101 protein-coding genes, 2 tRNA genes, 1 other RNA gene and 4 pseudogenes are annotated in these 91,788 nt (G+C 63.9%); 30 read left to right on the forward strand and 78 right to left on the reverse strand.

What is annotated here, in order from left to right; all coding sequences use genetic code 11:
- From A7D27_RS11320 to A7D27_RS11345, 6 genes and pseudogenes are all read left to right on the forward strand, one after another.
- A pseudogene (locus tag A7D27_RS11320) lies at positions 1-190 on the forward strand (acetyl-CoA C-acetyltransferase); the annotation flags it as partial.
- Between the two features lie 113 nt (positions 191-303).
- Positions 304-1,323 carry a class I SAM-dependent rRNA methyltransferase gene (locus A7D27_RS11325; RefSeq protein WP_069564929.1) on the forward strand — a complete coding sequence of 340 codons (1,020 nt, stop codon included), beginning with the start codon at positions 304-306 and terminating at the stop codon, positions 1,321-1,323.
- Between the two features lie 100 nt (positions 1,324-1,423).
- The gene (locus A7D27_RS11330; protein ID WP_069564930.1) at positions 1,424-4,348 is read left to right on the forward strand and encodes a DUF748 domain-containing protein; all 2,925 of its coding nucleotides are present in this window, start codon (positions 1,424-1,426) and stop codon (positions 4,346-4,348) included.
- 111 nt (positions 4,349-4,459) lie between these two features.
- Entirely contained in the window at positions 4,460-4,783 is a 324-nt protein-coding gene (locus tag A7D27_RS11335; RefSeq protein ID WP_083265604.1) for a DUF2845 domain-containing protein, read from the forward strand.
- A 61-nt stretch (positions 4,784-4,844) separates the two neighbouring features.
- Positions 4,845-5,141, forward strand: coding sequence for a DUF2845 domain-containing protein (locus A7D27_RS11340; protein ID WP_069561623.1), 297 nt, complete (start codon positions 4,845-4,847; stop codon positions 5,139-5,141).
- A 40-nt stretch (positions 5,142-5,181) separates the two neighbouring features.
- Positions 5,182-6,636, forward strand: coding sequence for a rhomboid family intramembrane serine protease (locus tag A7D27_RS11345; RefSeq protein WP_069561624.1), 1,455 nt, complete (start codon positions 5,182-5,184; stop codon positions 6,634-6,636).
- A gap of 54 nt (positions 6,637-6,690) precedes the next feature.
- Here the strand turns inward: A7D27_RS11345 and A7D27_RS11350 are convergent, their stop codons facing one another.
- The 18 genes from A7D27_RS11350 to rlmE form a co-directional block, all read right to left on the reverse strand.
- Positions 6,691-6,888: a CsbD family protein gene (locus tag A7D27_RS11350; protein ID WP_069561625.1), complete on the reverse strand. Its 198-nt coding sequence runs from the start codon at positions 6,886-6,888 to the stop codon at positions 6,691-6,693.
- Positions 6,889-6,936: 48 nt separating this feature from the next.
- Complete coding sequence (locus A7D27_RS11355; RefSeq protein WP_069561626.1) at positions 6,937-7,293, reverse strand: BON domain-containing protein; 357 nt, start codon at positions 7,291-7,293, stop codon at positions 6,937-6,939.
- 195 nt (positions 7,294-7,488) lie between these two features.
- The gene (locus tag A7D27_RS11360; protein ID WP_069561627.1) at positions 7,489-8,898 is read right to left on the reverse strand and encodes a DUF4013 domain-containing protein; all 1,410 of its coding nucleotides are present in this window, start codon (positions 8,896-8,898) and stop codon (positions 7,489-7,491) included.
- Between the two features lie 95 nt (positions 8,899-8,993).
- A complete protein-coding gene (gene pnp, locus A7D27_RS11365; RefSeq protein WP_069561628.1) occupies positions 8,994-11,102 on the reverse strand; it encodes a polyribonucleotide nucleotidyltransferase in 2,109 nt (702 codons plus the stop codon).
- A gap of 164 nt (positions 11,103-11,266) precedes the next feature.
- Positions 11,267-11,536, reverse strand: coding sequence for a 30S ribosomal protein S15 (rpsO, locus tag A7D27_RS11370; RefSeq protein ID WP_044413751.1), 270 nt, complete (start codon positions 11,534-11,536; stop codon positions 11,267-11,269).
- 93 nt (positions 11,537-11,629) lie between these two features.
- Positions 11,630-12,547 (reverse strand): tRNA pseudouridine(55) synthase TruB, encoded by a 918-nt coding sequence (gene truB, locus A7D27_RS11375; protein WP_069561629.1) that lies wholly within the window; start codon positions 12,545-12,547, stop codon positions 11,630-11,632.
- A gap of 2 nt (positions 12,548-12,549) precedes the next feature.
- Positions 12,550-12,936 carry a 30S ribosome-binding factor RbfA gene (gene rbfA / locus A7D27_RS11380; protein WP_069561630.1) on the reverse strand — a complete coding sequence of 129 codons (387 nt, stop codon included), beginning with the start codon at positions 12,934-12,936 and terminating at the stop codon, positions 12,550-12,552.
- A 99-nt stretch (positions 12,937-13,035) separates the two neighbouring features.
- The gene (infB, locus tag A7D27_RS11385; RefSeq protein WP_069561631.1) at positions 13,036-15,561 is read right to left on the reverse strand and encodes a translation initiation factor IF-2; all 2,526 of its coding nucleotides are present in this window, start codon (positions 15,559-15,561) and stop codon (positions 13,036-13,038) included.
- A 26-nt stretch (positions 15,562-15,587) separates the two neighbouring features.
- Entirely contained in the window at positions 15,588-17,069 is a 1,482-nt protein-coding gene (gene nusA / locus A7D27_RS11390) for a transcription termination factor NusA (protein WP_069561632.1), read from the reverse strand.
- Between the two features lie 48 nt (positions 17,070-17,117).
- Entirely contained in the window at positions 17,118-17,576 is a 459-nt protein-coding gene (gene rimP / locus A7D27_RS11395) for a ribosome maturation factor RimP (RefSeq protein ID WP_069561633.1), read from the reverse strand.
- Between the two features lie 124 nt (positions 17,577-17,700).
- A tRNA-Met gene (locus tag A7D27_RS11400) sits at positions 17,701-17,777 on the reverse strand.
- Positions 17,778-17,875: 98 nt separating this feature from the next.
- Positions 17,876-17,961: transfer RNA gene (locus A7D27_RS11405), tRNA-Leu, on the reverse strand.
- Between the two features lie 10 nt (positions 17,962-17,971).
- The gene (secG, locus tag A7D27_RS11410) at positions 17,972-18,355 is read right to left on the reverse strand and encodes a preprotein translocase subunit SecG (protein ID WP_069561634.1); all 384 of its coding nucleotides are present in this window, start codon (positions 18,353-18,355) and stop codon (positions 17,972-17,974) included.
- Positions 18,356-18,359: 4 nt separating this feature from the next.
- Entirely contained in the window at positions 18,360-19,115 is a 756-nt protein-coding gene (gene tpiA / locus A7D27_RS11415) for a triose-phosphate isomerase (RefSeq protein WP_069564931.1), read from the reverse strand.
- Between the two features lie 65 nt (positions 19,116-19,180).
- Positions 19,181-20,524 (reverse strand): phosphoglucosamine mutase, encoded by a 1,344-nt coding sequence (gene glmM / locus A7D27_RS11420; protein ID WP_069561636.1) that lies wholly within the window; start codon positions 20,522-20,524, stop codon positions 19,181-19,183.
- A 17-nt stretch (positions 20,525-20,541) separates the two neighbouring features.
- The gene (gene folP / locus A7D27_RS11425) at positions 20,542-21,393 is read right to left on the reverse strand and encodes a dihydropteroate synthase (RefSeq protein WP_069564932.1); all 852 of its coding nucleotides are present in this window, start codon (positions 21,391-21,393) and stop codon (positions 20,542-20,544) included.
- Positions 21,394-21,402: 9 nt separating this feature from the next.
- Complete coding sequence (gene ftsH / locus A7D27_RS11430) at positions 21,403-23,316, reverse strand: ATP-dependent zinc metalloprotease FtsH (protein ID WP_069561638.1); 1,914 nt, start codon at positions 23,314-23,316, stop codon at positions 21,403-21,405.
- A 198-nt stretch (positions 23,317-23,514) separates the two neighbouring features.
- Positions 23,515-24,138 carry a 23S rRNA (uridine(2552)-2'-O)-methyltransferase RlmE gene (rlmE, locus tag A7D27_RS11435; RefSeq protein WP_069561639.1) on the reverse strand — a complete coding sequence of 208 codons (624 nt, stop codon included), beginning with the start codon at positions 24,136-24,138 and terminating at the stop codon, positions 23,515-23,517.
- Positions 24,139-24,214: 76 nt separating this feature from the next.
- On the opposite strand from rlmE, the gene yhbY reads away from it, so the two are divergent.
- Positions 24,215-24,529: a ribosome assembly RNA-binding protein YhbY gene (gene yhbY / locus A7D27_RS11440; RefSeq protein WP_044413714.1), complete on the forward strand. Its 315-nt coding sequence runs from the start codon at positions 24,215-24,217 to the stop codon at positions 24,527-24,529.
- Positions 24,530-24,554: 25 nt separating this feature from the next.
- On the opposite strand, the gene A7D27_RS11445 is transcribed toward yhbY, so the two are convergent.
- The 8 genes from A7D27_RS11445 to grpE all read right to left on the reverse strand — a co-directional run bounded on the left by A7D27_RS11445 (position 24,555) and on the right by grpE (position 34,751).
- Entirely contained in the window at positions 24,555-24,938 is a 384-nt protein-coding gene (locus A7D27_RS11445) for a DUF4149 domain-containing protein (RefSeq protein ID WP_256557157.1), read from the reverse strand.
- A 37-nt stretch (positions 24,939-24,975) separates the two neighbouring features.
- The gene (gene greA / locus A7D27_RS11450; RefSeq protein WP_044413709.1) at positions 24,976-25,449 is read right to left on the reverse strand and encodes a transcription elongation factor GreA; all 474 of its coding nucleotides are present in this window, start codon (positions 25,447-25,449) and stop codon (positions 24,976-24,978) included.
- Positions 25,446-28,667, reverse strand: a complete 3,222-nt coding sequence (carB, locus tag A7D27_RS11455) for a carbamoyl-phosphate synthase large subunit (RefSeq protein ID WP_069561642.1) — start codon at positions 28,665-28,667, stop codon at positions 25,446-25,448. Before carB ends, greA begins: the two co-directional genes overlap by 4 nt.
- Positions 28,668-28,702: 35 nt before the next feature.
- Entirely contained in the window at positions 28,703-29,839 is a 1,137-nt protein-coding gene (gene carA, locus A7D27_RS11460; protein ID WP_069564934.1) for a glutamine-hydrolyzing carbamoyl-phosphate synthase small subunit, read from the reverse strand.
- Positions 29,840-30,035: 196 nt separating this feature from the next.
- Complete coding sequence (dapB, locus tag A7D27_RS11465; RefSeq protein ID WP_069564935.1) at positions 30,036-30,839, reverse strand: 4-hydroxy-tetrahydrodipicolinate reductase; 804 nt, start codon at positions 30,837-30,839, stop codon at positions 30,036-30,038.
- An 82-nt stretch (positions 30,840-30,921) separates the two neighbouring features.
- A complete protein-coding gene (dnaJ, locus tag A7D27_RS11470; protein WP_069561645.1) occupies positions 30,922-32,049 on the reverse strand; it encodes a molecular chaperone DnaJ in 1,128 nt (375 codons plus the stop codon).
- A 121-nt stretch (positions 32,050-32,170) separates the two neighbouring features.
- Positions 32,171-34,081: a molecular chaperone DnaK gene (gene dnaK, locus A7D27_RS11475; protein ID WP_069564936.1), complete on the reverse strand. Its 1,911-nt coding sequence runs from the start codon at positions 34,079-34,081 to the stop codon at positions 32,171-32,173.
- Between the two features lie 103 nt (positions 34,082-34,184).
- Complete coding sequence (grpE, locus tag A7D27_RS11480) at positions 34,185-34,751, reverse strand: nucleotide exchange factor GrpE (RefSeq protein WP_069564937.1); 567 nt, start codon at positions 34,749-34,751, stop codon at positions 34,185-34,187.
- 155 nt (positions 34,752-34,906) lie between these two features.
- Here grpE and recN point away from each other — a divergent pair, with 155 nt between their 5' ends.
- Positions 34,907-36,580, forward strand: a complete 1,674-nt coding sequence (gene recN / locus A7D27_RS11485) for a DNA repair protein RecN (RefSeq protein ID WP_069564938.1) — start codon at positions 34,907-34,909, stop codon at positions 36,578-36,580.
- A gap of 54 nt (positions 36,581-36,634) precedes the next feature.
- On the opposite strand, the gene fur is transcribed toward recN, so the two are convergent.
- Positions 36,635-37,039: a ferric iron uptake transcriptional regulator gene (gene fur, locus A7D27_RS11490; RefSeq protein WP_044413688.1), complete on the reverse strand. Its 405-nt coding sequence runs from the start codon at positions 37,037-37,039 to the stop codon at positions 36,635-36,637.
- Between the two features lie 96 nt (positions 37,040-37,135).
- On the opposite strand from fur, the gene A7D27_RS11495 reads away from it, so the two are divergent.
- Positions 37,136-37,657: an outer membrane protein assembly factor BamE gene (locus A7D27_RS11495; RefSeq protein ID WP_069561648.1), complete on the forward strand. Its 522-nt coding sequence runs from the start codon at positions 37,136-37,138 to the stop codon at positions 37,655-37,657.
- 97 nt (positions 37,658-37,754) lie between these two features.
- On the opposite strand, the gene A7D27_RS11500 is transcribed toward A7D27_RS11495, so the two are convergent.
- Positions 37,755-38,075: an RnfH family protein gene (locus A7D27_RS11500; RefSeq protein WP_069564939.1), complete on the reverse strand. Its 321-nt coding sequence runs from the start codon at positions 38,073-38,075 to the stop codon at positions 37,755-37,757.
- Positions 38,068-38,502 (reverse strand): type II toxin-antitoxin system RatA family toxin, encoded by a 435-nt coding sequence (locus tag A7D27_RS11505; protein ID WP_069561650.1) that lies wholly within the window; start codon positions 38,500-38,502, stop codon positions 38,068-38,070. Before A7D27_RS11505 ends, A7D27_RS11500 begins: the two co-directional genes overlap by 8 nt.
- A gap of 148 nt (positions 38,503-38,650) precedes the next feature.
- Here A7D27_RS11505 and smpB point away from each other — a divergent pair, with 148 nt between their 5' ends.
- Positions 38,651-39,130 (forward strand): SsrA-binding protein SmpB, encoded by a 480-nt coding sequence (gene smpB, locus A7D27_RS11510; protein ID WP_069561651.1) that lies wholly within the window; start codon positions 38,651-38,653, stop codon positions 39,128-39,130.
- A gap of 60 nt (positions 39,131-39,190) precedes the next feature.
- Here the strand turns inward: smpB and A7D27_RS11515 are convergent, their stop codons facing one another.
- The gene (locus A7D27_RS11515) at positions 39,191-39,958 is read right to left on the reverse strand and encodes an FCD domain-containing protein (RefSeq protein ID WP_069561652.1); all 768 of its coding nucleotides are present in this window, start codon (positions 39,956-39,958) and stop codon (positions 39,191-39,193) included.
- Positions 39,959-40,274: 316 nt separating this feature from the next.
- Here A7D27_RS11515 and A7D27_RS11520 point away from each other — a divergent pair, with 316 nt between their 5' ends.
- The 4 genes from A7D27_RS11520 (at position 40,275) to A7D27_RS11535 (ending at position 46,694) form a co-directional block, all read left to right on the forward strand.
- Complete coding sequence (locus tag A7D27_RS11520) at positions 40,275-41,960, forward strand: lactate permease LctP family transporter (protein WP_069564940.1); 1,686 nt, start codon at positions 40,275-40,277, stop codon at positions 41,958-41,960.
- 146 nt (positions 41,961-42,106) lie between these two features.
- On the forward strand, positions 42,107-43,252 hold the full coding sequence (lldD, locus tag A7D27_RS11525) for an FMN-dependent L-lactate dehydrogenase LldD (RefSeq protein WP_069561654.1): 1,146 nt from the start codon (positions 42,107-42,109) through the stop codon (positions 43,250-43,252).
- 68 nt (positions 43,253-43,320) lie between these two features.
- Positions 43,321-46,131, forward strand: coding sequence for an FAD-binding and (Fe-S)-binding domain-containing protein (locus A7D27_RS11530; RefSeq protein WP_069564941.1), 2,811 nt, complete (start codon positions 43,321-43,323; stop codon positions 46,129-46,131).
- A 293-nt stretch (positions 46,132-46,424) separates the two neighbouring features.
- Positions 46,425-46,694, forward strand: a complete 270-nt coding sequence (locus A7D27_RS11535) for a hypothetical protein (protein ID WP_069564942.1) — start codon at positions 46,425-46,427, stop codon at positions 46,692-46,694.
- A gap of 79 nt (positions 46,695-46,773) precedes the next feature.
- On the opposite strand, the gene A7D27_RS11540 is transcribed toward A7D27_RS11535, so the two are convergent.
- Positions 46,774-49,689, reverse strand: coding sequence for an ATP-binding protein (locus A7D27_RS11540; RefSeq protein WP_069564943.1), 2,916 nt, complete (start codon positions 49,687-49,689; stop codon positions 46,774-46,776).
- A gap of 139 nt (positions 49,690-49,828) precedes the next feature.
- On the opposite strand from A7D27_RS11540, the gene ssrA reads away from it, so the two are divergent.
- Positions 49,829-50,180, forward strand: a transfer-messenger RNA (tmRNA) gene (ssrA, locus tag A7D27_RS11545).
- A gap of 100 nt (positions 50,181-50,280) precedes the next feature.
- On the opposite strand, the gene A7D27_RS11550 is transcribed toward ssrA, so the two are convergent.
- The 30 genes and pseudogenes from A7D27_RS11550 to A7D27_RS11680 form a co-directional block, all read right to left on the reverse strand.
- Complete coding sequence (locus A7D27_RS11550; RefSeq protein ID WP_069564944.1) at positions 50,281-50,544, reverse strand: hypothetical protein; 264 nt, start codon at positions 50,542-50,544, stop codon at positions 50,281-50,283.
- Positions 50,541-50,906, reverse strand: a complete 366-nt coding sequence (locus A7D27_RS11555) for a hypothetical protein (protein ID WP_069564945.1) — start codon at positions 50,904-50,906, stop codon at positions 50,541-50,543. Before A7D27_RS11555 ends, A7D27_RS11550 begins: the two co-directional genes overlap by 4 nt.
- On the reverse strand, positions 50,903-51,544 hold the full coding sequence (locus A7D27_RS11560; protein ID WP_069564946.1) for a glycoside hydrolase family 19 protein: 642 nt from the start codon (positions 51,542-51,544) through the stop codon (positions 50,903-50,905). Before A7D27_RS11560 ends, A7D27_RS11555 begins: the two co-directional genes overlap by 4 nt.
- A 44-nt stretch (positions 51,545-51,588) precedes the next feature.
- Entirely contained in the window at positions 51,589-54,207 is a 2,619-nt protein-coding gene (locus A7D27_RS11565) for an SGNH/GDSL hydrolase family protein (protein WP_069564947.1), read from the reverse strand.
- A 30-nt stretch (positions 54,208-54,237) separates the two neighbouring features.
- A complete protein-coding gene (locus A7D27_RS11570) occupies positions 54,238-55,071 on the reverse strand; it encodes a hypothetical protein (protein ID WP_069564948.1) in 834 nt (277 codons plus the stop codon).
- Positions 55,071-55,322 carry a hypothetical protein gene (locus tag A7D27_RS11575; RefSeq protein ID WP_139134079.1) on the reverse strand — a complete coding sequence of 84 codons (252 nt, stop codon included), beginning with the start codon at positions 55,320-55,322 and terminating at the stop codon, positions 55,071-55,073. The genes A7D27_RS11570 and A7D27_RS11575 overlap by 1 nt, the downstream gene beginning before the upstream one ends.
- Positions 55,323-55,363: 41 nt before the next feature.
- A complete protein-coding gene (locus tag A7D27_RS11580; protein ID WP_069564950.1) occupies positions 55,364-58,360 on the reverse strand; it encodes a host specificity protein J in 2,997 nt (998 codons plus the stop codon).
- Between the two features lie 62 nt (positions 58,361-58,422).
- A complete protein-coding gene (locus A7D27_RS11585) occupies positions 58,423-59,025 on the reverse strand; it encodes a tail assembly protein (protein WP_069564951.1) in 603 nt (200 codons plus the stop codon).
- Positions 59,026-59,082: 57 nt separating this feature from the next.
- Positions 59,083-59,511, reverse strand: coding sequence for a lipoprotein (locus A7D27_RS27130; RefSeq protein ID WP_083265605.1), 429 nt, complete (start codon positions 59,509-59,511; stop codon positions 59,083-59,085).
- A 15-nt stretch (positions 59,512-59,526) separates the two neighbouring features.
- Positions 59,527-59,955, reverse strand: a complete 429-nt coding sequence (locus tag A7D27_RS27135; RefSeq protein WP_083265606.1) for a DUF2846 domain-containing protein — start codon at positions 59,953-59,955, stop codon at positions 59,527-59,529.
- 3 nt (positions 59,956-59,958) lie between these two features.
- Entirely contained in the window at positions 59,959-60,678 is a 720-nt protein-coding gene (locus A7D27_RS11590) for a C40 family peptidase (protein ID WP_069564952.1), read from the reverse strand.
- Positions 60,679-60,680: 2 nt separating this feature from the next.
- A complete protein-coding gene (locus tag A7D27_RS11595) occupies positions 60,681-61,490 on the reverse strand; it encodes a phage minor tail protein L (protein ID WP_069564953.1) in 810 nt (269 codons plus the stop codon).
- Complete coding sequence (locus A7D27_RS11600; RefSeq protein ID WP_069564954.1) at positions 61,487-61,825, reverse strand: phage tail protein; 339 nt, start codon at positions 61,823-61,825, stop codon at positions 61,487-61,489. Before A7D27_RS11600 ends, A7D27_RS11595 begins: the two co-directional genes overlap by 4 nt.
- 1 nt (position 61,826) lies before the next feature.
- Complete coding sequence (locus A7D27_RS11605) at positions 61,827-64,235, reverse strand: phage tail tape measure protein (protein ID WP_069564955.1); 2,409 nt, start codon at positions 64,233-64,235, stop codon at positions 61,827-61,829.
- Positions 64,236-64,271: 36 nt separating this feature from the next.
- The gene (locus tag A7D27_RS11610) at positions 64,272-64,484 is read right to left on the reverse strand and encodes a hypothetical protein (protein ID WP_069564956.1); all 213 of its coding nucleotides are present in this window, start codon (positions 64,482-64,484) and stop codon (positions 64,272-64,274) included.
- Positions 64,481-64,912, reverse strand: coding sequence for a phage tail assembly chaperone family protein, TAC (locus tag A7D27_RS11615; protein WP_069564999.1), 432 nt, complete (start codon positions 64,910-64,912; stop codon positions 64,481-64,483). The genes A7D27_RS11610 and A7D27_RS11615 overlap by 4 nt, the downstream gene beginning before the upstream one ends.
- Positions 64,913-64,923: 11 nt before the next feature.
- Positions 64,924-65,070: pseudogene (locus tag A7D27_RS29080) on the reverse strand (phage tail tube protein); the annotation flags it as partial.
- Between the two features lie 249 nt (positions 65,071-65,319).
- Positions 65,320-65,829: pseudogene (locus A7D27_RS28925) on the reverse strand (phage tail tube protein); the annotation flags it as partial.
- Positions 65,720-66,085 (reverse strand): DUF3168 domain-containing protein, encoded by a 366-nt coding sequence (locus A7D27_RS11625; protein ID WP_069564958.1) that lies wholly within the window; start codon positions 66,083-66,085, stop codon positions 65,720-65,722. The gene A7D27_RS11625 and the pseudogene A7D27_RS28925, both read right to left, overlap by 110 nt.
- Complete coding sequence (locus tag A7D27_RS11630; protein WP_069564959.1) at positions 66,085-66,579, reverse strand: HK97-gp10 family putative phage morphogenesis protein; 495 nt, start codon at positions 66,577-66,579, stop codon at positions 66,085-66,087. Before A7D27_RS11630 ends, A7D27_RS11625 begins: the two co-directional genes overlap by 1 nt.
- Positions 66,572-66,907 carry a phage head closure protein gene (locus tag A7D27_RS11635; RefSeq protein ID WP_069564960.1) on the reverse strand — a complete coding sequence of 112 codons (336 nt, stop codon included), beginning with the start codon at positions 66,905-66,907 and terminating at the stop codon, positions 66,572-66,574. The genes A7D27_RS11630 and A7D27_RS11635 overlap by 8 nt, the downstream gene beginning before the upstream one ends.
- A 3-nt stretch (positions 66,908-66,910) precedes the next feature.
- Positions 66,911-67,234, reverse strand: a complete 324-nt coding sequence (locus tag A7D27_RS11640; protein ID WP_069564961.1) for a head-tail connector protein — start codon at positions 67,232-67,234, stop codon at positions 66,911-66,913.
- Positions 67,235-67,576: a hypothetical protein gene (locus tag A7D27_RS11645; protein WP_069564962.1), complete on the reverse strand. Its 342-nt coding sequence runs from the start codon at positions 67,574-67,576 to the stop codon at positions 67,235-67,237.
- A 61-nt stretch (positions 67,577-67,637) separates the two neighbouring features.
- Positions 67,638-68,831, reverse strand: coding sequence for a phage major capsid protein (locus tag A7D27_RS11650; RefSeq protein ID WP_069564963.1), 1,194 nt, complete (start codon positions 68,829-68,831; stop codon positions 67,638-67,640).
- Positions 68,828-69,472, reverse strand: coding sequence for an HK97 family phage prohead protease (locus A7D27_RS11655; protein WP_069564964.1), 645 nt, complete (start codon positions 69,470-69,472; stop codon positions 68,828-68,830). Before A7D27_RS11655 ends, A7D27_RS11650 begins: the two co-directional genes overlap by 4 nt.
- Positions 69,456-70,676 (reverse strand): phage portal protein, encoded by a 1,221-nt coding sequence (locus tag A7D27_RS11660; protein ID WP_069564965.1) that lies wholly within the window; start codon positions 70,674-70,676, stop codon positions 69,456-69,458. The genes A7D27_RS11655 and A7D27_RS11660 overlap by 17 nt, the downstream gene beginning before the upstream one ends.
- Positions 70,677-70,679: 3 nt before the next feature.
- On the reverse strand, positions 70,680-72,359 hold the full coding sequence (locus tag A7D27_RS11665) for a terminase large subunit (RefSeq protein ID WP_069564966.1): 1,680 nt from the start codon (positions 72,357-72,359) through the stop codon (positions 70,680-70,682).
- On the reverse strand, positions 72,360-72,851 hold the full coding sequence (locus A7D27_RS11670) for a terminase small subunit (RefSeq protein WP_069564967.1): 492 nt from the start codon (positions 72,849-72,851) through the stop codon (positions 72,360-72,362).
- Between the two features lie 158 nt (positions 72,852-73,009).
- Positions 73,010-73,345 (reverse strand): HNH endonuclease, encoded by a 336-nt coding sequence (locus A7D27_RS11675; RefSeq protein WP_069564968.1) that lies wholly within the window; start codon positions 73,343-73,345, stop codon positions 73,010-73,012.
- A complete protein-coding gene (locus tag A7D27_RS11680; protein ID WP_069564969.1) occupies positions 73,345-73,533 on the reverse strand; it encodes a hypothetical protein in 189 nt (62 codons plus the stop codon). The genes A7D27_RS11675 and A7D27_RS11680 overlap by 1 nt, the downstream gene beginning before the upstream one ends.
- A gap of 196 nt (positions 73,534-73,729) precedes the next feature.
- On the opposite strand from A7D27_RS11680, the gene A7D27_RS11685 reads away from it, so the two are divergent.
- Positions 73,730-73,963 carry a hypothetical protein gene (locus A7D27_RS11685; protein WP_069564970.1) on the forward strand — a complete coding sequence of 78 codons (234 nt, stop codon included), beginning with the start codon at positions 73,730-73,732 and terminating at the stop codon, positions 73,961-73,963.
- A 33-nt stretch (positions 73,964-73,996) separates the two neighbouring features.
- Here A7D27_RS11685 and A7D27_RS11690 read toward each other — a convergent pair whose 3' ends face one another.
- Both A7D27_RS11690 and A7D27_RS11695 read right to left on the reverse strand, forming a co-directional pair.
- Positions 73,997-74,335, reverse strand: a complete 339-nt coding sequence (locus A7D27_RS11690; protein ID WP_069564971.1) for a phage holin family protein — start codon at positions 74,333-74,335, stop codon at positions 73,997-73,999.
- A complete protein-coding gene (locus A7D27_RS11695) occupies positions 74,328-74,717 on the reverse strand; it encodes a putative holin (RefSeq protein ID WP_069564972.1) in 390 nt (129 codons plus the stop codon). Before A7D27_RS11695 ends, A7D27_RS11690 begins: the two co-directional genes overlap by 8 nt.
- 109 nt (positions 74,718-74,826) lie before the next feature.
- On the opposite strand from A7D27_RS11695, the gene A7D27_RS11700 reads away from it, so the two are divergent.
- From A7D27_RS11700 to A7D27_RS11710, 3 genes are read left to right on the forward strand one after another with little or no spacing between them, the layout of a single operon-like run.
- Positions 74,827-75,012 (forward strand): type II toxin-antitoxin system HicA family toxin, encoded by a 186-nt coding sequence (locus A7D27_RS11700; protein WP_069564973.1) that lies wholly within the window; start codon positions 74,827-74,829, stop codon positions 75,010-75,012.
- A gap of 56 nt (positions 75,013-75,068) precedes the next feature.
- A complete protein-coding gene (locus A7D27_RS11705; protein WP_069564974.1) occupies positions 75,069-75,491 on the forward strand; it encodes a type II toxin-antitoxin system HicB family antitoxin in 423 nt (140 codons plus the stop codon).
- A complete protein-coding gene (locus A7D27_RS11710) occupies positions 75,488-75,766 on the forward strand; it encodes a hypothetical protein (protein ID WP_069564975.1) in 279 nt (92 codons plus the stop codon). Before A7D27_RS11705 ends, A7D27_RS11710 begins: the two co-directional genes overlap by 4 nt.
- Before the next feature lie 49 nt (positions 75,767-75,815).
- Here A7D27_RS11710 and A7D27_RS27805 read toward each other — a convergent pair whose 3' ends face one another.
- From A7D27_RS27805 to A7D27_RS27140, 14 genes are all read right to left on the reverse strand, one after another.
- Positions 75,816-76,346, reverse strand: coding sequence for an FxLYD domain-containing protein (locus A7D27_RS27805; RefSeq protein ID WP_139134080.1), 531 nt, complete (start codon positions 76,344-76,346; stop codon positions 75,816-75,818).
- A gap of 18 nt (positions 76,347-76,364) precedes the next feature.
- The gene (locus A7D27_RS11715; protein ID WP_069564976.1) at positions 76,365-76,916 is read right to left on the reverse strand and encodes a hypothetical protein; all 552 of its coding nucleotides are present in this window, start codon (positions 76,914-76,916) and stop codon (positions 76,365-76,367) included.
- Positions 76,913-77,197 carry a hypothetical protein gene (locus tag A7D27_RS11720; protein WP_069564977.1) on the reverse strand — a complete coding sequence of 95 codons (285 nt, stop codon included), beginning with the start codon at positions 77,195-77,197 and terminating at the stop codon, positions 76,913-76,915. The genes A7D27_RS11715 and A7D27_RS11720 overlap by 4 nt, the downstream gene beginning before the upstream one ends.
- Positions 77,194-78,519, reverse strand: a complete 1,326-nt coding sequence (locus tag A7D27_RS11725; protein WP_069564978.1) for a site-specific integrase — start codon at positions 78,517-78,519, stop codon at positions 77,194-77,196. The genes A7D27_RS11720 and A7D27_RS11725 overlap by 4 nt, the downstream gene beginning before the upstream one ends.
- Positions 78,516-79,913 (reverse strand): DnaB-like helicase C-terminal domain-containing protein, encoded by a 1,398-nt coding sequence (locus A7D27_RS11730; RefSeq protein WP_069564979.1) that lies wholly within the window; start codon positions 79,911-79,913, stop codon positions 78,516-78,518. Before A7D27_RS11730 ends, A7D27_RS11725 begins: the two co-directional genes overlap by 4 nt.
- Positions 79,910-80,752: an ATP-binding protein gene (locus A7D27_RS11735; protein WP_069564980.1), complete on the reverse strand. Its 843-nt coding sequence runs from the start codon at positions 80,750-80,752 to the stop codon at positions 79,910-79,912. The genes A7D27_RS11730 and A7D27_RS11735 overlap by 4 nt, the downstream gene beginning before the upstream one ends.
- On the reverse strand, positions 80,733-81,662 hold the full coding sequence (locus tag A7D27_RS11740; RefSeq protein WP_069564981.1) for a hypothetical protein: 930 nt from the start codon (positions 81,660-81,662) through the stop codon (positions 80,733-80,735). The genes A7D27_RS11735 and A7D27_RS11740 overlap by 20 nt, the downstream gene beginning before the upstream one ends.
- Positions 81,662-81,856: a hypothetical protein gene (locus A7D27_RS11745; RefSeq protein ID WP_069564982.1), complete on the reverse strand. Its 195-nt coding sequence runs from the start codon at positions 81,854-81,856 to the stop codon at positions 81,662-81,664. The genes A7D27_RS11740 and A7D27_RS11745 overlap by 1 nt, the downstream gene beginning before the upstream one ends.
- Positions 81,853-82,083 (reverse strand): hypothetical protein, encoded by a 231-nt coding sequence (locus A7D27_RS11750; protein ID WP_069564983.1) that lies wholly within the window; start codon positions 82,081-82,083, stop codon positions 81,853-81,855. The genes A7D27_RS11745 and A7D27_RS11750 overlap by 4 nt, the downstream gene beginning before the upstream one ends.
- Entirely contained in the window at positions 82,080-82,838 is a 759-nt protein-coding gene (locus A7D27_RS11755) for a Rha family transcriptional regulator (protein ID WP_069564984.1), read from the reverse strand. The genes A7D27_RS11750 and A7D27_RS11755 overlap by 4 nt, the downstream gene beginning before the upstream one ends.
- The gene (locus tag A7D27_RS11760; RefSeq protein WP_069564985.1) at positions 82,835-83,173 is read right to left on the reverse strand and encodes a hypothetical protein; all 339 of its coding nucleotides are present in this window, start codon (positions 83,171-83,173) and stop codon (positions 82,835-82,837) included. Before A7D27_RS11760 ends, A7D27_RS11755 begins: the two co-directional genes overlap by 4 nt.
- The gene (locus tag A7D27_RS11765) at positions 83,170-83,511 is read right to left on the reverse strand and encodes a hypothetical protein (protein ID WP_069564986.1); all 342 of its coding nucleotides are present in this window, start codon (positions 83,509-83,511) and stop codon (positions 83,170-83,172) included. The genes A7D27_RS11760 and A7D27_RS11765 overlap by 4 nt, the downstream gene beginning before the upstream one ends.
- Positions 83,508-83,825 (reverse strand): hypothetical protein, encoded by a 318-nt coding sequence (locus A7D27_RS11770; RefSeq protein WP_069564987.1) that lies wholly within the window; start codon positions 83,823-83,825, stop codon positions 83,508-83,510. The genes A7D27_RS11765 and A7D27_RS11770 overlap by 4 nt, the downstream gene beginning before the upstream one ends.
- Positions 83,826-84,141: 316 nt before the next feature.
- Entirely contained in the window at positions 84,142-84,396 is a 255-nt protein-coding gene (locus A7D27_RS27140; protein WP_083265607.1) for a YdaS family helix-turn-helix protein, read from the reverse strand.
- A gap of 109 nt (positions 84,397-84,505) precedes the next feature.
- Here A7D27_RS27140 and A7D27_RS11775 point away from each other — a divergent pair, with 109 nt between their 5' ends.
- The 10 genes from A7D27_RS11775 (at position 84,506) to A7D27_RS27815 (ending at position 90,954) form a co-directional block, all read left to right on the forward strand.
- Positions 84,506-85,264, forward strand: a complete 759-nt coding sequence (locus tag A7D27_RS11775) for a helix-turn-helix transcriptional regulator (RefSeq protein WP_069564988.1) — start codon at positions 84,506-84,508, stop codon at positions 85,262-85,264.
- A gap of 117 nt (positions 85,265-85,381) precedes the next feature.
- Complete coding sequence (locus A7D27_RS11780; RefSeq protein ID WP_069564989.1) at positions 85,382-85,753, forward strand: helix-turn-helix transcriptional regulator; 372 nt, start codon at positions 85,382-85,384, stop codon at positions 85,751-85,753.
- A gap of 1 nt (position 85,754) precedes the next feature.
- On the forward strand, positions 85,755-85,985 hold the full coding sequence (locus A7D27_RS11785; RefSeq protein WP_069564990.1) for a hypothetical protein: 231 nt from the start codon (positions 85,755-85,757) through the stop codon (positions 85,983-85,985).
- Entirely contained in the window at positions 85,985-86,251 is a 267-nt protein-coding gene (locus A7D27_RS11790) for a hypothetical protein (RefSeq protein WP_069564991.1), read from the forward strand. The genes A7D27_RS11785 and A7D27_RS11790 overlap by 1 nt, the downstream gene beginning before the upstream one ends.
- Positions 86,248-86,943, forward strand: a complete 696-nt coding sequence (locus tag A7D27_RS11795) for a hypothetical protein (RefSeq protein ID WP_069564992.1) — start codon at positions 86,248-86,250, stop codon at positions 86,941-86,943. The genes A7D27_RS11790 and A7D27_RS11795 overlap by 4 nt, the downstream gene beginning before the upstream one ends.
- On the forward strand, positions 86,940-87,155 hold the full coding sequence (locus A7D27_RS11800) for a hypothetical protein (RefSeq protein WP_069564993.1): 216 nt from the start codon (positions 86,940-86,942) through the stop codon (positions 87,153-87,155). Before A7D27_RS11795 ends, A7D27_RS11800 begins: the two co-directional genes overlap by 4 nt.
- The gene (locus tag A7D27_RS11805; RefSeq protein WP_069564994.1) at positions 87,152-87,388 is read left to right on the forward strand and encodes a hypothetical protein; all 237 of its coding nucleotides are present in this window, start codon (positions 87,152-87,154) and stop codon (positions 87,386-87,388) included. The genes A7D27_RS11800 and A7D27_RS11805 overlap by 4 nt, the downstream gene beginning before the upstream one ends.
- A gap of 675 nt (positions 87,389-88,063) precedes the next feature.
- Positions 88,064-89,176, forward strand: coding sequence for a site-specific integrase (locus tag A7D27_RS11815; protein WP_240922963.1), 1,113 nt, complete (start codon positions 88,064-88,066; stop codon positions 89,174-89,176).
- A gap of 275 nt (positions 89,177-89,451) precedes the next feature.
- Positions 89,452-90,018, forward strand: a complete 567-nt coding sequence (locus tag A7D27_RS29085; protein WP_069564997.1) for a hypothetical protein — start codon at positions 89,452-89,454, stop codon at positions 90,016-90,018.
- Positions 90,019-90,954, forward strand: a complete 936-nt coding sequence (locus A7D27_RS27815) for a hypothetical protein (RefSeq protein ID WP_139134082.1) — start codon at positions 90,019-90,021, stop codon at positions 90,952-90,954. It abuts the gene before it with no gap.
- Between the two features lie 182 nt (positions 90,955-91,136).
- On the opposite strand, the pseudogene A7D27_RS27150 reads toward A7D27_RS27815, so the two are convergent.
- Positions 91,137-91,427: pseudogene (locus A7D27_RS27150) on the reverse strand (IS3 family transposase); the annotation flags it as partial.
- A gap of 56 nt (positions 91,428-91,483) precedes the next feature.
- Here A7D27_RS27150 and A7D27_RS11830 point away from each other — a divergent pair.
- On the forward strand, positions 91,484-91,759 hold the full coding sequence (locus A7D27_RS11830; RefSeq protein WP_069561658.1) for a hypothetical protein: 276 nt from the start codon (positions 91,484-91,486) through the stop codon (positions 91,757-91,759).
- The last annotated feature ends 29 nt before the right edge of the window (positions 91,760-91,788 follow it).

Below are 91,788 nucleotides of genomic sequence, written 5' to 3' on the forward strand. Positions count from 1 at the left end.
ACTGGGTTGGGATGCGACCAAGGTCAACGTCAACGGCGGTGCCATCGCCCTCGGCCACCCCATCGGCGCTTCCGGCTGCCGGGTGCTGGTGACCCTGCTGCATGAGATGGTCAAGCGCGACGCCCGGAAAGGCCTCGCCACCCTGTGCATCGGCGGCGGCCAGGGCGTGGCCCTGGCCATCGAGCGCTGATGCCCTCGAAGCCGCTCCCCAGGGAGCGGCTTCGCCCTCCCTGGGCCCCATCGCCAACGCGACGTCCTCACGCCTTTTGCTAAACTGCGCGCCCCTTACACGAGACGCCGCGCATGCCCTCCGTTCTCCTCCCGGCGCTGCGCGCCGCCCTCGACGCCCGCCAACCGCTGCTGGCCGAACTGAAAGCACAGGGCACCGACTGCTACCGGCTGTTCCACGGCAGCCAGGAAGGCGCCCCCGGCCTCACCGTGGACCGCTACGGCCCCCAGTTGTTGGTGCAGAGCTTCCATCAGCCCCTGCAGCGCGACGCCCTGCTGGCACTGATCGAGACGGTCAACGCCCACCTGGGCGAGGCGCTGCTGCCGGTCTACAACGACCGCTCCGGCAGCAACTCCCGCGTCGACCGCAGCGACCCGGTGTACCTGGCCGACGACGCGGCCCTGGCAGACCAGGTCGGTCATGAATGGGGCCTGGCTTACCGGGTGCGTGGCCGTCACCCCGGCCAGGACCCGCTGCTGTTCCTCGACCTGCGCAACGCCCGGGGCTGGGTGAAGGCCAACAGCGCCGGCAAGTCGGTGCTCAACCTGTTCGCCTACACCTGCGGGGTCGGCCTGGCCGCCGCTGCCGGGGGCGCCCGCGAGGTGTGCAACCTGGACTTCGCCGAAGGCAACCTGGCCGTGGGCCGGGAGAACGCCGCCCTCAACCCCGGCCTGGTGCCCATGCAGTTCGTGCAATCGGATTACTTCCCGGCCATCCGCCAACTGGCCGGCCTGCCCATCGCCCGGCGCCACGGGCAGCGCCTGCCCAGCTACCCGCGCCTGGAGGCACACCGCTTCGATCTGGTGTTCCTTGACCCGCCAGCCTGGGCCAAGAGCGCCTTCGGCACCGTCGACCTGCTGCGCGACTACCAGAGCCTGCTCAAGCCCGCCCTGATGGTCACGGCGGACGACGGCGTGCTGGTGTGCTGCAACAACCTGGCGAAGGTGGGGATCGAGGAATGGCGCGACCAGGTGCTGCGCTGCGCCAGCAAGCTCGGGCGCCCGGTGCGCGACTGCGAGCAGCTGCTGCCGGCCGCCGACTTCCCCTCCCAGGACGGGCGCCCGCCGCTGAAGACCCTGGTGCTGCGTTTCTGAACCGAGAAGCTGCCGACGATTCCAATCGGTGCCGTCTGTCGGAACCTTAAGGGCGTGCCATACTCCAACCCACCTCCGCCGGGATAGTCGACGCCGCACCATGTACAAAGGATTGAAACGCGCCACGTGCGCCTTGCTGATCGTCCTCGCCTTCTACGCCCTGCTCGGCTTCCTGATCCTCCCGGGAATCGCCCTGCGCGTCGTCAACCAGCAGTTGGCCACCTATGCCAAGGTTCCGGCACACCTGGAGCGGCTGCAGCTCAACCCCTTCAGCCTCGAACTGACCCTCTGGGGCCTCGGGATCGGCGAGCCCGACAAGCGCCAGGTGGGCTTCAAGCGTCTGTACGTCAACCTGGAACTGGACAGCCTCTGGACCGGCGCCCTGCACCTGGCCGCCGTCGATCTCGACAAGCCCACCACCGAGGTGCTCTTCGCCAAGGACGGCACGCTGAACCTGACCCAGCTGTTCCAGTTGCCCCCCAGCGAGCCCAAGGCCGACGAACCGCCTGCCGGCGATCCGTTCCCGGTGCGCATCGACAGCATCCGCCTGGTCAAGGGCGGCGTGCGCTTCCAGGACCTGCGCCCGAGCGAGCCCATCGAATTCGTCTACGACGCCCTCGACTTGGAACTGAAGAACCTCAGCACCTTGCGCGACGACAACGCCGACATGCTGCTGGTGGCCACCGGGCCCTACGGCGGGCGCATCGACTGGAAGGGCAGCCTGAGTCTGCTGCCGCTGACCTCGGAAGGCGAACTGGCAGTCACCGACGGCAACATGAAGGGCTTCTGGCCCTACGTGCGGGACGCGGTGCCGCTGGTGCTGGACAAGGGCACCGTCAGCCTGTCCACCCGCTACCACCTGAGCCTGGCCGAAGGCACCGCACTGAAGCTGGAGCAGACAGCCATCAAGGTGGCGCCCTTCGCCATCAAGGCGCCGGATGGCCGACCGCTGGTGAACCTGGAAAGCCTGGAAGTCAGCGGCAGCGCACTGGACCTGGCCAAGCAGCAGGTGGTGGTCGGCAAGATCCGCAGCCAGAACCTGGAGACCTGGGCCGCCCGCGAGGCCGACGGCCAGCTCGACTGGCAGAAGCTGTTCGCCAGCGAAGCCAAGGCCCCGACGAAATCCCCTGCCACCCCGGACGCGAAACCGGCCGACGCGGCGGCCATGCCGGCCCCTGCCGCTGCGCCTGCCAAGCCCTGGCAGGTGCTCCTGCGTGACACCCAGCTGCGCGGCTACAAGGTCCACCTCGCCGACCGCGCACAGAAAGACGCCGTGCAGATCGACGTCGGCCCGCTCAACCTCGACCTCAAAGACTTCGACAGCCTGGGCCAGTCGCCCTTCCAACTGGCTCTGGACACCGGCATCGGCAAGCAGGGCAAGCTCAAGGCCGAAGGCCAGGTGCAACTGACCCCGACCACCGCCAAGCTGAAGGTGGAGAGCCGCGACATCGACCTGCGGGTGGCCCAGGCCTACCTGGCCCCCTTTGTCCGCCTGGAACTGCGCAGCGGCATGCTCGACAGCAACCTGGACGTCGCCCTCACCGGCACCGAGCCGCTGGCTCTGTCCATCACCGGACGTGCCCTGGTCAACCAGTTGCACACCCTGGACACCCTCAAGCAGCGCGACTTCGTAAAGTGGCAGCAACTGCTGGTGGAGGACCTCGACTACCGCCACGGCAGCAGCCTGAGCATCGCCAAGGTGGGCATCAGCCAGCCCTATGCGCGCTTCGTCATCAACGAGGACCTCACCACCAACGTCAGCGACCTGGTGATCAAGCAGCCTGCCGATCCCAAGGCCAAGGCCGAGGCGGCCGGCAAGCCGCTGGACATCCACATCGGCGCCGTGAGCATCAGCAACGGCTCGGCCAACTTCGCCGACTTCAGCCTGACCCCCAACTTCGCCACCGCCATCCAGCAACTCAACGGCGAGATCAGCACCCTCGACACCCGTACCCGCACCCCCGCCAAGATGAGCATCGACGGCAAGGTGGATCGCTACGCGCCGGTGACCATCAAGGGCGCGCTGACCCCCTTCGACCCACTGGACTCCCTGGACATCGCCACCAGCTTCAAGCGCGTCGAGCTGACCACCCTGACCCCCTACTCCGGCAAGTTCGCCGGCTACCGCATCCGCAAGGGCCGCCTCAACCTGGACCTGCACTACCAGATCGAGAAGGGCCAGCTGAAGGCCGACAACCACCTGGTGCTGGAAAACCTGCAGCTCGGCGAGCGGGTCGACAGCCCCGATGCGGTGGACCTGCCGATCCGCCTGGCGGTGGCCCTGCTGAAAGACACTGAAGGCAAGATCGACATCCAGCTGCCGGTGGCCGGCAACCTCAACGACCCGCAGTTCAGCGTCGCCCCCATCGTCTGGCAGACCCTGCGCAACCTGGTGCTGCGCGCCGCCCAGGCCCCCTTCAAGTTCGTCGCCGGGCTGGTCTCCGGCGGTGGCGAACACGACCTCAGCAACGTGCCTTTCGATGCGGGTAGCGACGAGCTTTCCGCCGACGCGCAGAAGGGCCTGAGCACCCTGGCCCAGGCCCTGCAGGAGCGCCCCGCCCTGCGCCTGGAGATCGAAGGCATGAGCGCCACCGCCGTGGACGGGCCGCTGCTGGCCGCTGCCCGACTGGAGCGCGAGTACCAGCGCACCTACTACAAGATCGCCCAGCGCCGCGGCGACAAGGTCCCCGCCGACGCCTCACTGATGGAAGTGCCGGACAGCGAGAAGCCGCCGATGCTCGAAGGCATCTACCGCACCCGCCTCAAGCAGCAGCCACCGGCCGAATGGGCCCAGTTGGACAGCGACGAGCGCACGGCAAAGATGCGCGAAGCGGTGATCGGTTCCTGGGCCCAGAGCGAACTGCTGCTGCGTCAACTGGCCCAGGCCCGTGCAGCGGCGATCAAGGCCTACCTGGTGGACCGTGGCGGCCTGCAGGACGAGCGGGTCTACCTGCTCGACGTCAGCCTCGGTGAAGCCGGCCAGGATGGCCGCGTGGACACGCCCCTGCATCTGGGCACCGAATGACGCGGAATTCGGTGCCGCCTGCGCAGTCCAACAGCCAGGCGTGACCCTCCGCACACGCCGCCCTGCTGACAGACGCACAAGGGCGGCGTAGGCTGGACCCCGTTCAACTGGATGGAACCCTTCGTGAAAGCCCGATACCTGCTTGCCCTGCCCCTTCTGCTGCTGAGCGCAGCCCATGCCAACGCCTCCTCCACCCTCCGCTGCGGCAACGGCGGGCTGATCAGCCTGGAGGACAGCACCACCCAGGTCCTGCGCAAGTGCGGCGACCCCGCCAGCCGCAACAGCCTCGGCTACCGCAACGTGGTGGACCGCTACGGCCAGGAGAGCGAAGTGCTGGTGGAGGAATGGGTCTACGGGCCGCGCAACGGCATGTACCAGTTCCTGCGTTTCGAGGGGAACAAGCTGCGCAAGATCGAGAGCAAGCGCGGCGACTGACAGCCCAGAACCGGCAGTGCTAGGCTCTGCCGCCTTTTTCAACCGGACAGGATGCCCAACCATGATTCGACGTCTGCTCCCCCTGCTCGCCCTGCCCTTCGCCGTGGCGAGCCTCGATGCCTCGGCAGCGACCTTCCGCTGCGGCAGCGCCCTGGTCAGCGAAGGCGACCGCGCCGTGGAGGTGCTGCGCAAGTGCGGCGAGCCCGCTTCGCGCAACCTCATCGGCTACTCCGAAACGCGCAGTGGCCGCCAGGAAATGCAAGTGGAAGAGTGGGTCTATGGCCCTGTGAACGGCATGTACTACTACCTCGACTTCGTCGGCGGCCGCCTCAGCACTGTCGAGAGCAAGCGGGACTGACCCGCTCGACTGAACCCTCTACGCGACAAGGACGTCACGCTTGGTCATCCTCCCCGCCGAACACCCCCTGGACTGGAAACGCCCGCCGGTCGTCACGCTGTTCCTCGTCGTACTCAACGCCCTGATCTACTTCGTCTACCAGGGTGGCGACGCGACGCGTTCCGAGGAGGCGGTGCAGGCGTATCTCGACGCCGGCCTGCTCAACCGCGAGCGCGCGCTGTTCGTCGAGAGCCTGAGCAAGCGCCATGAACTGGACCCGGAGGAACGCCGCGCCCTCGACTCCGCCCGCCGGCACGACCTGGCGCTCTACGCCCTGCGGGACCTGGAGTTCGAAGACGAACTGCACCGTTCGGCCGCCTTCCAGGCCGACCCGGCCTGGCAGCGCGCGCGGGCGCCCGCCGAGGCCGCGCGGAACAGCCTGAGCAGCTACCGCTTCGGCTTCATCCCCAAGCGCTTCACGGTGGAAGGGCTGTTCGGGGCGATGTTCCTCCACGGCAGCTTCGACCACCTGCTGGGCAACATGATCTTCCTGTTCATCTGCGGCTTCGCCCTGGAGCGCGCGCTGGGTGCCGCGGCCTACCTGGGGCTGTACCTGGCCAGCGGCCTGGCCTCGCACCTGCTGTGGTGGGCGATGGACCCGGGCTGGGTGCCCGGTATCGGCGCCTCGGGCGCAGTGGCGGGGCTGATGGGGATGTACATCGGCGTCTACGCCCTGCGGCGGATCAATTTCTTCTACTGGCTCGGCCCGATGATGGGCTACTTCAAGGCCCCCGCTCTGTGGATCCTGCCCATCTGGATGGGCAAGGAACTCTACGGGCTGCTGCTGGCCAATGACCACGTCAACTACTACGCCCACCTGGGGGGCCTCGCCTCAGGCTTCCTCGGCACCTGGCTGCCCCGGCGCATCGGCGCGTTGAAGGTGGACGAGCAGTACCTGGCCAAGGAAGACCCGGACGCACCGTTCAAGCGCGAACTGGCCGCACTGGACGCCCTGATCGGGCGTTTCGCCCTGGACCAGGTGCCAGAACGCGGGCTGGACCTGCTGGCCCGCTACCCGGGTCGGGTGGCGTTGCTGGAGCGCCTCTATCCGGTTGCCCGCACCCGCAAGGACAAGCCTCTGGCCAGCGCCGTGCTCAAACAGGTCTTCGCGCTGCCGGACCCAACGCCTGCACGGGGCCTGCTGCTGCAGATGGCCACGGACCTCAGCACTCCCGAACAGCAGTGGCTGCAACACCCGGCCGTGCTGGCCAACCTGCTGCAGCGACTGCTCAAGCTGGGCGAAGGCCCGGCCGCCCTGGGGGTGTGGCGGGTGATCGCCCGGCAGACACCGGCCCCTGCACAACTGCCGGTGATGACCCTGGCGCTGGCCAAGCAACTGGGGCAACGCCAGGATCTGCGGGGCGTTGCGGAGCTGGCCGCCTTCCTCAACAAGGCCTTCCCCGACGCCGAGCAGACCCGGCAGCTTGGCCTCTACCGCGCTCACCTGGCCCGCTGAACCCCGGAAACGACGATCCCCGCCGAAGCGGGGATCGATGTGTACGGATCAGGCTCAGAGGCGGCTGCTGAAGTCACGCAGCTCGTCCTGCGCGCGCTCCTTGCTCCAGCCGTAGCGCTCCTGGAGCTTGCCCACCAGGTATTCGCTGTGGCCTTCGGCGATATCCAGGTCGTCATCGGTCAGGTTGCCCCAGCGCTCCTTGATGCGGCCGCTGAGTTGCTTCCACTTGCCTTTGATGATGTCAGCGTTCATGGCATTGCCTCCTCGGGTGGGCGCCGCCCTGCAGGGCGGCGCCAGGAATCATTCAGCGGACTTCAGGCCGTCGGCAGCGACAGCGGTCACGCCCTTGATGGACTTGGCGGTGCTGATGGCCAGGTCACGCTCGGCATCGCTGGCCACCACGCCGGACAGGGCGACCACGCCTTTGTTGGTCTCGACCTTGATGTCCAGGGCGCTGAGGTTCTTGTCGGCCAGGAAGCTGGATTTCACCTTGCTGGTGATCCAGGTGTCGGACACGGCTTCTTCAGCCTTGTCGACGGTGTTGGCCGCCAGTTGGATCGGGGCGGCCTGGGCGGCGAAGACATTGCCGGCCAGGGGCAGGCTGAGGGCGGCGGCAGCTACGGCGGCAAGGGTGACGCTGTGGAAGGACTTTTTCATGAGGATTCTCCTGTTACTCACACTGTTCTGCAGCCTTGTCCTGTCTGCAGTCACTGTAGGTATCGCAAGGCCTGTGCCAGCCTTGCAGAACAAAATTAATCCTTTTAAATCAATTACTTAAAAATAAGTCAAAGCACCGCTCGGCTTGCAGATTGCAGGATGCAGCCAAGCGGCGCGTGCACTTTGCACGACTGCTCAGCCCGCCAGGCGGGCCAGGGTGGACTCCAGCGCCGTCACTTCGCCGAGCAACGGCGTGGCCGGGTAGCGGGCCCGGATGAAGGCGAGCAGCTTGCCGGCCTGCTCCACCTGGCCGAGCTGTTCGGCCAAAGCCCGGGCTGCCAGCAAATAGGCACGGGGGACGTTGGGGTAGTCCGGGAAGCGCTGGTGCAGGTTGCGCAACAGGCTGATGGCTTCCTTGGCCTTGTGGCGATCCACCAGGGCCGCAGCGATGCGCTCGCAGACCTGCGGGTCCTCCGGCAGGTAGTCCGCCTTCAGCCGGCGGGCATTGAGCAGCGCGGTGGCCCCCAGCGCCGGGTTCTCGCGGGCGGCGATGGGCAGGTAGTGGGCAAGGTGGCGCAGGCAGCGGGCGGTTTCGTTGAGGCCGAACAGCAGTTGGTGAAAGCGCTCGTTCAGGCGCAGGTCGTTCGGGTCCCGCTCCAGAGCCGCGGTGAGGGTCTCCAGCGCGGCGGCACTCTGCCCCTCCTTCACCCGCACCTCGGCCTCGGCGAGGGCGCGGCGGCGGCGCCACTCCGGCTCGGGGTACCCCTCATGCCCGCCCTCTTCTGCAATCGCGAAGCCCAGGGCACCCTGATACTGGAACACCGCGTAGCCCATCATGGCGCACATGACCACGCCGAAATAACCGAACAGGAAGGCGGCGATGGGCATCAGCACCACGCGCGGCAGGCCGTGGGCCAGTAGCACGGTGACGTAACCGGGCGACTGCCAGAGGATGAACAGGAACACGCAGAGGATCAGGTAGCGCCAGCCCATGGCCTTGATCACATCGCCGAGCTGTTCGGGGCTCAGCGCGGCACCGAGTTCCTTGTTCAGGGCCAGGCGGATGATGCTCGCCGGCATCAGCAGCATGAGGCCGATGTTCACGGCCCAGAACAGGGCCTCGCTGTGGAAATCGGCAGCCAGCCAGAGCACGGCGAAGGCCACCAGGAACACCACCAGTTGCTTGATGAACAGCAGGAAGCCCTCACCGACGAAGGCGGTGGCCAGCCCGGGGGCCTCGCGGGAACCTTCGCTGGCCGCTTCGATGACGCTGTGGAAGTACTTGGTGGCGATGCTGAACAGCGCGACCCAGAGGATGATCGAGCGCGGCATGAACAGGCTGGCCAGGCCGAGCACGGCGGCAAAGGCCAGGGGGCCGGTCTGCAGGCCGTAGAGGAAGAACTGCGGGATACGCTCCCAGAACGGCTGGGCGGTGTTGGCGGCGCCCAGGAAGTGCAGTTGGGCGCGGCACAGCGGGCAGGCCGGGGATTCGTCCGGGCGTTCGGCATTGAGGGGGATGCAGCAGTCACCGAAGTGACGCTCGCAGGCCGGGCAGTGCCAGGTGGCAGGCTGGGCCTGGTGGTACTTGCAGTAGGTCTTTTCCATGACCTGGAATCCTTGTGGGCGACTGGCGGCGCGCCATTCTCCGAGAAACGAAAGAGGGCCCGCAAGGGGCCCTCTTTCATACAGCCGACCGGTTATCAGACGCCGGAAGCTTCAGCAGCCTCGACATCCTTCATGGACAGCTTGATGCGGCCGCGGTTGTCCACGTCCAGCACCAGGACCTTCACTTCCTGGCCTTCCTGCAGGACGTCGGTGACCTTGTCGATGCGCTTGTCGCTGATCTGCGAGATGTGCACCAGGCCATCCTTGCCGGGAAGGATGTTGACGAAGGCACCGAAATCAACGATGCGCTCGACCTTGCCGACGTAGACCTTGCCGATCTCCGCTTCTGCGGTGATGGCCAGAACGCGCTGCCTGGCGGCCTCGGCGGCTTCCTTGGTCTCGCCGAAGATCTTCACGCTGCCATCGTCTTCGATGTCGATGGAGGCCTTGGTCTCTTCGCAGATGCCGCGGATGGTGGCGCCGCCCTTGCCGATGACGTCGCGGATCTTGTCCGAGTCGATCTTCATGGCCAGCATGGTCGGGGCGTTTTCGGACAGCTCGCTGCGGGACTCGGCGATGACCTGGTTCATCTGGCCGAGGATGTTCAGGCGTGCTTCCAGTGCCTGCTCCAGGGCGATCTCCATGATCTCTTCGGTGATGCCGTTGATCTTGATGTCCATCTGCAGGGCGGTGACGCCCTTGGCAGTACCGGCCACCTTGAAGTCCATGTCGCCCAGGTGGTCTTCGTCACCCAGGATGTCGGTCAGGACGGCGAACTTGTCACCTTCCTTCACCAGGCCCATGGCGATACCGGCCACCGGAGCGCGCATCGGCACACCGGCGTCCATCAGGGCCAGGGAGGCGCCGCAGACCGAAGCCATGGAGCTGGAACCGTTGGATTCGGTGATCTCGGACACCACTCGAATGGTGTAGGGGAACTCGTCGCCTTTCGGCAGCATGGCGGCGACGCCACGACGGGCCAGGCGGCCGTGGCCGATTTCGCGGCGACCGGCGCTGCCCATGCGACCGCACTCACCCACCGAGAAGGGCGGGAAGTTGTAGTGCAGCATGAAGGCGTCCTTGCGCTCGCCTTCCAGGGTGTCCAGCAGTTGGGCGTCACGGGCGGTGCCGAGGGTGGCAACGACCAGGGCCTGGGTTTCGCCACGGGTGAACAGGGCGGAACCGTGGGTCTTGTCCAGTACGCCGACTTCGATCTTCAGCGGGCGGACGGTGCGGGTGTCACGGCCGTCGATACGCGGCTTGCCGTTGACGATGTTCTCGCGAACGGTGCGGTATTCCAGCAGGCCGAAGGCATCCTTCACTTCACCCACCGGGAACTGGCCGGCTTCCTCGCCAGCGAAGCGAGCGACGACCTGGTCGCGCAGCTCGTCGAGGCGGTTGTAGCGGTCCTGCTTGATGGTGATGGTGTAGGCCTGGGAGATGGCCTCGCCGAACTCGGCCTTGATGGCGCTGAGCAGGGCGGTGTTCTCGGCGGGAGCGGTCCAGTTCCAGGTCGGCTTGCCCGCTTCGGCGGCGAATTCCTTGACGGCATTGATGACGGCCTGGAATTCCTGGTGGGCGAACAGCACGGCGCCCAGCATCTGGTCTTCGGTCAGCTCATCGGCTTCGGATTCGACCATCAGCACGGCGTCCTGGGTACCGGCCACGACCATGTCGAGGCTGGAGGCCTTGAGCTGCTCGTAGTTGGGGTTCAGCAGGTAGCCGGTGCTCTCGTGGTAAGCCACGCGAGCCGCGCCGATCGGGCCGGCGAACGGGATGCCGGAGATGGCCAGGGCAGCGGAAGTACCGATCATGGAAGCGATGTCCGGATCAGTCTTCTTGTTGGTGGAGACGACGGTGCAGATGACCTGCACTTCGTTGAGGAAGCCTTCGGGGAACAGCGGGCGGATCGGGCGGTCGATCAGGCGGGAGGTCAGGGTCTCTTTCTCGGAGGGCCGGCCTTCACGCTTGAAGAAACCACCAGGGATGCGCCCGGCGGCGTAGGTCTTTTCCTGGTAGTGCACGGACAGCGGGAAGAAACCCTTGCCCGGGTCGGCCTGCTTGGCACCAACCACGGTCACCAGGACGGTGACATCGTTATCAACGGTGACCAGAACGGCGCCGCTGGCTTGACGGGCGATACGGCCAGTCTCGAGGGTGACGGTCGATTGACCGAATTGGAACTTCTTGATTACCGGGTTCACGGTGTTTTCCTTCTCTTTTGTTGCCTTGGGGGAAATCTGCGAAAGGCGCGGGAGTCGGACCCGCCGTCTTCCTCAAAAAGCCTGAAGCTGGAAACCAGAAGCTGGAAGCAAGCGCGATGTCCTGCTTCCAGCTTCCGGCTTCCAGCTTCCAGCTCGAATGCGTCTTAGCGACGCAGACCCAGACGACCGATCAGGGCGCTGTAACGAGTGGTGTCCTTACCCTTCAGGTAGTCCAGCAGCTTGCGACGCTGGTTAACCATGCGGATCAGACCACGACGGGAGTGGTGGTCTTTGCCGTTGGCCTTGAAGTGATCCTGCAGCTTGTTGATGTTGGCGGTCAGCAGTGCGATCTGCACTTCCGGAGAACCGGTATCGCCTTCAGCTTGCTTGTACTCGTTAACGATCTGGGCTTTCTCAGCAACGCTCAGTGCCATGATGGGCTTCCTCTGAGAGTAATAGGCCGGGAACGAATCCCGTGTTTTAAAAAGAGGTGTGACCGTGCCTATTAACAGCCACCCTCGAATCGGTCATTCCGACCGAATCAGTCGACGTGGCGCTATGCGCCCGTCATCGCTCACTTCACCGATACCGATGAAGCGACCGGTATGATCCTGCACCCTCAGCATGCCGAACTTCGGCGCTTCGGGAGCCCTTACCGGCTGCCCATGCAGCCAGTAATAGGCACTGTGTTCGCTCAGTTGCACCAGGGGCCAGTGCTCCAGACCACTGTCGGAGGGGAGCAGGAAGCGATCGAGCGCTTCGTTGCCACCTTCGGCGTGGGCCTTCTCCAGTTCCTCGAGGCTGATGGCCTGGGACAGGTTGAAGGGGCCGGCCTGGGTGCGACGCAGTTCAGCGACGTGGCCACCACACCCCAGCACCTGGCCAAGGTCCTCGACCAGGGTGCGAATGTAGGTGCCTTTGCTGCAACTGACGGAAAGCGTGGCATTGGTTGAATCGAGGGCCAGCAGTTCCAGGCGCGCAATAGTAACAGAACGCGCCTCGCGCTCCACTACTTCGCCGGCACGAGCCAGCTTATAGAGGGGCTGCCCGTCCTTCTTCAGGGCCGAGTACATCGGCGGCACCTGCTGGATTTCACCCCGGAAGCGCGCCAGGGCCGCCTCCAGCTCGTCGCGACCAACGGTCACGTCGCGCCGTTCGAGCACCTCGCCTTCGGCATCGCCGGTGGTGGTGGTGACGCCCAGTTGGGCAACGGTCTCGTAGCCCTTGTCGGCGTCCAGGAGGTACTGGGAAAACTTGGTGGCTTCACCGAAGCACAGGGGCAACACGCCCGTGGCCAGGGGATCGAGGCTGCCAGTGTGGCCGGCCTTCTCCGCATTGAGCAGCCAGCGGACCTTCTGCAGGGCCTGGTTGGAGCTCATGCCACGGGGCTTGTCGAGGATGAGGATGCCGCTCACATCGCGGCGGATACGCTTGACCTGGGCCACCGTCAGTCCTCATCACCCTGATGCCGACGGTCTTCGGCCACCGCACGCTCGATCAGCGCGGAAAGCTCGGCGCCCCGACGGATGCTGGCATCGTAGTGGAAGTGCAGTTGAGGCACGGTGCGCAGCTTCATGGACTTGCCCAGCAGCATGCGCAGGTAACCCGCTGCGTCATTGAGGATCTCGGTGTTGAGACGGATGACTTCGGCGTTGTCGTCCTGGCCCATCACGGTGATGAAGATCTTGGCATGGCCGAGATCCCGCGCCACTTCGACGCCGGTGATGGTGACCATGCCCAGGCGCGGGTCCTTGACCTCACGCTGGATCAGCAGGGCCAGTTCGCGCTGCATCTGGTCACCGATGCGCTGGGTGCGGCTGTATTCTTTTGGCATAAATCGGTACTCACTCAAAAACCAAAAAGCCGGGAGCTGGAACTGGCGGCGTAATCACTCCGCGCAGCACCCGGCTCCCAGCTTCTGGTCAGTGGCCACTCAGAGCGAGCGGGCCACCTGGACCTTCTCGAAGACCTCGATCTTGTCGCCGACCTTCACGTCGTTGTAGCTCTTCACGCCGATACCGCACTCCATGCCGTTCCGCACTTCGGACACGTCGTCCTTGAAGCGGCGCAGGGATTCCAGTTCGCCTTCGAAGATCACCACGTCGTCGCGCAGTACGCGGATCGGGCGGTTCCGATGGACAGTACCCTCGATGACCATGCAGCCGGCGATGGCGCCGAACTTCGGCGAACGGAACACATCGCGCACCTCGGCGGTGCCCAGGATGTTCTCGCGCACATCGCTGCCGAGCATGCCGGTGAGGGCCTTCTTGACGTCCTCGATGATGTCGTAGATGACGTTGTAGTAGCGCAGGTCGATGCCTTCCTGCTCGACGATCTTGCGCGCGCCGGCGTCAGCACGCACGTTGAAGCCGAACAGCACGGCATTGGAGGCCAGCGCCAGGTTGGCATCGGACTCGGTGATACCACCGACGCCGCCACCGACCACACGTACCTGGACTTCGTCGTTGCCGAGGTCGGACAGGGCACCCTGCAGGGCTTCCAGAGAACCACGCACATCGGACTTGAGCACGATGTTGAGGGTCTTCTTCTCGTCCTGCCCCATGGTCTCGAAAATGTTCTCCAGCTTCGAGCTGTGCTGACGAGCCAGCTTGACCTCGCGGAACTTGCCCTGACGGAACAGGGCCACTTCGCGGGCTTTCTTCTCGTCGGCCACCACGGTCATTTCGTCACCCGCATCCGGGGTGCCGTCGAGACCGAGGATTTCCACGGGGATCGACGGGCCAGCTTCCCTGATGGACTTGCCGTTCTCGTCGAGCATGGCGCGAACGCGGCCGTAGTTGACGCCCACCAGGACCATGTCGCCCTGACGCAGGGTACCGTCCTGGACCAGCAGGGTGGCCACCGGGCCACGGCCCTTGTCCAGGCGGGACTCGACCACGACACCCCGGCCGGGAGCGGACGGGGTGGCAGTGAGTTCGAGCACCTCGGCCTGCAGCAGAACAGCCTCCAGCAGTTCGTCGACGCCGGTACCGGCTTTGGCCGAAACGGGCACGAACTGGGTGTCGCCGCCCCACTCCTCGGGGATCACATCCAGCGCGGCCAGGCCGTTCTTGATGTTGTCCGGGTTGGCTTCCGGCTTGTCCATCTTGTTGATGGCAACCACGATCGGCACGCCAGCGGCTTTCGCGTGCTGAACCGCTTCCTGGGTCTGCGGCATCACGCCGTCATCAGCCGCCACCACGAGGATGACGATGTCAGTAGCCTTGGCACCACGGGCCCGCATGGCGGTGAACGCGGCGTGACCGGGGGTGTCGAGGAAGGTGACCATGCCGCGCGGGGTTTCCACATGGTAGGCACCGATGTGCTGGGTGATGCCACCGGCTTCGCCCGACGCCACTTTGGCACGACGGATGTAGTCGAGCAGCGAGGTCTTGCCGTGGTCGACGTGCCCCATGACGGTCACGACCGGTGCACGGGAGAACGACTCGCCTTCGTACTTCAGCGACTCGGCCAGTTGGTCTTCCAGGGCGTTCTCGTTGACGAGCTTGACCTTGTGGCCCATCTCCTCGACGACCAACTGCGCGGTCTCGCGATCGAGCACCTGGTTGATGGTTACAGGACTGCCCATCTTGAACATGAACTTGACCACTTCGGCGCCCTTGACGGCCATCTGGGCCGCCAGTTCTGCCACGGTGATGGTCTCACCGATGCTGACTTCTCGCACGATCGGCCCCGTCGGGCTCTGGAACCCGTGCTGGTTGCGCTTCTTGAGCTTGGACTTGCCACGGCCACCGCGACGGTAGCTGTCGCTCTCTTCCTCGGTGCTGCGCGGAGCAATACGCGGCGACGGCACCTTTTCCTTCTCCTTGGCGGAGGGACGGTGCTGGGCTTGCTTGCGGTCGCGACGGTCGTCTTCGTCCCGGGCGCGTTCCGGACGGCGAGGCTCTTCGCGACGAGCGCCCGCTGCGCCAGGTGCAGGAGCCGCGGCGCCAGCAACCGGAGCCGCCTGGCCTGCAGGAGCAGCAGCAGGAGCCACTGCTGCCGAAGCCTCGGGGCTGCGAGCAGCGTCCTTGGCACGGGCGTCAGCCTCACGGCGGGCCTCTTCCTCGGCGCGGCGCTTGGCCTCTTCCTCGGCCTTGGCGCGTGCGGCCTCTTCGGCGGCGCGCTGCTCTTCCAGTTCGCGCTGCTTCTCTGCTTCGATCTCGTCAGGGCTGCGCTTGACGTAGGTCTTCTTCTTGCGCACTTCGACACTGATGGTCTTGCTGCCCGCCACCTTCAGGGTGGTGGTGGTCTTGCGCTGCAGCGTGATCTTGCGGGGCTCTTCCAGGCGCTCGCCATGGCTGCTCTTCAGGTGCGCGAGCAGCGCCTGTTTTTCACTGTCGGTCACCACCTGGTCGGCGCTGCTGTGAGGCAGGCCTGCCTCACGCATCTGCTGCAGCAGGCGCTCCACCGGTGTATCGACCACCTTGGCCAGTTCTTTCACCGTGACTTGCGTCATGCACTTCTCTCCTCAGGCCGCACTGCTTACTCGAACCAATGGGCTCGGGCGGCCATGATCAGCTTGCCGGCACGCTCTTCGTCCATGCCGTCGATGTCGAGCAGGTCGTCGATCGACTGCTCGGCCAGGTCTTCACGATTGATTACGCCACGCACCGCCAGTTCGACCGCCAGTTCCTTGTCCATGCCCTCGAGTTCCAGCAGGTCCTCGGCGGGCTGGGCATCGGCCAGCTTCTCTTCGGTCGCGATCGCCTTGGTCAGCAGGCGATCCTTGGCGCGGGCACGCAGCTCGTTGACGATGTCCTCGTCGAAGCCATCGATGCTCAGCATCTCTTCCATGGGCACGTAGGCGATCTCTTCGAGGCTGGTGAAACCTTCCTCGACCAGCACCTGAGCCAGCTCTTCATCCACGCCGAGTTCATCGACGAAGGACTGCATGATGTCGCCGGTCTCGGCCTGCTGCTTGGCCTGGATGTCCGCCTCGGTCATCACGTTCAGGGTCCAGCCGGTCAGCTGGCTGGCCAGGCGAACGTTCTGGCCGCCACGGCCGATGGCCTGGGCGAGGTTGTCTTCGGCAACGGCGATGTCCATGGCATGGGCATCTTCGTCGACGATGATCGCCGCCACTTCGGCCGGAGCCATGGCGTTGATGACGAACTGAGCGGGGTTGTCGTCCCACAGGACGATATCGACACGCTCACCGCCCAGTTCGCCGGAAACAGCCTGAACGCGGGAGCCACGCATGCCGATGCAGGCGCCCTGCGGGTCGATGCGCTTGTCCTTGGAGCGAACAGCGATCTTGGCGCGCGAACCTGGATCACGGGAGGCGGCCATCACTTCGATCAGCTCTTCGGCGATTTCCGGCACTTCAATGCGGAACAGCTCGATCAGCATCTGCGGCGCGGTGCGCGAGAGGATCAGTTGCGGACCACGGTTCTCGGTGCGGATTTCCTTCAGCAGGGCGCGGACACGGGCGCCGACGCGGAAGGTCTCACGGGGGATGATGTCCTCACGAGCCAGCAGCGCCTCGGCGTTGTTGCCCAGGTCAACGATCACGTTGTCACGGGTGACCTTCTTGACCGTACCGGAAATGATGTCGCCCAGCCTCTCGCGGTAGGCCTCGACCACCTGTGCACGCTCGGCCTCGCGCACCTTCTGAACGATGACCTGTTTGGCGGTCTGGGCAGCGATACGACCGAACTCGATGGATTCGATCTTCTCTTCGATGACGTCGCCGATCTTGGCGTCTTCGTCACGGGCCTGGGCCTGGTCGAGGGTCAGCTGGATGGCCGGGTCCTCGAAATTCTCGTCGTCCACCACCGCCCAGCGACGGAAGGTGTCATAGCTACCCGTGTGCCGGTTGATGGACACACGCAGGTCAACCTCGTCCTCGAAGCGTTTCTTGGTAGCGGTGGCCAGTGCCAGCTCCAGGGCTTCGAAAATCACACCTGCCGGCACCCCTTTCTCGTTGGATACCGACTCTACAACCAGCAGTACTTCTTTGCTCATCGTACGCCTCGCCTTTCGCAATCCATTGGGACCCGCGGGATCCGCGTCTCAGTCAAAACGGGGAATAATGTTGGCCTTGTCGATCAGGTCGATCGGCAACAGGTACTCGTGATCCTCGACGAGAACCACCACATCCTGTTCCTCCACCCCGCGGAGGAGACCCTGGAAGTTGCGCCGGCCCTCGTAGGGAGAACGCAACTTGATTTTCACGAGCTCTCCGGCATGGGCCGCGAACTGCTCAAGCTTGAACAACGGACGATCCATGCCGGGCGAGGACACCTCGAGGGTGTACTCACTGGAGATGGGGTCCTCCACATCGAGAACACCACTGATCTGGCGACTGACCTTTTCGCAATCGTCGATGAGGATACCGTTCTCATGATCGATGTAGACGCGCAGCAGCGAATGGCGCCCCTGCGACAGGAACTCGATACCCCAGCATTGATAGCCGAGCGCCTCGACCACCGGGGCCAGCAAGGCCTGCAACTGTTCTAGCTTGCTCGACACCTGTTTGCCCTCGCATGCCGTAGAAATAAAAAATGGGCGTAACGCCCATCATGAAAGCCATCCGAAACCGATGGCAAAGTGATCCAGCTAGCAAAAAGCCCCTTAAAAGGGGCTCTGCTTGAACTGGTTGCGGGGGCTGGATTTGAACCAACGACCTTCGGGTTATGAGCCCGACGAGCTACCAGACTGCTCCACCCCGCGTCAAAGCTGGGCCCGGAGTATACGACCAGACAGAAGCCCGGTCAACCTGACACTCCTCCAGCAAGAAAGCCCGCTACTGCGGGCCTTCTTGTCTTGCATGGTACCGAGGAGGGGACTCGAACCCCTACAGCCTATGGCCACTACCACCTCAAGGTAGCGTGTCTACCAATTCCACCACCTCGGCAAAACTTGCCTTACTTCTGCTCTGGAGCTTGCGGAACGTCACCTGCAGATTCTGCGGGCTTCTGCTCTTCGAGCACCGGCACATCATCAGATGCCGGCTTTTGCTGCTGAACCTCAATGGCGGCCGGATCCGGCAGACCAACGTGACTCAGAGCCTCAGCCTTTTGCTTAGCAAAGAATGCTAACCCCAGACTGGTAATGAAAAAAACCGCGGCGAGTATACCAGTAAAGCGACTCAGAAAGGTAGCAGAACCTTGGCTTCCGAAAACAGTACCCGAAGCACCTGCACCAAACGAAGCGCCTGCATCCGCGCCTTTACCATGTTGCAGCAACACCAGAACCACAACGCCGATGGCGACGAGCAGGTGCACCACGATAACGACAGTTTCAAGCATCTCGTCAGCTTCCTGCGGCACGACAAATCGCACCGAACTCATCTGCATTCAGGGAGGCTCCACCCACAAGCCCCCCATCAATATCCGGCATCCCGAACAACTCAGCCGCACTGGCAGCCTTCACACTGCCGCCGTACAGAATTCTTACACCCGCCGCTATCTCGACACTCTCGACCGACAATTGCGAACGGATCGCAGCATGAACTTCTTGCGCCTGAACAGGAGAAGCAGTCAACCCGGTACCGATTGCCCACACAGGCTCATACGCGATTACCGCAGAAGAGAAGGCACCAACACCCAGCTCCTCGATGACGCTACCAATCTGCTCACCAACCACACGCAGGGTTTCGCCTGCCTCACGCTGCTCGCGGGTCTCACCGACACAGAGAATCGGAACCAGACCGCACGCCTGAGCCGCAGCAAACTTGCGACTCACCACATCATTACGCTCACCAAGAATCAAACGACGCTCGGAGTGACCAACGAGGACCCACTTGCAACCTGCATCTTCCAATTGAACCGCAGCAATCTCACCGGTAAGGGCAGCCTGCATGGGCTCTATCGCGCAATCCTGGGCACCGATGGAAATGGAGCCACCATCGAGCGCTTGAGCAACCTGGGCGATGTACAGGGAAGGCGGGATGACCACCACATCGACATCAGCCGGCACAACCTGCTGATGAAGACCTTTGATCAGCTCTGCGACGCTGGCGCGGGTACCGTGCATTTTCCAGTTACCAGCTACCAAAGGGCGACGCATGCCGTACCTCGTCGATCAAAGTGGGCGCAGATGTTATCCGAGGTTTTTCCAACTAGCAAGCGAAATCAAGCACATACCTCGGAAACAACCTTCACGAGCTCCTCGGCGTAAGTGCGAACCTGCTTTTCGTCATCCCCTTCGACCATCACACGTACCAGCGGCTCGGTGCCGGACTTGCGCAACAGTACGCGCCCGCGCCCCGCCATGCGCTCGGTGACCCTGGCACAAGCGTCCTTAACGGCTGGGTGCTCGACAGGATCCAGGCCTCCGCCGCTGTAGCGGACATTGAGAAGAACCTGCGGGCACTTGCGCATGCCCTGGCGAGCCTCCGCCAGCGACTGGCCACGGCGCTGCAGGGCCAGCAGCACCTGCAACGCCGCAATCAAGGCATCGCCGGTGGTGGTGAAGTAGCTGCAAAGGATGTGTCCGGAATTTTCCCCGCCCAGTGTCCAGCCACGCTCGTGCATCTCGGCAATCACATAGCGATCACCGACCTTGGCACGAGTAAAGGGAATCCCCATCTCGGCAAGCGCCAGCTCAAGGCCAAGATTGGTCATGAGCGTACCCACAACGCCATCATTGCTGAGCTTGCCCCGCTCCTGGAGATCGCGGGCAATGATGTACAGCAGTTCATCCCCATCCACGATGGCGCCCGTGTGGTCGACCATCAGCACGCGGTCGCCGTCGCCATCGAAGGCAATACCGATGTCCGCATGCTGGGCCACGACCTCGGCCTGCAAGGCTTGCATGTGGGTAGAGCCGCATTTGTCGTTGATGTTCAGGCCATTGGGCTGCGCCGCAAGCACCGAAACGTTGCCTCCCAACTCACGGAACACACTCGGCGCCACCTTGTAGGTCGCGCCGTGGGCACAATCGACGACGATCTTCATGCCGCCCAGGTCCGTGCTCATCGGCACCGTACTTTTGCAGAACTCGATGTAGCGCCCCGCTGCGTCATTGATCCGGGAAACCTTGCCGAGGTTAGCCGACTCCACTACCTGCATCGGCTGATCGAGCAGCTCCTCGATCATCAACTCGATCTCGTCAGAAAGCTTAACGCCCTGGCCAGAGAAGAACTTGATGCCGTTGTCACCGTGAGGATTGTGGGATGCACTGATCACGATGCCCGCATCCGCCAGGAAGGTGCGCGTCAGGTAGGCAATCGCTGGCGTGGGCATGGGACCCAGCAGCATCACGTCGGCACCGGCGGCAGAGAGACCAGCCTCCAGGGCGGACTCGAACATGTAGCCGGAGATCCGCGTGTCCTTGCCGATGAGGATGCGGCACTTGCCCTGTTTGCGGAACGCCATGCCCGCCGCCCAGCCGAGCTTGAGCATGAAATCCGGGGTGATCGGGAATTGCCCAACGTGCCCACGAATGCCGTCGGTGCCAAAGTACTTTCTGCTCATCTACTGCTCCGCGATTCCTACTCCGCCGCTTCGACTGCGGCGATCATTCTGATGACATCAACCGTCTCGGCCACATCGTGAACCCTCAGGATGCACGCACCCTTTGAGACGGCCAGGGCTGCCAGCCCAAGACTGCCGTACAGGCGCTGGTCGACATCACGCCCCAGCACCTGACCGATCATGCTCTTCCGCGACACACCGACCAACAGGGGGCGACCAAGACGCCCCAGCTCAGCCAAATGACGGAACAGCACGAGATTGTGCTGGAGGCTCTTGGCAAAACCGAACCCGGGATCGAGCACGATTCGCTCCTCGGGAATACCGGCTTCGCTGCAGGCTCTCATGCGCTCCCGCAGGAACTCACCGACCTCCCGGACGACATCGTCGTAGGCAGGTGCATCTTGCATGTTGCCGGGCTCTCCACGCATGTGCATCAGGCACACGGGAAGACCACTATCCGCGGCAGCATCCAGCGCTCCATCCCGGCGCAAGGCTCGCACATCGTTGATGAGGCCCGCGCCCAACCTAGCGCCTTCCCGCATCACGGCAGGGGTGGACGTATCCAGGGAGATGATGACATCCAGCTCGCGCGCAATCGCCTCGACCACTGGCGCGACACGCTCCAGCTCCTCGGTAGGCGAGACCGGGCGAGCGCCAGGCCGAGTCGACTCCCCACCGACATCGATGAGCGTCGCCCCGGACGCCACCATGGCGCTGGCGTGACGCAGCGCGGCATCGCGCTGACTGAAGCGACCGCCATCGGAAAAGGAGTCGGGGGTTACGTTAAGGATGCCCATGACATGCGGGCGCCCCAAATCAAGAACCCGGTTGCCGCAAGGCAACCGGGTCGGGTACTGCGTGGAACTCATCAAGAATCCTTAGTGTTCGCCAGCGGGCCCACCGATCGGATTCTCCGAGCGAGGTGCCTCGTCACGCGGGGCAGGCTTGCCGGGAGTGCCGGAGCCACCTTGCCAATCCTTGGGCTCGCGTGGCTGGCGACCCGCCATGATGTCGTCGATCTGGTCGGCGTCGATGGTTTCGAACTTCATCAACGCTTCAGCCATCATGTCGAGCTTGTCGCGGTTGTCCACCAGAATCTGCTTGGCGGTGGCGTAGCAGTGATCAATGATGCTGCGCACCTCCTGATCGATGAGCTGTGCGGTCTGCGCGGACACATTCGAGTGCTGGCTGCCGGCGCTACGCCCCAGGAACACCTCACCTTCCTCTTCCGCATACATCAACGGACCGAGCTTCTCGGACAGCCCCCACTTGGTCACCATATTCCGCGCAATCTGGGTCGCACGCATGATGTCGTTCGACGCACCAGTGGTCACACCGTCGAAACCCAGAGTCATTTCCTCAGCAATCCTGCCGCCGAACAGCGAACAGACCTGACTGATCAAGGCGCGCTTCGACAGGCTGTAGCGGTCCTCCTCCGGGAGGAACATGGTGACGCCCAGCGCACGACCACGCGGAATGATCGACACTTTGTAGACCGGATCATGCTCCGGAACGACGCGACCTACGATCGCGTGGCCAGCCTCGTGGTAGGCAGTGTTGAGCTTCTCTTTCTCGGACATGACCATGGTCTTGCGCTCGGCACCCATCATGATCTTGTCCTTGGCCAGCTCGAACTCGCGCATCTCGACGATGCGCTTGTTCACGCGCGCAGCGAAGAGCGAGGCTTCGTTGACCAGGTTTGCCAGGTCAGCACCCGAAAACCCCGGTGTACCACGGGCGATAACGGCAGGTTCTACGTCGTCGCCAACCGGCACTTTGCGCATGTGCACCTTGAGGATTTGCTCGCGCCCGCGGATATCCGGCAGACCCACAACCACCTGACGGTCGAAGCGGCCCGGGCGGAGCAACGCCGGGTCGAGCACATCCGGACGGTTGGTAGCGGCGATCACGATGATGCCGTCGTTCATTTCGAAGCCGTCCATTTCCACCAGCAACTGGTTGAGGGTCTGCTCGCGCTCATCGTGCCCGCCACCCAGGCCGGCACCACGATGACGGCCGACAGCGTCGATCTCGTCGATGAAGATGATGCAGGGAGCGTGCTTCTTCGCCTGGTCGAACATGTCGCGCACGCGAGATGCGCCTACACCGACGAACATCTCGACGAAATCAGAACCGGAAATGGTGAAGAACGGAACCTTGGCCTCGCCCGCGATCGCCTTGGCGAGGAGAGTCTTGCCGGTACCGGGCGGACCGACCATCAGCACACCACGAGGAATACGGCCGCCCAGACGCTGGAACTTGCCGGGGTCACGCAGGAACTCGACAAGCTCGCCGACCTCTTCCTTCGCTTCGTCGCAACCCGCGACGTCGGCCAGGGTGGTCTTCACCTGGTCTTCGGACAGCAGGCGAGCCTTGCTCTTGCCAAAGCTCATCGGTCCGCCACGGCCACCGCCACCGCCCTGCATCTGGCGCATGAAGAACATGAACACCGCGATGATCACAAGAATGGGGAAACTGGCAACGAGCAACTGGGTCCAGATGCTCTGCTGCTCGGGCTGACGCCCCTCGATGACCACATTGTTGTTGACCAGGTCGCCAATCAGGCCGTTGTCCTGGATGGCAGGCCGGATGGTCTTGAAGGTATCGCCGTCATTGCGCTTGCCGGTGATGACATAGCCATCGACGGTGACGCGCTCGACCTTGCCGTCCTTCACCTGCTGGATGAAGTCGGAATAGTTCAGCGTCTGCGGTTCGCTGGGGCTGGAGAAGTTGTTCATCACCGTGACCAGTACGGCGGCGATGATCAGCCACAGGATCAGGTTCTTTGCCATGTCGTTCAATTAGCTACCCTCTGGAGCAGGCTCCGTCACGGAACGTGCCCCGCATGACGGCTGGTTATCAACCGGCCTAACTTACACCACAACCCCTGCCGGCCGGCAGGCGCCGTCTGTAACCCTTTATGATGCCTGGCGCTCGCCGTGACGGCGGTCCCACTCCATGAGACCCGCGAACCACCTGCCTGTCGCAGTCTATTCCCCGCGGAAGCCGCGCGCGAGCAGGTATTGCTCACGGGAGCGATCACGCGACGAAAGCGGTTTGCGCATCAGCACCTTGTCGAACATTTCCTTGACCTGCTTGTGGTAGAGGTCGAATCCCTCACCCTGGAATATCTTGATCAGGAAATCGCCGCCCGGCGTCAGGACTCGCGCCGCAAGATCGAGCGCCAGCTCGCACAGGTACATGGCACGCGGCTGATCGGCCGCCCTGACACCACTCATATTGGGGGCCATGTCGGAAATCACAAGGTCGACCGGGTGCTCGCCAATCGCCTCGAGGATCCGGGCAAAGACCACATCGTCGGTGAAGTCTCCCTGAATGAAGGTAACGTCCGGGATGCTGTCCATTTCAAGGATGTCCGATGCGATGAGCCGCCCGCGATCGCCGATCACCCGACTGGTGACCTGGGACCAGCCGCCCGGCGCAGCGCCGAGGTCGACCACGGTCATGCCGGGCCGAAGAATACGGTCCTTCTCCTGAATCTCCAGCAGCTTGTAACTGGCACGCGAGCGATAACCATCCTTCTGCGCCATCTTGACGTAGGGGTCATCGAAATGTTCTTTCAGCCAACGATGGCTAGTCTTGGAACGGGCCACGGGATACCTCGTGTTCGGCTGTGCGCCCCGAAGTCACTCGGGTAAACTAGCAGCCTTTTTTCGCAGGGGTCTGATTATGGCGCTCTCTCAGGAGCACAAGAAGCAATACAAATCTATCGGCCACCACCTGAAACCGGTATTGATCGTGGCCGAGAACGGCCTGACCGAAGGGGTCCTGGCCGAACTGGATCGTGCGCTCAACGATCACGAACTGATCAAGGTGCAGTTCCGCATCACCGAACGCGAGGATCGGCGCGCACTGATTGACGAGCTTTGCGAAGCCGGCAAGTGCGAACTGGTTCAGGTCATCGGCAAGATGGCGCTGATCTACCGCCGCAATCCCAAGCCCAACCGCAACCTCTCCAACATCAGCCGCTTCAGCGGCCTTTGATGCCTTGAAGCCGACGGGGCGCCATTTAGCGCGCCCTGCGGCGATCACTGCCCGGCACGGGCTGTACGACCAGTAACGCACCACACAGCGTCAGCACCATGTAGCTGAATGCCAACAAGCGAGCGAACTCGGCTTTCCAGAAGCTGACGACCAGAAAGATCGTCGCCGCCAGCAGGATGACTAACAGCAGCTGCCCTCGCGAATCCCGCCGCACGCTCCGTGCACCCTCCAGCCAGACCAGCAACCCCAACTGAAGCACGCCACAGAATGCTGCAAACCCCACCAACAGCGGGGAAAGGCTGCGAGACAACTCTTCCACCAACAACGGCGCGAATCCCACCCGCTCCAGGGCAGGCAGAACCACGAAATGCAGCAGCCAGAGGCCGCCGACCCATAATGTCTGGGCCAACTGCCACCCGGCTACAGCCGCACGGGACGAGCGCCGATCAGATATGGCGAACCTCGACGATCTCGTACTCGACCAGGCCGCTGGGCGTCTTCACCACCACCACATCACCCTCGACCTTGCCCACCAGCGCTCGCGCGATGGGCGAACTGACCGAGAGCTTGCCACGTTTGATGTCGGCCTCGTCGTCGCCAACGATCTGGTAGGTCACGGTTTCATCCGTCTCGACGTTGGCGATGTCTACGGTCACACCGAATATCACCTTGCCACTGTGGGGGATGGTGGTGATGTCGATGATGTGGGCATTGGACAGCTTGGCTTCGATGTCGCGGATGCGCGCCTCGGCCAGGCCCTGCTGCTCGCGGGCAGCATGGTACTCGGCGTTCTCCTTGAGATCGCCCAGCTCACGCGCCTCGGCAATGGCCTGGCTGATCTTCGGGCGCTCGATCTTGAGCGCCTTGAGTTCGTCTTCCAGGGCCTGAGCGCCCTGGATGGTCATCGGAAACTTGGTCATGCGTTGATTCCTGCATGGAGATCCTGCAAGCGGCGCACGGTCTTCTCGGAACCGAACTTGAGCGCCTCACAGACCGCCTGCCCCGCCGCGATGGTGGTGGTGCAGTAGATCTTGTGCTGCAGGGCGTTACGACGGATCGAGTAGGAGTCGGCAATGGACTGACGCCCCTCGGTGGTGTTGATGATCAGGGTGACCTCGTCGTTCTTGATCATGTCGACCACGTGGGGCCGACCTTCGGTCACCTTGTTCACCCGGCGTACCGGCAGACCGGCGGCCTCGATGACACGCGCGGTACCGGCAGTCGCCACGACCTCGAAACCCAGCGCCACCAGGTCGCGAGCGACTTCAACGGCTTCGGCCTTGTCGTCTTCGCGCACGCTGATGAAGGCAGTACCGGAGTTCGGGAGGATCTCGCTGGCACCAAGCTGGGCCTTGGCAAAGGCCTCGCCGAAGGTATCACCCACGCCCATGACCTCGCCAGTGGACTTCATTTCCGGACCAAGGATCGGGTCGACGCCCGGGAACTTGGCGAAGGGGAACACCGCCTCCTTGACGCTGAAGAACGGCGGAATGATCTCCTGGGTGAAGCCGACCTCAGCCAGGCTCTTGCCTGCCATGACGCGCGCCGCCACCTTGGCCAGGGACTCGCCGATGCACTTGGAGACGAACGGCACGGTACGGGACGCGCGCGGGTTCACCTCGATCACGTAGATGTCCTCGCCCTGCACGGCCATCTGCACGTTCATCAGGCCGACGACGCCCAGCTCCAGGGCCATCTTCTTGACCTGCTCGCGGATCTCGTCCTGGATGTGCTTCGGCAACGAGTAAGGCGGCAGCGAGCACGCGGAGTCACCGGAGTGCACGCCGGCCTGCTCGATGTGCTGCATGATCGCGCCGATCACGACGGTTTCGCCGTCGCACACCGCATCCACGTCCACCTCGATGGCGCAGTTGAGGAAGCGATCCAGCAGCACCGGACTGTCGTTGGAGACCTTCACGGCCTCACGCATGTAGCGCTTGAGTTCTTCTTCCTGATAGACGATTTCCATCGCGCGGCCGCCCAGTACGTAGGACGGGCGCACCACCATCGGGTAGCCGATACCCTTGGACAGGGCCAGGGCTTCGTCTTCGCTGCGGGCCGTGGCGTTGGCCGGCTGGCGCAGGTTGAGACGCTGGACCATCTGCTGGAAGCGCTCGCGGTCTTCGGCACGGTCGATGGCATCCGGGCTGGTACCGATGATCGGCACACCGGCCTCTTCGAGGGCGCGGCACAGCTTCAGCGGGGTCTGGCCACCGTACTGCACGATGACACCCTTGGGCTGCTCGACGCGGACGATCTCCAGCACGTCCTCCAGGGTCACCGGCTCGAAATACAAGCGATCCGAGGTGTCGTAGTCGGTGGAGACGGTCTCCGGGTTGCAGTTGACCATGATGGTCTCGTAGCCGTCTTCGCGCATCGCCAGCGCGGCGTGTACGCAGCAGTAGTCGAACTCGATGCCCTGGCCGATGCGGTTGGGGCCGCCACCCAGGATCATGATCTTGTCGCGACCAGACGGGTTCGCCTCGCACTCTTCCTCGTAGGTCGAGTACATGTAGGCAGTGTCGGTGGCGAATTCGGCAGCGCAGGTGTCGACGCGCTTGTACACCGGCAGCACTTTCAGCTTGTGACGATGAGCCCGCAGGTTCTTCTCGGTGACACCCAGCAGCTTGGCGAGGCGCGCGTCGGAAAAGCCCTTGCGCTTGAGGCGGCGCATCAGCTCGTAGTCGATCCCGGACAGGCCGAGAGTCTGCACCTGGCGCTCTTCCTTCACCAGGTCTTCGATCTGGATCAGGAACCACTCGTCGATGCGAGTGAGCTCGAACACCTCCTCAACGGTCTTGCCGGCACGGAAGGCATCGGCCACGTACCAGATGCGCTCAGCGCCCGGCACGGTCAACTCGCGCTTGAGGATGCTATCGGCCTCGGGGTCGGCCAGGTCCAACTTGGGATCGAAGCCGGCAACGCCGACTTCCAGACCACGCAGGGCTTTCTGCATGGACTCCTGGAAGGTACGGCCGATAGCCATCACTTCGCCCACGGACTTCATCTGGGTGGTCAGGCGGGCATCCGCCTTGGGGAACTTCTCGAAGGCGAAGCGCGGGACCTTGGTCACCACGTAGTCGATGGCAGGCTCGAAGGACGCCGGGGTACGGCCGCCGGTGATATCGTTCTGCAGCTCATCCAGGGTGTAGCCGACGGCCAGCTTGGCGGCGATCTTGGCGATCGGGAAGCCGGTAGCCTTGGAGGCCAGGGCGGAGGAGCGGGACACGCGCGGGTTCATCTCGATCACGACCATGCGCCCGGTGTTCGGGCAGATGCCGAACTGCACGTTGGAACCGCCGGTCTCGACGCCGATCTCGCGCAGCACCGCCAGGGAGGCGTTACGCAGGATCTGATATTCCTTGTCGGTCAGGGTCTGCGCAGGCGCAACGGTGATGGAATCGCCGGTGTGCACGCCCATCGGGTCGAAGTTCTCGATGGAGCAGACGATGATGCAGTTGTCCTTCTTGTCGCGGACAACCTCCATCTCGTATTCCTTCCAGCCGATCAGCGACTCATCGATCAGCAGCTCGTTGGTCGGGGACAGGTCCAGACCACGGGCGCAGATCTCTTCGAACTCTTCGCGGTTGTAGGCGATACCGCCACCAGTGCCGCCCATGGTGAAGGACGGACGGATGATGCAGGGGAAGCCGACCATCTCGAGGACGCCATAGGCCTCTTCCATGCTGTGGGCGATACCGGAGCGCGGACACGCCAGGCCGATGTCCTTCATGGCCTTGTCGAAGCGCGAACGGTCCTCGGCCTTGTCGATGGTGTCGGCATTGGCACCGATCATCTCGACGCCGAATTTCTCCAGGACGCCGTGGCGCTCCAGGTCCAGGGCGCAGTTCAGCGCGGTCTGGCCGCCCATGGTGGGAAGGAGGGCGTCAGGGCGCTCCTTCTCGATGATCTTGGCAACGGTCTGCCACTTGATCGGCTCGATGTAGGTGGCGTCGGCCATGGCCGGGTCAGTCATGATGGTGGCCGGATTGGAGTTCACCAGGATGACGCGGAAGCCTTCTTCCTTCAGGGCCTTGCAGGCCTGAGCGCCCGAGTAGTCGAACTCACAGGCCTGGCCGATGACGATGGGGCCGGCGCCGAGGATCAGGATGCTTTTGATATCTGTACGTTTTGGCATGGTCTTACTCGAATCCTTGGGTCAGTCGGCGAGGATCAGCGGCGCTTGGCCATGGCTTCGATGAAGCGATCGAACAACGGGGCCACATCATGCGGACCGGGGCTCGCTTCGGGGTGCCCCTGGAAGCTGAAGGCGACCTTGTCGGTGCGCTCGATGCCCTGCAGGGTGCCGTCGAACAGTGACTTGTGGGTGGCACGCAAGTTGGCCGGCATGCTGGACTCGTCCACGGCGAAGCCGTGGTTCTGGCTGGTGATCATCACCACGCCGGAATCCAGGTCCTGCACAGGGTGGTTGGCGCCGTGGTGGCCGTGACCCATTTTCATGGTGCGGGCACCGGAAGCCAGGGCAAGCAACTGGTGCCCCAGGCAGATACCGAACACCGGGATATCGGTCTCTAGGATTTCCTTGATGGCAGCGATGGCGTAGTCGCAAGGCTCCGGGTCACCCGGGCCGTTGGACAGGAAGACACCATCCGGATTCAGGGCGAGCACATCCTTGGCCGGAGTCTTGGCCGGCACCACGGTCAGGCGGCAACCACGCGCAACGAGCATGCGCAGGATGTTCAGCTTCACGCCGTAGTCGTAGGCCACCACGTGATAAGGCAGCTCGCTGGCAACGATCTCGGGATGGCTGTCGCTTTCAAGGTTCCAGACACTGGAGCGCCATTCATACGGCTTATCGCAGGTCACTTCCTTGGCCAGGTCCATGCCCTTCAAGCCCGGGAAGCCGCGTGCCAGCTCCAGCGCCTTTTCCTCGGCGGCATCAGCGCCGACCAGAATACAGCCGTTCTGGGAGCCCTTCTCACGCAGGATGCGGGTCAGGCGACGAGTATCCAGCCCAGCGATGGCAACGGTGCCGGTCGCCTGCAGATACTCCGGCAGTGACTGCTTGCTGCGCCAGTTACTGGCCAGCAGCGGCAGGTCGCGGATGATAAGGCCAGCGGCCCAGACGCGGTCGGACTCGGCATCTTCCGGCGTGGTGCCGGTATTGCCGATGTGGGGATAGGTCAGGGTGACGATCTGCTGCGCGTAGGAAGGATCGGTGAGGATTTCCTGGTAGCCGGTCATGGCAGTGTTGAACACCACCTCTCCGATGGTCTGGCCGTCGGCCCCGATGGACTCGCCGCGGAAAATGCTGCCGTCGGCAAGCGCGAGTATGGCTGGCTTAGTCAAGAAGACCTCCCGTATCTAAGGCTGAAGCAAACGCAGATTGTAAAAAAGCGGGATGACGTTGATACCGTCACCCCGCTTTTTTATCTGAGCCATTTCTGCGTAACTTTTAGTGGACACACTAAAGCTGCAGCTTACAGGAATGCGTCATTTCGGTCCACAGGAAAGACATCACCAAACTGCATTCCGCGACCGATAATCAGCGCAGACCCAGCACATCCTGCATGTCGTACAGGCCGGCTCCCTGACCATCCAGCCACATCGCGGCACGCACGGCGCCACGAGCAAAGGTCATGCGACTAGACGCTTTGTGAGTGATCTCGACGCGCTCGCCATCGGCAGCGAAGAGGACGGTATGGTCGCCAACCACATCGCCCGCACGCACGGTGGCGAAACCGATGGTCTCACGCTCGCGAGCGCCCGTCTGGCCTTCACGGCCATAGACCGCCACCTTCGACAGGTCGCGCCCCAGGGCCTCGGCCACCACCTCACCCATGCGCAGTGCGGTGCCGGAGGGGGCATCCACCTTGTGGCGGTGATGGGCCTCGATGATCTCGATGTCCACTTCGTCGCCGAGCACCCGCGCAGCGGTGTCCAGCAGCTTGAGACAGAGATTCACCCCAACACTGAAGTTGGCAGCGAAGACGATGGGGATCTGCTTGGCCGCCTCGGCCAGCAACGCCTTATCCCCAGCAGTGAAGCCGGTGGTACCGATGACCATGGCTTTGCCCGCCTGACGGCAGACCTCGAGATTCTTCAGGGTCACTGACGGATGGGTGAAGTCGATCAGCACATCGAACTCGTCCACCACCTTGGCCAGGTCGCCCGAGAGGGGCACGCCGATACGCCCCAGGGCGGCCAACTCGCCCGCATCCGCGCCCACCAGGGTGCTGTCGGGCCGATCGATGGCGGCGGTCAGGCCGGCCCCCGGGTTCTGCTGGACCGCTTCGATCAGGGTCTTGCCCATGCGCCCGGCGGCGCCCATCACTGCAATACGTCGCATAACGAACAAAGCTCCAAGCTAGAAGCGCCAGGCCCCGCGCACGAACAGGCCAAGCCTGCCGCGCGCCGCCTGGCGCCCTGCGTCAAAGATCACCAAAGAAGCGCTTCATGCCCTCAAACCAAGTGCTGGCCTTGGGCGAATGGGAGCCGTCACTCTGCAGGCTCTTGCGGAACTCTTCCAGCAGTTCCCGCTGGCGCTTGTCCAGGTTCACCGGCGTCTCGACCACCACGCGGCACATCAGGTCACCGGCACCACCGCCACGCACAGGCGCAACACCCTTGCCACGCAGGCGGAACAGCTTGCCGGTCTGGGTCGCCTCGGGGATCTTCAGCTTGACGCGGCCGTCCAGGGTCGGAACCTCCAGCTCACCACCCAGCGCCGCATCGGCGAAGCTGATCGGTACCTCGCAGTACAGGTGCTTGCCGTCACGCTGGAAGATCGGGTGCTCGCGCACGTTGACCACCACGTACAGGTCGCCGGGCGGCCCACCCATCACGCCCGCCTCGCCTTCGCCGGACAGGCGGATACGGTCGCCAGTGTCCACGCCGGCCGGCACCTTCACCGACAGGGTCTTGTGCTCTTCCACGCGCCCCTGGCCATGGCAACTGCCGCAGGGGTCACTGATCATCTTGCCGGTGCCGTGGCAGCGCGGGCAGGTCTGCTGGACGGAGAAGAAGCCCTGCTGCATGCGCACCTGCCCAATACCGCCGCAGGTGGTGCAGGTGACGGGGCTGGTGCCTTTCTTCGCACCGGAGCCATCGCAGGTCTTGCAGTTGACCAGGGTCGGCACGCGGATAGTCACGGTCGTGCCGCGAACCGCCTCTTCGAGATCCAGCTCGAGGGTGTAGCGCAGGTCGCTGCCACGCTGGGCACCGCCACGCTGGCCACCGCGCTGACCACCGAAGAAGTCGCTGAACACGTCGCCGAAGATGTCGGAGAAGCTTGCACCGCCGAACCCCGCACCACCGCCGCCGCCCATCTGCGGGTCGACACCGGCATGGCCGTATTGATCGTAGGCCGCGCGCTTGCTGGCATCCGAGAGGATTTCGTAGGCCTCGTTGGCCTCCTTGAATTTCTCCTCGGACTCCTTGTCCCCCGGGTTGCGGTCCGGGTGGTACTTCATGGCCAGGCGACGATAGGCCTTCTTCAGCTCGGCCTCGCTGGCGCCACGCTCTACACCGAGGATTTCGTAAAAGTCACGTTTAGCCATTGGTTCTCTGCACTCTGAAAGTTTCGCGCCCTCCAGACACGCCGACGCGGGAGCAAGCCCCCGCGTGGCGAATCACCCCGAGCCGAACGGCTCGGGGCAGGAGCGCAAGCAAGCGTGGCGCTTACTTGTTGTCCTTGACCTCTTCGAACTCGGCGTCGACGGCATCGTCGGCAGCCTTGTCGTCGCCTGCGGGAGCACCCTCGCCGGCCTTGGCCTGCTCGGCGTACATCTTCTGCGCCAGCGGAGCGGAAGCCTGGGACAGCGCGTTCATCTTGGCTTCGATCTCGGCCTTGTCATCGCCTTTCACGGCGACTTCCAGCTCACCCACGGCTTTCTCGATGGCCGCCTTCTCTTCAGCAGTGGCCTTGTCGCCCGCTTCGGTGATCATCTTGCGGGTGGCGTGAACCAGCGCGTCACCCTGGTTGCGGGCACCGGCCAGCTCTTCGAATTTGCGGTCTTCCTCGGCGTTGGCTTCGGCGTCACGCACCATCTGCTGGATTTCTTCCTCGGACAGGCCGGAGTTGGCCTTGATCACGATGGACTGCTGCTTGCCGGTGGCCTTGTCCTTGGCGGACACGTGCAGGATGCCGTTGGCGTCGATGTCGAAGGTCACTTCGATCTGCGGCACGCCACGCGGAGCCGGCGGGATCTCGGCCAGGTCGAACTTGCCCAGGGACTTGTTCTGGCCGGCCTGCTTGCGCTCACCCTGCAGCACGTGAATGGTCACGGCGGACTGGTTGTCGTCGGCAGTAGAGAATACCTGGGACTTCTTGGTCGGGATGGTGGTGTTCTTCTCGATCAGCGGAGTCATCACGCCACCCAGGGTCTCGATACCCAGCGTCAGCGGGCTCACGTCGAGCAGCAGCACGTCCTTCACGTCACCGGCCAGTACGGCACCCTGGATGGCCGCACCGATGGCGACAGCCTCGTCCGGGTTGACGTCCTTGCGCGCTTCCTTGCCGAAGAAGTCGGCCACTTGCTTCTGCACCAGCGGCATGCGGGTCTGGCCACCGACCAGGATGACTTCGTGGATGTCACCCACGTCCAGGCCAGCATCCTTCAGCGCGATGCGGCACGGCTCGATGGTGCGAGCGACCAGGTCTTCCACCAGGGCCTCCAGCTTGGCGCGGGAAATCTTCACGTTCAGGTGCTTCGGACCGGTCTGGTCTGCAGTGATGTACGGCAGGTTGACGTCGGTCTGCTGGCTGGAGGACAGCTCGATCTTGGCCTTCTCGGCAGCCTCTTTCAGGCGCTGCATGGCCAGCGGGTCGCCCTTCAGGTCCATGCCGGACTCTTTCTTGAACTCGTCGACGAGGTAGTCGATCAGGCGGATGTCGAAGTCCTCGCCACCCAGGAAGGTATCGCCGTTGGTGGCCAGCACTTCGAACTGGTGCTCGCCGTCCACTTCGGCGATCTCGATCACCGACACGTCGAAGGTACCGCCACCCAGGTCATAGACGATCACGGTGTGGTCGCCCTTGGCCTTGTCCATGCCATAGGCCAGCGCAGCCGCAGTGGGCTCGTTGATGATGCGCTTGACGTCCAGGCCGGCGATGCGGCCGGCGTCCTTGGTAGCCTGGCGCTGGCTGTCGTTGAAGTAGGCCGGAACGGTGATGACGGCTTCGGTCACCGGCTCGCCGAGGTAGTCTTCGGCGGTCTTCTTCATCTTCTTCAGCACTTCCGCAGAGATCTGCGGAGGCGCCATCTTCTGGCCCTTCACCTCGACCCAGGCGTCACCGTTGTCGGCCTTGGCGATCTTGTAGGGGACCATCTTGATGTCTTTCTGCACGACGTCTTCTTCGAAGCGACGACCGATCAGGCGCTTCACGGCGTACAGGGTGTTGTGCGGGTTGGTGACAGCCTGGCGCTTGGCGGACTGGCCGACCAGGATCTCACCGTCGTTGGTGTAGGCGATGATCGAGGGGGTGGTGCGCGCGCCCTCGGCGTTTTCGATCACCTTGACGTTGCCATTCTCAAGAATGGAAACGCAGGAGTTGGTGGTACCCAGGTCGATACCGATGATCTTGCCCATATTCTCTCTCCCGAAACTTTGATTTCTTTGCGGCCCCGCTCGCTTGGGGGCCGCATCAGCATGTGAACGCTTGGACTACCAGATGGGGGCCCGAAGCCGGATTTCAAGCCTGCTCGTCGATGGACGGCGGCGCTTCGGCCGGCGCCTTGCTGACCACGACCATGGCCGGGCGCAGCAGGCGACCGTTGAGCAGGTAGCCCTTCTGGAAGACCTTCAGGACGCTACCCGGCTCGACATGGGGGCTCTCTTCCATTGCCATCGCCTGGTGATGCTCCGGGTTGAACGGAGCGCCATGGGGGTCGACGGCCTCGACCTGGAAGCGCTTCAGGGTGTCGTGGAACAGCTTCAGGGTCAGCTCGACGCCTTCGCGTACAGGACGGACGGCCTCGTCCTCGGCACTGGTCAGCTCCAGGCCGCGCTCCAGGCTGTCGACCACCGGCAACAGGTCGTTGGCGAACTTCTCCAGGGCGAACTTGTGTGCCTTCTCGACATCCTGCTCCGCACGGCGGCGGATGTTCTGCAGCTCGGCAGCGGTACGCAGGGACTGGTCCTGGGCCGCAGCCAGTTGCTCCTCCAGCGCCTGGACGCGGGCCACGAGGTCCTCGCCCGCCACATCAGCCGGTGCGCTCACCTCGGGGTTCTGGGTATCCAGGTTCTGTTCGTCTGCCATGCCTTCCTCCTTACTGAAACGGTGGCGGGGAATGACCCGCCGATCTGTCCGCCTATATGGGGTCGCAATTTGTCGCTTCAAGGGCAGCAGGCGATTGTCAGCCGGAAAACAAACACTGTATAAATAGCCAGCCTAAACCCAGGGGAGTCCCCGCCATGCTGGTCCACCTCTCAGTCCACAACTACGCCATCGTCGAGCACCTGGACCTTGAGCTCGAAGGCGGCATGACCGTGATCACCGGCGAGACCGGCGCGGGCAAGTCGATCATGCTCGACGCCCTCGGTCTGACCCTGGGCGACCGTGCCGACAGCGGCGCCGTCCGCCCCGGTGCGGAGAAGGCCGACATCCTTGCCAGCTTCGACCTCAGTGATATCCCGGAGGCACGTGCCTGGCTCGCCGAGCGGGACCTGGAAATTGATGGCCCCTGCATCCTGCGCCGGGTCATCACTGCGGAAGGCCGATCCCGTGCCTATATAAACGGCACGCCCTGCCCCCAGGGCGACCTCAAGGCACTGGGCGAGCTGCTGATCGACATCCACAGCCAGCATGAACACCAGTCGCTGCTCAAGCCGGACACTCATCGGCGCCTGCTGGACGAATTCGCCGGCGCCAGCGACCTGGCCCGCCAGGTCCAGCTCGCTGCCCAGCGCTGGCGCCAGACCCGCCAGGAGCTCCAACGCCTGTCACGTAACAGCGAAGAGCAGCGCGCCCGCCACCAACTGCTCAGCTACCAGTTGGAGGAGCTGGAGCAACTGGCCCTCGGCGACAATGAGCTGGAGCAACTGGAAGCCGAGCACAAGACCCTGTCCAACGCCGAAAGTCTGCTGGCAGGCTGCCGCCAGGTACTGGACATGTGCAGCGAGAGCGATGCCGGCAACGTCCTCAGCGCTCTCACCTCCAGCCTCAATCGCCTGACGGCCTTCAACGCCCAGCAGGGCCCGATTGCCGAAGCCGTCAATCTGCTGGCCAGCGCCCAGATCCAGGTGGAAGAAGCGGTCGGCGAAATCAACCGATTCATCGATCATTTCGATGCCGACCCGCATCGCCAGCAGGAGGTCGAAGAACGCCTCGACACGCTCTACACCCTGGCCCGCAAGCACCGTATCCATCCCAGCGAACTCCCCCACCTGCAGCACACGCTGCTGGAGGAGATCGAAGCGCTCAATGCCGATGACGAGGCCGTGGAGCGCCTCGGGGACGAACTGGCGGCCTATGCCCGCCACTACCAGGCAAAAGCCGCCGAACTGAGCCAGTTGCGCAGCAAAGCGGCCGGCAAGCTGGCCAAGGCCGTGGAGACGGAGATGCAACGCCTGGGCATGCCCGGCGGGCGCTTCAGCATCGAGCTACGCGGCATCGAAAGCGACGAACCCCAACCGAACGGACAGGAGCAGGTGGAGTTCCTGGTCAGCGCCAACCCCGGCCAACCACTGAAGGGCCTGGCCAAGGTCGCCTCGGGCGGCGAGCTATCCCGGATCAGCCTGGCGATCCAGGTCATCACCGCACAAACCTCGCGGGTACCGACCCTGGTGTTCGACGAAGTGGACGTAGGCATCGGCGGCCCCACCGCGGAAGTGGTCGGCCAGTTGCTGCGGCGCCTGGGCGAGCGCGGCCAGGTCCTCACCGTCACCCACCTGCCCCAGGTGGCCGCCCAGGGTCATCACCACCTCTTCGTGCACAAGAAGCGCGGCAGCAAGGAGACCCGCACCGCCGTCACCAACCTCGACGACGCGACGCGCGTGGAAGAAATCGCCCGCATGCTGGGTGGCGTCGACCTCACCGAAGAATCCATCGCACACGCCCGCAAGATGGTCGCCAGCGCCCGCAACTGATTCGCGCAGGCATGAAAAAGGCGACCCGAGGTCGCCTTTTTCATGAAGCGGAGATTACTTCTTCTTACGCACGTACAGCACCAGATTGTGATCGACGAGCTCGAAGCCGTGCTCTTTCACGATCTCTTTCTGCCGCTTTTCGATTTCGGCGTCGATGAATTCGATGACCTCACCGGAGTCCACGCAGACCATGTGGTCGTGGTGGCCGCTGTCAGCCAGTTCGAACACGGCATGGCCGCCATCGAAATTGTGGCGGACAACGAGGCCGGCAGCCTCGAACTGGGTAAGCACGCGGTAGACCGTCGCAAGGCCGACGTCCTCGCCGGCTTCCATCAGTGCCTTGTACACATCCTCGGCACTCATGTGACGCTGATCGGCGGAGTCGAGCATCTGAAGGATCTTCACCCGAGGCAGGGTGACCTTCAGACCGGCTTTGCGAAGTTCGTTATTTTCAACCATGGTCAGCTTTCTCGTGGATGCTGCTTCGCAGCTTCCCTCAATGCGGGTATGATCGGATTTTCGTTGCCCAGCCAAGATAGTGGAAGTCACCCACCGATGCAAAACACCAAGCTCCTGCTGACCAGCCTCTCATTTGCAGGCCTGCTCGCACTCGCCGGTTGTTCGTTTCCCGGTGTCTACAAGATCGACATCCAGCAAGGCAACGTCGTAACGCAGGACATGATAGACCAGTTGAAGCCCGGAATGACCCGGCGCCAAGTGCGGTTTATCATGGGCAACCCCTTGATTCTCGATACCTTCCACGCCAACCGCTGGGACTACCTCTACAGCATTCAGCCCGGCGGCGGTCAGCGTCAGCAGGAGCGCGTCACCCTGCTGTTCGACGGCAATGACCAACTGATCGGCCTGGGTGGCGACTTCATGCCTGGCGTCAGCCGCGACGAGGCGATCCTCGGCAGCGACGGCAACAACCAGGTCACCCCAAGCAAGCCCACCCAGCAGAAGCCGGAAGAGAAAGCCAAGCCCGGCTCGCTGCTGGAGCAGATCCAGAAGGAAGTGGACCAGGTGGAAACCGTACCGGTCCCGATCCCGGAACCCCTGGACACCACGCCGCAGTAAATGCGGCGCCCATGAAAAAGCCCGGACTGATTCCGGGCTTTTTTGTACCTGCCTGATAAACAAAGGCCGACAGCCGCAGCGTCGCCAGACGACCCGATCAGTCGCCCTTGCCCTCTCCCCTGGCCTGGGCCGCACGCGCGGCGCGCGCCTTGCGCACCTCCTTCGGATCGGCCACCAGGGGGCGATAGACCTCAATGCGATCCCCCGCCTCGACCTGCCGAGCCTCGGCGTCCTGCACCGCCTTGCCGAAGATGCCCAGCGGCGCAGCCGCCAGGTCCAGGTCGGGAAACGCATCCGCCAGCCCCGCCATCAGCACAGCCTGGCGCAGCGTCGTCCCGGCCGGTACCTCCAGCCGTACCAGGCGCTGACGGTCAGGCAGCGCACACACCACCTCGACGGCGATCAGCGACTCAGCCATACAGCTGCTTGGCCCGCTGGCAGAAGGCATCCACCAAGGTGTTCGCTGCCTGATTGAACAGCGGCCCCAGGGTCGCCTTGACAATCGGCCCGGCGTAGTCGAAGGACAGGTCCAGGCTGATCTTGCAGGCCTTCTCCCCCAGCGCCTTGAAGTGCCAAACCCCATGCAGTTCGGTGAACGGCCCTTCCTCCAGGTTCATCTCGATGCTCGCCCCCTCCACCAGCACATTGCGGGTGACGAAGCGCTGGCTGATCCCGCCCTTGGCCACGCCCAGGCTGGCCACCATGTGCGACTCGCTCGACTCCAGCACCTCGCTGCTCGCGCACCAGGGCAGGAATTCGGGGTAGCGCACCACATCATTGACCAGGTCGTAGAGCGCCTTGGCGGGATAGGGGAGCAGCGCGGAACGCTGGATATGCGTGGACATCGGAGCCTCTGAACGTCAGTCAGTCGGCTGCAGCAGGGGCAACACGGCTGGTCAAAAAAAGAGCGCGCATTGTCGAGGATTCGCCCAACGCGCTCAAGCCTACGCCGCCGTAGCGGGCTGGCGAGCGACTCCCTATAATGCCGCGCCTATGGCTAAGCAAAAGAAACAAACCCAAGGCTCCATCGCACAGAACAAGAAGGCTCTGCACGACTACTTCGTCGAGCAGCGCTTCGAGGCCGGCCTCGCCCTCGCAGGCTGGGAGGTCAAGAGCCTCCGCGCCGGCAAAGCCCAACTGGTGGACAGCTACGTACTGCTGAAGGACGGCGAGGCCTGGCTGCTCGGTAGCCACATCACCCCGCTGAAGACCGCCAGCACCCACGTCATCGCCGACCCCGTGCGCACCCGCAAGCTGCTGCTGCACAAGCGCGAACTGGGCAAGCTGTTCGGTGCCGTCCAGCAGAAGGGCTACACCTGTGTCGCCCTCTCGCTGTACTGGAAGGCCCACCTGATCAAATGCGAGATCGCCCTGGTGAAGGGCAAGAAAGAGTTCGACAAGCGCGCCACGGAGAAAGAACGCGACTCCGATCGCGAGATCGAACGCGCCATGCGCACCAAAGGCAAGGAGTGATCCTCGCCAGACAGAAACGCCGGGCATTGCCCGGCGTTTTCGTTTGCGCGCACTGACGACTCAAATGCCCTGGCGCCGCTGCGCTCGCTCCAGGCGCACCGCCTCCAGCCGCCCCTCGGCCAGCACTTCCTGCACATAGTCGATGTGGCGATTGGACACCTCCCGCGCCTCCTCCGCCCGCCGTTCGATGATCGCCTCGTACAGCGCCCGGTGCTGGGCCATCAGCATGTCGCGGGTCTCGCTGCGCTGCAGGTACATCCCACCGATGTTGGTCACCACGTTGTGCTTGAGCAGATCGAACAGCCCACGGATGGTGTGCAGCAGCACCGCATTGTGGCTGGCCTCGGCAATCGCCAGGTGGAAGCGTGCATCGGCGGCGCCCTCCTCCTCCCGGGTCGCCTGGCTGCCCGGCGAATAGCAAGCCTGCAGCGCCTCGAACGCCTCGCCCAGGCGCTCATGGTCAACCGCCGTCGCCCGCAGCGCCGCGTAATAGGCGCAGGAGCCCTCCAATGTGTGGCGGAACTCCAGCAGATCGCGCTGCGCGTCGGGGTTGCCCTCCAGCAGCTTCAGCAACGGATCGCTGAAGGTCGACCCCAGCTCCGCCGACACGTAGTTGCCGCCGCCCTGCCGGCTCACCAGCAGCCCCTTGGCCACCAGCTTCTGGATCGCCTCCCGCAGGGACGGACGCGACACCCCGAACTGCTCGGCCAGCACACGCTCCGCCGGCAGCCGCTCGCCTGCTTTCAGGGTCCCCTCGAGGATCATCGCCTCGAGGTGATCGACGATGTCATCCGACAGACGGCGCTGACGCACCTGACCGAATCCCATACCCCTCCCGAACCACCGTTCCGTTCCCACTACAGCCACCAGCCATGGCAGCCCAGCTCATTCAGCGCGGCAGCCTAACCAGCGCCATCGCCATCCACAAGGCGCAGATGAGCCCCATGCGCTCGACCAAAGTTGTAGGACACGAAATTGACAGGTCAATAGAAGGGCTTTTACCCTGAGCCGTCGATTTTGTAAATTGGTAATACCAATTCGACGAAAACGCCGAACGGAGAGCAATTGCCCTGCTGCTGCGCCACGAGCGCAACGACTCCGGAAGGCCAACAGGCACTCCAAAAACAATCAGGGAGCCACCCGAATGCAAGCTTGGCAACAGATCTACACCCCGCTCGGCAGCCTCGGCCTGTCCGCGCTGGTCGCCTTGATCCCCATCGTCTTCTTCTTCCTCGCCCTCGCCGTGTTCCGCATGAAGGGCTACATCGCAGGCACCATCACCCTCGCCCTGTCCCTTGCGGTCGCGATCTTCGCCTTCAAGATGCCGGTCGACATGGCCTTCGCCGCCGCCGGCTACGGCTTCGCCTACGGCCTCTGGCCGATCGCCTGGATCATCGTCGCCGCGGTGTTCCTCTACAAACTCACCGTCAAGAGCGGCCAGTTCGAAGTGATCCGCAGCTCCGTGCTCTCCATCACCGACGACCAGCGCCTGCAGGTCCTGCTGATCGGCTTCTCCTTCGGCGCCTTCCTCGAAGGGGCCGCCGGCTTCGGCGCCCCCGTGGCCATCACCGCCGCACTGCTGGTGGGCCTGGGCTTCAACCCGCTCTACGCCGCCGGCCTGTGCCTGATCGCCAACACCGCCCCGGTGGCCTTCGGCGCCCTCGGCATCCCGATCATCGTCGCGGGCCAGGTCACCGGCATCGACGCCTTCAAGATCGGCGCCATGACCGGCCGCCAACTGCCCTTCCTGTCGATCATCGTGCCGTTCTGGCTGGTGGCCATGATGGATGGCTGGCGCGGCATCAAGGAAACCTGGCCGGCCGCCCTCGTCGCCGGTGCCAGCTTCGCCATCACCCAGTACTTCACCTCCAACTTCATCGGCCCGGAACTGCCCGACATCACCTCCGCCCTGGTGAGCCTGGTGTCCCTCACCCTGTTCCTCAAGGTGTGGCAGCCCAAGCGCGCCGAAGACCGCGAGGTGGTCGGCATCTCCGGCGGTGCAGCCGTCATGGGCGGCTTCGGCGGCCCGCGCAGCAGCACCCCGTCGCCCTACAGCTTCGGCGAGATCCTCAAGGCCTGGTCGCCGTTCCTGGTGCTGACCGTCCTGGTCACCCTCTGGACCCTGAAACCGTTCAAGGCCCTGTTCGCCCCGGGTGGCGCGCTGGAGCACTTCGTCTTCATGTTCGCCATCCCGCACCTGGATCAACTGGTGATGAAAGGCGCCCCCATCGTCGCCACCGCCACCGCGATCCCGGCCGTCTACAAGTTCGACCCGATCTCCGCCACCGGCACCGCGATCTTCCTCTCCGCCGTGGTTTCCATGCTGATCCTGAAGATCAACATCAAAAATGGTCTGACCAGTCTGGGGGAAACCTTCGTCGAGCTGAAGATGCCGATCCTCTCCATCGGCATGGTGCTGGCCTTCGCCTTCGTCACCAACTTCTCCGGCATGTCCACCACCCTGGCGCTGGTCCTGGCCGGCACCGGCGCAGCCTTCCCGTTCTTCTCGCCGTTCCTCGGCTGGCTGGGCGTGTTCCTCACCGGTTCCGACACCTCCTCCAACGCCCTGTTCGGCTCGCTGCAGGCCACCACCGCCCACCAGATCGGCGTCAACGACACCCTCCTGGTCGCTGCGAACACCAGCGGTGGCGTCACCGGCAAGATGATCTCCCCGCAGTCCATCGCCGTGGCCTGCGCCGCCACCGGCATGGTCGGCAAGGAGTCGGACCTGTTCCGCTTCACCCTGAAGCACAGCCTGATCTTCGCCGCCATGGTCGGCCTGATCACCCTGGCGCAGGCCTATGTCTTCACCGGCATGCTGGTTCACTGACGAGAGCCGGCTGCGCGTCGGCGATGCAGCAAGGGAATGGCCTCGGAGAGGCTCGCCTACATAGGTAGGCTCGGCTCCCCGGCCATTTCCGCCCTGTATCGCTCCAGCGCGCTCGATCCACGTTTTCTGCCAAAACGGAAGAGCCCATGATCATCTCCGCCTCCACCGACTACCGCGCCGCCGCCCAACGCAAGCTGCCGCCCTTCCTGTTCCACTACATCGACGGCGGCGCCTACGCCGAGCACACCCTGCGCCGCAACGTGCAGGACCTGGCCGACATCGCCCTGCGCCAGCGCGTGCTGCGGAACATGTCCGAGCTCAGCCTCGAAACCCAACTGTTCGGCGAAACCCTCGCCATGCCTGTAGCCCTCGCCCCCGTCGGCCTCACCGGCATGTACGCCCGACGCGGCGAAGTGCAGGCCGCCAAGGCCGCAGCGGCCAAGGGCATCCCCTTCACTCTCTCCACCGTCTCGGTGTGCCCGATCGAAGAAGTCGCCCCGGCCATCGACCGGCCCATGTGGTTCCAGCTCTACGTGCTGAAGGACCGCGGCTTCATGAAGAACGCCCTGGAACGCGCCAAGGCCGCCGGCGTCACCACCCTCGTCTTCACCGTCGACATGCCCGTGCCCGGTGCCCGCTACCGCGACGCCCACTCCGGCATGAGCGGCCCCAACGCCCCACTGCGTCGCGTGCTGCAAGCCATGACCCACCCCGCCTGGGCCTGGGACGTCGGCCTGCTCGGCAAGCCCCACGACCTCGGCAACATCTCCACCTACCGTGGCAACCCCACCGGCCTGGCCGACTACATCGGCTGGCTCGGCGCCAACTTCGACCCCTCCATCTCCTGGAAGGACCTCGAATGGATCCGCGACTTCTGGCAAGGCCCCATGGTCATCAAAGGCATCCTCGACCCCGAGGACGCCCGTGACGCCGTCACCTTCGGCGCCGACGGCATCATCGTCTCCAACCACGGCGGCCGGCAGCTCGACGGCGTGCTCTCCAGCGCCCGCGCCCTGCCCGCCATCGCCGACGCGGTAAAGGGCGAACTGAAGATCCTCGCCGACTCAGGCATCCGCACCGGCCTCGACGTCGTGCGCATGCTCGCCCTCGGCGCCGACACCGTCATGCTCGGCCGTGCCTTCGTCTACGCCCTGGCCGCCGCCGGCGGCGCCGGCGTGAGCAACCTGCTGGACCTGATCGAAAAGGAAATGCGCGTGGCCATGGTGCTCACCGGCGCCAAGTCCATCGCCGAGATCAACGCCGACTCACTGGTGCGCGACCTGCCCCGCTGAACGGCGCCCATCCAAGACGAGGCCGCCCAAGCGGCCCGCACCCCACCGTTGATGACAGGACCTGACCGATGAGCCTGCCCGCCGCCTTCCTGCACACCGTCGAGCGCCTGATCCCCCGCGACCGGCGCTTCGACGATGCGCTCTCCGCCCTCGCCTTCGGCACCGACGCCAGCTTCTACCGCCTCATCCCCAAGCTGGTGGTGCGGGTCGAGAGCGAAGCCGAAGTCATCACCCTGCTCAAGGCCGCTCACGCCGAACAGGTGCCCGTCACCTTCCGCGCCGCCGGCACCAGCCTCTCCGGCCAGGCCATCAGCGACTCGGTGCTGATCGTCCTCGGTGACAACTGGAACGGCCGCGACATCCGCCAAGGCGGCGCGCAGATCCGCCTGCAGCCCGGCGTCATCGGCGCCCAGGCCAACGCCTGGCTCGCCCCCTACGGCCGCAAGATCGGGCCGGACCCGGCCTCCATCAACGCCTGCAAGATCGGCGGCATCGTCGCCAATAACGCCAGCGGCATGTGCTGCGGCACCGCCCAGAACAGCTACCACACCCTCGCCGGCCTGCGCCTGGTGCTGGCCGACGGCACCCTGCTGGACAGCGAAGACCCGACCAGCGTTGCCGCCTTCCAGGCCAGCCACGGCGAGTTGCTGAAGCAGCTCGGCGAACTCGGCCGGCAGACCCGCGCCAACACCGAACTGGCCGCGAAGATCCGCCACAAATACCGCCTCAAGAACACCACCGGCCTGTCCCTCAACGCCCTGGTGGACTACGACCAGCCGCTGGACATCCTCACCCACCTGCTGGTGGGCTCCGAAGGCACCCTCGGCTTCATCAGCGCCGTCACCTACCACACCGTGCCCGAGCACCCGCACAAGGCCTCCGCGCTGATCGTCTTCCCCGACGTGGAAACCTGCTGCCGCGCCGTGCCCGTGCTCAAGCAGCAACCGGTCTCCGCCGTCGAACTGCTGGACCGCCGCAGCCTGCGCTCCGTGCAGGACAAGCCCGGCATGCCCACCTGGGTCAAGGGCCTCTCCGCCAGCGCCTGCGCCCTGCTGATCGAATCCCGCGCCGCCAGCGCCAGCCTGCTGCACGAACAGCTCGCGCAGATCACCGCCTCCATCGCCGACTTCCCGGTGGAGCAGAAGGTCGACTTCAGCGAAGACCCGGTCGTCTACAACCAGCTCTGGAAGATCCGCAAGGACACCTTCCCCGCCGTCGGCGCCGTGCGCCAGACCGGCACCACGGTGATCATCGAAGACGTCACCTTCCCCGTCGAACAGCTCGCCGCCGGCGTCAACCGCCTCATCGAACTGTTCGACAAGCACCGCTACGACGAGGCCATCCTCTTCGGCCATGCCCTGGAAGGGAACCTGCACTTCGTCTTCACCCAGGGCTTCGACAGCCCCGAGCAGGTCGCCCGCTACGATGCCTTCATGCAGGACGTCGCCCAACTGGTCGCCGTCGAGTTCGGCGGCGCCCTCAAGGCCGAGCACGGCACCGGCCGCAACATGGCGCCCTTCGTCGAACTGGAATGGGGCCACGACGCCTACCAACTGATGTGGCAGCTCAAGCGCCTGCTCGACCCCACCGGCATCCTCAATCCCGGCGTCATCCTCAGCGACGACCGCGAACTGCACCTGAAGAACCTCAAACCGCTGCCCGCCGCCGACGAGATCGTCGACAAATGCATCGAATGCGGCTTCTGCGAACCGGTCTGCCCCTCCAAAGGCCTGACCCTCAGCCCACGCCAGCGCATCGTCATCTGGCGCGACATCCAGGCCCGCAAGCGCGCCGGCATCGACACCCGCGAGCTGGAAGAAGCCTTCGCCTACCAGGGCGTCGACACCTGCGCCGCCACCGGCCTCTGCGCCCAGCGCTGCCCCGTCGGCATCAACACCGGCGATCTGGTGCGCAAGCTGCGCGGCGAACACGCCCACCGCCCCGGCACCGCCACCTGGCTCGCGCGCAACTTCGCCACCACCCTCAAGGGCGCCCGCCTGCTGCTGGCCACCGCCAACCTCACCCGAGCCGTGCTCGGCGCCCCGCGCCTGGCGCGCCTCAGCGGAGCCCTGCACCGCGCCAGTGGCGAACGCCTGCCCCAGTGGACCCCGGCCATGCCGCAACCGGTGCGCTTCGACCCACCGGCCGACGCCCCCATGGGCGAACGGCCGCGCGTGGTCTACCTCACCGCCTGCGTCTCCCGCGCCATGGGCCCGGCCGCCGGTGCCGACGAACAGATGCCGTTGATGGACAAGACCCGCCAACTGCTGGAGAAGGCCGGCTACCAGGTGGTCTTCCCCGACAACGCCGACAACCTCTGCTGCGGCCAGCCCTTCGCCTCCAAGGGCTACGCCCGCCAGGCCGACGACAAGCGCGACGAACTGCTGGCCGAACTGCTGCGCGCCAGCCGCGGCGGCCTCGACCCGATCTACTGCGACACCAGCCCCTGCACCCTGCGCCTGGTGCAGGGGCTGGACGACCCCCGGCTGAAGATCCACGACCCGGTGAAGTTCATCCGCACCCACCTGCTCGACCGCCTGGAGTTCACCCCCCAGGAGCAGCCGGTGGCCGTCCACGTCACCTGCAGCACCCAGCACCTGGGCGAATCCCAGGCGCTGATCGACCTGGTCAGCCGCTGCACCCGCCAGGTGGTCGTCCCCGAAGGCATCCACTGCTGCGGCTTCGCCGGCGACAAGGGCTTCACCACCCCGGAACTCAACAGCCACGCCCTGCGCAGCCTGAAGGACGCCGTGCAGATCTGCGAGGAAGGCGTCTCCACCAGCCGCACCTGCGAGATCGGCCTCAGCCACCACAGCGGCATCGACTACCACGGCCTGGTCTACCTGGTGGACCGGGTCACCCGCCCCCGCGCGGACTGAACCTCAAGAGCCGTGCCCGGCACGGATTGCGCCCCGCCTCGAGCGGGGCTTTTTTATGGTTCTTCACAGCCCGGCAAGACAGCACCGTGTGTGAGCACGCTGCAGTGTTGCCAAGCGTGGGATGGTGGGGCGGGGACAGTTCCCCAGCAGAAAACCTGAACCGCCCTCCCCGCCACCCTGTCCACCTTCATGAGCCCGCTACGCGCCGGCTCGCCCATCTCGGACATCCGTGCTCCACCCGGCCGTCCCGCAAGGCCCCTCCGAGTGCCACAGAACGAAGAGAGGACCACCCCATGCAACGCACTGCCCTGCTGCTCGGCGCCACCCTGCTGGCGTCCCCCCCTGGCCTTCGCCGACGACCTCTGCACCCTCAACCTGCAGAAGATCAGCGACCAGCTCGCCACCGCCACCACCCTCGGCGATCCGCTCAAGCAGGAGTCCAGGACCTGCGCGCCAAGGCCGAACAGGCCAAGACCCACGGCGACACCGAAGGCTGCATCAGCGCCTCGAACATGGCCCTGCAAAGCCTGCAGCGCCCCAACACCGACGGGGCGTCGCAGTAGCGGCAGGTAGAAGGTCGCAACAAGGCGGCCCGGCAGTAAGCCGGGCCGCAAAGACAGCAGGGCACCCCGCGTGCGGGGCCTACTCGTTGATGCGGGCGGCACGCTCCAGCAGGGACACGGCGAGCTGGCGCAGTTGCTGCAGGTCCACTGGTTTGGTCATGCAGACATCGGCGCCTCGGCGGCGCGCCTCGGTCAGCAGGGCATCGTCGGCCGCAGCACTCACCACCATCACCGGCATGCCCTGCAAGTGGGCGGAGCGGTGTACCTGGTCGAGCACCTGCAGGCCGTCGCCGTCGGGCAGGTCCAGGTCCAGCACCAGCAGCGCCGGGGTCATCTGGTCGAGGGTGGCGAGAGCGCGGCCGATGGAGCCGACCCCGCGCACGTCGGCCACCTCGCGCAGCCCTTCCTTGAACACCTTGAGGCAGGCCGGGTGGTCCTCGACGCAGAGCACTTCCGGCAGAGCGATGGCATCGATGTGCTCGTTCAGCGAGCCCCGGGGCTGGGGCGCGGCGGCACTGGGCAGGTCGATCCAGAAGCGGCTGCCGACACCGGGGGTGCTGCTGAAGCCGATCTGCCCGCCCATCAGCTCCGCCAGCTCGCGGCAAAGCACCAGGCCGATGCCGGTCCCGGGGATGGTGGAGTTCTCCCGACCCAGGCGCTGGAACGGCTGGAACAGCAGCGCCTGTTGTTCCTCACTGAGGCCCGAGCCGGTGTCTGCCACCCACAGGCGCACGCCGGTAGCACGCGCCTCGTAGCCAAGGCTGACCATGCCCAGCGGGCTGTTGTACTTGATCGCGTTGGACAACAGGTTGAGCAGCACCTGGCGCAGACGCCGGGCGTCGGCCATGACGAACAGCGCCGATTCGGGCGCGGCCATCATCTGCAGTTGCAGTTGGCGGGCCTGCAGCTCGGGCTGGATCAGCTCGGCGCAACTGGTCAGCAGCGGGCCGATGTCCACCGGCTTGAGCTGCAACTGCTGGCGGCGGCTCTCGATGCTGGAGAGGTCGAGGATGTCGTCCACCAGCGACGTCAGGTGCCGGCTGGCATTGACGATCTCCTGGGCGTACTCGCCCTCCTCACGGCGCTCCTCGCGCCCCTCGGCATCCAGGGTGATGAGCTGGGCGAAGCCATGGATCGCGTTGAGCGGGGTGCGCAACTCGTGGCTCATGCTGGAGAGGAAGCGGCTCTTGGCCTGGCTGGCGGCCTGGGCCTCGCGGGTGGCGCGGCGCAGTTCCTCTTCCACCTCCTTGAGGCGGGTGATGTCCACATGGGTGCCCGCCACCAGCTTGGCGTGGCCATCGGCATCCCGCTCCAGCACCTTGCCGCGGCTGAGCAGCCAGGCGTATTGCCCGTTGGCGTCGGCGAAGCGGTACTCGGCGTCGAAGCCCTCCTGCTCGCCAGTGGAGAACTGCGTGCGCAACTGGCGCAACCGCTCGATGTCGTCGGGGTGAACACGCTTGTTGAAGTCGGCCAGGCTGAGGTGGTCACTGGGCAACCCGAAGCGCCGGGCGAAACGTCCGCTGATGCGGATGGTGTGGGCCTGCGGGTCGGTTTCCCAGATGCTCTCGGTGGTGCTCTCCAGCACCAGCTCCAGGTTGCGCTGGGCCTGGAAGCGCTCCTGCTCGCTGGCCTGCAACTGAGCGCCGGTGAGCTGCACCGCCTCGGCCATGTCGGCCAGCTCCTGGATACCGCTCTGCGGCGCCGCGGGGTGGTAATCGCCCCGACCCAGGCTGCTCATCATGCCGACGATGCCGGACATGGGCACCGACAGCTCGTTGGACAGGCGCCGCGAACGCGACCACATCCAGGCGAAGAACAGCGCGTAGAAGAACGCCAGGCCGGCGATCAGCAGGTAGCCGATCTGCTGGTAACGCTCGGCCAGGCGATTGGTCTCGCTGAAGATGTTGGCCTCGTCCACCACCATCATCAGGCGCCAGCCGGTCTGCGGAATCTCCGTCCAGGCGACCATCTGCTTGCGTCCCCCCAGCACCACCTCCTGCACGTTACCCGTGTCGCCCTTCATCGCCGCCAGCAGCGGGCGCATCTCGGGGAAGCGGTCGAGCTTGAAATCCTCGGGCTTGAGCATCTCGCGACGCACCGCCTCCTCGTAGGAGTAGCTGGTGAGTTCGCGCAGGCTGAAGTCGCGCTCGCCGGCCTCCGGCAGCGCCATGATGCTGTTGTCCCGGCTCACCAGCATCGCGTAGCCCTGCCACGGCACCTTGAGGCCGCCAATCTCCTTGAGCATCTTGTCGACGGTGATATCGAGGCCCACCACCCCTTCGAGGAAATCGCCGGTGTACACCGGCGCGATGGCGGACATCATCCAGCCCTGCCCGGCCGGGTCCAGGTAAACGTCGGTCCAGACCACGCGGCGCTGCGGGTTATGGGTCGCGTCGGCGAGGTAATAGAAGTTGTAGTCGGGTATCACCATGTCATGGGGATACTGCTCGGGCGTCATGAAGAAGGGGTAGATGCGGTTGTAGCTGTCCCAGGTGTTGAAATAGACCGCCGCCATCAGCGGGTCGGAATCGCGGATGGACTTCATCAGCGGGTCCAACTGCGACAGGCGCATCACCTTCTCGCGGTCCTGCTGCGAAGGCGGCGTGCTGTTGGCATAGAAGGAAGCGGCACGGCCGTCGTCACTGTGGGTATAGAACACCCCGTCCGGGGTCTGCGCGTGGCGCTGGCGCTCCAGGGCGTCGGGGCGGAAGTCCTCGTGGTGCAGCGCGCGATGGGTCGCGTCGCGGTACATCCGCGTCAGCATCTCGATGCTTTGCAGGCGCCCGTCGATGATCTTGCCCTCGCGCATGACCGCGCTGCTCAGGTCATCCAGCGCGCTGCGCTGCAGGTAGTCGAGCTGCGCATCGCGGATGGCGCTGTTGGTCAGCAGGTAGGCGGCGATCAGCACAGACTCCACGAGGATCAGCGGAATCAGCGCGCTCTGCACGAACGCCCGCCAGATCCACTGGCGAAGGGGATGACGTGAACGCAGCATGGGACGCTCTCTGTAAAGGACACCCTGACGATAGCTGGCAATCATATGTCATGCGGCCAGAGCGCCCCCAATTATCGCGGGGCTGTCGACGTTGCCCGGGTTTTGGCGTACCATGCGCCCCTGCTCTAGAGCGAGCATCGGGGCCGATTAGGATTCGACGCCGGTAACAAAACTCTAGGGGCATGCCGAGCTGGCAGCAGACCTCGTAAATCAGTTGCTGCACTTTAATAGTTGCCAACGACGACAACTACGCTCTGGCTGCTTAATGCGCCAGCAGTCGCTAGGGGATGCCTGTAAACCCGAAACGACTGTCAGATAGAACAGGATCGCCGCCAAGTTCGCTGTAGACGTAACGGCTAAAACTTATACAGCTCGCTCAAAGCACCCTGCCTGTCGGGCGGCAATGAGCTAACTCAGTAGACCAGGCTAAGCATGTAGTCCCGAAAGCGGAGAACTGGCGGACGGGGGTTCAAATCCCCCCGGCTCCACCAAATTAGCTTTACAAATCAGGCACTTAGCTTAACGGCGAGGTGCCTTTTTTGTGCCTAAATAGGCTGTTTTAGCTCGGGAATGCCAGCTTAATGACAGCTTTCATTGGCAGGCTTTCAGGGCGGCCAGGAGCTCCAGCTCGTACCCCTGGCGCTGAAGCCTTTCCGCCAGCAGAGCCCGTACCTTCACCTCCAGCGGGTCACCCGCCTTGAGGGTTGCCGTGGCCCAGGACGGCGCCCTCACCTCCTCCACCCGGCACGGCACCGTCACCGGGACCTCTACGCGCAAAATGCGCGGTTCGGCTTCCTGCCGGCCGGCGCACCCCGCCAGCGCGAACACCACCCCCACCACGATTCCCAGCCTCATAGACCCAACTCCTGGTTGATCACTGCCTCGGCCGCGGCGCACTGGTCGCCGCCGATCCGCTCCTGCTGCAGGCGCTGGGCGGCGGCGTAGTCGCCGGCAGCGGCCTGGCGCGCCTCCTGCAGGGCCTGGGCGGCGGCCTGCTGCCGTTGCTCAGCCTCGGCGCGCAGTTGCGCCAGGCGCGCGTTCTGCTCGCCCACGGCGCTCTCCAGGTCCTGCCTGGCTTGCAGGCACTGCGCAGCCAGGTCCTGGGCCTCGTCCAGCAACGGGCGGTAGTGCTGGGCGGCCAGCCAGGCGCCACCCACAGCGGCCAGCAGCAGCGCCACGCCGGCCAGCACCAGGCGCAGCGGGATCACGGCGCTCATGCCAGCACCCCCCGGGCGTGATCCCACAGCAGGCGTCGCTCGGCGCGCCCGTTCTGGTCGCCGTTGATGCGCTGGGTGATGTCGTCGAAACGGCCGGCGTCGGCCAGGGCGTTGAGCCCGTTGTCATCCCAGAACCACGCCGCCGACAGGGCCGCCCACTCCGGCTGCTCGAGCAGTTCTGGCTGCTCCACCAGGGGCAGGCCCAGGGCTCGACCGCACCGCTGGTACTGCGCTCGGCCGGTGATCTGGAACAGCCCACGGCCCCGGTACCGCCAACCGTCACCGGAGGCCGCCGGGCCGTTGCCCATGCGGGCGGCGTAGACGCAATTGGCGATGGCCTCGGGCTGGCGCTCCAGGCGCAGGGCGAGCCCATTGGGCACGCGCTGGCGGGCGGTCGGGTCCACGGCGAAACGGCCCGGCCAGGTGTTGGCCAGGCCGGCGGCGCCGTAGTTCAGGTTCTCCACCAGCCGGGTGAGCTCGGCACTCTCGTGCCCGGCCTGGGCCAGGAATGCGGCCAGGCGGACGCGGCTGGTGATGTCGTACCGGGCCGCCGCTCGGTTGATAGCGGAAACGAAAACGCCCGCGTTTCGGCGGGCGTTCGGGAGGATCTGCAGCAGTTGCTGCTCGGTGATCTGCATGGGTGGTGCTCCAGGAAGAAGCCCCAAGTGGGGCTGTGAGTTGATCAACGGCGGTACCGAATCACACAGGCGCCACCCCTGAAGGTCGCGCCGTTGGTGGCAGCCAGCCGAAGGCCGATCAGTGCGTTGTAGAGCTGCAGGCGCGCGATACCACGCATTGACTGCGTGCCCATGGCGTACTCGCCAATGCCGAACCACACTGCGGCGGGCGTGGGGTCCCCACCCATACGACTGATCCGCAGGACACCGGAGATCGGCGAACCGACCGGGAGGGCAGCGCTCCCCATGACAAACCCGGTGGCGGCCGATGCGCCCGAGGCGGCGCTGGCGGTGATGGTCCAGCAGCCCCCACCGTAGCCGGTCGTTACCGGGCCGGAGCTGGTCAGGGGGACGATGTAGGGCACACCCGCTGTGGTGGCGACCTCGATTGAGTCGAACATGATCTCAACCTCGGTCGCCCAGATCGGAATCCCGGTGAAGTCGTAGGAGGGCCCGACGAAGCCAATTACGGTGCTGTACTGCCAGCCGCCGTAGTCCTGCAGCGCGCCAGTTATCGCGTCCGTTGCCCGCTTGTTGTTGAACCCCTGGACATACATGGCGATCGCTTTGTAACCGCGCTCAGTGGGGTGCAGGTTGTCGCTTGAGAGGTACTGCGCGTTGGCACCGAACTGCATCAGCGGTTGGTTGATGTCGATCAGCAGGTCGGCGCCTACGGTTGCTGCGGAGCTGTCCCACCAGGAACGGTAGTAGTTCACCCGCCCCGGCTGGTCGGCCTGGACCGGAGAGCCGTACAGGGCATTCAGCAGGATCACCTTGCAACCGGCCGCCTTCAGCGCCGCGACGGTGTTGGCGATGTTGGTGGTCCGCTGGCTCGCCGAGACCGACGGATAGTCGTTGCTGGAGGCGTGCAACAACACAACCCGGCACCCGGTCGACGTGACCTGCGAGACCCTGGCCAGTGTCTGCGCCGACGTCTCCCCTCCCTGGCCTTTCTCGATGGGGAGGCTGTTGCGCAGGTCCGAGTAGAGCCTGGCGTTGAGGTGCCACATGCTGGAGGCGATGCTGTCGCCGAACACCACGACGTTCGGCCGGTAGATGGCAGCGGCCTCGAGGCGGAGGGTGCTGCCATTGGAGGCACCCGCGATGTGGCCCAGCCGCAGAACCGTCAGCGGCACGGAAACCGCCTGCGGGAGGCGCGACCCCATGACCCAGACCCCGTAGTTGTTGGAGTAGTAGAGGTCGATGTTGTTGTTCTTGCGGTCGATGTGGAGCCGGATCTGCTGAAGCGTCCCCGATGTGTCTACCCCCTCGGCGAACGTGCTGGGTACCACCTGGTTGGTTGGACTGTAGACGTAGGCACAGGACAGGCAGCCCAGGCGCTGCACGGAGTTCATGCGGTCATAGTTCAGGTACACCAGGATCGTGGTGGTGCCGGACGCATCCCCGAGCCACAGGTACTGCCCATCCCCGCTGCCGATGCTGCCCTGCATGGCGATGTCGATGATGTAGTCACCGGCAGTTCCCAGGTTGATCGCCGTCTCGACGTATGCCGGCGCCCCCGCCGCAACGGTCTTCCTCAGCACCAGTCGCGGCCCCTCTTGGGTGAACGTTGCCGACACCGGAGCCCCCCAGACTGACGTCCCATCGCTACCGTAATAGCCGCCGACCTTGTTGTCGTCAGCGATGGTGGGCCAGCTTCCAGCAGCATCCCCGACGACCACGTCACCAGCACCGAGCAGGCTCTGGCCATTCACTGTCCGGAGGTTCGTCCCGCTGATCAAGGCATCCTGCTTGCCGGCAACGGCAGGGCCCAGCGCATCGAGGGCGGCCTTATCGGCGCTGCTCATGAAGCCGGCCGTGTTGGTGGTCGCTGTCGCGTGAGCGGTACCACCCGCACCGACATGGCCTGTTATCTGGGCCTGCAGCCGCCCGATCGCGCTCAGGATCGAATCGGACGCGGTCACCGCAGCGCTTGATGCAAGGGACAAACCAGTGAGCAGCGTTCCACGAATGGCGCTGGCCAGGTCGCTGATGGTCGCCGCGAGCTGGCTGCCGGTGTGATTACTCCGGTCACGCAGGTAGACATCCGAGCTGTTCGCAGTGGCGCCCGGGGCGATCCCGGCGAGCTTGTCCTTTGCGGCGTCGTTGAACGGGTTGGTGTCCGGGTTCGACTCGTAGGCCGTTTTAACCTGGGCCGGCGTCATCACGGTGGAGCCGGAGGCCTGAATGATCCAGGCCGAATCGCTGTGGTCCCAAACGTAGCGCTGAACATCGAGCCCGGGGCCAGCATCCACGTCCGCATAGTCGCCGGGGCTACCGGTGGGAATTGCCTGCTGCAGCTCCGCCAGCGATGAGAACAGGCCCTTGAAGTGGCTGCTTTCCAGGCCGGCGAGCTTCAGTTTCTCGGCTGGGGTGAAGTTCTCCTGGCTCAGGTCGTAGCCTGGGCGCTTGTCGACCTTGCCCTCTACGACTCCCCTCAGTTCATCCACCTCCTGCCCCAGGTTCGCATCGGCCTGGAAGAGCTGGACGAGCTGCTCCTGCTGCGCCTGGTTGGCTGCGTAGAGCTCGGCCGTCATCTGGTTGATTCGCCCGAAGGCCTGGCGCGCGTTGTCGCCACCCTCACCAGTCGGCGCGGTGCCGAGGGGGATTTCTTGTCTCGCCATGTGTTCGATCTCCGCCCGTGGGGCTGATGGTCATGCTTGGTAGGGGAATGGGAGGTCGGTGACGTCGATCACCTGGGCCGCCGAGAGGCGCGTGGGGACGTTGTAGAAACGCTCGGTCAGGTACTCCTCACCGATGCGGGAACCCGGCAAGGTGGTGAACCAGAAGGTGATCGACCCGGCGTTGCCATAGGCGCCCTCGATGACGTTCCAGGCCCGGTAGTAGGTGTATTCGCTGCCGGCCATCAGGGCGCCGCGACTCCATTGCAGGGACGCGGCATAGAGCCGCCCCGGCGTCATCTGGTAGTGCCAGCGGCTGACGATCCACTCGAAATACTGCGACTGGGCCGCCAGGATCTCGAAGGTGCCGCCGATATAGGCCGGATAGAACCGTGCGCCCGGTGGCGTGGGGTTGCCGATCGGCGGCGGCGGGCCGGCCGGGATCACGTTGGCCACCACGTTCATCGGCCACTGCCGTGAGTTGAAGGTGACCCGCCCGGTCGGGTCGCGCGTGATCAGCGCCGGCCCGGTGCCGACATCCCGCATCAGGTCGAAGACGTAGAAGCGCGTCTGTGTGCTGGCACCGGCGAAGTAGACGGTCCACTGGTTGCCGGTGCGGTTGAAGTACACCCGCGCGCCGGGGCCGTGCAGGAAGATCACCGGGGCGACCGCCTCGAAGCTGCAGCTGTGCACGTCGTCATACTGGGTCCAGGGAACCCAGCTACCGCTGTTGAGCGACGGCTGCTTCAGCTTGTAGGCCCGATAGGCGTACTCCAGGTACCCGCTTTTCAGCAGGCCCATGGTGACCCGCTCGGTGTCCATCTGCAGGGTGCCATTCGGGTGGTAGGTCCTGAGTTTCGCGCCCATCAGTAGTACCCGTAATAGACGGTGGAGTCGCCGGTACCGCCTTCGGGCACGACGTCGCTGAAGACCCAGCTGATCCCGCCGGGGGTGATCTCGATCGCAGCCAGGCGGGTCCCCTTCGGGTGGGTGCTGAGCTTGGGGATCTGCACCCAGAACGGCACCTTGCCGTCCGGCCACGCGACGGGCAGCGAGCCCGCCGAGAAGCCGGTGTCGAAGCTGCCCATCACCTGGCAGACCCGCGTCGTCCAGTCCATGCGCAGCGCGCCGTCAGGCCCGTAAACGCGAAAGCCAACACTCATAGGAAGAGTCCCATCTCCAGGCCAATCTGGCCGTTCGGGTAGTAGAGGCGCAGGGCGTCGTTGACGATCTGCATACGCCCGCCGTCGGCGGTGGAGCCGTTGATCTGCAGGCCACCGGCCTTGCTCAGCTTCCAGCCGCTGACGTTCGGGACGAAGTTGTCCGACTGCACGGTGTCGCTGATCTTGGCGAAGTTGATGGTGGCGTTGCCGATCACGGCGCTGTTGATGAACACCTGGCCGCCCTGCACCACGAACGGCGCCACCGCGCTCGATGACCCGGTGTTGGGGTCGATGATCGCGACGCGGCTGGCCGCCAGCAGGACCTGGCTCTCGAGGATGCCGTTGTTGTTCTCCACTCCGACACCGATGCCGGCCAGGTAGGTGCGGCCATCAGCGGTGACCTGTGTTTTGATGGAGTACATGGCTGCGAGCGCGGCTATCACCTGGTCTACCTTGACCGTCGCCCCGCCACCCGACTCGATTTTCTCCAGCAGCGCCTGGGCCAGGGCACTGGCGCCGATCCGCTGGCTGAAGTAGGCGTCGTAATCGGCCTGGTTGCTGCTCGACTGCCCGCGCGTCCAGACCGTCCAGGGCCCGGCGTTGCCCAACCGGTCCACCAGGCGCGCCTTGAACCAGACCTCCGCGCCGGCGGAGAGCTGGGCCAGGGTGTGCTCGGCGATCGGGTAGGCGTACTGCCCGAGCAGGGTGGCGCCGGTGTCGTTGTTGACGGTGTTGCGCAGGATCTCGGTGTACGCGGTATCACCGGTACCGCTGGGGAAGCCCCAACGCAGCTTGATCGCGAAGACGTCCGAGACGGCCGACAGGAAGGACAGCGCCGGCGGTGAGCCGACCTTGCCTTCCAGGGTGGTCAGGGCCGAGGTCGCGGCCACCGACACCACTTCCATCACGTTCACCGCCCGGACCCGCGCCAGGTAGGCGCCGCCGTAGATCCCGGAGATGTCGACGTTGGTGTTGCCGGTGCGCGGGAGCTTGATCCAGTCGCCGTCGTTGCGGCGCCACTCCACGTCGTAGCCCACCGCGTGCTCCGCCGGCTGCCAGCTGATGGTCGCCGTGGTGACGGCGAGCCCCTGGGTAGTTGCGGTGCTGGCGGTGATCTGCACCCCCGTCGGCGGCGCCTGCACGCTGGGCGGGATGACGGTGATGGGTCTGTCCTCCAGGCGAGCCCCGGTGTCGATGGCGCCGAACTTGCTGGGGTCGTGCCGGACTGCGGTGATGGTGAACAGGTGCTGGTCGTCCCGCGCCACGGCGGTGACCCGGAACTGCTGGATGGCCAGGTCTTGGGCGTCGACCGACCACTGCAGCTGCGCCTGCGGGGTCTCGCTGTATGCGGTGGTGACGGTGATCACCCTCCCCTCCACGCCGGAGATGGTGCGCGCCTCGGCCTTGCCGCTGGGCAGGTTGATGATCAGGCGGTCCCCGACCTTGGCCACGGCCTCCCGGTCCAGGGTGATCTGGCGCGGAGCCTGGAACCCGCTGATGCGCCCGCCGATGGGCCGGCCGGCCAGCAGCTGGTCGGCAATGCCGATGATGTGCCCGGGCAACGGGATGTTGCCGTCGAGGCCCACCTGGAACGACACCTGGCGGTCGGTGGAGTTGGTCAGCAGGGCCCAGTGCCCGCGGCGCTGCGCCTCCGACTCGCGGGTGCAACCGATGGCGGTCAGCTCCAGGGGGTTGTCGCCGTAGCGCCGCTGCAGGGCGAACGAGGTGGCCACCGTGACATCCGACTCGTAGGCGTTCGCCGGGTTGTCGTAGCTGACCAGGGCGCGGGTGTAGCGCGCGCGCTCGCTGCTGCTGGAGTAGGTGAAGCGCCCGTCCACCACGTTGGCCCGGGTGTAGATGAAATCGATGTCCCGGGGCATGTCGGCCAGGCAGACCATCTGCCCCTTGGCCCAGTAGGTCATGCCGCGGTAGATCGCCGCCAGGTCGCGCAGCACGGTCCAGGCCTCGGCCTTCGACTGGATGTAGATGTTGCAGGTGTAGCGCGGCTCCTGGCCGCCCTGCCCGTCCGGGACCAACTCGTCGCAGTAGCGCGAGATTCTGTAAAGCTCCCACTTGTCGACCATCCACGGCTTGACCCGCTTGCCGAGGCCGAAGCGCTCGTGGGTGATGACGTCGTAGGTGATCCAGGCCGGGTTATCAGTCCAGGCGCTGACGAAGGTGCCGTCCCAGTTGCCCGCGTAGGTGCGGGTGGCGGGGTCGTAGTTGCTCGGCACCCGCACGATGCGCATGCGTGGCTCGCAGGAGACCTGCGGGATGTTGGTGAACTGCGAGGCGTCGAACTCGATATAGAGCAGCGCGGTGTTCGGGTACCGCAGCTTGCTGTCGATGATCTCGGTGAAGGCCGTGATCTGCATCTTGTCGGCGATCGCACCGCTGCTGCTGTTCGGGGTGATACGGCGCACGCGGATCTGCCAGCCGCTCAGCGCCGGCGGCAGGTCGACGCGGTGGCTGCGCTCGTAGCCCCCGGTGGTCTTGCCGGTGACGGCGGTGCTGACGACGGTTTGATAGACCCCGCCGTCGGTCTGCACGTCGATGGCGTAGGCGATGCTGTAGCCGGTGATGTCGCCGTTGGTGTGCTGCTGTTGCAGCGCCGGCCAGCGGAAGCGCAGGCGCACCGCCGACAGCTGCAGGTTCGACACGGCGCGGACATAGGGGGTATCGCTGCGCAGCTCGATGGACTGGGAGACCTCGTTCTCTACCGACGGCATGCCGGGGATGTAGCCCTGGTGCTGGCTGCCCGGGCGGAACTCCCAGCGCACGCCGGGGAAGTTGGTGTTGCCGGCGGAGTCGATTAGCGGCGTCCCGTCCAGGAACACGCGGGTACCGTCCAGGCTGCCCTCGAACTCGCCCTCGCCGAGGGCAAGGAGCATCTTGGCCTTGGCCACCGAGCGGAGGCTGTCCGGGGCCTCGACGGGCTGCCGGGCCTCGCTCTGGCCGCCCTTGCGGCCACTCAGGGTGCTGGATGGGTGCATGGGGGTTTCCTCTGGGCATGAAAAAGCCCGCTCTCGGCGGGCTGCTGGTGGTGCTGGGCGGGTCAGGCGATGTCTTCGGCGTAGATCCCGGCGGAGACGATGGCCCCGCCGATGCGGCGCTTGCCGTAGCCGAGGGCCACCGGGTTGCCCATGGCGGTGGTATTCACCGCGCCGCCGAAGGCATAGCTGGGCTGGTTCTCGGTGTCCTGGCGCCCCTTGAGGCCCTTGGCCTGGGGGCTGAGCATCTGGATCACGCCGCCGATCATGAGTGCGGCGCCAATCTGTGTGAGCGTCATCGAGCTGCCTCCAGTGAAAGGCGACAGGACCACGCCAGCAATCACCAGTACAGCCCCGATGATGGTCTGCATCATCCCTCCACGCTTGCTACCGGCGAGCACAGGGACGATACGGATCTCCCGGGTACCACCCAGCTCGAAGGCGTCGGTGCCCTCATTACGACGGTTGCGGAACACGGCGTAGCGCTGGCCATGGCGGGCAGCCCGCTCGATCTCCTCCCGGAAGCCGGGGACGGTGTTGCGCAGCGCACTGAATGCTTCCCAGGTGGTGCCGGTGTCCAGTTGGCGGCGGTGCTCCCGGCCGAACATACGGGCCAGGCGCCCAGAAAGCAGGATGGTGCAGATCTGAGGGTTTCGAGTGATCGTCATGGCGTCTCCAGAAACGAAAAAACCGCCCGGAGGCGGTCGTGTTTCATCTTTCAGAATTCAAATCGAGCTGGGACGGATATCGAGTCCGTTTGTGTCTCCACTAATGCGGAATCGTTGAACCTCTCCAGCCTCCAACCGAGTAGAAGTTTCCTTCAATGGCTGGCCAACCTGCATTGCGCAGAGCCCCTTACCAGATGGATCACCGGACATTCCGATATGGCGTCGACCGGCTTTGACGTAGAAAACAGCGCGCTCGCCCACATCGACTCTTGCGGATAGTTGGCCATCAATGAAGACAGCAACATAGCAGCCGCCACCGGCCATCCACCCCTCGTCCCGCGTCACTATGATTTCAGCGCTACCAGGTAACTTCTGTCTGAACGCGAGTTGGCGCTCGCCGGGAACAGCGCTCGGATTTGCACCAGGCGGGCTGGTGGAGCAGCCGGCTAACATGGCGGTAGCAAACAGAAAAAGAATGATGCGCATCGCCGGAGTCTCCTTCTACTTGATGCGAGTGAGCCTCAACCCAAAGTCCGAGGGAGTCAGAATGCGGTAGGCGATTTCGCTTGTGGACTTCAAGTTGGCGTCTTGCGAGGTAGCAACGTTGGGGCACGCACCCCCTCCTGTTTCCAGTCGAAACGAATACTCGCCAGGCGGTAATTTGAGCCAGATTCCTTCACCTGGACGAATAGAGAAAGCCTTTCGATTGTTTACGAAGACATCGTGGGTGCATGCAGCGCCAAGCAGTCCAGTATCGCGCAAGAACACAACCGAAGCTTGCCCACCAGAAGCCTTACCTACCAAGTCTGCTGCATAAACACGATCACCGGGGATCACTTCAGCCTGCTGTTCAGTTACCGGGCTGGTAGAGCAGCCGGTCAGCACCAGACCAGCGAGAACAGCAAGCGCCCCAAAGCTCCTCAGTTTCATGTGTCACTCCTTGGCAAATGTGGCCGGAGTGTACCGCACCACCATCCGGGCGCGCTCTTGCCAGTACCCGCCCCAGACGTCCCTGCAGGAAGGCCGGCCGTAGAGATGGTGGAGGATCTGCCCATCGCCCAGGTAAACGGCCCCGTGGTTGATCTGCCGGGACTGGATCTGCATCAGAATCACGTCGCCAACCTCCAGGCTGCCATCGGTGACCTGGCGGAAGCCGGCGTCCCGGTAGTGCCGGACGTAGAGGTCCGCCCCCTCCTCCCACCAGTGCCAGTCGTGCGGGAAGCGTGGCAGCTCCACGCCTCGCTCCTGGCGGTACCAGGCGCGGATCAGGCCGTAGCAGTCGTGGTCGGTACCGTGGACAAAGTGCCGGCCGATCAGCGGGGCATCCTCGGGAACGATGGTGCGCAGGTCGCCCTCGGGCCAGCTGATGATGTGCCACGGCACGTCGCCGGAGTTGCACGCGGCCAGGTCCCGTGGGGATGGCTGGCTGGTTCCGTCCGGGTGGCTGTGCACCACACCGATGATCTCGCCCTGGTCCTCGGCGGCGGCATAGGCCTCCGGGCCGATGCGGAACTCCTCGGCTGGATCGTCGGCAGTGTTCTCGCACGGCACGTACAGGTGCCGGCGGCCGGCGGCGACCAACAGGCCGCAACACTCGCGCGGGTACTCGGCCGCGGCGTGCTGTTGCACGGCGGCGAGGATGTGTTTTCGCATGGTCAGTTGCTCCGCAGGAGAGAGGCGCCCGGGAAACCGCCGAAGGGCAGTTCGTTGTGCTCGCCCCAGCGCACCTTGCAGCCGCTGGCGAGTAACCCCGAGCACTTGTCTTTCTCCGGGTCGTCGGTGGGGTTGCCGTCCTCGTCGAACATGGCGGCGCCCGTGTAGCCGCATTCGGGCCCCCGGTACCGACCACGGACGCACCACTCGCATACCCCGGAGATGATCCGGGCCGGGATGACCTGACCCTGGAGGTCCGCCGGGCTGGAGAGCTCCCACTGCACCACCTCGTTCGTCTCCGAGGATTTGCGATCGACATACCAGATCTCGATCACCTCCTGGGACGGGTCGGCCTGCGGGTTGCCGCCGTCGAAGTTGGCCGCGTCCAGGTAGTGGGCAAGGGTCTGCCGCATCGTCACCTGCGCCTGCAGCAGGTCGTCGAAGTAGAGGCACGCGGCGCTGATCGACCCGTCTATGTTGCCCACCGACAGGGTCGGCGACGACGGCGAGCCACTGCCGTTCGCCTCCAGCCCCTCGATCTGGCAGGGCCAGGCCCGGTACTCCTGCCCCTGCCACCAGATGGAGCGCGCGGCGAGGTCCCCAGATCGCCCGACCAAGAGACGCTCATCCCCCGCCAACCAACGCAGCGAACCGGCATAAAGCGGATTGGTAACAGCATCGATGTCCTCGGCACGAAGGGCGATGTTGTGGCCATGGAAGCGCAACACGTCGCCACCGAAGGCAGTGCAATCCACTTCGAACAGTTGCACCAGGCTCCCGGGCTCAAGGGTTTGAAAGTCGCTTCTGATCATGGATGGAACGCCTGAGTGAAGGTTACGGCGATGGAGTAATTGCGGGCACCCTGCGGGGCTATCTGGTACTCGCCGGATCGAAACAGGCTGGCCACGCCAAGCGGTGGCGTCCATGCAAAGGAGCGATACCCCTGGTGCCGATCCAGAAAGGCCGCCAGGGCTCGCATTTCGCTCTCCCTGCCGATGAAGGTGAGGTCCCAGCTCTGGGACTTGCTGTTGAGCCCGTCGCCGCTCACCTGCTGGTAGCCGTCACCAAACCGGGCGGTGCGGGTCTTTAACTGGGCGGTACCCGAGGAAGACGTCTGCGGGCACCAGGTGAAAGTCTCGATGGCCACGTTATCCCCTCCCGTTCACGTTACGCCAACTGGTGCCGCCCGGGCGCCAGGACTCGGCCACCGCTCTCTCGGCGGCTGCCTTCATCTGGGTCTGAAGGTTGGCGGCGAGCGCCCCTTGATCGATCTCCATTCCCTCGGCGCCTCTGTCCTGCACCACCACGGAAACAGGGGCGCTGATCTGGACCATGGTCCCGCCACCGCCACCGCCAACGGCACGAACACCCAGCGAACCATCAGCAGCTCGGGTCAACGGCATGATGGCCTCGGGCCCTGCCTCGCCCATGACGCCGACACCGCCGGCCATGCCGAAGGCAGTGGGCGAGGAGACGACGCTGTTGGTGAAGGTCCCGCCCTTGGCGAACATCTGCACCCCGCCGCTCCACGCCCCGCCCTTGGCTTGAAAGAAGGATCCGATCGCTGATCCCCAGGAAGTGCTCGCCGCTGAGTCCACGGCGGACACCAGCGCTTTGCGGATGGCGATCCGCGCCAGGTCCTTCAGGATCGATTGGGCCAGATCCGAGAACGACGCTTTGCCTGTGGTGATGAAGTCCACCAGGCTGTCTTCGGCGCCGCCGAACGCACTGGCGAACATGTCACGGGTCTGCCCGCTGACGTCCCTGGCCTCGTCGAGGTAGTTGCTCCATGCATCCCCGACACCGGCGAGCCAATCGCTCTCGGCCGCATCCAGCTGGTTGTAATAGTCCTGCTGGATGACCATGCGCTCGGCCAGCGCCTCCTTCAGGAGACCGGTCTGGGTTTCGTACAGCGCCTGGTCGATCTGGCCGGCGTTCTGCTGCTTCTGCAGGTCGGCCATCTGCTGGTTGAAGTCGCGCTGGATCTCCAGATCCTGCTGGAGCCGATCCCTCGCCTTGTCGCCCATTCCGCGCCCAGCGAGCTCGGTGGCGAACCCATCGCGGGCAGTCTGGTTGGCCTGGCCAAGCGTGTCAGCAAAGGCACGGGCCTTGGCCGCATCCTCATTGGCCAGCTTCAGCTTTTTCAGCTGATCCAGTTCGGCGGCCAGGCTCTCAAGGCGTTTTTGTTGCTGGGCGTTGATGCCGACCAGCTTGCCGGACTCGATCTCGAACTGGAGCTTGGCGACCTCGGTGGCGTCCTTGCGCTTGTCGACTTCGGTGTTGATCAGCGCGATCTGCCGTTCGTAGCCTTCCTCAAGCCCCTTGAAGGTCTGCGCCAACTTCTGCGCGCTGGCGACCTGGTCCTTGGTCGGCGCCTTGAACGTGCCGCCTTTGCTGGTCCGAGACTGCAGGTTGTCAAGCATCACTGCCAGTTGCTTGACGCTGTTGTTGGTGTCGCCACTGCCGGCATTGGTGATCTTGTCGAGGATCTCCGCGTACTTCTGGGCGGTGGCGCCAAGGTCGTCCACCGCGACCCCGGCGGTCTCCTTGATGGAGCCCCAGTTATTGACCAGGTTCTCGCCGATGGTCTTGCCGGCGCCGGCCGTATTGAGGAGGTCCGACCAGGATAGCCCCTCGAAGATGCCGCCGGCGGCAGCGGCGGCGCCACCAATCGACTTGCCCATCATGTCAAAGGCGGCCACGGCACCGACGGCCCCCTTCGACATCCACTTCAGGGTGTCGACGACGAAACCACCCACCGCGACCATCGAAGTGCCTTCCTTGGTCACTTCGAACAGGCTGCCGGCCAATTCACTCAGCGCCGGCAAAAGCTCGCCCGTGAGCTGGTTTTTCAGTCCGGTTGTGCTCTGCTCCATGAGCCAGACTGCAGCCTTCAGCTCGTTCGCCTTCTTGATGGTCTGCTCGTCCATGATGGCGCCCGCGCTTTCCGCAGCGTCACCGAGAACCTTGAAGCCTTCCGAGTTGTTGCGCAGCAGGGGCAGCAGGAGCGTCGCATCGTTGGCGATCGCCTCAAGGTAGAAGGTCATGTCGGCCTGACTGACCTTGGCCTTCTCTAGGCTGGAAACGTAGAGCCCGAGGGCCTGGGGGCCAGACAGGTTGCGGAAGTTGTCCGCCGTGACCCCCACCTTCGGCGCGATCTTCTCGAAGAAGTCGGCCATCTCGCCGCCGCCGGTGTTGAGGAAGTCACCGACCTTGTCGTTGACGTCCTTCAGGATGTCAGCGAGCTTGTCCTGCTCAATGCCGACCGCCTTGGCCGCCGCCGAGTACCGTTGAAACTCGGTGGTGCTGGTATTCGCCACGCCGGCGAGGTTGGTGATTTCCGCCGCGGACTGCACGGTGCTGACAGTCATCGCGACCAGGGCGGCAGAGCCGGCCAGCGTAGCGGCGCCAACGGCCTTGCCGATCGCCTGAGCATCCTGCTCGACCTGCTTGCGCCATTTCTGGGAGCTACGCTCGGCCTTGTCCATGCCTTGCACGAAGCCGCCGACCTTGGCGATCAGGTCAAGGGTCAGCGTTCCGAGTGAGCGCGCTGCCATTTCTTTCTCCAGGTTGAGCAGCGTCCCTGCTGCTGATCAGCCCCAGGCTTGCATCGCCTCTTCAACCGTCGGCTCCGGCCGAGGGTTGTGGGGCATGAAGTCTTGCGGGCTGTGGGTGTCCGTTCCGTTGATGTAGTTGGCTGCCATCGAAGCCAGCAGCGCAAACCCGGCCTCTATTCGCATGCCGACGTTGAACGAGCCACGAAGCTCCCGGTACTTCACCCAGCCCAGGAACTCGCGCTGGCTCATTCGCTCTTGGGCTTCCGCGACCGTTCTGCCCCCGATACCGGCTTGGACGAGCTCGTGCCAGATTTCTTCGAGGCCGGTGAGGGGCTCTTCTTTCCCGGGTTGTTCACCTCGTGGATGGCCTGCAGCAACGCCATCGTCAGGGCGCCGTCCAGCGGGCCACGCTCGGGGTCGGCGGTGCCGACAATGTCTTCCACCGTGAAGACGGGTTCGCCCGCTTCGCTGACGATGCTGGAGGCGATGCGGCCAGCGATGCCGTCCTGGCGCCCAGATGCGGCGAGCACGTCGTTGACGGCTGCCTGGTACCCCAGAGGCCGGACGAAGACGACGCCGGACAGCGTCTCGCCATCCTTGGGCCAGGTGATTTCCTTCCTCACCGGTCGGCCGGTGAACGCCCCAAGCTGCTTGAGGCTTTCGATGTTCAGTTCCATCACCACCCCCATCAGGCCTTGCGAACCCAGGCGCCAGGGCCGGACCGCTGAATGGAAACCGCCGTCTTGACCGTGGTGTTGGCCTGGAAGTCGAACGGGAAGTCAGCCACGTAGCCGTCGAAGAGGAACCAGGTGCGGGTCGCCGGCAGGATGAAGTCAGCCTCAGCCGATACTTCGGCACTGGCTGCGGCACCGGTACCCGATCCACCGGAGAACGCCACCGCCGGTGCCGTGGTGTAGCCGGAGCCAGGATTGGTGATGGTGACAGCAGTGACCACGCCACCGCTCACAGTGGCGGTAGCAGTCGCACCGGTACCGCCGCCGCCGGTAATGCTCACCGTGGGCGCCGAGGTGTAGCCGGTGCCGCCGGCACTCAGGGAGACGGCGGAGACGCCGCCGGCAGCGGCCAGGCCCGGGGCCACGCCGATGCCATCGGACCAGCCCAGAGCGAAGCGCATGTCGTCGAAGGACTCGTCGTCGGACTCGGCTGCTTCCTGCAGGCGGATATGCGACAGGTTCTTCGGGTCGGCGTCGATGGTGAAGGTGGCCTGGCCGGGGGTGCGCATGCCCTTGAGGTAGCGGCGCGTGGTCTCGTTCAGGCATTCGATGGTGATCTGGTCGGCCGGGTTGCCGCCGCCGTTGAAGTTGTTGATGCACTCGATTTCGAGGACCTCGAACTGGCCGGGCGTGGCCTTGACCGGAAACAGTGCATAGAGCTGGGAGCCCTGGGTTTTAACGGGCATGGGATTTCTCCTGGTTGAGTTGGTTGGTGCGAAAGGCCCGCAGGTGCGGGGGTGTACGGCCTGGTCAGCGTTCCACCCACCAGTCCACGTCGAAGCTGTAGCGATAGGAGCCGGTAGCGGGATCTCGCGATTCGCCGGACCAACTGGTGATGTGAGCGTGCGGCTCGATGGCATCACGCAGGGCCCTCGCGGACTCCCTGGCGGAAGCGGCGCTGTCGGCGAAGACATCCACCTGCAGGGCGAAGCGGTCGATCTCAGGGGCCTGGTTGATGTTGTTCTCCGGCCCGCCGCCAATGCCCTGCCATGTGGCATAGGGCTTGGCAACGCCCTCGGGCGCTTCGCCGAAGGGGTACAACCTCACCGGATCAGCCCCGAGCGCTGCCAGCACAGCCGGGCTTGCGGCACAGACGGCGAAGATAGGTGCGAACATCACGCCCTCCGTGAGGCCTTCGCGGCCCGCCTGATGGCTCTGTCTAGAGCCTTGTCGTACTCGGTCACGAACACCCCGATGACCTCGCTGATGTGATCCGCCAGTGCTTTGCGCATGAACGGCTGGGCCCGCATCTTCTCGGTTCCGAATTCAAGGAGGCGCCAGTGGGGCGTCGGAGCGTTGGTGCCCTTGTCCGGCTTCTCTCCGGCGTCAGGCAGTACCGCCCCTTGCAACACGCCGACACGGAAGCCGAGGTCGCCGGTACGCCGGAAAAGCCTTCCATTCCAGCGGGCCGCGACGTTGTCGGCGATGCTTCGCCCTGTCTGGCTGTCGTCCAGGCCCAGGGCTCCTTCCTTCGCCCTGGCCACGACGACGCCGGCAGCCTTGCGCAGCGCCGCGCGACCACCCTTGCGGCGGACGTCGTGGGAGACGCTTCGGAGCTTTCCCAGCAGGTCCTCTAGGCCAATGAGTGAGAACTCCATACCGTCAGCCATCACGCACCCCCTCGGAGACCGGAAGGGTCAGGTACTCCCGCCCACTCTTCGGATCCGGCAAGACGCCTGCGATCGCGTAGGCCTTGGTGCCATGGAGGATCCGCATGGAGGGGCTCACCCCTGGGCGATAGCGGATCGTGATGCGGGCGGAGACCTCCGATTGAGCGGCCTTGGCCGCGATGAAGTCGCGTGCGCTGAGTGGTTCGATGGCCGCTGGTACCCGGTCCCACACCGTAACCCAGGCCTTGACCGGGTCGCCGCTCTGCGGATCCTGCTGGTCCAGCAGCTGCTGGAACGTCACGCGGTGGCGCAGTCGTCCTGCTTCCATGGGTCAGAACCTCTTGCGGTACCAGAGGAGGCGCTCGGCGCCGAGTGGGAGGGAGGTGGCGGTTGTCCCGGTGACCACCTCTTCGCGGTTGGCGTACCAGTGCGCGACGATCAGGTAGACCGCCTGCCAGATGTCGGGGGTGAGCGCCATTTCGCCGTCGTTGGCCGGCGTCCCTTCCACCAGCGTCCGATCACAGTGCTGCTCGACATGCGCCAGGGCGGCATCGACATACCCCTTCACGAGGTCGTCCTCATCGTCGATGTCGACCCGGGCATGCTTCTTGACCAGAGCCAGCAGCTCGGGCTTCTGCGTCCAGTCGATCTGCACTTACTTGGTCTCTTTCGGGGCGGCGGGCTTGCTCCCCTTGGAGGCCTTGGCCTCTTCGGCTTCCTTTGCCGCCCTGGCTTCAGCTTCTGCCTTGCCGCGGGCTTCGGCTTCCGCCTTCTCGCGGGCTTCCTGCTCAGCCTTGAGCCGAGCCTCTTCGGCTGCGATTTCGGCATTGCCGGCATCCGACGACTCGTCAATGCGTTCGGCGAGCCCCTTGCCGATCAGGGCATGGCCATACTCGTCTTCGACGTCGTCGAACACCTTGTCTGCCGGCACGCGGGAGCTGTCAGCGCCCAGCTTCTCCGCATTGCCAATGAACCCCCACAGCGTCTTGATCTTCATGGTGCCTCCAGAAATGGAAAGGCCGGCGCTAAGGCCGGCCGGTTGTGTTTACCCACGCGGATCAGACCGGGAAACGGCCCTTGACCAGCCCCTCGCGGCGGCGCACGCCAAGCCCCAGGCGCTCTTCCACCAGCAAGGCGCGTTCGTTCTTGATGAATTGATCGTTGATCAGGCCCATCTTGAACACGAACGACATGCGGTCGTAGAGCACCGAGGAGCGCGCGAAGTTGGCCACCAGGAACTCGCCGCCGGTGGTGCCGTTGCCCTCGTCCACGCTGTCAGAGGTGATGACCGGGCGCCCCCACAGGATCGGGGTAACCAGGCCTTGCAGGTTGGCGAACAGGTAACGGTTCTCCCCGTCCTTCTGCAGTTCGATGTTCATCCAGTCCAGATCGGTCATCACGACACCGTCGGCGGAGAGCATCGACTGCTTGCGCACCTGGTAGATCGCACGACGCACCACGTCGATCCCGGTATCCCCGGTCTTGGTGAGCGAGGTGTTATAGGCGGTGGCCTGGGTCATCAGACCGTTCAGGTTCTCGCCGGTACCGTCGCCCTTGAGGATCTGGGCTTCCTCTTCGAGCTTCAGGTCATAGCGCAGCAGCTCCTGCAGGTAGCCCATCAGCTGCGGCACGTCGTCCAGCGCCTCGTCGGTCACCGGCATCCAGACCGCGATCTTCTTGACGCGATCGGTCTTCAGCTCGAAGGTCACGTTGCTGGTCGGCTTGGTGCCGCCCTCGGCAACCGGAGCAGCACCACGGGTGTGCAGCAGCTCACGGTGATAGCTGTACTGCTGGCCGGAGACCGGGATGGTGGTGAGCAGGTCACGGATGCGCAGCTCCTGGCGCATGCCCGGCTGGATGACGGGATCGAACTCGGGATTGACCAGGCCGGCGGAGGTAGCCTTGCGCTCCAGCGCGCTCGAAAGGTCGGACTTGGTGAACTCGATTTCGGCGAAGGCCGCGCTCTTCTGCTGCAGGCCCTTGTAACCGTCGTGCGCCTTCACCAGGTCGATCAGGCCTTTCTTCTCGTTGCCGCCACGCAGCTTGACGCCCTTCTCTTCGAGCTCCTGGACCTTCTCGATCACGCGCTCCAGCTCGCCCTTCTGGTTTTCGATCTGGCCCTTCAGGTCGGAGGCGACCTTGTTGCCCTTCTCGATTTCCTGAATGGCGGCGTCGTACTTGGTCTGCAGGCCGTTGAAGCCCTGTTTCAGTTGAAGCTCGATGGCTTCGCGGACTTGGTTCAGTTCGCTCATTGCGATACTCCGAAAGAGGTGTGGATAAGTTGGGAAATTGCCTTCAGCTCATCCACGATCTCCGTGGCCTCGCTTCCGCCATCACGGCGCAGCGCAGGAAAGCCGAGCGAGGCGACGGCTGCCGCCTCCTTCTGTGAGAGGCCCATCCGCTCGCGGAGGGCGCTCTCGAAGCGTCGGATGTCCGACTTGACGCTGAGAACGGTGGCTTCGGGGTTCATCCCGAACGGGACCAGGGAGGCCTCCCAGAGCTCAGCCTCCTTGATCACCCGCACCCGTCGGCCGGACCGTTCTTCCAGGTCGGCCCGCAGGGTGTTGAAGCCGATGGACATGCTGTCGAGCGTGCCGTCCTTCATCAGCTCGTAGGCGTCACGCGCATAGCTCACGGCCAGGTTGACGCGGCCCTTGATCAGCAGGCCGTGCTCGTCCTGGGAGTAGTCGGCAGCGCCGACTAGCCGGGTCAGGTCGTGGTAGAGGGCGATCTTCAGCTTGCCGAGACGGGTGGTCTTCACCCTGACGAAAGCGCCCGGGGTGATGACGTCGTCGCCGAGGTCGACGTTGTTGAAGACGGCCGCATAGCCCTCGAAGTTGCCGGCGTCGTCTACGGCCTTCACCTCGAACGGGACTTCAAGTTTGCTGAGCATTGTTCTGTATCTCCCACCGGGTGACCCGGTCGTATTCATCGCCCGCCAGGCGGGGAAGGTTTTCCTTCTCGCGGACTTCGTTGATCGTCATCCAGCCCGAACCACCGGACCCGCCGAGCGCTGCCTGGTAGTAGGTGGCCCGACCGGCGCTGTCCGCGCGCAGCAGGCCCTCCACGACGAACTCCACGAAGCGGGAGCCGGCACGAAAGAGCTTGTCGTTGAGCTCGTCCTCGATGGCGTCGATGTAGGGCTTGAGGCCGAAGGTGATGAAGCCGGTGAGCTGCTGCTCCAGGTTGGAGCCCATGATGGAAGTCTTGCTGGCCCGGTTGGCCAGCCAGAGCGGAACGCCATAGATGCCCGCCATCGCCTCCTCTTGGAACTGTTGAGACTCGATGAACTGGGCGTCTTTCTGGCTGATCCCGGCGGGCACGATGGAGGGCCCGCCCTGCAGGATGGCCATCTTGCCGATGTCGTCAGCATCGCCAGCCCGGACGTCGGGGAACTTCTCCATGATCTGGGCTTGCTGGGCCTTGGTGAGAAACTCCTTGTAGACGACATATCCACCGGTGAATCCGCCTTTGCGCATGAAGCGCGCGGCCCACTGCTGGCCGGCTTTGGCGAGCCCCATGGTTTCAGCCTGGTGCTCGATGGGTGACAAGCCGGTGATGCCGTCGAGGCTGAAGATCTTGAAGTGCAGCATGTTCTCGGGCGAGACCGGGAAGGCGGCCTGGCCCTTGAGCTGGACCCAGTAGATCAGCTCCCCGTCCTCCATCTCGATCGTGACGCTGTCGCATGCCAGGGGAATCAGGCCAAGCGCCTCGCCCTGTCCATTGCGCTCGATCAGGGCGAAGGCGTTGCCGCGCAGCGCCATGTTCACGACGGCGAACTTGAGGAAGTTCAGCAGGGTCATGTAGGGGTTCGGCTTGCGCAGGATGCGCAACTGCCGATCGCGGCCGGTGACCAGCTTGCGACCCGCGGCCGTGTCGTCGTAGAGCTTCAGCGGCAAGCCGCCAAGCGACTCCGAAAGCACCTTGATGCAGGACCACACCATGGCGACGGACAGCGCCGTCTTGGTGGTGACCCTGACACCTGACTTCGTGCTCTTGGCGCCAACCTCCAGGTCCACCTCGACATAGTTGCCGGTGGCGGGATCGGTATAGCCGAACATCCGCCAGGTAAGCGGGTTGTACCAGCGAAAAGTCATACGTCAGCCTATGAGTCCGAAGAAGCCGTTGTTGAGGTAGTCGTCCAGCCCGCCACGCGCCTCGGGGTTGAGGGACAGGAGCGATACGGCGTTGAAGGTGGACATGAGGGGGTCGATCTTGGCGGTGCCGGACGCCTGCTTCGTGATGAGGAAGGCGTTCGCGGACGGCACGCCCTTGGCGTTGCCACAGGCCCAGGCCATCAGGGCCTGGCCGCAGTGCAGCAGGGCGCCCTCGGCCAGCTTGCGCTCGGTCGTCTTGATAGCCCCGGTCAGCTTCCAGCCCTGGGAGATGCCGACCACGCGGTCCTCGTCGATCTCGGCAGCCAGCAGCGCGTCGAGGATGGCGCCGATGCCAGCCGGATCCAGCCCGATCTTGTCGAGCAGGCCGGATGCGTCGGCCTGGCAGATGTAGGCCACCAGCTGCTCCACGTCGTCGCCGATCTGCTCGACGATGGTGAGGTCGCCCGCTGCTTCCAGGTCGCGGAGCCTCGGCGCTTCGGACTTCCGCCGTTCGAGAACGGAGGGGTGCGCCCAGGCATGGGCCCAGTGCAGCCAGTTCCGAGAGTCCCGCTCCCGCCCCATGATGGTCAGGGCAAGGAGGTCGTCCAGACCTCCACCATCCACGCCGGCCACCACCACTTCAGAGCGCTCCAGCAGCCGATCCAGATCCAGCCCCTGGCAAGCCTGTGGCTCCCAGAAGGATGCACCTACCCAACTGTCCGACATGAGCGCCAGCCCGACCTCGATGTTGAGGAACTTGGCGAAGAATCCGCGCAGCTCCGCCTCCCCATCGATCTCGGCCTGCATGAGCATCCGTTCAAGGGTTGCCCGGTCCACCGAGTACCCCATATTCGGGTTCACGAGGTGGAAGTTCTCGGGCTGGCGAGCCTCGCCGCTGTCGATCAGGTCCTTCGGGAACTCGTAGATCACCGGGAGGAACTGCGGATCCTCGTAGCGGCCGTCGCGCACGCCACGGGCGTAGTTCAGTTTCGACTTGAACACCCCGGCCGGCGGTTCGTTCGACTGGGTTGTCAGCCAGATGATGAAGCCTTCCGGGCGAGACAGCAGACCGCCCGTGGCTTCGCGGATCATGTCCGGCGCCTTCGGGTTCTTGCCGAACAGCCACGCTTCGTCGATCAGCACGCCGACGGCTTTCTTGCCGCCAACCACGTCGCTATCGGCCGCGACCACCTTGAGGGTGGCGCCGGTCTCCATGTGGGTGATCAAGCGCAGGTGAGGCTGCACATGCAGCAGCGCCGCCAGCTCTTCGTCGTGCTTCACCATGGCAGCGGCAGGCTTGAAGCTGTTGTCGGCGATCTCCTTGGTCGGCGCGAGGATGATGAACTCCGCCTCAAGCCTCCAGTTCCGGATCAGCGCTGTCAGCATCACGGCGGCGGCGATGGTCGACTTCGAATTCTTCTTCGGGATGCAGAGGAAGTATTCGGTGATCAGTCGTCGACCCGTCTCCGAGTCGTAGCTGCCGAAGATCGCGGCGGCAAAGTCCAGCACCCAGGGCGCGCAGGCCGCTTCAATGGTCGGGCTGCCCGGTGCGTCGACGATCTTGAGCGACCGGAACACCTCGATGTGGTCGGCCGCCACGTCGGGAAACAGCGGCGGCGGGATGATGGTTTCGCCGGCAGCAAGGCGCCGCCACCAGTCAGGGCAGGCAGTTGTCCATTGCATCTACTGGCTCCTGACGACGGTCAGCGGGGGTTTACTGGTCCCGAACTTGCCCTTGCTGACCTCCTTCGCGGCGGCCGCCTTCTGGTCCTTCTTGCCCTGGTCGGCTTTCTTGCCATGGATATAGGGCAAGGCGGCCTGGGCGGCGTTGCGCCGGTCGAACACCTTGGCGTTCGGCTCGTTCATCAGGGACAGCAGCCACTGGAGTGGGTCTTCGGTCTGGGGCAGGTTGGCCAGGATCTCGCCGCCGCCCTCGTCGCCACTGAGCTCGGCGGGGGCAACTGGTGGAGGGTCGGCCGGAGGTGCTGCAGCCTTGCTGGCTTTAACACGCTTCCGCTTGTCGAGGGCCTGGATGATCTGGGGGTCTTTAGCCAATCGCGAACCCGCGACTGAAGCGCTGGAAGCCGCGTAGCCAGCGGCTAGCGCTGCCTCTTTGTTGGACGCGCCCCCGGCCTTTGCGTCAACAAATCGGCGTTGTTTCTCTGTTAACGCCATTAACAAGAACCTCAAGGGGGGGAAAAATGTGCGAATGGGAGGGGGCGCGGTCTAGGAACGATTTATTTCCATAATTTCGCCCCCCCCCACCATAGAAAACCTCAATCCGTGGCCTTCAGGCGCTACAGATGGGAATCAGTCGCATCTTCCCGCCTGGGTCACGCCTTCCTGCCTGCCTCCTCGGCCTTCTTCACTGAGTCGTGGCAGGGCTTGCACAGCGGCTGCCAGTTGGTCTGATCCCAGAACAGTTCCTGGTCTCCTTGGTGGGCGACGATGTGGTCAACCACTGTCGCGGCCGTGACCAAGCCCTGTCGTTCGCAGTAGCAGCAGAGCGGATGGGCGTGAAGGAACCTCTCCCGCGCCTGCTGCCACCGGTAGCCGTAGCCTCGCTGGGCGGCTGTCGTCTTCGTTGCTCGCCAGGAATCCGAGTTGATGGTCTTGACTCGGCTCTTCGTTTCCGAGAGGCGAGGCCGCAGTGTCTTCAGCCTGGCCATCAGAGCGGGGCTCCGCTGAGGTAGGAGCCGCCTTGCGCTTCGTCATCCTCAGGCTCCGCCGCGTCGCCTTCGATCGCCTCGATCAGGATCAGAAGCAGCTGATTGGTCTGGCGTTGCTCTTCCAGGAGCTGGGCCAGTTGGTTCGTCACCATGGTCAGGTCCCCCGAATGCTTGTCGTGCCCGTTCATGCGCTACTCCGATCCACTTCTTGATCCAAGCCCTACGGCGTTCACATGCTGCACATGCCACCCAATACCTCCTCAGAACTCAGTTCCCTTAACGCAGCTAGTGCCGCTTCATCGGATGTGCGCCTACTGTTCAATCCTCACCCTTTGCTGCTGGTACGCTTCCAAGCTCTGCACAACCACGAACCAGGAGGTTCAGATGTCAAGAGAAGTGAGTAATGAGCTGCTGGAGTCCGTCCTGCAAAGCATCAAGGAGCGTCCTCGGATGCTCTCTGCTGGATCTCTTCCCGGAGATACCGAACTGAATCTACTTGCAATTCGAGAGCTGCGTAGGCGAGGCCTTATCAAAGGAGCTTTCCTTGACGACCCCACGCGAGGCGGCGACCAGCACGGCCGCTTCCTGTATGACGCGGCACGACTCGAAGCCATCTAGTAGCTAGTGCTGAAGGTCGCCCCTATGGGCCCTTCAGCTTCTTCTCCTCTCCACACCCGACCATGGCTGCTCCCAGTTCACCCGCAGGAACGCAGCGACGTTTCCCCGGGCGCGATACAGCAGCACTGCCATCACGAACAGCAGGCAGGCCAGCAGGGGCGACACAGGCGCCACCGGCTGGCCGCACGCGCTGTACAGCACCACACTCAGGGCGTAGCAGCCAGACGAAGCGCTGAGCACCCAGGCCAGCAGGGACGCACCTGGCTTGTACTGGTGCCCGTCCGGGCGCCATAGAACTATGCGGAGCGAGATGGCCGCGCAGATCGCGGCGGCCACCAGGGCCCACGGGTCTACCGTCAGGATGCTACCCATTGCCGTTTCCTCCAGAGCCAGGGCGAACCCAGCTCATCACCGCGCGCAGCCAGGCGGGAGGCTGGCCACCGCGCACCCAGTCCGCAACGCTGATCAGCGCCGTGACGATGAGCGCGCCCGAGATGAGGGCAGGCAGGCCGCTGTAGGTCGAATACCCGCGACCCACCACCTCGACGGCTACCTGGTAGCCGCCCACCCAGGACACCACCAGGTACGCCAGGCGGGCCCATACGGTCAGGTCCCTCGCCCAGGCGACGAAGAACAAGGCCCCCGCGACGCCTCCGATCACTGCACTGAGATCCACGCCCGGAACCAGGCTGGCAGCCGTGATGCCCAGTGCGGTCGGTGCTATCACTGCGGCTGCAGTGCTGGGCTCGGCCATGCTGTTCTCCCTGATGGCGCATGTAGCGCCCGAAATAAATTAATCATTTCTGTTTACTTTAATCAGAAATGCTTTATACTGACCCCATCAACAAACAGAAGGAGAGTTGATGAAGTACAGCGAGTTCCGGCGATGGCTGGAGTCCCAAGGGGTCACGTTCTCGAAGTCAGCCAAAGGCAGCCACTTCAAGATCAGATACCGGGGCCGACAGACGATCTTCCCGAACCACGGCGCTAAGGAAATCAGCGAAGGACTCAGGAAGGACATCATCAAACAGCTAGGCCTCAAGGACTGAGGCCTAGCCTGATGGTCGGAACAATTCATCAGCTCCACACGAAGAGAGGAGACCCCATGGTCAACTACCCCATCTCGGTCCACCGAGAAAACGACCACTACTGGTCGTCGTGCCCGGACTTGCCGGAGGCGCATAGCGCCGGCGATACCCTGGAAGAACTGCTGGCGAATGCTGTGGAAGGCATTCAGCTGGCCATGTCCATTTACGTCGACCAGGGCCGGGAGATTCCGGCCGCAAGCGAACCGGAGCCGGGTCAGCATGTGATCTATCAGCCCATTCAGTTCGCTGCGAAGGCTGCTCTGTGGAACGCCATGCGCGAGCAAGGCCTGCGCGTCGCCGACCTGGCCCGGCTGCTGGAGGTTTCGCACCCAGTGGCTGCCCGACTGGTGGACTTTGAGCACACGTCGAAGATTGAACAGCTGGAACGCGCCCTTGCCTCTCTGGGCAAGCGCATCACCCTGAGCCTGGAGGCTGCATGAACGAGATTCTTGTCACCAACCACGAAGGCAGCAGCAAACGCGACGAAAGGTTGCTGAGGGTCATCGGCTACGCCCAGGCTCTGGCGGACATGCTTGGGCTGGGCGATCTGCGGGAGAAAGTCGCGCAGGTCGAAGACCACAAGGGCGTGTTGAATGTAAGTTGGTTCAACAGGCCGGAGCCAATGGAAAAGCAGGTCCTCAATCGGGCTTGGGCTTCATGCGTCGGTGATGGTGCTGACAACGTCGAGCACTACTACAAAGGAACTTCGGTCTGAAGAAACGAAGAAGCCCGGCATTTGGCCGGGCTTCTCACTTAGGAAATACTCAGTACGTGTCGACTGAGCTCAATCGAGCTTCATCAAACTCGACGGTTACCGGAGCACTGAACCGAAACTTCTCTCCAGGCCCAATATCACTAGCTTGATCAATAGTATTTCCGACAACCTCGCCGTTCCGATAAAGCTTGAACTTGAGAAAGAGAGTATTGATCGGACTATCAGAAACGTTCGTTGCGAGCCCAGTAACCACAGGGAAAGCACCATCGTTTTTTATACTGATCTCTGAAACGTCAACGCGCTCGTTTGCCAATGTAAGTGTTGAGAACACTACCAACAAAGAGAACAAAGTCTTTTTCATATTAAGGTCCATCTTACCATTAAGCCCTTTCTTGTAAGCGAGGAGCTCAACAACGTCAATCGACAGGCGGCAGCCTGAAACGAAAAAACCCGGCGCTTGGCCGGGTTTTTCTTGTCTGTCATCGCGACGCGCACGGATCAGACGATGGTGTGAAATTTCGCTCATTCGCTCACAGTCGTCAAGCCCTAGTGGGCCGGAGATGCGCTCAAAACTGAGCATATCTCCTACTTGGCAACTTCAGGCGACCAGCAGCTGCTCACGCTCAAGGATCTCCGTCACATGCACGACGGCCTGCTCCTGAAGGGCTTCAAGCTGCTTGCAGATCTCCCGCCGCCACCGGCTCCGCGTCGACTCCGGCCGGCCCTCGGTGTCCCAGGTGTTGAGGTCGTAGAACTCCGTCGGAAGGATCAGCATCTCGGTTGACCGCTTCCCCTCCTTGCCTTTCATCTTCGGGATTGCCCAGGCCGTAACAGCCTTGTAAACGAAGAGCTGGGGCGCTGGAGAGCTGACCCTCGGCGCAAGCCGGCCGATAGCGCCGACCCTTCGCGCGTCGTGCGTCGAGAACCTGGCCACCAAGACATCCCACTCGGCCGCCGTCAGCTCTCGGTGCAGCCACGCATGCAGGATGCAGTCGAAGTCGAAGCGATCCTGGGCGCTCAGCAGGCTCTGCAGGCCGCCCTGCCGCTCCCTATCGATCAGCTTCTGCCAGCTCTGCTTCGCCGTGTTGTCGATGGCATCGGCAGCCAGCACCCGCACGATGGCGGGCATCACGTCGCGGTAGACCGTCATGCGAAACCTCCTTGCCCGGGCTCGCCGAACAGATCCCGCAGCAGCTCGGCGGACGCCCTGGTCCGGGCATTGCCTTCAGCGACCCAGCACTGCGCGAAGACCCGGAACGGGGTGGCGCTGCGGTTGCCGTGCCAGGACGCCAGCAGGTCCAGCAGGTCCGCCATCGCTTGGGCGCCGGCCGTCTTGGCCTTGAGCAGTTCATCGGCGGCCATCTTGATCATGCGGCGCTCGATCTCGGTCATGACCTTGCGGGGCAAGGCAAATTGGTTGGCTTGGTTCATTGCTGAGTACCCCCTATGGCTGCTTCCTGCCCCCTCCTCTGCGTAGGTGGCGGATTGTTCGTGTCTTGCGCGTCACTGCTGGCCTGATGGCCGTTTGCGGAATCGGCGGCGCTAACCTCTGTCTTGCCGTGGATGGCGGCGAAACCACGCACGTCGAGCCAAGCGCACCAGTTCTCCAGGGCTTCCCGCTGCAGCTTCTTGGCATGGGTCGCGATGTAGGTGGTCGCCATGTCGGGGAGTGCGTGGTTCACCAGCAGCTCGCCCACCAGGTAGTCCACCCCCAGATCGGTCCACCCGGTACGGGCCACCTTGCGCAGGTCGTGGCTGCTCCACTCCCCCGCGCTGATGCCACGGAACAGCGCCGACGCCTGCCGAGCCGACAGGGGTTGGCCACTGGAGCCGGGGAAGAGGTAGTCCTGCCGGCCCATGGTCCGGGTCTGGTGCTCTTGGTAGCGCTTGAGCAGCGCCATCACCTGGTCCGTGAGCGGCAGCTCGTGCTGCTGCCCTGTCTTGGTGTTGGCCGCCGGGATCACCCAGATCCGTTCCGCGAAGCTGATGTGCCGCCAGCGCGCGCAACGGGTCTCCCCTATGCGTGTGCCATGGGTCAGCATCAAAAGGGCCAGCATCGCGTCCCTTGGGGCCTTCTCGAAGCGCTCAGCCAGGTCGCCCAGCAGGCTTTCGAGCTGCATGCCGTGCAGGCGCGCCGCCTTGGGCTTGACCCGCTTGGCCACGAAGTCGGAGAACTTCACGCCGTCCAAGGGGTTGGCCAGCAGCAGCTTCAGCCTCACCGCCTGGCGCAGGCCGGCCAGCAGCACGCGCAGGATCTGGCGCACGTAGGCCACAGACAGGCTTTCCATCAGCGGCCAGACCAGCCTCTGGTCCACGGCGCCGGGAGCCAACTGGCCCAGGGGCAGCTCACCCAGCGCTGGGAGCAGGTGCCGAGCGATGGCCGACTGCACGTCGTCGCGGCGCTTGGCCTTGATGCTCCTGTCGCCCTGGACGCGGTCCTGGTACCAGCGCAGCAGGTCGCCGACGGTGCCCCAGGCAGAGGAAGACACGGCGGCCTTCCGGTCCACTGCCAGCCGCTCCAGGGCCAGCGGCAGCGCCGCGACAGCCGCCTTCGCTGTCAGGCCAGGCCAGCGCCCCAGCTTCGACCACTGCCGGCCGATCACCACCCACCAGGTCCCGCTCTGGCGGTTGGTGCTGAAGCGGAAGCGAAGGGCCTGGTGGCGCTCATCGCGCAGCTCGCGCACGTCCTGCCGGCCGGCGGCGGCGCGGATGGAGGCATCGGTGAAGGTCGTGTGTTCGGTGCGCGCGGTCATTCTTTGCCACCTCGCGAGAACTGGCGCCCCTTGAACGGGCGGCCCATCTCGACCTCCTCCTGGGAGGGCTCCCGATAGCCCAGCAGGCTCACGAATCGGCCGTACTGCCCCTGCTGCTGCAGATGGCACACGCCCGGCGAAGCGTTGCGGTTCTTCGGCATGAGGATCTCGGTGATCCCGTTCTGTCCCTCCTCGGTGTCCATGTCGCGATGGACGATCAGGATGCAACTGGCATCGGCCTCGATCTCGCCAGAGTCGCGCAAGTCGCTGGCCTGGGGGCGCTTGGCCTTTCCTGCACGCTTGGTTGACTCCCGGTTGAGCTGTGAGAGCTCGATCACCGGGACATCCAGTTCCTTGGCCAACCGAAGCAGCGACTTACTCACCGCCCCAACCTCTTCAGCGCGCGTGCGCCCCTTGGTTTCCGGCGGCACAAGGCTCAGGTAGTCCACGACGATGCCGGCCAGCCCGTGCTCACGCTTGGCGCGGCGCGCGATCGAACGCATGCGCGACGGCGTCACGGTGGGGTCATCGCAGATGTACAGGGGCGCCCCCTTGGACTGGAGGGCCGCAGTATTCAGGCGCTGCCAGTCCTCGTCCTCCATGTCCTTGGGCGACTCCAGGCGCTTCAGGTCGATTCCACCAAGGGAAGCAATGGCGCGGATACCCAGCTCTTCCTCGGGCATCTCAAGCGAGAACACCAGCCAGGGCTTCCCGCACTTCACCGCGTTGTGCTGGGCGATCTGGAGCGCCAGGGTGGTCTTGCCGCTACCCGGAAGGCCTGCGATGACCGTGACCTTCTTGGGGCGAATGCCCTGCATCAGCCGGTCCAGATCCGGCAATCCGGTCTCCTGGAACTTGGGCAGCCGATCATTCAGGCCGTCGTCGATCCGGTCGGCACACTTCAGCACCACCTCGTCCAAGCGGCGGTATGCAGGCGTGTCGTCGTCGAGGTCGCGAAGATCCGCCATAGACTCTTGAGCCCTGGCGATGATCTCGGCCAGAGGCCGATCCTCGGTGGCCAGTTCCTCGACGGTGCGAGCCGCGGCGATCAGGCGTCGCAGAACAGCGCGCTCCCGCAGATGCCTGGAGTAGGTGCGCCAGTTCGCGGTCGACGGGACGTTCATCGCGATCTCACCGGCATAGCCCAGCGTCTTCTCACCACTTGGCAACGCCTGACGCACCTGCGCCACCGTCACCGGGTCGACCGGGATGCCCTCCTCGTGGAGGTCCGTGATCGTCTGAAAGAGCGCGGCGTTGTCCTCGAAGTAGAAATCGGCCGGGGTGACCTGCTCCAGGATCTGGTCCACGAGGGAGGCCTCCTGCTGAAGGGCCGCGCGCAACACGGCACCAAGAACGCCATGCTCCGATTCCAGGCTGTACAGTTCTCGGGTCATTGCGAAACCCCGCTGCGAGCCGAATCCCAAGTGAAGCGGACGGCGCGGCCACCCTGGCGAAGGCGATCCAGCGCCCGCTCGCCGATGAAGTCCTGCAGGCTGAGCCCCCCAGCCGGAACGCTGCTGGCATCGGCCGGCAGGTTCGAGACCAGCAGGGTCGGCAGGACCTGCTGATAGCGCTGATCGATCACCTCATGCAGCAAGCCCCGCTCGTACTCGGTACCGCCCTGGGCCCCCACCTCGTCGATCACCAGCAGATCGAAGCCCACCAGCTCCTTGATCACGTCCTGTTCGGTGTACGGGGCACTCCTTGCCATGGCGCCCTTCGCGACCCGGATGATCTGGGCAGCGCTGACGATGACCGCCTGGGCGCCGTGGGCTCGGATCACATGCTGGGCAATGGCGCTGGCGAGGTGGGTCTTGCCGGTGCCGACGTTGCCCACCAGCAGCAGCGAGCGGCCGGCCTGGTAGTGCTCGGGGAAGTTCTCGGCGAACTCGCGGCAGCGCTCGAGCACGGCGGTCATCCGTGCGTTGCCTCCAGTCCGGTAGCTCTGCAGCGTCGCCTCACGGAAACGAGGCGTGATGCCGGAACCGATCAGCAGGGTATTAAGCACGCGATCCCGCTGGACCTTTTGAGCCTGCAGGTGCTGCTCGCTGCCCGCCGGCGAAGTGCGGAGGTTGGCGAAGTGGCAGGCCGGGCAGCCGGTGGCCAGCATGCCGCCGGCAAACTGTTCAACGTTGACCTCGGTGAAGGGGCCGTGCACAGGGCATTGGGCGCTGTTTTCCGGGCCAGAGGTGCGCTCGGGGGAACGGACGAAGTTAGAAATTCGGGCCGACATGATCGGGCTCCTCGTGGTGCGAATCTGGGGTGTGCTTGGGGAGGTTGGTGAAGTTCGAGGGCTTGCCCGAAGGCGGGCCGCTCGACTTGCCGGGGAACAAGCCTTGCCACCCGTTGGCGATGCTCTCCAGGATCACAGCGTCAGGGGCTGCGCAGTTGGCCAACTGCGCAACCTGCCGGGCACAGGAGGTTTGCGTCAGCGGCTTGCGGATCTCCCGCCGGTGCCGTACCCACTCCGCCCAGACCTCGGCGCTCACGTTCTCCGGCTTGGCGGCCATGGCGTCGAAGGCAGGGTCGCGCTTCTTGCGCCCAGGCTTGGCCCCCGGCTCGCCCTGTTCGCCCTGATCGACCGCCGCGACAGCGGCATCCCCCTCAGGGGGTAGGGGGTGTTCTTCTTCAGGATTCGGAGAATCAGACAATCGGAGAATCAGGGCGTTATCAGACGTTGAACCCACCGTTAACGAACCGTTGTCTAACGTTGGATTAACGTTATTTGGTTCGGTTGGAGTGGAGCCGTTAACGTGGATCAGGCGTTTATTACCGGTGACGCAACCGCCCTTTCCACGTTCGTTAACAGTGAGGAAACCGTTAGCGTCGGGCAGCGTGCTGTCCTTCTCGGTCCCGTGGGGCTTCTGGTGCTTGAGGAAGTTGCAGACCTCCACAACGGCATACCCTTCGACCTGGTAACGGCTGATGAAGCCCTTCCCGGCCAGCGCTTCAAGCCCGCGCTCGACGTCGTAGTCGTCGCCCGGGAACAGCTTGATCTTGATGCGCTTGGGTCGGTCCTCCAGGCGACCCTCTCGGTCGGCCAGCGTCCACAGCCCCAGGAAGAGCAGCCGGTCAAAGGCGCCGAGTTCAGCCAGAAGCTCGTTCTCGAAGAACCCCGGCTTGATGTTTCGAGCCCTTGCCATCAGTCATGCTCCTCCTGAGACCACCAGGTCCTTTCGGTGCGGAGCTGGATCCGGGCATGGGCGATCACAGCGCGGAGCTGGTCCGGAGAGAGCACCACCGTCTGCTCCTCCCCGAGGAAGGTCTGCTGGCTGATGGCGAAATAGCCGCCGGCGCTGATGTACACGTCGGTTTCAAAGGACGGTTTGAGTTTCATAGATCAAGCTCCTCGGTCACCCGCCGCACGAACTGGTCATAGGTCTCCGCCATGACGAAGCCCTGATCCTCCAAAGCGGCGCGGGAGGCCTTTGCGTGGCCGTACAGCACCCAGCGCTCACGCTCAGGCAACTCGCGAAACTGGCGGTAGGAAGGCCAGGGGCCGGCGATTACCGGTCGCCCGTTGGGGCCGGTGAGAATCTGCCCCGGTTTCGGTTGTGTGGTCATTCGCCGAACTCCTGCGAAGGGTTGCCACGCATCTGGAAGCGCTCCCGGCCGGCGCCGAAATCAGGGTGAGTGGCACGATGTTGGGTCACGAAGGTGCAGCCCTGGGCGAAGCGCTCGAAGACCCTGCTGATCTCCGCCTTCGACCAGACCGCGAAGGGGCGCGCATTCAGTTCCTCGTGCTTGCTTCGCACCATGGCGAATGGGCGGGGGCTGTGCGGCATCTCGCGCACGACCGCATCGATCACGCGCGGCGGGAGCCCGTAGAGCTTGCCGATGCGCTGTCGGATCGCGGTGATGCTTTCCATCCCGTTGGGGATGGAGTCGAGCAAGGGGTGGGCTCGGTCCATGTCGCCGATGGTCTCCACCAAAGCGGCAACCTGCTGCTCGGTCTGGCGCTGCCGCCGCTCCAGGTCGACCGTCAACTGGACGCTGGCCAGCAGTTGCTCGGCAGCGGTCATCGGCCGGGAGGCCTGGGCCTCCAGCTCCTGCCAGCGATCCACCAGCCTGGCGGTGAACTCGGGGCACAGCTGGGCGACGACGACGAAGCTGTCGCGCTTGTTGACCAGGTAGACCTCAACTGACCTGGCACCGGCACCCTGGTGGGAGGTTTCCTCCGTCGGAGTAAACCTGATGACGCCCCTCTCGCTCAGGCGCTCCATGGTGCGCTTGACGTTGTCGTGCCTCGACTCGACCAAGTCGGCGATCTCGCGGGACGACATGGTGGCAGGGTGATGCTCATGGATTGGGAGGCTCATGGGCGAGCCCCCCGACACATCAGCCACAGCTCCTGTGACCTGCTTTTGAAGATCTCACGGCTGATGAGCTGGACGTTGTAGAGGGCGGCGAGACAGCCGTCTGCTCGGTCTCCCTGCAGGTTGGCAAGAGGGGTTCCCACTGCCATACGTGCTACTGAAACCGCATCAGCAACCAATTTTTCGGCTGTCCAGTAGGGGTTCAGTGCCTTGCTGTCTCTGAGGTCAAACGGCTGCGCCCCGAGGGCGCGATAGCGCAGGCCTACCAGGGCAAGCTCTGCGAGCTGTTCCTGGTCCAGGCCCGACAGGGCGGGATGGGCTGAAAGCGGGCGTCTCATAGGACCTCCCGGCGAGCCGATGCAATGGCGCGCTCATGGGCCCGGAGGCAGTCCGTGGTCGTCTCGATTACCTGGCTGAGCGAGGCAACCAAGTCGCCCATCTCCTCAAGGAACCAACCGAGCTCTGCCGCCGTCGAGCTCGAGACCTCTCCCTCGCCCCCAGCGAGTCCCATCAGGGTGCCTATGGCCGAGAGCCCCTTTCCAACGTTGAACAGGCTGGCGCTGGCATTGCCTCTTTTCCGCCTTACCTCTGTCTCCTCATCAGCGCTGAGAGCTCTGCGCTGGGAACAGGTCGGGTCGTTGCGGATGCCTGCAGCGATGAACTCAGACAGGCTCATTGGACACCCCCACCAGCAGCCATGCCGCGAGAACAGGCTGCAGTCATTGCGCCGATCATCTCGGTCAGAAGCGCCAGAACGGCAGCCTCAGCCTCATCAATGCCAATGGAAGCGTCGCGCGACATTCGCCTGATGAAGGCGGTGAGGCCATCAAGTACCTCCTCGTAGCACTCCATCACCTCCTCAACTGGAACCCCTCCACGCACCTCAAGAATGCAATGGCCGGTACCGGAAGACTGGAGAAAGGCTACGCACTGAGTCGTGCTCGCCTGTTGCGCAACCACGGGCGCTTTGCTATTTTCCGGGTGTGACATTTTCTCGCTCCTTTCAAGCGATGAAGTAACTTCCACCCGCGCCAACGGGTGGTTCTAAAGAGCCCGCCGCCAAGCGGGCTTTTTCATGCCTGCGATTTGGCGGTTAAGGCCATCATCCACAGGTCCTGAAAACTGCAAGCCCCCGTCTAGGGCGGCCTTTCGGGGCTCAAGCGAGCGCGCATATCACTGGTCTCCGGGAATGCAACGCCCAGCACGGGAGGTTGCTCTTTCCCTGATTTGAGGTAGGGGGGCGCCACTTCTGAGTAGGCAACGGAGTCATTCGTACAGCCGGGCACTGGATATCCGAACAGCACAATCACAGCACTGCCTCACACGCAGCTCGACCGCTATCATTTGCCTCAAGGTTGGGCACCTCTTCGGGATAGAGGTCCGGGCGAAGGCGGGAGCGGGAAATGCCGGTGGCCGCCTCGATCTTCAGAACATGCTTTGCTGGAACACGGCCGGTTGAGCACATGTGCTGGACGTTCTGAGGGGTACAGCCAAGGGCTTTAGCTAGCGCTGTTTGACTTCCCAAGGTTTTGGCCGCCAATGCAGCAGCGTTAAGACTCATGGCACTGCACCTGAGACGATGGAGATCAGCCTTAGCCTACAGTCGTTATTTTCAATTTACAAACGACATTTGCAATGACCCCTACAACAACAGGTTGTACCCTTGAGCCATGACTACGTTCGCTGAACTCATTGCCGAAGGCCGGAAGAAGATCGGGCTCAATCAATCTGAGCTTGCCAGGCGACTCGGCATCACCCCTCAGTCCGTCCAGGCCTGGGAGTCGGGCCGATCCATACCTCGACCGAGCCTATTGGGCGATATCTCTGGCATTACAGGGATTCCCCTCCGGGATCTGATAGGGGCGTCGCTCCAAACGGCCACGCCCGACGGCAAGAAGGCCCGGGAGTTCGTCGCGGAGATCCTCAAATCCCGCATCCCTGAGGCAAACGCCAGCCTTGGTGATCCGATAGAGGTGTGGGATGACGACACCCCGCTAGACGATGATGAGGTGTATGTGCCGTTCCTCAAGGAAGTAGAACTGGCAGCAGGGTCGGGCAGAACATCAATTGAAACCTCCAGCAAGCGCAAACTGCGCTTCGGCAAGGCGACTCTGCGCAATCAGGGCGTTCAATTCGACAAAGCGGTAGCAGTAACTGTTCACGGCGATAGCATGGCGCCGATGCTGCCAGACGGGAGCACGGTAGGCGTGGATACGGGCTCCACCATCGTCCGTGATGGCAAGACCTACGCCATCAATCACGACGGTCAGTTACGGGTGAAGACTCTTCATAGGCTTCCCGATGGGGGGATTCGGATGCGGAGTTTCAACCGTGAGGAGTACCCGGACGAGGAATACACCCTTGAGGAAATGGAGCAGAAGAACATCTCTATCCTCGGGCGTGTTTTCTGGTCCTCCATGCTCTGGTAGGACTTCAAAGGCCGGCTGAAGCCGGCTTTTTTTGGCTCGCATTTACAACTTATGTTTGCAAACTACAAATTCTGTTTGTAATCTCTGCCGCATCACCTCCTCGGCAGAGATCTCAAAATGGACGTTATCACTGCACATGGCTTCACCGGCTTCCTTGGCAAAGGAGCCGCACCGCGCGAGCTTGAGTGCCTCCTGGCCATCGCCTCCGGCCTCACCAGCAAGGAAGCTGCCAAAGACCTCGGAGTCGCCCCGGGCACCATCGAAAAGCGCCTCCTGTCGCTGAGCACCAAGCTGGGTGTCACCCGCCGCGCGGCCATGGTAGCCGAGGCATTCAAGCGCGGCCTCATCACCCCCGCACTGTGCGCAGTTCTGGCGGCCCATGCCGTCATCGCTGACCAGCAGCACGAAATGATCCGTAGGCCAAGCCCGGCTCGCCGCAGCGAGCTGGTCCACGCTGCCCGCGCGGCCGAAATGGCCTGGGTGGTGTGACATGGTCTGGAACCCGGACAGCCTCGACTTCCTCGCCCTGGACCTGCAGGAGCACCTGCGCGACATCGGAGCCTTCTGCAACCACTGGAACCGGCCGGCGCAACGCGCCTTTGCTGAGTACCTGCAGACGCTGGGCAAGCCGATTGAGTCGGTCACCGTTGCCGAGCTGCAGGCCGCCGCCAACCACTCCGAAGAGGTGGTGCGCCGCCTCGCCAACCGAGGTGCCCTGTGATGCTCAAGACCATCGCCCTGCTCGTCGCCGCCCTGCTGTGGCTCTTCCTCGCCGCCGTCATGGCTCACCAGTTGGCACCGCTCATGCTCACCAGCGGCCGGCCCGAGCTGGTCCTGCTGGCCTTCCTGCTTCCCCCTGCGTGGCTGATCGTGGGATTGGCCGCCTATATCAAAATCGCCGACTACGGCTGGCGCGAGCGCTGGGAGGCACCGCTGCCCCCTGAAGCCTTCGACCAGCCCGCGCCGGCCGTGAGGTGCTGGTCATGACAAGCCGTTCCTTCCTCCCCATGAAGCCCGAGCATCTGGATCGCTTGGCTGAGCTTTTTTCCATGCAGCACCTGAAGCCCAGGACACTCCTCTTGGTTGCGAGGCGACTGTCCAGGCAGGCAGACCTGCGCTTCGACATCGAGGACTACAGCGAGGCCAAGAAGGTCTTGGAGGCGGACAGCAGCTTCCAGGCACGGCTCATGCTCAAGAAGTGGGAGGCCTTGTGGAAAGGTGTGCGGACATCGACCGAAGAGACTCGGCGCGCGCTCGGTAAGTGGCTGCTGGGGGCTGAGTCCCTGCGGCTGTTCTCCGATCTCAGTTACTCGGACTTGTGCGACTGCCTCGGCATCAATCAGGTGCACCGCGTTGGCCTCGACCCTGCGCCAAAGCCTGGGCGGCTCCTCTGGGACTTGTGCTTTGTCCACGGCCTGGAAGACAGCGCGGCGAGCATGAGCGGCCGCCGGCAAAGCGACTCGAAGGATGGCCCGCTGTTCCACTGCCTGCTCACCATCATGGCCGACAACATGGACAAGATGCCCGATCCGTTCGCCCCGGGCGGGCCGTTCTACGGGGTCCCCACTCGCCGCCTCTACCAGGACGGCACACAAACGATCCAGCGGCCGGCACTGGTGGTGCACAGCAATGACGGCAGCAGCAGGACCATCGAGCGCGCGCCGGAGGTGGTGAAGTGAGCGAGAAGATCAAGCCGTGCCACTGCGGCTACGAAGGTGAGCTGATGGGCATGGTGCACGCGGGTTTCCTGAGCCTGACTTGCCCCAGCTGCAACCGCACCGTGCAGGCCTTCACCACCGAAGGCCTGGCCCAGGCATGGAATAAGCCCGCACCTGACAGCGCTTCAGACCATCACAACGACGCCGCGGATTCGCCAAGGAGTTCGAAATGAGAGCCGTCTTCGAAGGAGGGCTGGCTGTGGCGGCTCTCTTCTTCCTGCTTACCGGCGGGCTGTTCTTCTTCGGCGAGCTGGTGGACCGGGAGAAGGGCCTGCAGCGTGTGAACAGCCAGGACATCACCTGTGTCTATCGCGGCCGGGCTGCGCTGCAGTGCTGGCCTGAAGTGAGCGAGCCCGAACTTCAGGAACAGGCCCTACGGGCTCAGAGCGGGAGGATCCAGCTTTGAACCCTATAGCCAGAGCAGCGCTTGGACGGGCCAGAGCCAAGGCCTGCCCCCGTGCCACTACCACCAAGCGCCCGAGCGTCGCAGCGCCAGTGGCAACGAAGATGGAGTGCCGCCTTCCAGCGCCACCAGTTCAAGCCAAGCCAGCGGCAGCACCCAGGATCGATATGGTCCTGCGGATTGAAGGCAGGCGGGAGGCGCTCGGGATCTGCGAGCGCGCCCAGGCCATGCTCACGACTCGCCAGGATCTAGAGCGCCTGCTGGAGCAGTTGCAGACAGCCGCATCTGGGCGCCCTGAGAGCTACGCCGCCGGCGTCCTTGAGGTGGCCGATCTGGTCGAGAAGCTGCTTCCTGGCAGTGAACTCCAGGCCTGGGACGAAACAGAAGGATGCGCGCCACAAGACGCGCGCACTACCGACCGTAGCACGCCACGGTCGTTGATAGAGCGGAGGGCGTGGCCGTGACTCGCTATGTCACCGTGAAGAGGTTCTCAGCCGAGTCGGGCTACACCGAAGCCGCCATCAGGGCAAAAATCCGCGATGGCATTTGGAGACTCGGGGAGATCTGGAAGAGGGCCCCGGACCAGCGGACCCTCATAGACATTGAAGGCTATGAAAGATGGGTAGAGATGGGAGAGGGGTCAGAGCAATCTCTGACTCCAGCATCGAAATCACGTTCATGTACCAGGGGATCAGGTGTCGCGAGCGGATCAAGCTCAAGCCCACCGCCACTAATCTGAAGCGAGCCGAGCAGCACAAGGCGGCGATTGAGCTGTCCATCGCCAATGGAACGTTCGTCTACGCGGCGACGTTTCCAGGCTCTCCACGGGCGCAGCAGTTCACGCCCGCCAAGCGCTTGGAAACTCTGGGCGCTTTCCTTCCGCGCTGGCTCGATGCGAAGAGAAAGCACGTTTCGTCGAGCACCTGGGATGGTTACAGGAAGATCATCGCGGGAAGGCTGGTACCTCAGTTTGGTGAGTTGATGCCGTCGCAGTTGACCAGGCGCATGATCAAGGACTGGCTCGACACTCTGGCGGTCGGAAACAAGCGTTTGGCCAACATTCAGAGCTGTCTTCGCTCGGCTCTTACCGACGCTGTAGAAGAGGAGCTCATCGATGACAACCCGCTCGCCTCTTGGACCTATCGGCGAAAGGAGGCGCCGAGCACCGATGACGACGTGGATCCGTTCGATGCACAGGAGCAGCTGGCGATTCTTGCAGCACTGCCGGAGCAAGGACGGAACATGATCCGCTTCGCATTCTGGACCGGCATGCGCACGAGCGAGCTGATCGCGCTGGACTGGGGAGATGTGGACTGGATCAGAGGGGAGGTGTGCGTGCGCAGGGCGATGACCCAGGCCGCGAAGGGAGAGGCAGAGGTGACCAAGACGGTCGCGGGGAACAGGCGCATAAAGCTGTTGGCGCCGGCACTGGAAGCGCTGAATGCCCAGAAGGCTCTCACCTACCTGGCCGATCGCGAGATCTTCCAGAACCCAAGGACGGGCGAGCGGTGGGCCGGAGATGGACCGATCCGGAAGACGATGTGGATTTACGCACTGAAGAAGGCTGGCGTGCGTTATCGCTATCCTTACCAGACCAGGCACACCTATGCGTCGATGATGCTGTCCGCTGGCGAACACCCAATGTGGGTGGCGGAGCAGATGGGACACTCTGACTGGACTATGATCGCCAGGGTCTATGGGCGCTGGATGCCGACCTCTGATCCAAGTGCAGGATCTAAGGCCGTATCCGTGTTCAGCGCGGAGAAGAAACTAGACGGAATGACAGGGTAATGACAGCAAATACACGGGAAGGCCCGTATTTGCTGGGGTGGCGGAGGGTTCAAATCCCCCCGGCCACCAAACGCAAACGATAAGCCCCTGATTTTCTTAGCGAATCTCAGGGGCTTTTTCGTTCTTGCTTTTTAAGTGTCGAAAAACTGTCGATTCTAGGAACTGAAGCGCATCCTGTCGCATGGCCTTCCTATGGCACTCAAAATGGTGGCATTAGGCTTTGCTTTTTGGTTCAGTACGCAGCACAGCGCTACGGCAAAGAGAAGGAACCTCTTGTGATCCCCGCCCTGAATCAGTCTGGTGTCTTACCTCCGTTCATCCAGGAATTTGGCCCTACTAGCTCTGCCGCGATGGCGCCCTATGGCACGTCAATGGCAGTAGTAGCCTCTCGGTTTACGTCAACCCCAGAACGAAAGGCTATTTTCGAGGGTCTACTAAACTTCAGAGAGCAACTACGCCAAGCAGGGCTTGTAGAAGGCTTTCAATGGCTTGCAGGAAGCTATCTAGAAGACTGTGAACGATACAGAGGAAGACCGCCGAAGGACGTCGACATCGTGACTTTTGCCAGGCGTCCGACTGGAATGGAAGAAATGTCCGCATGGCAGGGGTTCGTACAGCAAAACATGCATGTCTTTGACAAAAGGCTGATCAAAGACACACATATGTGCGACTCATACCACGTTGACCTCAGCCTTCCAACCGAGGCGATAGTATCCAGTACAAGATTCTGGTTCGGTCTCTTCTCGCATCAGAGAGACACATACCTCTGGAAAGGAATTTTAGCCGTCCCACTAATTGATGACGACGAAGCAGCTCGCCAAATACTAGCGGGAGGTGAGTAAATGCCTCGCAAACTTACAACGGACTCGCTCAAGGCAGAAGAATCTGGTCTAAAAGCGCTTTTAGCTGACGCAGAAAAATACGGCGATATCGTAGGTCAAATTCAGTACAAACAGCGCCTAGAAGAAATATCAAAAGACATAGAGAGCCTAGAAAGCAATCCAAATCCATTTGCAAGTGTCGCACTATACTTTAGCGGACGCCCTGTAATAGGATCGAGGGGCATCGCTGCAGAGTTTGCCAGCAAAGCCCTAGGCAACTACCAAGAATTGATTTCCAAAACTTTCGCAAAATCTGAATTAGGCGCTATTGGCGAACGAGGAAAGGTCCCGCTTAAGCAAAGCACTGAATTAATGGTTACAGGCCTGACTCATGGATCCTTTGGGTTCATTCTTGATGAACTCTCTAACCAAGATGAGCTGCACGACACGGCCCTTAAGGAAGTCGTAAGCACCGTTACTGAATTACTCTATCGTGTAAGCTCTTCAAATGAAGAGGATTTCGAAAGAGCTGCGGAGGAACTGGACTCAAGAACCCTTATTACATTAAGAGAGTTCTTCAAGGACCTAGATAGCTCCGAGGCCACCATTCGAATAGTCGAAGACAATACCGACATTACACTTGACGACAGATCAATCCATCGAGGAAGAGTACGTACAGAAGCGACTCAGATCGAGGACTCCATGGAGAGAATTGAAGGAGTGCTGACTGGATTCCTTCCAGAGCACAGAAAATTCGAGATTAAGATCAGCTCCGGCGAAACCATTTATGGCACCGCTACCAAGGAGGCGACCGAGCACTTCATGAAAGTAGTCGCTCATGGAAACGCAGTTCTTGGAAGATCGTGCAGGGCCAACATTTACATCAAGCATGTGAAATCCCTAAACAGAGAGCCACGCGAGATCTACCGACTTATCGAATTCCACCAACTTGGATAACTAAAAGCCCCGTACCAGGGGCTTTTTATTGCCGCGCAATTGCGCATAACGATCCAAAATTTACTGCACCTTAAATATGATCCGGTGATAGATGGGCATAGCACATTGTTATGGTCAAAGTTGAGTGACGCCAGGATTTTCTGCAGCGTAAGAATGCGTCCGCCTGAATCGCCCCGGTTTTCCTAAACACTTTCCAATCTCTGGAAATAGCGCTTTTCAAACTCTACTGGCGATAGCTGCATAGCGCTGCTGTGCCGGCGCTAGGGTTACAAATATCTCGATGTAATCGAACACATCACTGCGGGCTTCTTCGCGGGTGCCGTAGGTTTTCCGTCGGATACGCTCCCGCTTCAGCAACTAGAAAAGCTTTCCGCGACCGCGTTGTCGTGGCAGTTGCCGCGTCGATTCATGCAGCTGATCAGGTTGTTTGTCTTAAGGAAGCTCTGCCAATCTGAGCTACTGAACTGGCTGCCCCCTCGACTGGCTTTTGCCATACTGCCGCTCCCAATTCCCAGGATGGAGATGCCCCATGACACTGACGTTGGACGCCGCAAAGGCCATACGGGACGGCGGGATCGATGCGCTGGCGGCGCTGAATGACCTGCTCCGCGAGGCGCTGCCCCACCTCACGGAGGCACAGCAGGACGACCTGACCCGGATCACCGGCAAAGCCATGGGCATGATCGTCATGGACCTCATCAACCCCGCCGTGAAGGCCTATCCCGAGCTGGAGCCGGAGCAGAAGACCTGGAAGGCCGTAGCCCGCGAGACGGCCTCAAGGCGCGCGGCCCAAGCGCAAGCCTGACCACACCTCCCCTCCCCGCCCACAAAAAA

The sequence above is a fragment of the Pseudomonas sp. 1D4 genome, from assembly GCF_001728925.1.
In the GTDB taxonomy this organism is placed as follows: domain Bacteria; phylum Pseudomonadota; class Gammaproteobacteria; order Pseudomonadales; family Pseudomonadaceae; genus Metapseudomonas; species Metapseudomonas otitidis.

Bases quoted from the DNA above. Each gene is read 5' to 3' on its own strand.
- A7D27_RS11325 (WP_069564929.1), top strand. From the start codon at position 304: ATGCCCTCCGTTCTCCTCCCGGCGCTGCGCGCCGCCCTCGACGCCCGC.
- A7D27_RS11330 (WP_069564930.1), top strand. From the start codon at position 1,424: ATGTACAAAGGATTGAAACGCGCCACGTGCGCCTTGCTGATCGTCCTC.
- A7D27_RS11335 (WP_083265604.1), top strand. From the start codon at position 4,460: ATGGAACCCTTCGTGAAAGCCCGATACCTGCTTGCCCTGCCCCTTCTG.
- A7D27_RS11340 (WP_069561623.1), top strand. From the start codon at position 4,845: ATGATTCGACGTCTGCTCCCCCTGCTCGCCCTGCCCTTCGCCGTGGCG.
- A7D27_RS11350 (WP_069561625.1), bottom strand. From the start codon at position 6,888: ATGAACGCTGACATCATCAAAGGCAAGTGGAAGCAACTCAGCGGCCGC.
- A7D27_RS11355 (WP_069561626.1), bottom strand. From the start codon at position 7,293: ATGAAAAAGTCCTTCCACAGCGTCACCCTTGCCGCCGTAGCTGCCGCC.
- A7D27_RS11360 (WP_069561627.1), bottom strand. From the start codon at position 8,898: ATGGAAAAGACCTACTGCAAGTACCACCAGGCCCAGCCTGCCACCTGG.
- rpsO (WP_044413751.1), bottom strand. From the start codon at position 11,536: ATGGCACTGAGCGTTGCTGAGAAAGCCCAGATCGTTAACGAGTACAAG.
- rbfA (WP_069561630.1), bottom strand. From the start codon at position 12,936: ATGCCAAAAGAATACAGCCGCACCCAGCGCATCGGTGACCAGATGCAG.
- infB (WP_069561631.1), bottom strand. From the start codon at position 15,561: ATGACGCAAGTCACGGTGAAAGAACTGGCCAAGGTGGTCGATACACCG.
- nusA (WP_069561632.1), bottom strand. From the start codon at position 17,069: ATGAGCAAAGAAGTACTGCTGGTTGTAGAGTCGGTATCCAACGAGAAA.
- secG (WP_069561634.1), bottom strand. From the start codon at position 18,355: ATGCTTGAAACTGTCGTTATCGTGGTGCACCTGCTCGTCGCCATCGGC.
- tpiA (WP_069564931.1), bottom strand. From the start codon at position 19,115: ATGCGTCGCCCTTTGGTAGCTGGTAACTGGAAAATGCACGGTACCCGC.
- glmM (WP_069561636.1), bottom strand. From the start codon at position 20,524: ATGAGCAGAAAGTACTTTGGCACCGACGGCATTCGTGGGCACGTTGGG.
- folP (WP_069564932.1), bottom strand. From the start codon at position 21,393: ATGAGTTCCACGCAGTACCCGACCCGGTTGCCTTGCGGCAACCGGGTT.
- ftsH (WP_069561638.1), bottom strand. From the start codon at position 23,316: ATGGCAAAGAACCTGATCCTGTGGCTGATCATCGCCGCCGTACTGGTC.
- yhbY (WP_044413714.1), top strand. From the start codon at position 24,215: ATGGCGCTCTCTCAGGAGCACAAGAAGCAATACAAATCTATCGGCCAC.
- greA (WP_044413709.1), bottom strand. From the start codon at position 25,449: ATGACCAAGTTTCCGATGACCATCCAGGGCGCTCAGGCCCTGGAAGAC.
- carB (WP_069561642.1), bottom strand. From the start codon at position 28,667: ATGCCAAAACGTACAGATATCAAAAGCATCCTGATCCTCGGCGCCGGC.
- dapB (WP_069564935.1), bottom strand. From the start codon at position 30,839: ATGCGACGTATTGCAGTGATGGGCGCCGCCGGGCGCATGGGCAAGACC.
- dnaJ (WP_069561645.1), bottom strand. From the start codon at position 32,049: ATGGCTAAACGTGACTTTTACGAAATCCTCGGTGTAGAGCGTGGCGCC.
- dnaK (WP_069564936.1), bottom strand. From the start codon at position 34,081: ATGGGCAAGATCATCGGTATCGACCTGGGTACCACCAACTCCTGCGTT.
- grpE (WP_069564937.1), bottom strand. From the start codon at position 34,751: ATGGCAGACGAACAGAACCTGGATACCCAGAACCCCGAGGTGAGCGCA.
- recN (WP_069564938.1), top strand. From the start codon at position 34,907: ATGCTGGTCCACCTCTCAGTCCACAACTACGCCATCGTCGAGCACCTG.
- fur (WP_044413688.1), bottom strand. From the start codon at position 37,039: ATGGTTGAAAATAACGAACTTCGCAAAGCCGGTCTGAAGGTCACCCTG.
- A7D27_RS11495 (WP_069561648.1), top strand. From the start codon at position 37,136: ATGCAAAACACCAAGCTCCTGCTGACCAGCCTCTCATTTGCAGGCCTG.
- A7D27_RS11500 (WP_069564939.1), bottom strand. From the start codon at position 38,075: ATGGCTGAGTCGCTGATCGCCGTCGAGGTGGTGTGTGCGCTGCCTGAC.
- A7D27_RS11505 (WP_069561650.1), bottom strand. From the start codon at position 38,502: ATGTCCACGCATATCCAGCGTTCCGCGCTGCTCCCCTATCCCGCCAAG.
- smpB (WP_069561651.1), top strand. From the start codon at position 38,651: ATGGCTAAGCAAAAGAAACAAACCCAAGGCTCCATCGCACAGAACAAG.
- A7D27_RS11515 (WP_069561652.1), bottom strand. From the start codon at position 39,958: ATGGGATTCGGTCAGGTGCGTCAGCGCCGTCTGTCGGATGACATCGTC.
- A7D27_RS11520 (WP_069564940.1), top strand. From the start codon at position 40,275: ATGCAAGCTTGGCAACAGATCTACACCCCGCTCGGCAGCCTCGGCCTG.
- lldD (WP_069561654.1), top strand. From the start codon at position 42,107: ATGATCATCTCCGCCTCCACCGACTACCGCGCCGCCGCCCAACGCAAG.
- A7D27_RS11530 (WP_069564941.1), top strand. From the start codon at position 43,321: ATGAGCCTGCCCGCCGCCTTCCTGCACACCGTCGAGCGCCTGATCCCC.
- A7D27_RS11535 (WP_069564942.1), top strand. From the start codon at position 46,425: ATGCAACGCACTGCCCTGCTGCTCGGCGCCACCCTGCTGGCGTCCCCC.
- A7D27_RS11540 (WP_069564943.1), bottom strand. From the start codon at position 49,689: ATGCTGCGTTCACGTCATCCCCTTCGCCAGTGGATCTGGCGGGCGTTC.
- A7D27_RS11550 (WP_069564944.1), bottom strand. From the start codon at position 50,544: ATGAGGCTGGGAATCGTGGTGGGGGTGGTGTTCGCGCTGGCGGGGTGC.
- A7D27_RS11555 (WP_069564945.1), bottom strand. From the start codon at position 50,906: ATGAGCGCCGTGATCCCGCTGCGCCTGGTGCTGGCCGGCGTGGCGCTG.
- A7D27_RS11560 (WP_069564946.1), bottom strand. From the start codon at position 51,544: ATGCAGATCACCGAGCAGCAACTGCTGCAGATCCTCCCGAACGCCCGC.
- A7D27_RS11565 (WP_069564947.1), bottom strand. From the start codon at position 54,207: ATGGCGAGACAAGAAATCCCCCTCGGCACCGCGCCGACTGGTGAGGGT.
- A7D27_RS11570 (WP_069564948.1), bottom strand. From the start codon at position 55,071: ATGGGCGCGAAACTCAGGACCTACCACCCGAATGGCACCCTGCAGATG.
- A7D27_RS11575 (WP_139134079.1), bottom strand. From the start codon at position 55,322: ATGGACTGGACGACGCGGGTCTGCCAGGTGATGGGCAGCTTCGACACC.
- A7D27_RS11580 (WP_069564950.1), bottom strand. From the start codon at position 58,360: ATGCACCCATCCAGCACCCTGAGTGGCCGCAAGGGCGGCCAGAGCGAG.
- A7D27_RS11585 (WP_069564951.1), bottom strand. From the start codon at position 59,025: ATGACGATCACTCGAAACCCTCAGATCTGCACCATCCTGCTTTCTGGG.
- A7D27_RS27130 (WP_083265605.1), bottom strand. From the start codon at position 59,511: ATGCGCATCATTCTTTTTCTGTTTGCTACCGCCATGTTAGCCGGCTGC.
- A7D27_RS27135 (WP_083265606.1), bottom strand. From the start codon at position 59,955: ATGAAACTGAGGAGCTTTGGGGCGCTTGCTGTTCTCGCTGGTCTGGTG.
- A7D27_RS11590 (WP_069564952.1), bottom strand. From the start codon at position 60,678: ATGCGAAAACACATCCTCGCCGCCGTGCAACAGCACGCCGCGGCCGAG.
- A7D27_RS11595 (WP_069564953.1), bottom strand. From the start codon at position 61,490: ATGATCAGAAGCGACTTTCAAACCCTTGAGCCCGGGAGCCTGGTGCAA.
- A7D27_RS11605 (WP_069564955.1), bottom strand. From the start codon at position 64,235: ATGGCAGCGCGCTCACTCGGAACGCTGACCCTTGACCTGATCGCCAAG.
- A7D27_RS11610 (WP_069564956.1), bottom strand. From the start codon at position 64,484: ATGAGCCAGCGCGAGTTCCTGGGCTGGGTGAAGTACCGGGAGCTTCGT.
- A7D27_RS11615 (WP_069564999.1), bottom strand. From the start codon at position 64,912: ATGGAACTGAACATCGAAAGCCTCAAGCAGCTTGGGGCGTTCACCGGC.
- A7D27_RS11625 (WP_069564958.1), bottom strand. From the start codon at position 66,085: ATGTTCGCACCTATCTTCGCCGTCTGTGCCGCAAGCCCGGCTGTGCTG.
- A7D27_RS11630 (WP_069564959.1), bottom strand. From the start codon at position 66,579: ATGGCTGACGGTATGGAGTTCTCACTCATTGGCCTAGAGGACCTGCTG.
- A7D27_RS11635 (WP_069564960.1), bottom strand. From the start codon at position 66,907: ATGGAAGCAGGACGACTGCGCCACCGCGTGACGTTCCAGCAGCTGCTG.
- A7D27_RS11645 (WP_069564962.1), bottom strand. From the start codon at position 67,576: ATGAAGATCAAGACGCTGTGGGGGTTCATTGGCAATGCGGAGAAGCTG.
- A7D27_RS11650 (WP_069564963.1), bottom strand. From the start codon at position 68,831: ATGAGCGAACTGAACCAAGTCCGCGAAGCCATCGAGCTTCAACTGAAA.
- A7D27_RS11655 (WP_069564964.1), bottom strand. From the start codon at position 69,472: ATGCTCAGCAAACTTGAAGTCCCGTTCGAGGTGAAGGCCGTAGACGAC.
- A7D27_RS11660 (WP_069564965.1), bottom strand. From the start codon at position 70,676: ATGACTTTTCGCTGGTACAACCCGCTTACCTGGCGGATGTTCGGCTAT.
- A7D27_RS11665 (WP_069564966.1), bottom strand. From the start codon at position 72,359: ATGCAATGGACAACTGCCTGCCCTGACTGGTGGCGGCGCCTTGCTGCC.
- A7D27_RS11670 (WP_069564967.1), bottom strand. From the start codon at position 72,851: ATGGCGTTAACAGAGAAACAACGCCGATTTGTTGACGCAAAGGCCGGG.
- A7D27_RS11675 (WP_069564968.1), bottom strand. From the start codon at position 73,345: ATGGCCAGGCTGAAGACACTGCGGCCTCGCCTCTCGGAAACGAAGAGC.
- A7D27_RS11680 (WP_069564969.1), bottom strand. From the start codon at position 73,533: ATGAACGGGCACGACAAGCATTCGGGGGACCTGACCATGGTGACGAAC.
- A7D27_RS11685 (WP_069564970.1), top strand. From the start codon at position 73,730: ATGTCAAGAGAAGTGAGTAATGAGCTGCTGGAGTCCGTCCTGCAAAGC.
- A7D27_RS11690 (WP_069564971.1), bottom strand. From the start codon at position 74,335: ATGGGTAGCATCCTGACGGTAGACCCGTGGGCCCTGGTGGCCGCCGCG.
- A7D27_RS11695 (WP_069564972.1), bottom strand. From the start codon at position 74,717: ATGGCCGAGCCCAGCACTGCAGCCGCAGTGATAGCACCGACCGCACTG.
- A7D27_RS11700 (WP_069564973.1), top strand. From the start codon at position 74,827: ATGAAGTACAGCGAGTTCCGGCGATGGCTGGAGTCCCAAGGGGTCACG.
- A7D27_RS11705 (WP_069564974.1), top strand. From the start codon at position 75,069: ATGGTCAACTACCCCATCTCGGTCCACCGAGAAAACGACCACTACTGG.
- A7D27_RS11710 (WP_069564975.1), top strand. From the start codon at position 75,488: ATGAACGAGATTCTTGTCACCAACCACGAAGGCAGCAGCAAACGCGAC.
- A7D27_RS27805 (WP_139134080.1), bottom strand. From the start codon at position 76,346: ATGCTCAGTTTTGAGCGCATCTCCGGCCCACTAGGGCTTGACGACTGT.
- A7D27_RS11715 (WP_069564976.1), bottom strand. From the start codon at position 76,916: ATGACGGTCTACCGCGACGTGATGCCCGCCATCGTGCGGGTGCTGGCT.
- A7D27_RS11720 (WP_069564977.1), bottom strand. From the start codon at position 77,197: ATGAACCAAGCCAACCAATTTGCCTTGCCCCGCAAGGTCATGACCGAG.
- A7D27_RS11725 (WP_069564978.1), bottom strand. From the start codon at position 78,519: ATGACCGCGCGCACCGAACACACGACCTTCACCGATGCCTCCATCCGC.
- A7D27_RS11730 (WP_069564979.1), bottom strand. From the start codon at position 79,913: ATGACCCGAGAACTGTACAGCCTGGAATCGGAGCATGGCGTTCTTGGT.
- A7D27_RS11735 (WP_069564980.1), bottom strand. From the start codon at position 80,752: ATGTCGGCCCGAATTTCTAACTTCGTCCGTTCCCCCGAGCGCACCTCT.
- A7D27_RS11740 (WP_069564981.1), bottom strand. From the start codon at position 81,662: ATGGCAAGGGCTCGAAACATCAAGCCGGGGTTCTTCGAGAACGAGCTT.
- A7D27_RS11745 (WP_069564982.1), bottom strand. From the start codon at position 81,856: ATGAAACTCAAACCGTCCTTTGAAACCGACGTGTACATCAGCGCCGGC.
- A7D27_RS11750 (WP_069564983.1), bottom strand. From the start codon at position 82,083: ATGACCACACAACCGAAACCGGGGCAGATTCTCACCGGCCCCAACGGG.
- A7D27_RS11755 (WP_069564984.1), bottom strand. From the start codon at position 82,838: ATGAGCCTCCCAATCCATGAGCATCACCCTGCCACCATGTCGTCCCGC.
- A7D27_RS11760 (WP_069564985.1), bottom strand. From the start codon at position 83,173: ATGAGACGCCCGCTTTCAGCCCATCCCGCCCTGTCGGGCCTGGACCAG.
- A7D27_RS11765 (WP_069564986.1), bottom strand. From the start codon at position 83,511: ATGAGCCTGTCTGAGTTCATCGCTGCAGGCATCCGCAACGACCCGACC.
- A7D27_RS11770 (WP_069564987.1), bottom strand. From the start codon at position 83,825: ATGTCACACCCGGAAAATAGCAAAGCGCCCGTGGTTGCGCAACAGGCG.
- A7D27_RS27140 (WP_083265607.1), bottom strand. From the start codon at position 84,396: ATGAGTCTTAACGCTGCTGCATTGGCGGCCAAAACCTTGGGAAGTCAA.
- A7D27_RS11775 (WP_069564988.1), top strand. From the start codon at position 84,506: ATGACTACGTTCGCTGAACTCATTGCCGAAGGCCGGAAGAAGATCGGG.
- A7D27_RS11780 (WP_069564989.1), top strand. From the start codon at position 85,382: ATGGACGTTATCACTGCACATGGCTTCACCGGCTTCCTTGGCAAAGGA.
- A7D27_RS11785 (WP_069564990.1), top strand. From the start codon at position 85,755: ATGGTCTGGAACCCGGACAGCCTCGACTTCCTCGCCCTGGACCTGCAG.
- A7D27_RS11790 (WP_069564991.1), top strand. From the start codon at position 85,985: ATGCTCAAGACCATCGCCCTGCTCGTCGCCGCCCTGCTGTGGCTCTTC.
- A7D27_RS11795 (WP_069564992.1), top strand. From the start codon at position 86,248: ATGACAAGCCGTTCCTTCCTCCCCATGAAGCCCGAGCATCTGGATCGC.
- A7D27_RS11805 (WP_069564994.1), top strand. From the start codon at position 87,152: ATGAGAGCCGTCTTCGAAGGAGGGCTGGCTGTGGCGGCTCTCTTCTTC.
- A7D27_RS11815 (WP_240922963.1), top strand. From the start codon at position 88,064: ATGTACCAGGGGATCAGGTGTCGCGAGCGGATCAAGCTCAAGCCCACC.
- A7D27_RS27815 (WP_139134082.1), top strand. From the start codon at position 90,019: ATGCCTCGCAAACTTACAACGGACTCGCTCAAGGCAGAAGAATCTGGT.
- A7D27_RS11830 (WP_069561658.1), top strand. From the start codon at position 91,484: ATGACACTGACGTTGGACGCCGCAAAGGCCATACGGGACGGCGGGATC.